At 72.5% G+C, this 111,849-nt stretch carries 104 protein-coding genes, 2 tRNA genes, 1 other RNA gene and 2 pseudogenes (2 of these 109 running past the window's edge); 41 read left to right on the top strand and 68 right to left on the bottom strand.

Translation table 11 applies throughout. The features are described 5' to 3' along the window. The 10 genes from ACFYST_RS08065 to bldG form a co-directional block, all read right to left on the bottom strand. Positions 1-816, bottom strand: partial view of an alpha/beta hydrolase gene (locus tag ACFYST_RS08065; RefSeq protein WP_387860818.1) — the 5' portion only. Its footprint begins 771 nt before the window's first position; only the first 816 of its 1,587 coding nucleotides appear in the window; its start codon is at positions 814-816; its stop codon lies off the left edge, out of view. 172 nt (positions 817-988) lie between these two features. Then, positions 989-2,044, bottom strand: coding sequence for a hypothetical protein (locus ACFYST_RS08060; protein WP_387860816.1), 1,056 nt, complete (start codon positions 2,042-2,044; stop codon positions 989-991). A 259-nt stretch (positions 2,045-2,303) separates the two neighbouring features. Beyond that, entirely contained in the window at positions 2,304-3,509 is a 1,206-nt protein-coding gene (locus tag ACFYST_RS08055; RefSeq protein ID WP_387860814.1) for a DNA polymerase III subunit delta', read from the bottom strand. A gap of 197 nt (positions 3,510-3,706) precedes the next feature. After that, on the bottom strand, positions 3,707-6,760 hold the full coding sequence (gene tmk / locus ACFYST_RS08050) for a dTMP kinase (protein ID WP_387860812.1): 3,054 nt from the start codon (positions 6,758-6,760) through the stop codon (positions 3,707-3,709). Between the two features lie 78 nt (positions 6,761-6,838). Further along, on the bottom strand, positions 6,839-9,706 hold the full coding sequence (gene topA / locus ACFYST_RS08045; RefSeq protein WP_387860811.1) for a type I DNA topoisomerase: 2,868 nt from the start codon (positions 9,704-9,706) through the stop codon (positions 6,839-6,841). A gap of 385 nt (positions 9,707-10,091) precedes the next feature. Next, positions 10,092-10,580 carry a DUF3592 domain-containing protein gene (locus ACFYST_RS08040; protein WP_387639041.1) on the bottom strand — a complete coding sequence of 163 codons (489 nt, stop codon included), beginning with the start codon at positions 10,578-10,580 and terminating at the stop codon, positions 10,092-10,094. A 290-nt stretch (positions 10,581-10,870) separates the two neighbouring features. Beyond that, positions 10,871-12,397 carry a methyltransferase gene (locus ACFYST_RS08035; RefSeq protein WP_387860810.1) on the bottom strand — a complete coding sequence of 509 codons (1,527 nt, stop codon included), beginning with the start codon at positions 12,395-12,397 and terminating at the stop codon, positions 10,871-10,873. Positions 12,398-12,463: 66 nt separating this feature from the next. Beyond that, positions 12,464-13,207: a small secreted protein gene (locus ACFYST_RS08030; protein WP_387860808.1), complete on the bottom strand. Its 744-nt coding sequence runs from the start codon at positions 13,205-13,207 to the stop codon at positions 12,464-12,466. A gap of 179 nt (positions 13,208-13,386) precedes the next feature. After that, a complete protein-coding gene (locus ACFYST_RS08025; protein ID WP_387639049.1) occupies positions 13,387-13,800 on the bottom strand; it encodes an ATP-binding protein in 414 nt (137 codons plus the stop codon). A gap of 155 nt (positions 13,801-13,955) precedes the next feature. Next, positions 13,956-14,297 (bottom strand): anti-sigma factor antagonist BldG, encoded by a 342-nt coding sequence (bldG, locus tag ACFYST_RS08020; protein ID WP_073807489.1) that lies wholly within the window; start codon positions 14,295-14,297, stop codon positions 13,956-13,958. A gap of 223 nt (positions 14,298-14,520) precedes the next feature. Between bldG and ACFYST_RS08015 the strand changes: the two genes are divergently transcribed. Then, a complete protein-coding gene (locus ACFYST_RS08015) occupies positions 14,521-16,917 on the top strand; it encodes a DEAD/DEAH box helicase (RefSeq protein WP_387860806.1) in 2,397 nt (798 codons plus the stop codon). A gap of 102 nt (positions 16,918-17,019) precedes the next feature. Here ACFYST_RS08015 and ACFYST_RS08010 read toward each other — a convergent pair. The 7 genes and pseudogenes from ACFYST_RS08010 to ssd all read right to left on the bottom strand — a co-directional run. Next, a pseudogene (locus ACFYST_RS08010) lies at positions 17,020-17,244 on the bottom strand (Rv3654c family TadE-like protein); the annotation flags it as partial. Between the two features lie 114 nt (positions 17,245-17,358). Next, positions 17,359-17,697: a TadE family type IV pilus minor pilin gene (locus ACFYST_RS08005; protein WP_387860804.1), complete on the bottom strand. Its 339-nt coding sequence runs from the start codon at positions 17,695-17,697 to the stop codon at positions 17,359-17,361. 37 nt (positions 17,698-17,734) lie between these two features. Then, positions 17,735-17,869, bottom strand: coding sequence for a DUF4244 domain-containing protein (locus ACFYST_RS08000; RefSeq protein WP_387860802.1), 135 nt, complete (start codon positions 17,867-17,869; stop codon positions 17,735-17,737). Between the two features lie 160 nt (positions 17,870-18,029). Further along, positions 18,030-18,818, bottom strand: a complete 789-nt coding sequence (locus tag ACFYST_RS07995; protein ID WP_387860800.1) for a type II secretion system F family protein — start codon at positions 18,816-18,818, stop codon at positions 18,030-18,032. A gap of 150 nt (positions 18,819-18,968) precedes the next feature. Beyond that, a complete protein-coding gene (locus tag ACFYST_RS07990; protein ID WP_387860799.1) occupies positions 18,969-20,087 on the bottom strand; it encodes a type II secretion system F family protein in 1,119 nt (372 codons plus the stop codon). Positions 20,088-20,181: 94 nt separating this feature from the next. After that, positions 20,182-21,708: a TadA family conjugal transfer-associated ATPase gene (locus ACFYST_RS07985; RefSeq protein WP_387860797.1), complete on the bottom strand. Its 1,527-nt coding sequence runs from the start codon at positions 21,706-21,708 to the stop codon at positions 20,182-20,184. A gap of 9 nt (positions 21,709-21,717) precedes the next feature. Next, entirely contained in the window at positions 21,718-22,818 is a 1,101-nt protein-coding gene (gene ssd / locus ACFYST_RS07980; RefSeq protein ID WP_387860795.1) for a septum site-determining protein Ssd, read from the bottom strand. 639 nt (positions 22,819-23,457) lie between these two features. On the opposite strand from ssd, the gene ACFYST_RS07975 reads away from it, so the two are divergent. Then, the gene (locus ACFYST_RS07975) at positions 23,458-24,297 is read left to right on the top strand and encodes an HAD family hydrolase (RefSeq protein ID WP_387861109.1); all 840 of its coding nucleotides are present in this window, start codon (positions 23,458-23,460) and stop codon (positions 24,295-24,297) included. Between the two features lie 455 nt (positions 24,298-24,752). Here ACFYST_RS07975 and ACFYST_RS07970 read toward each other — a convergent pair whose 3' ends face one another. Beyond that, the gene (locus ACFYST_RS07970; RefSeq protein WP_387860794.1) at positions 24,753-25,634 is read right to left on the bottom strand and encodes an oxidoreductase; all 882 of its coding nucleotides are present in this window, start codon (positions 25,632-25,634) and stop codon (positions 24,753-24,755) included. A 254-nt stretch (positions 25,635-25,888) separates the two neighbouring features. Between ACFYST_RS07970 and ACFYST_RS07965 the strand changes: the two genes are divergently transcribed. Beyond that, complete coding sequence (locus ACFYST_RS07965) at positions 25,889-26,875, top strand: ATP-binding protein (RefSeq protein ID WP_387639075.1); 987 nt, start codon at positions 25,889-25,891, stop codon at positions 26,873-26,875. A gap of 338 nt (positions 26,876-27,213) precedes the next feature. Beyond that, complete coding sequence (locus ACFYST_RS07960; protein WP_387860793.1) at positions 27,214-29,589, top strand: SulP family inorganic anion transporter; 2,376 nt, start codon at positions 27,214-27,216, stop codon at positions 29,587-29,589. Between the two features lie 178 nt (positions 29,590-29,767). On the opposite strand, the gene ACFYST_RS07955 is transcribed toward ACFYST_RS07960, so the two are convergent. Further along, positions 29,768-30,289, bottom strand: coding sequence for a hypothetical protein (locus ACFYST_RS07955; protein ID WP_387860791.1), 522 nt, complete (start codon positions 30,287-30,289; stop codon positions 29,768-29,770). Positions 30,290-30,598: 309 nt separating this feature from the next. Here ACFYST_RS07955 and acs point away from each other — a divergent pair, with 309 nt between their 5' ends. The 5 genes from acs to ACFYST_RS07930 all read left to right on the top strand — a co-directional run bounded on the left by acs (position 30,599) and on the right by ACFYST_RS07930 (position 36,044). Next, positions 30,599-32,551, top strand: a complete 1,953-nt coding sequence (gene acs, locus ACFYST_RS07950; RefSeq protein WP_387860790.1) for an acetate--CoA ligase — start codon at positions 30,599-30,601, stop codon at positions 32,549-32,551. Between the two features lie 230 nt (positions 32,552-32,781). Beyond that, on the top strand, positions 32,782-34,071 hold the full coding sequence (gene nhaA / locus ACFYST_RS07945) for a Na+/H+ antiporter NhaA (protein ID WP_387639086.1): 1,290 nt from the start codon (positions 32,782-32,784) through the stop codon (positions 34,069-34,071). 124 nt (positions 34,072-34,195) lie between these two features. Next, positions 34,196-34,672 carry a phage holin family protein gene (locus tag ACFYST_RS07940; protein WP_380471970.1) on the top strand — a complete coding sequence of 159 codons (477 nt, stop codon included), beginning with the start codon at positions 34,196-34,198 and terminating at the stop codon, positions 34,670-34,672. A gap of 99 nt (positions 34,673-34,771) precedes the next feature. Beyond that, the gene (locus tag ACFYST_RS07935) at positions 34,772-35,719 is read left to right on the top strand and encodes an alpha/beta fold hydrolase (RefSeq protein ID WP_387640681.1); all 948 of its coding nucleotides are present in this window, start codon (positions 34,772-34,774) and stop codon (positions 35,717-35,719) included. A 130-nt stretch (positions 35,720-35,849) separates the two neighbouring features. Then, complete coding sequence (locus ACFYST_RS07930; RefSeq protein ID WP_387860788.1) at positions 35,850-36,044, top strand: hypothetical protein; 195 nt, start codon at positions 35,850-35,852, stop codon at positions 36,042-36,044. Between the two features lie 69 nt (positions 36,045-36,113). On the opposite strand, the gene ACFYST_RS07925 is transcribed toward ACFYST_RS07930, so the two are convergent. Together ACFYST_RS07925 and ACFYST_RS07920 are read right to left on the bottom strand one after the other, a co-directional pair. Beyond that, entirely contained in the window at positions 36,114-36,815 is a 702-nt protein-coding gene (locus tag ACFYST_RS07925; protein ID WP_387639088.1) for a metal-dependent hydrolase, read from the bottom strand. A 124-nt stretch (positions 36,816-36,939) separates the two neighbouring features. Beyond that, on the bottom strand, positions 36,940-38,124 hold the full coding sequence (locus ACFYST_RS07920; protein WP_387639090.1) for a MarP family serine protease: 1,185 nt from the start codon (positions 38,122-38,124) through the stop codon (positions 36,940-36,942). A 145-nt stretch (positions 38,125-38,269) separates the two neighbouring features. Here ACFYST_RS07920 and ACFYST_RS07915 point away from each other — a divergent pair, with 145 nt between their 5' ends. After that, positions 38,270-39,076 carry a DUF4389 domain-containing protein gene (locus tag ACFYST_RS07915; protein WP_387639092.1) on the top strand — a complete coding sequence of 269 codons (807 nt, stop codon included), beginning with the start codon at positions 38,270-38,272 and terminating at the stop codon, positions 39,074-39,076. A gap of 7 nt (positions 39,077-39,083) precedes the next feature. Here ACFYST_RS07915 and ACFYST_RS07910 read toward each other — a convergent pair whose 3' ends face one another. The 4 genes from ACFYST_RS07910 to ACFYST_RS07895 form a co-directional block, all read right to left on the bottom strand. Next, entirely contained in the window at positions 39,084-39,779 is a 696-nt protein-coding gene (locus ACFYST_RS07910; protein WP_387860787.1) for an NUDIX hydrolase, read from the bottom strand. After that, positions 39,776-40,651 carry an endonuclease III gene (nth, locus tag ACFYST_RS07905; protein WP_387860786.1) on the bottom strand — a complete coding sequence of 292 codons (876 nt, stop codon included), beginning with the start codon at positions 40,649-40,651 and terminating at the stop codon, positions 39,776-39,778. Before nth ends, ACFYST_RS07910 begins: the two co-directional genes overlap by 4 nt. A 110-nt stretch (positions 40,652-40,761) precedes the next feature. Beyond that, positions 40,762-42,189, bottom strand: coding sequence for an MFS transporter (locus ACFYST_RS07900; RefSeq protein ID WP_387860784.1), 1,428 nt, complete (start codon positions 42,187-42,189; stop codon positions 40,762-40,764). Between the two features lie 95 nt (positions 42,190-42,284). Next, positions 42,285-43,250, bottom strand: a complete 966-nt coding sequence (locus ACFYST_RS07895) for a hypothetical protein (protein WP_387860783.1) — start codon at positions 43,248-43,250, stop codon at positions 42,285-42,287. Between the two features lie 356 nt (positions 43,251-43,606). On the opposite strand from ACFYST_RS07895, the gene ACFYST_RS07890 reads away from it, so the two are divergent. The 3 genes from ACFYST_RS07890 to ACFYST_RS07880 all read left to right on the top strand — a co-directional run bounded on the left by ACFYST_RS07890 (position 43,607) and on the right by ACFYST_RS07880 (position 46,801). Beyond that, positions 43,607-43,879: a heavy-metal-associated domain-containing protein gene (locus tag ACFYST_RS07890; RefSeq protein ID WP_387860781.1), complete on the top strand. Its 273-nt coding sequence runs from the start codon at positions 43,607-43,609 to the stop codon at positions 43,877-43,879. A gap of 56 nt (positions 43,880-43,935) precedes the next feature. Beyond that, positions 43,936-46,188: a heavy metal translocating P-type ATPase gene (locus tag ACFYST_RS07885; protein ID WP_387860780.1), complete on the top strand. Its 2,253-nt coding sequence runs from the start codon at positions 43,936-43,938 to the stop codon at positions 46,186-46,188. 169 nt (positions 46,189-46,357) lie between these two features. Then, positions 46,358-46,801 (top strand): iron chaperone, encoded by a 444-nt coding sequence (locus ACFYST_RS07880; protein WP_387860778.1) that lies wholly within the window; start codon positions 46,358-46,360, stop codon positions 46,799-46,801. A 10-nt stretch (positions 46,802-46,811) separates the two neighbouring features. On the opposite strand, the gene ACFYST_RS07875 is transcribed toward ACFYST_RS07880, so the two are convergent. Then, on the bottom strand, positions 46,812-47,717 hold the full coding sequence (locus tag ACFYST_RS07875) for a hypothetical protein (protein WP_387860776.1): 906 nt from the start codon (positions 47,715-47,717) through the stop codon (positions 46,812-46,814). Positions 47,718-47,904: 187 nt separating this feature from the next. On the opposite strand from ACFYST_RS07875, the gene ACFYST_RS07870 reads away from it, so the two are divergent. Beyond that, positions 47,905-48,111 (top strand): DUF4287 domain-containing protein, encoded by a 207-nt coding sequence (locus ACFYST_RS07870; protein WP_387639115.1) that lies wholly within the window; start codon positions 47,905-47,907, stop codon positions 48,109-48,111. Between the two features lie 50 nt (positions 48,112-48,161). Continuing rightward, complete coding sequence (locus ACFYST_RS07865; protein ID WP_387860774.1) at positions 48,162-48,986, top strand: alpha/beta fold hydrolase; 825 nt, start codon at positions 48,162-48,164, stop codon at positions 48,984-48,986. A gap of 33 nt (positions 48,987-49,019) precedes the next feature. Here the strand turns inward: ACFYST_RS07865 and ACFYST_RS07860 are convergent, their stop codons facing one another. Beyond that, the gene (locus tag ACFYST_RS07860; RefSeq protein WP_387639121.1) at positions 49,020-49,520 is read right to left on the bottom strand and encodes a MarR family winged helix-turn-helix transcriptional regulator; all 501 of its coding nucleotides are present in this window, start codon (positions 49,518-49,520) and stop codon (positions 49,020-49,022) included. Continuing rightward, the gene (locus ACFYST_RS07855) at positions 49,517-49,942 is read right to left on the bottom strand and encodes an SRPBCC family protein (RefSeq protein WP_387860772.1); all 426 of its coding nucleotides are present in this window, start codon (positions 49,940-49,942) and stop codon (positions 49,517-49,519) included. Before ACFYST_RS07855 ends, ACFYST_RS07860 begins: the two co-directional genes overlap by 4 nt. A 231-nt stretch (positions 49,943-50,173) precedes the next feature. On the opposite strand from ACFYST_RS07855, the gene serS reads away from it, so the two are divergent. Next, positions 50,174-51,469 (top strand): serine--tRNA ligase, encoded by a 1,296-nt coding sequence (gene serS, locus ACFYST_RS07850; protein WP_387639127.1) that lies wholly within the window; start codon positions 50,174-50,176, stop codon positions 51,467-51,469. A 100-nt stretch (positions 51,470-51,569) separates the two neighbouring features. On the opposite strand, the gene ACFYST_RS07845 is transcribed toward serS, so the two are convergent. Both ACFYST_RS07845 and ACFYST_RS07840 read right to left on the bottom strand, forming a co-directional pair. Next, positions 51,570-52,667 (bottom strand): sensor histidine kinase, encoded by a 1,098-nt coding sequence (locus ACFYST_RS07845; protein ID WP_387860770.1) that lies wholly within the window; start codon positions 52,665-52,667, stop codon positions 51,570-51,572. Further along, the gene (locus ACFYST_RS07840; protein WP_387860768.1) at positions 52,664-53,323 is read right to left on the bottom strand and encodes a response regulator; all 660 of its coding nucleotides are present in this window, start codon (positions 53,321-53,323) and stop codon (positions 52,664-52,666) included. Before ACFYST_RS07840 ends, ACFYST_RS07845 begins: the two co-directional genes overlap by 4 nt. Before the next feature lie 69 nt (positions 53,324-53,392). Here ACFYST_RS07840 and ACFYST_RS07835 point away from each other — a divergent pair, with 69 nt between their 5' ends. Both ACFYST_RS07835 and ACFYST_RS07830 read left to right on the top strand, forming a co-directional pair. Continuing rightward, entirely contained in the window at positions 53,393-54,721 is a 1,329-nt protein-coding gene (locus tag ACFYST_RS07835) for a diacylglycerol/lipid kinase family protein (RefSeq protein WP_387639134.1), read from the top strand. 38 nt (positions 54,722-54,759) lie between these two features. Then, on the top strand, positions 54,760-55,305 hold the full coding sequence (locus ACFYST_RS07830) for a phosphatase PAP2 family protein (RefSeq protein ID WP_387861107.1): 546 nt from the start codon (positions 54,760-54,762) through the stop codon (positions 55,303-55,305). Here ACFYST_RS07830 and ACFYST_RS07825 read toward each other — a convergent pair. The 6 genes from ACFYST_RS07825 to kdpF all read right to left on the bottom strand — a co-directional run bounded on the left by ACFYST_RS07825 (position 55,293) and on the right by kdpF (position 63,099). Next, on the bottom strand, positions 55,293-55,967 hold the full coding sequence (locus tag ACFYST_RS07825) for a response regulator (RefSeq protein ID WP_387860766.1): 675 nt from the start codon (positions 55,965-55,967) through the stop codon (positions 55,293-55,295). The two genes, ACFYST_RS07830 and ACFYST_RS07825, sit on opposite strands and share 13 nt — an antisense overlap. Then, complete coding sequence (locus tag ACFYST_RS07820) at positions 55,964-58,477, bottom strand: ATP-binding protein (RefSeq protein WP_387860762.1); 2,514 nt, start codon at positions 58,475-58,477, stop codon at positions 55,964-55,966. The genes ACFYST_RS07825 and ACFYST_RS07820 overlap by 4 nt, the downstream gene beginning before the upstream one ends. Positions 58,478-58,614: 137 nt before the next feature. Then, on the bottom strand, positions 58,615-59,232 hold the full coding sequence (gene kdpC, locus ACFYST_RS07815; protein WP_387639143.1) for a K(+)-transporting ATPase subunit C: 618 nt from the start codon (positions 59,230-59,232) through the stop codon (positions 58,615-58,617). An 18-nt stretch (positions 59,233-59,250) separates the two neighbouring features. Next, on the bottom strand, positions 59,251-61,347 hold the full coding sequence (gene kdpB, locus ACFYST_RS07810) for a potassium-transporting ATPase subunit KdpB (RefSeq protein WP_387860760.1): 2,097 nt from the start codon (positions 61,345-61,347) through the stop codon (positions 59,251-59,253). Further along, positions 61,347-63,008, bottom strand: a complete 1,662-nt coding sequence (gene kdpA / locus ACFYST_RS07805; RefSeq protein WP_387860758.1) for a potassium-transporting ATPase subunit KdpA — start codon at positions 63,006-63,008, stop codon at positions 61,347-61,349. Before kdpA ends, kdpB begins: the two co-directional genes overlap by 1 nt. A 1-nt stretch (position 63,009) precedes the next feature. Further along, on the bottom strand, positions 63,010-63,099 hold the full coding sequence (kdpF, locus tag ACFYST_RS07800) for a K(+)-transporting ATPase subunit F (RefSeq protein WP_043915087.1): 90 nt from the start codon (positions 63,097-63,099) through the stop codon (positions 63,010-63,012). A gap of 284 nt (positions 63,100-63,383) precedes the next feature. Between kdpF and ACFYST_RS07795 the strand changes: the two genes are divergently transcribed. After that, positions 63,384-63,734 carry a hypothetical protein gene (locus ACFYST_RS07795; protein WP_387860756.1) on the top strand — a complete coding sequence of 117 codons (351 nt, stop codon included), beginning with the start codon at positions 63,384-63,386 and terminating at the stop codon, positions 63,732-63,734. Continuing rightward, positions 63,731-63,856, top strand: a complete 126-nt coding sequence (locus ACFYST_RS07790) for a hypothetical protein (protein ID WP_387639153.1) — start codon at positions 63,731-63,733, stop codon at positions 63,854-63,856. The genes ACFYST_RS07795 and ACFYST_RS07790 overlap by 4 nt, the downstream gene beginning before the upstream one ends. A gap of 17 nt (positions 63,857-63,873) precedes the next feature. On the opposite strand, the gene ACFYST_RS07785 is transcribed toward ACFYST_RS07790, so the two are convergent. From ACFYST_RS07785 to ACFYST_RS07775, 3 genes are all read right to left on the bottom strand, one after another. Then, entirely contained in the window at positions 63,874-64,707 is an 834-nt protein-coding gene (locus tag ACFYST_RS07785) for an NAD-dependent protein deacetylase (protein ID WP_387639156.1), read from the bottom strand. Between the two features lie 129 nt (positions 64,708-64,836). Next, complete coding sequence (locus ACFYST_RS07780) at positions 64,837-65,175, bottom strand: hypothetical protein (protein ID WP_387639159.1); 339 nt, start codon at positions 65,173-65,175, stop codon at positions 64,837-64,839. Next, on the bottom strand, positions 65,168-65,707 hold the full coding sequence (locus ACFYST_RS07775; RefSeq protein ID WP_387860754.1) for a universal stress protein: 540 nt from the start codon (positions 65,705-65,707) through the stop codon (positions 65,168-65,170). The genes ACFYST_RS07780 and ACFYST_RS07775 overlap by 8 nt, the downstream gene beginning before the upstream one ends. A 185-nt stretch (positions 65,708-65,892) precedes the next feature. On the opposite strand from ACFYST_RS07775, the gene ACFYST_RS07770 reads away from it, so the two are divergent. Together ACFYST_RS07770 and ACFYST_RS07765 are read left to right on the top strand one after the other, a co-directional pair. Then, positions 65,893-66,348, top strand: coding sequence for a universal stress protein (locus tag ACFYST_RS07770; RefSeq protein WP_387860753.1), 456 nt, complete (start codon positions 65,893-65,895; stop codon positions 66,346-66,348). Positions 66,349-66,613: 265 nt separating this feature from the next. Next, positions 66,614-67,288, top strand: coding sequence for a Crp/Fnr family transcriptional regulator (locus ACFYST_RS07765; protein ID WP_014136744.1), 675 nt, complete (start codon positions 66,614-66,616; stop codon positions 67,286-67,288). Positions 67,289-67,442: 154 nt separating this feature from the next. Here the strand turns inward: ACFYST_RS07765 and ACFYST_RS07760 are convergent, their stop codons facing one another. From ACFYST_RS07760 to ACFYST_RS07740, 5 genes are all read right to left on the bottom strand, one after another. Further along, positions 67,443-68,264 carry an MBL fold metallo-hydrolase gene (locus ACFYST_RS07760; RefSeq protein WP_387860751.1) on the bottom strand — a complete coding sequence of 274 codons (822 nt, stop codon included), beginning with the start codon at positions 68,262-68,264 and terminating at the stop codon, positions 67,443-67,445. Beyond that, on the bottom strand, positions 68,261-68,455 hold the full coding sequence (locus tag ACFYST_RS07755) for a hypothetical protein (RefSeq protein WP_387639171.1): 195 nt from the start codon (positions 68,453-68,455) through the stop codon (positions 68,261-68,263). Before ACFYST_RS07755 ends, ACFYST_RS07760 begins: the two co-directional genes overlap by 4 nt. Before the next feature lie 95 nt (positions 68,456-68,550). Next, entirely contained in the window at positions 68,551-69,393 is an 843-nt protein-coding gene (locus ACFYST_RS07750; RefSeq protein WP_387639173.1) for an NUDIX hydrolase, read from the bottom strand. A gap of 95 nt (positions 69,394-69,488) precedes the next feature. After that, a complete protein-coding gene (locus ACFYST_RS07745) occupies positions 69,489-69,953 on the bottom strand; it encodes a RidA family protein (RefSeq protein ID WP_387639176.1) in 465 nt (154 codons plus the stop codon). 2 nt (positions 69,954-69,955) lie between these two features. Beyond that, the gene (locus ACFYST_RS07740) at positions 69,956-70,111 is read right to left on the bottom strand and encodes a DUF4177 domain-containing protein (RefSeq protein ID WP_014136749.1); all 156 of its coding nucleotides are present in this window, start codon (positions 70,109-70,111) and stop codon (positions 69,956-69,958) included. 247 nt (positions 70,112-70,358) lie between these two features. Between ACFYST_RS07740 and ACFYST_RS07735 the strand changes: the two genes are divergently transcribed. Then, positions 70,359-71,369, top strand: a complete 1,011-nt coding sequence (locus tag ACFYST_RS07735) for an ArsA-related P-loop ATPase (protein ID WP_387640685.1) — start codon at positions 70,359-70,361, stop codon at positions 71,367-71,369. Then, positions 71,366-72,511, top strand: coding sequence for an ArsA family ATPase (locus ACFYST_RS07730; RefSeq protein WP_387639178.1), 1,146 nt, complete (start codon positions 71,366-71,368; stop codon positions 72,509-72,511). The genes ACFYST_RS07735 and ACFYST_RS07730 overlap by 4 nt, the downstream gene beginning before the upstream one ends. 37 nt (positions 72,512-72,548) lie before the next feature. Here ACFYST_RS07730 and ACFYST_RS07725 read toward each other — a convergent pair whose 3' ends face one another. Next, positions 72,549-72,872 (bottom strand): WhiB family transcriptional regulator, encoded by a 324-nt coding sequence (locus ACFYST_RS07725; RefSeq protein WP_380487904.1) that lies wholly within the window; start codon positions 72,870-72,872, stop codon positions 72,549-72,551. A gap of 400 nt (positions 72,873-73,272) precedes the next feature. On the opposite strand from ACFYST_RS07725, the gene ACFYST_RS07720 reads away from it, so the two are divergent. Continuing rightward, complete coding sequence (locus ACFYST_RS07720) at positions 73,273-75,579, top strand: transglycosylase domain-containing protein (RefSeq protein ID WP_387860750.1); 2,307 nt, start codon at positions 73,273-73,275, stop codon at positions 75,577-75,579. Positions 75,580-75,662: 83 nt separating this feature from the next. Here the strand turns inward: ACFYST_RS07720 and ACFYST_RS07715 are convergent, their stop codons facing one another. Beyond that, positions 75,663-76,118, bottom strand: a complete 456-nt coding sequence (locus ACFYST_RS07715) for a GatB/YqeY domain-containing protein (protein WP_387639184.1) — start codon at positions 76,116-76,118, stop codon at positions 75,663-75,665. A 131-nt stretch (positions 76,119-76,249) separates the two neighbouring features. Between ACFYST_RS07715 and ACFYST_RS07710 the strand changes: the two genes are divergently transcribed. Together ACFYST_RS07710 and ACFYST_RS07705 are read left to right on the top strand one after the other, a co-directional pair. Beyond that, positions 76,250-77,194, top strand: a complete 945-nt coding sequence (locus ACFYST_RS07710; protein ID WP_387860748.1) for a metallophosphoesterase — start codon at positions 76,250-76,252, stop codon at positions 77,192-77,194. Positions 77,195-77,282: 88 nt separating this feature from the next. Further along, positions 77,283-77,356: transfer RNA gene (locus ACFYST_RS07705), tRNA-Pro, on the top strand. A 116-nt stretch (positions 77,357-77,472) separates the two neighbouring features. Here ACFYST_RS07705 and ACFYST_RS07700 read toward each other — a convergent pair. The 4 genes from ACFYST_RS07700 to ACFYST_RS07685 all read right to left on the bottom strand — a co-directional run bounded on the left by ACFYST_RS07700 (position 77,473) and on the right by ACFYST_RS07685 (position 81,433). Further along, entirely contained in the window at positions 77,473-78,996 is a 1,524-nt protein-coding gene (locus tag ACFYST_RS07700) for a tyrosine-type recombinase/integrase (RefSeq protein ID WP_387860746.1), read from the bottom strand. 62 nt (positions 78,997-79,058) lie between these two features. Beyond that, entirely contained in the window at positions 79,059-79,397 is a 339-nt protein-coding gene (locus tag ACFYST_RS07695) for a helix-turn-helix domain-containing protein (RefSeq protein WP_387860744.1), read from the bottom strand. Positions 79,398-79,569: 172 nt separating this feature from the next. Then, positions 79,570-80,823: a DUF3631 domain-containing protein gene (locus tag ACFYST_RS07690; RefSeq protein WP_387860743.1), complete on the bottom strand. Its 1,254-nt coding sequence runs from the start codon at positions 80,821-80,823 to the stop codon at positions 79,570-79,572. 43 nt (positions 80,824-80,866) lie between these two features. Then, entirely contained in the window at positions 80,867-81,433 is a 567-nt protein-coding gene (locus ACFYST_RS07685) for a DUF3631 domain-containing protein (RefSeq protein ID WP_387860742.1), read from the bottom strand. A gap of 596 nt (positions 81,434-82,029) precedes the next feature. Between ACFYST_RS07685 and ACFYST_RS07680 the strand changes: the two genes are divergently transcribed. The 4 genes from ACFYST_RS07680 (at position 82,030) to ACFYST_RS07665 (ending at position 86,485) form a co-directional block, all read left to right on the top strand. Continuing rightward, the gene (locus ACFYST_RS07680) at positions 82,030-82,485 is read left to right on the top strand and encodes a DUF2335 domain-containing protein (protein WP_387860740.1); all 456 of its coding nucleotides are present in this window, start codon (positions 82,030-82,032) and stop codon (positions 82,483-82,485) included. Between the two features lie 392 nt (positions 82,486-82,877). Beyond that, entirely contained in the window at positions 82,878-83,927 is a 1,050-nt protein-coding gene (locus ACFYST_RS07675; RefSeq protein ID WP_387860738.1) for a hypothetical protein, read from the top strand. Between the two features lie 72 nt (positions 83,928-83,999). Beyond that, complete coding sequence (locus tag ACFYST_RS07670) at positions 84,000-85,349, top strand: dipeptidase (RefSeq protein WP_387639192.1); 1,350 nt, start codon at positions 84,000-84,002, stop codon at positions 85,347-85,349. Positions 85,350-85,369: 20 nt separating this feature from the next. Continuing rightward, positions 85,370-86,485 (top strand): aminopeptidase P family protein, encoded by a 1,116-nt coding sequence (locus ACFYST_RS07665; protein ID WP_387860736.1) that lies wholly within the window; start codon positions 85,370-85,372, stop codon positions 86,483-86,485. A 24-nt stretch (positions 86,486-86,509) separates the two neighbouring features. Here ACFYST_RS07665 and ACFYST_RS07660 read toward each other — a convergent pair whose 3' ends face one another. Then, entirely contained in the window at positions 86,510-87,382 is an 873-nt protein-coding gene (locus tag ACFYST_RS07660; protein WP_387860735.1) for a LysR family transcriptional regulator, read from the bottom strand. A 90-nt stretch (positions 87,383-87,472) separates the two neighbouring features. Between ACFYST_RS07660 and ACFYST_RS07655 the strand changes: the two genes are divergently transcribed. Beyond that, the gene (locus tag ACFYST_RS07655; RefSeq protein ID WP_387860733.1) at positions 87,473-87,844 is read left to right on the top strand and encodes a YybH family protein; all 372 of its coding nucleotides are present in this window, start codon (positions 87,473-87,475) and stop codon (positions 87,842-87,844) included. Between the two features lie 16 nt (positions 87,845-87,860). Here ACFYST_RS07655 and ACFYST_RS07650 read toward each other — a convergent pair whose 3' ends face one another. Beyond that, positions 87,861-88,379, bottom strand: coding sequence for a GNAT family N-acetyltransferase (locus tag ACFYST_RS07650; protein ID WP_387639203.1), 519 nt, complete (start codon positions 88,377-88,379; stop codon positions 87,861-87,863). A 70-nt stretch (positions 88,380-88,449) separates the two neighbouring features. On the opposite strand from ACFYST_RS07650, the gene ACFYST_RS07645 reads away from it, so the two are divergent. Beyond that, the gene (locus tag ACFYST_RS07645; protein WP_387860732.1) at positions 88,450-89,232 is read left to right on the top strand and encodes an SURF1 family protein; all 783 of its coding nucleotides are present in this window, start codon (positions 88,450-88,452) and stop codon (positions 89,230-89,232) included. A gap of 19 nt (positions 89,233-89,251) precedes the next feature. Here ACFYST_RS07645 and ACFYST_RS07640 read toward each other — a convergent pair whose 3' ends face one another. Together ACFYST_RS07640 and ACFYST_RS07635 are read right to left on the bottom strand one after the other, a co-directional pair. Beyond that, positions 89,252-89,845, bottom strand: a complete 594-nt coding sequence (locus tag ACFYST_RS07640; protein ID WP_387860730.1) for a hypothetical protein — start codon at positions 89,843-89,845, stop codon at positions 89,252-89,254. Positions 89,846-89,882: 37 nt separating this feature from the next. After that, on the bottom strand, positions 89,883-91,706 hold the full coding sequence (locus ACFYST_RS07635) for a prolyl oligopeptidase family serine peptidase (protein WP_387639210.1): 1,824 nt from the start codon (positions 91,704-91,706) through the stop codon (positions 89,883-89,885). A gap of 142 nt (positions 91,707-91,848) precedes the next feature. On the opposite strand from ACFYST_RS07635, the gene ACFYST_RS07630 reads away from it, so the two are divergent. Beyond that, positions 91,849-92,436, top strand: coding sequence for a hypothetical protein (locus tag ACFYST_RS07630; RefSeq protein ID WP_387860729.1), 588 nt, complete (start codon positions 91,849-91,851; stop codon positions 92,434-92,436). 10 nt (positions 92,437-92,446) lie between these two features. Here ACFYST_RS07630 and ACFYST_RS07625 read toward each other — a convergent pair whose 3' ends face one another. After that, positions 92,447-93,259 (bottom strand): helix-turn-helix transcriptional regulator, encoded by an 813-nt coding sequence (locus ACFYST_RS07625; protein ID WP_387860727.1) that lies wholly within the window; start codon positions 93,257-93,259, stop codon positions 92,447-92,449. 134 nt (positions 93,260-93,393) lie between these two features. On the opposite strand from ACFYST_RS07625, the gene ACFYST_RS07620 reads away from it, so the two are divergent. Next, a complete protein-coding gene (locus ACFYST_RS07620; RefSeq protein ID WP_387860726.1) occupies positions 93,394-94,152 on the top strand; it encodes an SDR family oxidoreductase in 759 nt (252 codons plus the stop codon). An 8-nt stretch (positions 94,153-94,160) separates the two neighbouring features. On the opposite strand, the gene ACFYST_RS07615 is transcribed toward ACFYST_RS07620, so the two are convergent. From ACFYST_RS07615 to ffs, 8 genes are all read right to left on the bottom strand, one after another. Further along, positions 94,161-95,186: a hypothetical protein gene (locus ACFYST_RS07615; RefSeq protein WP_387860724.1), complete on the bottom strand. Its 1,026-nt coding sequence runs from the start codon at positions 95,184-95,186 to the stop codon at positions 94,161-94,163. Then, complete coding sequence (locus ACFYST_RS07610; RefSeq protein ID WP_387861106.1) at positions 95,179-95,706, bottom strand: SigE family RNA polymerase sigma factor; 528 nt, start codon at positions 95,704-95,706, stop codon at positions 95,179-95,181. The genes ACFYST_RS07615 and ACFYST_RS07610 overlap by 8 nt, the downstream gene beginning before the upstream one ends. Before the next feature lie 273 nt (positions 95,707-95,979). After that, complete coding sequence (locus ACFYST_RS07605) at positions 95,980-97,260, bottom strand: aspartate kinase (RefSeq protein WP_387639223.1); 1,281 nt, start codon at positions 97,258-97,260, stop codon at positions 95,980-95,982. A gap of 237 nt (positions 97,261-97,497) precedes the next feature. After that, positions 97,498-98,124 carry a DUF5063 domain-containing protein gene (locus ACFYST_RS07600; RefSeq protein WP_387861104.1) on the bottom strand — a complete coding sequence of 209 codons (627 nt, stop codon included), beginning with the start codon at positions 98,122-98,124 and terminating at the stop codon, positions 97,498-97,500. 193 nt (positions 98,125-98,317) lie between these two features. Beyond that, on the bottom strand, positions 98,318-98,917 hold the full coding sequence (recR, locus tag ACFYST_RS07595; RefSeq protein WP_387640690.1) for a recombination mediator RecR: 600 nt from the start codon (positions 98,915-98,917) through the stop codon (positions 98,318-98,320). Positions 98,918-99,077: 160 nt separating this feature from the next. After that, a complete protein-coding gene (locus ACFYST_RS07590) occupies positions 99,078-99,389 on the bottom strand; it encodes a YbaB/EbfC family nucleoid-associated protein (RefSeq protein ID WP_380487984.1) in 312 nt (103 codons plus the stop codon). 164 nt (positions 99,390-99,553) lie between these two features. Further along, positions 99,554-101,695: a DNA polymerase III subunit gamma and tau gene (locus ACFYST_RS07585; RefSeq protein WP_387860722.1), complete on the bottom strand. Its 2,142-nt coding sequence runs from the start codon at positions 101,693-101,695 to the stop codon at positions 99,554-99,556. 63 nt (positions 101,696-101,758) lie between these two features. Then, positions 101,759-101,849, bottom strand: an RNA gene (gene ffs, locus ACFYST_RS07580) — signal recognition particle sRNA small type. A 142-nt stretch (positions 101,850-101,991) separates the two neighbouring features. Here ffs and ACFYST_RS07575 point away from each other — a divergent pair. Continuing rightward, positions 101,992-102,076, top strand: a tRNA-Ser gene (locus ACFYST_RS07575). A gap of 102 nt (positions 102,077-102,178) precedes the next feature. Here the strand turns inward: ACFYST_RS07575 and ACFYST_RS07570 are convergent. Then, a pseudogene (locus tag ACFYST_RS07570) lies at positions 102,179-102,770 on the bottom strand (IS5 family transposase); the annotation flags it as partial. 436 nt (positions 102,771-103,206) lie between these two features. Next, complete coding sequence (locus tag ACFYST_RS07565) at positions 103,207-104,361, bottom strand: hypothetical protein (RefSeq protein WP_387860721.1); 1,155 nt, start codon at positions 104,359-104,361, stop codon at positions 103,207-103,209. Positions 104,362-104,514: 153 nt separating this feature from the next. On the opposite strand from ACFYST_RS07565, the gene ACFYST_RS07560 reads away from it, so the two are divergent. Continuing rightward, a complete protein-coding gene (locus ACFYST_RS07560) occupies positions 104,515-104,772 on the top strand; it encodes a hypothetical protein (RefSeq protein ID WP_387860720.1) in 258 nt (85 codons plus the stop codon). A 311-nt stretch (positions 104,773-105,083) separates the two neighbouring features. On the opposite strand, the gene ACFYST_RS07555 is transcribed toward ACFYST_RS07560, so the two are convergent. The 3 genes from ACFYST_RS07555 to ACFYST_RS07545 are packed head-to-tail and all read right to left on the bottom strand — an operon-like array spanning position 105,084 to position 107,501. Further along, positions 105,084-105,452, bottom strand: a complete 369-nt coding sequence (locus ACFYST_RS07555) for a hypothetical protein (protein WP_387860718.1) — start codon at positions 105,450-105,452, stop codon at positions 105,084-105,086. Positions 105,453-105,456: 4 nt separating this feature from the next. After that, positions 105,457-106,092 (bottom strand): GNAT family N-acetyltransferase, encoded by a 636-nt coding sequence (locus tag ACFYST_RS07550; RefSeq protein WP_387860717.1) that lies wholly within the window; start codon positions 106,090-106,092, stop codon positions 105,457-105,459. A gap of 23 nt (positions 106,093-106,115) precedes the next feature. Continuing rightward, positions 106,116-107,501 carry a hypothetical protein gene (locus ACFYST_RS07545; RefSeq protein ID WP_387860715.1) on the bottom strand — a complete coding sequence of 462 codons (1,386 nt, stop codon included), beginning with the start codon at positions 107,499-107,501 and terminating at the stop codon, positions 106,116-106,118. 381 nt (positions 107,502-107,882) lie between these two features. Here ACFYST_RS07545 and ACFYST_RS07540 point away from each other — a divergent pair, with 381 nt between their 5' ends. The 4 genes in view from ACFYST_RS07540 to alaS are tightly spaced (at most 39 nt apart) and all read left to right on the top strand, a layout consistent with a single transcriptional unit that may run on beyond the window. Then, positions 107,883-108,716, top strand: coding sequence for an aspartyl/asparaginyl beta-hydroxylase domain-containing protein (locus ACFYST_RS07540; RefSeq protein ID WP_387860714.1), 834 nt, complete (start codon positions 107,883-107,885; stop codon positions 108,714-108,716). A 39-nt stretch (positions 108,717-108,755) separates the two neighbouring features. Further along, entirely contained in the window at positions 108,756-109,628 is an 873-nt protein-coding gene (locus tag ACFYST_RS07535; protein WP_387860713.1) for a hypothetical protein, read from the top strand. Beyond that, positions 109,625-110,224: an LOG family protein gene (locus tag ACFYST_RS07530; protein WP_387860711.1), complete on the top strand. Its 600-nt coding sequence runs from the start codon at positions 109,625-109,627 to the stop codon at positions 110,222-110,224. Before ACFYST_RS07535 ends, ACFYST_RS07530 begins: the two co-directional genes overlap by 4 nt. Then, positions 110,221-111,849: the 5' portion of an alanine--tRNA ligase gene (gene alaS / locus ACFYST_RS07525; protein ID WP_387860710.1), read on the top strand. It continues 780 nt past the right edge of the window; 1,629 of the gene's 2,409 nt are visible here — the first part of the coding sequence; the start codon lies at positions 110,221-110,223; the stop codon falls past the right edge of the window. Before ACFYST_RS07530 ends, alaS begins: the two co-directional genes overlap by 4 nt.

Genomic DNA, 111,849 nt, shown 5'->3' with positions numbered 1-111,849 from the left:
CAGCGACGGGTCCATCGCGCCGTCCAGCACCACCTTGCCGACCTTGCTCGGGAACAGCCCCGCGTACGTGGCGCCGAGGAAGGTGCCGTACGACTTGCCGACGTAGTGGAGCTTCTGGTCGCCGACCAGTGCCCGCAGCATGTCCATGTCCCGGGCAGCCTCGACGGTGGAGACATGGGCGAGCAGTTCACCGGCCCTGGCCGAGCAGCCCGCCGCGAACTCCTTGTCGACGGCCACCAGGGCGTCGATCTCGGACCGGTCGTCGGGGGTGATGTCGGCGGCCGCGTAGGCGTCCATCCGGTCGTCGGCGAGGCAGGTCACCGGCGCGGACTTGCCGACGCCGCGCGGGTCGAAACCGACCAGGTCGTAGCTCGCCCGCACCCCGGGGTCGTAGCGCGACGCGATGGCCTGCACGTACTCGGTCGCCGAGCCGCCGGGGCCGCCGGGGTTGAGCATCAGCGAGCCCAGCCGGTGCGCCTTGTCGGTGGCGGGCTTGCGGATCGCGGACAGTTCCACGTCGTGGCCGTCGCCGGGGTGGGCGTAGTCCAGCGGCACCTTGAAGGTGGTGCACTCGAAGTCCGTGGTGCACGGCTTCCAGTTCAGCTGCTGCGCGTAGTAGGGCGCGAGGCCGGCCGGCAGGTCGGTGGGCAGCGGCTCCAGCGGGGTGGCGCCGTTCGCGGGAGCCGGGGCGGGCTGGCCGGGCGGGCCGCCCGCCGTGGGTGCCGGGTGGCCCGAGGTGCAGCCCGCCAGCAGCAGGGACGCGGCGGCGGCCAGCGCGGCGGCGGGCACGAGCCGGCGGGGCCGGGCGACTCTCATGAACGTGGGTCCTCTCCCCTGGAAGCGGGCCGACCCGGGAGCCGACCGTCCCGGCCGTCGCCGGAACACCCGAGCCTAGCGGCCGCAACCACCGCACCCGGGACGCCGCCCGGCCGCCACCTCGCCCGGCCGCCGGGCCCAAAATCCGATCACCACACTGACCAAATGCCCCTCAGGGCTTCGGCAGCTGCTCCGCCAGGTACTGCACCGCGACCCGCACCAACCGCATCCGTTCCCCGTCCGCCGAGAAGTCCTGGACGATGTCGGAGATCCGCACCTCCGCCCGCACCCCGGCGTCCCGCAGCGCCTCCCGCACCGCCCGGGCGGACTCCAGCCCGCCCGAGTCCCGCCTGGCCGCGGCCAGCAGCAGCCGCGCCGACGACCCGGCCGGCGCCTCGCCCGCGGCGCTCGCCAGCGCCCGCCCGTCGTACTGGCCGGACACCGCCGCGGCCGCCCCGTACAGGTCGGGTCTGGTCAGTCCGGCCGCAACCGCGCAGGGGGCGCCGTCGTCCACGCCCAGCACGGCCCAGCTGTCGGGGCCGGCCGGCCGGGTGCGGAAGACCGCGCCGACGGCCGCCCGCAGCGCCGCGTCGTCCGCGACCGCCTGCGGGGCGGCGGCCACCAGGTCGCAGGGGTGGCCGGTGCCGCTCGGGGCCTCGGGGGCGACCAGCACGAACGGGCGGGCCCTGCCCAGCTCGACGGCCGACGCCACGCCGTCGAACACGCCCGGCACGTCCTCGTCGGCGGTCCGCCCGGCCGTCCCGGAGTGCACCACGATCACCGGGAACCGGGCCGCCGGCTCCTCCTTGTACTCGGCGGGCAACCACACCCGCACCGCCCGCGGCCGCCCGTCCGGGCCGGGCACCTCGCCCTGCAGCAACTCGCCGCCCGCCGGACGGCTCACGTTGCTGAACAACGCCGGCACCGCCGGAGCCGACACCGGGGGCGCCGCCGGGACGGACCGCTCCGCGACGACCACCGCCCCCGCCTGCCGTACCGCCACCCGGCCGAAGCCCGCCCCCGGCAGCACCGCCACCCCGAGCGCGCTCACGCACATCAGGCACACCACCGCCGCCCCGGCCCGCACCAGCACCGGCCGCGCCTCCGCCGCCAGCTCGTACGTCTGCGCGGCCCGCAGGTCCCGCCAGCGCGACATCGCCGACCGGGCCAGCCAACCGCCCGCCACCGCAGCCACCAGCAACAACAGGAAGAGGAGCGATCGGGGCATGGGGGACGCACCACCTCGGGGAAGGACCGGCCGGACGCGGGCGCGTGGCCAGTGCACAGGGTGCAAGACCGCGCGCCCGCGGACCGCCGGGCGGTACGGGCGACTCCCCACCTTCACTCGAACGAGCTAACGGCAACGGCCCCCGAAGCCTTCAGCCCATGGCCACGGCAACCGAGCCCATCGCCACGGCAACCAAGTCCGTGGTCACGACAACCGAGTCCGTGGTCACGACAACCGGCCCCACAGCCACCACAGCAGCTCAGCCGGCCCGCAGCGCCACCGTCATCGCCTCGACCGCCAGCAGCGGGTCCACGTTCCGGTCCAGCGCCCGCCGGCAGGCCAGCACCGCCTCCATCCGGCGCAGCGTGTTCTCCGCCGCGCCCTCGCCGGCCACCCGCTGCACGGCCGTCCGCTGGTCCTCGTTGGCCAGCGCTCCGCCCGAGCCCAGTTGGATCGCCAGCACGTCCCGGTAGAAGCCCAGCAGGTCGCCGAGCGCCACGCCCAGCGTCTCCCGGCGGGTCCGGGTGGCCCGGCTCTTCTGCCGCTTCTCCAGATCCTTCACCGCGCCCGCCATGCCGCGCGGCGCCCGGCTGCCCTCGGCCGCGCCGTACGCGGCCCGCAGGTCGTCGGTCTCCTTGGCGTCCTGGGTCTCGGCCAGCGCCTCGGCGTCCGCCTTCGCGGTGTCGACCAGCCGCTGCGCGGCGGCCAGGCAGCCGCCCAGGTCCGCGACCTCCAGCGGGATCCGCAGCACCTCGGCGCGGCGGGCCCGGGCCTGCTCGTCCACCGCGAGCCGCCGGGACCGGTCGATGTCGCCCTGCCCGGCCAGCGCGGCCAGCCGGGCCGCCTCGGGCTCGACACCGTCTCGCTGGACCAGCATGTCGGCGACGGCCTCCGCGGGGGGCGTACGCAGCACCAGCAGCCGGCAGCGCGAGCGGATGGTCGGCAGCACGTCCTGCACGGACGGCGCGCACAGCAGCCACACCGTCCGCGGCGACGGCTCCTCGACGCCCTTCAGCAGCGCGTTCGCGGCCGCTTCGGTGAGGCGGTGCGCGGCGTCCACCAGGATCACCGACCAGCGGCCGCCGGTCGGGTAGCTCGATGCCCGCAGCACCAGGTCGCGCATGTCGCCGACGCCGATCGACAGGCCGTCGGTCCGCACCTGCTTGACGTCGGCGTGGCTGCCGGAGAGCACGGTGTGGCAGCCGTCGCAGAACCCGCAGCCGGGAGTCCCGCCCAGGTCCAGGTCCGGGCTGGTGCACTGGAGGGCCGCCGCGAAGGCCCGGGCGGCCGTCACCTGCCCCGCGCCGGGCGGTCCGGTGAACAGCCAGGCGTGCGTCATCAGCGAGGCGTTGCCCTCGGGGGCCTCCCCGCGGCCCGCCAGCACGGAGGCCCGGGCCGCCCGCGCGGCCGCCTGCAACTGTTCGACCACCCGGTCCTGTCCGACCAGGTCGTCCCACACACTCACGCCGCGCTCCTCCTCGCCCACACCGACCCGACGAGCCTAACGCCGCGCGGAGACACCGACGGCGACGCGGACCGCGCGGAGACACCGACGGCGACGCGGAGACCCCGACGGCGCCCCCGGACGCGGCGCGGGGAGCTGCGCGGCCGGTCCTGCGCCGCGCGGCTCCCCGCGTCCCTACCGAATCCTGCCGCCGGTGGTCAGTCCTTACGGCGGCGCCAGCCCCGCTTCGGCTGCTCGTCCTGCGCCGTCCCGGGGGCCTCGGCCTCCCAGCGGGCCCACTCCTCGCGGGAGCCGAGCAGGCTGTCGGTCAGGCTGGGCAGGTCGTCGAGCGGGGTCTCCTCCGCCCAGTCCGGCCGGGGCCGCAGCTCGCGGGTGCGGGAGGAGTCGTCCTCGTCGCGGAACAGCCCGGGCGGCACCTGCTTGGCCTCGGGCTTGGACCCCGGGTCCGACTTGGGCTTGGGCGCCGGCTCGGCCTTGGGCAGCACCGCGGTCTCGGCGTCCTCGACCTTCGGCAGCACCGCGGTCTCGTCGACCTTCGGCAGCACGGCGGTCTCGTCGATCACCGGCTTCGGCAGCTCCCGGGTGGTCTCGCTGTCGGACTCGGCGGCCGGCTCCTCGACCTTGGGGAGCACCGCGGTCCGGTCCGCCTCGGCCTCGGCGGCCTTCCGGGCCTCCTCCGCACGCTGCAGCGCCTCTTCGGCGCGCCGCCGCTGCTCCTCGCGCTGCAGGTCGCGCTGGCGCTGGAGTTCGGCGCGGGCGGCCTCCTCGGCGGCGGCCCGGCGGGCGGCGGCGGCCTCGGCGGCGAGGCGGGCCTGTTCGGCGGCCTGCCGTTCGGCCTCCTCCTCGGCCTTGCGGGCAGCTTCCTTCTCGGCGGCGAGCCGGGCTTCCTCGGCGGCCTTGCGCGCGGCCTCGGCCTCGGCGCGGGCGGCTTCCTCGGCGGCCAGGCGGTCCTTCTCGGCCTGCTCGGCGCGCAGTTCCTCGAGCAGCGCGAGGCGCTTGCGCTCGGCCTCCTCGGCGGCCTTGCGGGCTGCTTCGGCCTCGGCGGCCTTGCGGGCGGCCTCCTCGCGGGCCTTGCGCTCCTGCTCGGCCTTGGCGGCCTTCTCCTGGTCGGAGAGCGGCAGCTCGCGGTCGAGCCGGTGCCGGATGGCGGTGGTGACGGTGGCGGGCGTCTGGCTGCCGTCGACGACCAGGTAGCGGGCGGGGTCGGCGGCGGCCAGCGCCAGGAACCCGGAGCGGACCCGCTGGTGGAACTCGGTGGGCTCGGACTCCAGCCGGTCGAGCGCCTCGGTGAAACGATCCCGCGCGGCGGTGGGGTCGACGTCGAGGACGACGGTCAGGTCGGGCACCAGCCCGCCGGTGGCCCAGCGGGAGATCCGGGCGACCTCGGTGGCCGCCAGGTCGCGGCCGGCGCCCTGGTAGGCGATGGAGGAGTCCATGTAGCGGTCGGTGATGACGACGGCGCCGCGCTCCAGGGCCGGCCGGATCACGTTCTCGACGTGCTCGGCCCGGTCGGCGGCGTAGATCAGCGCCTCGGCGCGGTGCGACAGGCCGGTGTTGCCGACGTCCAGGACGAGGGCGCGCAGCCGCTGCCCGATCGGGGAGCCGCCGGGCTCGCGGGTGACGACGACCTCGTGGCCCTTGGCGCGGATCCATTCGGCGAGCGCCTGCGACTGGGTGGACTTGCCGGCGCCGTCGCCGCCCTCCAGGGCGATGAAGTAGCCCTTGCCGGCCACCCGGTGCGGTGCGGCCCCGGCGCCGCCGCGGACGGCCTGGACGAGTTCGCGGCCGAACGGGACCACGCCGCGCTGGTCGTCGGTCTTCAGCAGGACGACGGCGGCGAGCACCAGGGTGAGCAGTCCGGCGGTGGAGACGGCGAGCGCGGCGCCGCCGTGGATGAAGGTGAAGCTGCCGGTGCCGACGTGGCCGAGCGAGACCTCGCCGTAGGCGGCGGCCAGCAGCGGCATGCCGATCAGGGCGACGGCGACGACCACCCGCAGCACGGCGTACAGGTGCTCGGTGACCTTGCCGAGGCGGATCTCCTCGATCTCCTGGGCGAGCAGCCCGCGTCCGGTGGCGATGACCACGCCGGCGGCGAGGCCGGCCAGCACGGTGAACAGCAGCACCAGGACGAAGTCGAGGACCAGCCCGGCGAGGATCAGCGCCACACCGGCGGTGACCAGGCCGAGGGCGAGCAGCCGACGGCGGGACAGGCCCGGCAGGGTGGCGCGGCTGAGCCGGATGCCGACGGCGGGCGCGCCGGCGGCGGCGAGCACCACCAGGCCGTAGCCGATCGGGCCGGCCAGGTGCTCGGTGGCGGTGAGCAGTCCGAGCGCGGCGACGCCGGCCATCGAGGCGTAGGCGGCGGCGATCGAGAAGGTGAAGTACGGGGCGGAGCCGGTACGGCCCTTCTTCAGGGACGGGCCGGGCGTGGCATCGGTGGGCGCGCGCAGGCCCTGCAACGGGGAGCGCGGCGCGGTGTTGGCGCCGGCGGGCAGCTCCTGGAAGTACAGCAGCCCGGCGTTGACGGCGAACAGCACGGCGGCGCCGAGCGCGGCGACGGTGAGCTGGTGGCCGCGCAGCCAGTGCAGGCCGACCGCGGCGAGCACGTTGTTCAGCAGCGTGAAGCCGATCAGGCCGGTGGCGGCCAGCGGCAGGGCGGCCCAGCCGGTGCGCAGGTCGAGGGTGCGGACGGCGTCCAGCGAGGCGGCGGCGGGCGGGCCCGCCTGTTCGGGGACGGCCAGCAGCGCGGGGACGGCGGATTCCTTGCCGATGGTCCAGACCCGTTCGGCGGCGCCGGCCACGAACACCGAGCCGAGCAGCGCCCACGTGGCGGAGCTGGGCGACCAGACCACCCACCAGGGGGCGAGGCCGATCAGCAGGGCGCGGACCAGGTCCGCGCCGAGCAGGCTCCAGCGCCGGTCGATCCGACCGCCGACCAGGGCGTGCACCGGGCCGAGCAGGGCCGCCCCGAACAGGCCGGAGGCGAGCAGCCGGGCCGCGAACAGGGCGGCGACGGCCAGCGCGAGCGAGCGGTAGCCGTGCCCGAACTGCCCGCCGAGCACGGCGGCGACCACGGTGAGCGGAACGAGCACCAGAACGGACAGCCGGTCGGCGGCACCGCCGAGCAGCTGGGTGGTCCACAGCTTCCGGTAGGGCCGCAGCCGGAGCAGCGCGCGGGCCCGTTCACCGGGTGTCCCCGCGGGGGCGACCTGGGCGGCGCGTGCGGTGGGGGGCAGCTCCTCGCTCGTCATACCGTCAGCGTAGCGAGTGCGCGGCCCCGACCTTAACGGGCCCGCCCGGATTCGAACAGGCCCGTTACGCAGCGTCCGTCAGCTCTCCTCGGATGTGTTCTCCGCGGTGGCGGACTCCTTCGCCGCCGTCTTCTTCGCCGTGGTGGTCTTCTTCGCGGCCGCGGTCTTCTTCACCGCGGTGGTCTTCTTCGCCGCGGTCTTCTTGGCCGCCGTGGTCTTCTTCGCGGCCGTGGCGGTCTTCTTCGCCGGGGCCTTCTTGGCGGCCTTCTTCACCGGTCCGCGGGCGCGCTTCTCGGCGAGCAGCTCGAACGCCCGCTCCGGGGTGATGGTCTCGACCTCGTCGTCCTTGCGGAGCGTCGCGTTGGTCTCCCCGTCGGTGACGTACGGGCCGAACCGGCCGTCCTTGACCACCACCGGCTTCTCGCTGACCGGGTCGTTGCCGAGCTCCTTCAGCGGGGCGGCCGCGGCGGCCCGGCCGCGCTGCTTGGGCTGGGCATAGATGGCCAGCGCCTCGTCCAGGGTGATGCTGAGCAGCTGGTCCTCGCTGGTCAGCGACCGCGAGTCGGTGCCGCGCTTGAGATACGGGCCGTAGCGGCCGTTCTGCGCGGTGATCTCGTTGCCCTCGGGGTCGGTGCCGACCACCCGGGGCAGCGAGAGCAGGCGCAGCGCGTCCTCGAGCGTGACGGTGTCCAGGTCCATGGTCTTGAACAGCGACGCGGTGCGCGGCTTGACGGCGTTCTTGCCGGTCTTCGGGGTGCCCTCGGGGAGCACCTCGGTGACGTACGGGCCGTAGCGGCCAGCCTTGGCGACCAGCGGGTTGCCGCTGATCGGGTCGGTGCCGAGCTCGCGCTCGCCGCTGGGCTTGGCGAACAGCTCCTCGGCGAGCTCGACGGTCAGCTCGTCCGGCGGCAGCTCGTCGGGGACGTCGGCGCGCTGCTCGGGCTCGCCCTCGACGGCGGCCGGGCGGGTCACGTACGGGCCGAACCGGCCGACCCGGAGCACGATGCCGTCGCCGATCGGGAAGGAGCTGATCTCCCGGGCGTCGATCGCGCCGAGGTCGGTGACCAGTTCCTTCAGGCCGCCGAGGTGGTCGCCGTCGCCGTTGCCCGCGTCGGCGGCGCCGGCTGCGGCGGATCCGTTGGCCTCGCCCTCACCGAAGTAGAAGCGCTTGAGCCACGGCACGGACTCGGCCTGGCCGGCCGCGATCCGGTCGAGGTCGTCCTCCATCTTCGCGGTGAAGTCGTAGTCGACCAGCCGGCCGAAGTGCTTCTCCAGCAGGTTGACCACGGCGAAGGAGAGGAAGGAGGGCACCAGGGCGGTGCCCTTCTTGAAGACGTACTTCCGGTTGATGATCGTGTCGATGATCGACGCGTAGGTGGACGGGCGGCCGATCTCGCGGTCTTCCAGCTCCTTGACCAGCGAGGCCTCGGTGTAGCGGGCCGGCGGCTTGGTGGCGTGGCCCTCGGGGGTGAGCCGCTCGGCGGCCAGCGGGTCGCCCTCGGCGACCTGCGGCAGCCGGCGCTCGCGGTCGTCCAGCTCGGCGTTCGGGTCGTCGGCGCCCTCGACGTAGGCCTTCAGGAAGCCGTGGAAGGTGATGATCTTGCCGGAGGCGGAGAACTCGGCGTCCCGGCCGTCGGCGGAACGGCCGCCGACCTTGACGGTGACGGACTGGCCGACCGCGTCCTTCATCTGGGAGGCGACGGTGCGCATCCAGATCAGCTCGTACAGCCGGAAGTCGTCGCCGGACAGCCCGGTCTCGGCGGGCGTGCGGAACCGGTCGCCGGACGGGCGGATCGCCTCGTGCGCCTCCTGCGCGTTCTTCACCTTGGAGGCGTAGGTGCGCGGCGCGGACGGCAGGTAGTCGGCCCCGTACAGCTGGGTGACCTGCGCGCGGGCCGCGACGATCGCGGTCTCCGACAGCGTGGTCGAGTCGGTACGCATATAGGTGATGAAGCCGTTCTCGTACAGCTTCTGCGCGACCTGCATGGTCCGCTTGGCGCCGAAGCCCAGCTTGCGGCTGGCCTCTTGCTGCAGCGTGGTGGTGCGGAACGGCGCGTACGGGGAGCGGCGGTACGGCTTGGACTCGACGCTGCGGACGCTGAACGCGGTCTGCTCCAGCGCGGCGGCCAGCGTGCGGGCCGCCTGCTCGTCCAGGTGCAGGGTGTTCGCGGCGTTCTTCAGTCGGCCGTCGGTGCCGAAGTCGCGGCCGGTGGCGACCCGCTTGCCGTCGACGGAGACCAGCCGGGCGCCGAAGTTCTCGGGGTTGGCGGCGTCGGCGGCGGTGCGGCCGGTGGCGAAGGTGCCGACCAGGTCCCAGTAGGAGGCGGAGGTGAAGGCGATCCGCTCGCGCTCGCGCTCGACCACCAGGCGGGTGGCGACCGACTGGACGCGGCCCGCCGACAGCTTCGGCATGACCTTCTTCCACAGCACCGGGGAGACCTCGTAGCCGTAGAGGCGGTCCAGGATGCGGCGGGTCTCCTGCGCGTCGACCAGGCGCTTGTTCAGGTGGCGCGGGTTGCGCACGGCCTCCTGGATGGCGTCCTTGGTGATCTCGTGGAAGACCATCCGGTGCACCGGCACCTTCGGCTTCAGCACCTCCTGCAGGTGCCAGGCGATCGCCTCGCCCTCGCGGTCCTCATCGGTGGCCAGGAAGAGCTCGTCGGACTCCTTGAGCAGCGACTTCAGCTTGGTGACCTGGGACTTCTTGTCCGGGTTGACCACGTAGATCGGCGCGAAGTCGTGGTCCACGTCGACCCCGAGGCGGCGCACCTCGCCGGTGTACTCGTCCGGAACCTCGGCGGCCGTGCCGGGCAGGTCGCGGATGTGACCGACACTGGCCTCGACGATGTAGCCGGGGCCGAGGTAGCCCTTGATCGTCTTGGCCTTGGCCGGCGACTCGACGATGACGAGTCGCTTGCCGTGCGCGGTCTCGCTGCTCGGGGACACCTTCGCTCTTCTCTCCCGGTCGTAAACCAAAGCTCCTGGGCTGTCGCACCGCGACGGTCCCACCAGCGGAGTGTGACCGTACCCTGGCCACCCTTGTCAAACGGACGGATGCCGCTTTTTCACCGGCAAGGCCGACCGACGCCACTCGAACGGTAACCCGATGGCCGCTCTTCGGGCATGTCTTTCCGGGGCAAACAGGCCTTCCACCGGGCCCGGACCGGCGCGTCCACGGGCGGTCCGGGCGGGTTTCCGCACACTCCGGGCACCGCGGAAAGCGGACCGGACGGCGGGAGAAAAGAGGAGCGGAACAGTGCGCTCCGTAATCGGGCGGGGCCCTCGCGGCGCAGGGTGGAGTCAGCGCAGGGCGAGCGCGAGCAGGGTGGGGTCAGCGCAGGGCGAGCGCGAGCAGGGACAGGCCACCCGCCAGCGCCGAGGTGCCGAGCAGCGCCCAGAACAGGTCGGCGGGCAGCGAGGGCAGTTCCTGGCGCGCGGCCAGCACCACCCGCTCCGGCCGCCTCGGGTCGTACGCGACCTGAACGGCCGCACCGGCGGCCAGCTGCGGCGGGCGGCGCAGCGGCGTGTGCCCGCGCGGACGGGCCAGCACCAGGTGTCCCAGCGGATCGGGGTGCAGTTCGTGAACGGTACCGAGCCCGGCCTCGACGAACCCGTCGGCGGTGTCCACGGAGTAGGAGAGCAGCGGGCTGCTGTCCATCGCGTCGGTCCGGTCCCGGTCGGCGACCACCTGGGCGGTGGCGGGCACGCCGTACCGGCGCAGACGGTGGCGAAGGCGCAGTTCCACGGCGCACCACAGCAGCAGCGCGCTCCCGAAGACCACCAGGACCGCCCCGCCCACCAGCGTCGTCGGCGTCTCCACCAGGTCCTCCCCCGCACTGCCCACAGCCTGTGGACAGCACCCTGGCACCCGGTGGACAACCTGCGGCGGACTCCCGGCGTCCGAGGGGCCACACCCGGGGAACGCCCGGGTGAACACGGCCGCCGGCCGGGGCCTTCGGTGTCCAACGCGGCCGGACCGCACAGGTCACCCGAAGCACCGACCACGCGGACGCGTCATGCCGATACTTCAGGTGACCAATGTCACCGCCCGGACAACGACCGGTTCGGGCCCGGCCGGCTCCGCTCAGGGCCGGTTCAGCCTCGGCCGGTTCAGCGGACCGGCTCGATGAACCCCTGCTCGGTGAGCAGCCGCAGCGACTCGGGCACCCGGGCCCGCAGCTGCGCCGCGTCCTCGCCGAGCAGCTGGGCGATCGCGTCGACGATCTCCCCGGCGGCCAGCGTGCCGTCGCAGACGCCGACGAAGCCCGCGCCGACGGTGTCCACCTTGGTGGCGCGCCGCATGCCCCGGTTGTGACGGAGCACCACGTGCTCGGGGTCCTCGGAGCCGGGTGCGCCGATCTGCTCCTGCACCACCTCGTCGGCGAGCAGGTAGCGGGCGGCCAGCAGCCCGGCGTCGTCGTGGCCGCGCAGGAAGTCCTGGCGGGCGAACCACTCCTCGATGTGCGGGCCGAGCGGCTGCTCCACCGGGTGCGGCCACTCCTCGATCCGCACCACCGGGTCGGCCGCGCCGGACGCCCGCAGGGTGATCCAGCCGAAGCCGATGCCCTCCACGCCGGCCGCCTCGAAGCTGTCCAGCCACTCCTCGTACCGGGTGCGGTACTCGTCGCCGCGGTGGTCGCCGCCGTCGCGCAGCCACAGTTCGGCGTACTGGGCGACGTCCTGCACCTCGCGCTGCACCACCCAGGCATCCAAGCCGGTGCCGGCCACCCAGCCGGCCAGCCGGTCGCGCCAGTCCTCGCCCTTGACGTGCTGCCAGTTCGCCAGCAGCTGGCAGTAGCCGCCGGGCTCCAGGTGGTCGGCGGCGCCGCGCACCACGCTGCGGCACAGCTCGTCGCCGGCCATCCCGCCGTCCCGGTAGGTGAACCGGCCGGCCGGGGAGATCACGAACGGCGGGTTGGAGACGATCAGGTCGAAGCGCCGCTCGCCGATCGGCTCGTACAGGCTGCCCTCGGCGGTGGTGACGTTGTCGAAGCCGGACAGCGCGGCGGTCAGCCGGGTGAAGTGCAGGGCGCGCGGGTTGAGGTCGGTGGCGGTGACCCGCTGGGCGTGCCGGGCCGCGTGCAGCGCCTGCACACCGGAGCCGGAGCCCAGGTCCAGCACCTCGCGGACCGGGCGGCGCACCGTCAGGTTGGCCAGCGTGGTGGACGCGCCGCCCACCCCGAGCACCAGGTCGCGGCGCTCGACGCCGGCGTCCGTCCGCCCGGAGCCGATGCCGCCCGCGCCGCCGACGGCGCAGCCGAGGTCGGACACCACCCAGGCGTCCGCGCTGGGCAGGCCGGCCACCTCGTCGGCGTACGGCCGCACGTCCACGGTGGCGCGCAGCTCGGCGCCGTCGCGCACCAGCCAGCCGTCGGTCAGCAGGCCCTCGACGGGCAGGGCGGCCGCGGCGGCGGCCTCCGGCACCGGCTGTTGCAGCAGGAACAGCCGCACCAGGGTCTCCAGCGGCGAGCCGCCGCGGGTCGCCCGCAGCGCCGGGACGGCCTCGCTGCGGGCCAGCGCCGCGTACGCGGCCGGGCCGAGCAGGTCGAGCAATCCATCGGCGGTGAAGGAGGCCTTCAGCAGCGCCTCCCGCAGTTCCGCCGTCCGGGCGGTATCAAGAACGGGGCTGTTCGTCACCCCGCCATTCTCCCCCGTCCACCGGCGCGGCCCGTCCACCGCACCCGGCGACGGGCCGACCGGTCGTCAGCTCTTGCTCGGCGAAGCCGATCCGGCGCCCTGGTCGGGCGCCCCCGAGGACGGCGCGCCGGATGACGGGGCACCGTTGCCGCCGGGCGACGCGGACCCGGACGGGTTGGCGCTGCCGGACGGGTTGGCGCTGCCGGACGGGTTGGCGCCGGACGACGGGTTGGCGCTGGCGGACGGGTCGGCGGCGGGTGCGCCGGCGCCGGCCGCCTTGCAGCCGGGCTGCTTCTTGATCGCGTCGCCGAGGTCGCCGCTCTGCAGGGTGGCGAGCGCGCCGGTGGAGACCTGGGACAGGCGCTGCACCTGGTCGCCGACGCTGCGCAGGCCGTCCGCGAACTTGGCCTGATCGGCGTTGGTCAGCCCGTCCAGCTTCTTCTGCGCGTCCAGGTAGCCCTGGGCGACCTGCTTCAGCTCGTTGACGGCGTCCTGCTGGACCTTCGCCCCGTTGTCGATCTTCGGCACGCCGGCCTTGTCCACCGCGTCCGCCAACTGCTGGTTGGTGGTGGCCAGCGCGGCCAGGTCGGTGGACAGCCGCTTCTGCAGGTCGACGGGGGACTCGCCGTCCTTGACGTTCCCGGTGTCGGCGAGCGCCGCCCGGGACTGCGAGATCGGGTCCCGCGCGGCATCGCAGACGTTCTTCGCCCAGCCGTCGAGCTTTTTCGCCGAATCGTCGGCGGAACAGCCGACGGCGGCGAGCGCGAGCAGCGCGCCGAGCGTGGAGACGGTGACCAGTCGCTTCTTCACCGGGGCCCTTTCGGTCGCTGACACCCGGTCCCGGGCATCGACCAGCGAACCTACACGGCCACCCGCCCCCGGCTGCGCGGAAGGCTGCGGCCAGCGACATCCGGGCAGCTCAGCGGGCCCGGCCCGGCGCAGGGCTCCAGGCGGGAGCGCGCGGACGGGTCTCAGGCGTCGGGCGGGTCTCAGGCGTCGGCGTCGGGCGGGGCGACCGACCAGCTCATCCGGATCACACCGCCGTCGTCGCCGTTGCCGACCTCGACGTCCTCGACCAGGCCGGTGATGACCGCCAGGCCGAGCGCGTCCTCGTCCTCGGAGCCGCCGCCCGCGGCACCGGCGGCGTGCGCCGGGCCGGCCTCGTCGGCGACCTCGATGAGAAAACGCTTCTCCTGCTCGATCAACGCGACCCGGACCGCCCCGTCGACGCCGTTGCGCTGGTGCAGCGCCACCGCGCGGGAGCAGGCCTCGCCCACCGCGAGCCGCAACTCGTCGAGCACCGACTCGTCCACCCCCGCACGTCTGGCCACCGCGGCGGCCACCAAACGGGCGGTCCGCACGTGCTCGGGCAGTGCGCTGAATCGAAGTTCGACGGTTGCCATGTCTCCCCTCCGGGGTTGCTCCCCACCGCCGGGCACACCGGCCCGCACGGCGGAGGCGGGAACACCGACCGCGCCGGCCGGGCAGGGCGCAGTGCCCGGCCGACCGGCGTCGGTCGATCGAGAAGATTCGGTTGGAACGGCGGACCGACGGAAGGTCAGTCGGTCGCCGCGACGGCGTCGTCCACCGAGTTGTGGATCGGGAACACCTTGGTCAGACCGGTGATCCGGAAGATCTTCAGGATGCGCTCCTGGTTGCACACCAGGCGCAGCGAACCCTCGTGCGCGCGCACCCGCTTCAGGCCACCGACCAGCACACCGAGGCCGGTGGAGTCGAGGAAGTCCACGCCCTCCATGTCCACGACCAAGTGGTAGTTGCCGTCGTTGACGAGCTCGACAAGCTGCTCGCGCAGCTTGGGGGCGGTGTACACATCGATCTCGCCGCCAACCTCGACGACCGTGCGATCGCCGACAGTACGGGTCGACAGGGACAGGTCCACGGAACCTCCAGCACCTTGCCTTGCTACGTCATTGCGATCTTCAGCCCCACGGCTGCGACCACGTGGTCGCAGGCCCAGGGCGCGGCAAACCGGCAGGTCGGAGCCTCGGTTTCTGCGGCCCTCGGCCATGCGGCCGTCACGGGCTTCATTCAACCACTTGCGACCATGGGCGCACGATGGTTAACAGCGATTCTCCGTCACGCCGGTGACACACTGGGTCTTCATGCCGCCCCGTCACCACCAGCCCGAGGCCCTGCTCGCGACGCTTTCCACCGAGCGCGGCAGGTCGGATCGCCTCACCCATACGGAGCAATTGCCCGCACGCGAGGCGCGCTATGCGCCTTGGCCGGAAGGAATCCGTCAGGAGGTGGTCGCGGCCGCCGCCCAGCTCGGTGTGCTGCTGCCCTGGGCGCACCAGGCCGAGGCGATGGACCTGGCCGCGGCCGGGCGGACCACCGTGATCGCGACCGGTACCGCCTCGGGCAAGTCGCTGGGCTATCTGGCCCCCGTGCTGAGCGACCTGCTGACCGGCACCGAGGCCCGCAACGGGCGCGGCGCCACCGCGCTGTACCTCGCCCCCACCAAGGCGCTGGCCGCCGACCAGCGCCGGCGCGCCGCCGAACTCGTCCCCGACCGGGTCCGGGTGGCGCTCTACGACGGCGACACGCCCCCGCAGGAGCGCGAGTGGGTCCGCCAGTACGCGTCGTACGTGCTGACCAACCCCGACATGCTGCACCGCGGCATACTCCCCGCCCACCCACGCTGGTCGTCCTTCCTGAAGGCGCTGAAGTACGTGGTGATCGACGAGTGCCACACCTACCGCGGGGTGTTCGGCTCGCACGTCGCCCAGGTACTGCGCCGGCTGCGGCGGTTGTGCGCCCGCTACGGCGCGTCGCCGACCTTCCTGCTGGCCTCCGCCACCACCGCCGAGCCGGCCGTCACCGCGCAGCGGCTCACCGGCCTGCCCGCGACCGCCGTCACCGAGGACTGCTCGCCACGCGGCCCGATGGTGTTCGCGCTGTGGGAGCCGCCGCTGACCGAGAACGTCGGCGAGCACGGCGCGCCCGTCCGCCGCTCCGCCACCGCCGAGGCCGGCTACCTGCTCACCGACCTGGTCCACGGCGGCACCCGGACGGTGGTCTTCGTCCGCTCCCGCCGGGCCGCCGAACTGGTCGCCCTGCAGGCCCAAGAGCAGCTCGGCCAACCGCTCGCCGCCCGGGTCGCCGCCTACCGCGGCGGCTACCTGGCCGAGGAGCGGCGGGCCCTGGAGCGCGACCTGCACACCGGGCGCCTGCTCGGTCTGGCGTCCACCTCCGCACTGGAACTCGGCGTGGACGTCTCCGGCCTGGACGCCGTCCTGCTGGCCGGCTACCCCGGCACCCGGGCCTCGCTCTGGCAGCAGGCCGGACGCGCCGGACGCGAGGGCCAGGGCGCGCTGGCGGTGCTCATCGCCCGCGACGACCCGCTGGACACCTATCTCGTTCACCACCCCGACGCGCTGTTCGCCACCCCCGTCGAGGCGACCGTCCTCGACCCCGACAACCCGCACGTGCTCGCCCCGCACCTGTGCGCCGCCGCCGCGGAACTCCCGCTCACCGACGCCGACCTGGAACTGTTCGGCCCGTCCAGCAAGCCGCTGCTCCCGATACTGGAGCGACGCGGCCTGCTGCGCCGCCGGAGCGACGGCTCCTGGTACTGGACCCGCCGGGAGCGCGCCGTGGACGGCGTGGACCTGCGCGGCAGCGGCGGCAGCCCCGTGCAGATCGTCGAGGCGGACACCGGACGGCTGCTCGGCACCGTGGACGCGGAGGCCGCGCACACCACCGTGCACACCGGCGCCGTCCACCTGCACCAGGGACGTACCTATCTGGTCCGGGAGTTCGACCTGGAGTCCTCGGTCGCACTGGTCTCCCCCGCGAATCCGCCGTACACCACCTCCGCTCGGGACGTCACCTCGATCTCGATCCTCTCCACCGACACCACCGAGGAGTGGGGCGAGGCCCGGCTCAGCCTCGGCTCGGTCGAGGTGGTCAACCAGGTCGTCGGCTACCTGCGCAAGCGGATCTCCACTGGCGAGATCCTCGGCGAGAGCAAGCTCGACCTGCCGCCCCGCACCCTGCGCACCCGCGCCGTCTGGTGGTCCGTCACCGAGGACCAACTCCTCGACGCGACCATCCCGTTCGACCAGCTCCCCGGCGCGGCCCATGCCGCCGAACACGCCTCGATCGGCCTCCTTCCACTGTTCGCCACCTGCGACCGCTGGGACATCGGGGGCGTCTCCGTACCGCTGCACCCCGACACCGGCCTCCCCACGGTCTTCGTCTACGACGGTCATTCCGGCGGCGCGGGCTTCGCCGAACGCGGCTTCCGCCGCGCGGTGGAGTGGCTGACCGCCACCCGGGACGCCATCGCCGCCTGCGAGTGCGACCGCGGTTGCCCGTCCTGCGTCCAGTCCCCCAAGTGCGGCAACGGCAACGATCCCCTCGACAAGGCCGCCGCTATCCGCCTGCTCACCACCCTCCTCGCCCACGCTCCCGACCGGCCGGACAGCACCGACACTCTCGGCCCCTCCGACGCCCCCGATGCCTCCGGCGACGGCGCGGCCGGCCCGCTCGACTGACGGCCCGTCCGTTTCGGCGGCGTTGTCGCCCCAGGCCCACAGCGGGCCGGCCCGGGAACGGGCTCGGGCCGGCCCGAGCGGGACGGGCAGGCCCCGGATCGGGACCTGGACGACCACCTCCACCGCGTCCCGGTCCGGCAGGACGCGGCAGGAGACGAGATCGGCTCGCTCCTGGGCCCGGGTCAGTTCGACTGCCCGGCCACAGCCGCCGTCCGGGTCGAGCAGTAGGCGGTCGGCGGCGGCCAGCGCGGCCAGGTCGGCCGCCGACTCGGCACGGTGGCGGGCGACCACGACCTGACCCACCATCAGGCAGGCCGAGAAAACCACCACGCCCAGCAGGCCCAGCGCGACCAGCCACACCGTCGCCGACCCACGGTCGGACGCGGCGGCCTCGGCAGGCAGACGGTGTCGCTCTCGCACGGCAGTTACCTCCTCTCGACTTCAGCTTTCGTCGGTCAGCACGTCCTCGCGGGCGCTCACCGCGGTGGCGGTGAGGCGGACCGACAGGAGGGCGGCGAGGCGGCCTGGGCCCGGGCAGGGGGCCTCGACGGTGACCCGGGCAGTGGTCGCGTCCAGCGCGACGGCAACCTTCGCGCCCTCCGGGGCGGCTGCCGCGGCAATCGCTGCCGCGTCGCCGTCCCCGCGGGCGGCGGCCCGGGCGCCCGCCCGGGCCGCGTCCACACAGCGGATCTGGGCACCGGCGGCAACCACTCCCCAGATCAGCATCGCCGCGAGCAGCACCAGGGCAGGCAGGGCCACCGCTGTCTCGGCGGTGACCATCCCCGAGTCCGGCGCCCTCGTGCGGCCGGCCCGGCGCTCACGCCGCATGCAGGGCGCGATCGAGGATCTCCGACAGCGCGCCGGAGACCGTGCCACTGGTCACCACCTTGTAGAGCACCGCCGCGAAGGCACACGCCGCCACCGTGCCGATCGCGTATTCGGCCGTACTCATCCCGGCGTCCGGCGGCCCCTCCGCCATCGTTCGGTACCGGTGGCGCAGCCAGCCGCCGATTCTGCGGGTGGCGCGCACTGCGAGCGCCGGCCGGACAGGCGGGGAGAGAGTCATCATCGGTGAAATCCCTTCGTTGGAGTGGAAATTCGGCAGGTACGGATCAGAGCCGCTGGGAGAAGGTGCCGGTCAGGCCCATCACCACTGGCACGACGCCGATCAGCACGAACGCGGGCAGGAAGCAGAGCCCGAGCGGTGCGGTCGCCAGGACGCCGGCCCGGCGGACCCTCGCGTGCGCCGCCCGTGCGGCCGCCGCCCGCTGGGACTGTGCGAGGCCGGCGAGCGCGGTGGCCGGTGGTGCGCCGCTGAGGGTGGTGCGGGCCAGGCAGCGGGCGAGCGGGGCCATCGGTGGGCAGTCGGTGGCCAGTTGCTCCCAGCAACGCTCCGGGGAGGCACCGAGGGAGAGCTGGGCCGCGATGCCGGACAGGCGCTCCCGCATCGGGGACGGGACGCTCTCCGCGACCGCGAAGGCCGCTCCGGCCGGGGAACCGCTCGAACCGAGACAAGCCGCCAGCAGGTCTGCGGTCAGCGGCAGTTGACGGACCAGCCAGTCATGCTCGGCGGTCCGCCGCCGCTCGCCGGGCGACCGAATCCTGGGCAGCGACCGCCACCCCGCCCAGCCCGCCACCAAACCGACCACCGGGCCCGCCCAGCCGCCGACCAGGACGGCGGCGGACACCCCGAGCAGCACGGCCAGCGGCCGGTCGCCCGCCACCCAGCGGATCGCCCGTCGTACGGCATCCCCGCCCCGGCCACCCCGCCCATCCCGCGCGGGGACGGCCGCCACTGCTGGGACGCAGCGCCCGACCCTGCGCCGGATCGCCCGCCCTCGCACCACCGCCAGTGCCTCGCCGGCCAGGCCCACGGCGGCCACCGGCACCAGGATCACCATGGCGCCCACCTCACCTCCATCGAAACCTCCACCAGAACCTCCATCGACGCCTCCGTCGACTCGAACTCGGATCATTCGTCGACCAGTTGGCGCGCCTCCCCACGCCGTCCGGTGGGTCACCCCGGCTCCGGACCGGGCCACCGGACCCGTTCACTCCCACCGGTCCGCCCGGACGGCCGGCTGGTCCCCCGCGAGGGGCGATGCGGCGGCAAGCCACTGGTCCTGCCGGGATCGGGAGATCCCACACCCGGAAGCCACCGCCCGGACCGAGTCGGACCGCGACTCGGACCGAACCTCGGGCTGAACCTCAGGCCGGATCGGACGGGGCCCGGCCGGGGCGTCCTCGGCTGCCCGGACGATCCGGGCGGTCCAGGCGATGCCGGCGGCCTCCAGGACAGCCCCAGCGAGCAGGCTGAGCAGGCCCGCCGGGGTGTGCAGTAGGACCTGCGCCGGGTGGGCGCCGAGCGCGCTGCCCAGCCCCATGCCCACGGCGGGCAGGGCGGCCAGCACGATCACGGTGGTGCGTGGACCTGCGAGTTCGCCCGCGATCTCCTCCGCGAGCGCCCGCTCGGCGCGCAGCGCGTCCGCGACCTGCTCCAGGCCGAACGCCAGCCCCGTACCGCTCTCGGTGCTGACCCGCCAGCAAGCCGCGACGGCCGCCGCGCCCTCCCCGCCGGGCAGTTCGGCCACCTGCCCGAGGGCTGCGGGCAGGTCCGCCCCGTAGCGGCCGGCGGCCAGCCGGGCAGTCGGCTCGGGGCCGAGGCGACCGGCCCAGTCGGGGGCGGCCCTGGAGACCACCGAGTGCATGGCCTGTTCGGGTGTCGCGCCGCTGCGCAGTTCGGCCGCCAGGCCCGCGCACAGGTCGATCACAGCCGCGGCCCGTCGCCGCGCCGCCCGACCCGCGGCGTACCGCGCACGCCATCTGCGGAGCGGAACCACCGCACAGGCCGCCCCGATCAACGGCAGCACCGAGGCGGTGCTCTGCCCGGCTGCCGCCCCGGCAGGGAGCAGCAGCAGTTCGGGCACCAGCCAGCGCGGTCGCCGTCGCCGCCATCCCGCCCGAATCCGGGCGAGCCGACCGTCCGGCACCCGATGCCCGTTCAGCATCCGCCGCAGCCGCCCGTCACCACGCTGCCGGTGCCGGGCCGCCGCCAGCCAGACCGCCCCGAGCAACGCCACGCCGAGCCCGGCGACCGCACCGAGCAAAGCTGCCGCGCCGGCGGCGCCGGCCGACGCCATCGCCGCCAGGGCCCCGAACTCCCCTGCCATCACGACCTCCTGACCTCGGAGCGCAGCAGTCGCCACGCCACCACCCCGATCACGCAGAGCCCGACCACCCACAGCAATTCGATCTGACGCAGCGTCATGACACCTCCACCTGGGGTTCGCAGGAGGGAACGTCAACCGAACCGGTGTCCTGCTCGACCGGATCGGGTTCGGAGACCGCCTCGGGGTGCGGGGGCAGCTCGACGCCGCGTTCGGCGCAGAGGTCCCGCAGCCTGGTCCAGCCGGGGCCGGGTCGGCTGCGTCCGTCACGGTCGAAGTGGACGGCGGCTGTGGTGCCCGTCAGGCCGCCCGGGTCGGCGATCAGCAGGTGCAGGCCGGTGACCCGGCGTCGGCCGTCGGCGCGGTCGCGTCCGAGGTGGACGACGGCGTCCAGTCCGGCCCGGAGCTGGCTGTGCAGCGACTGCCGGTCGAGTCCGGCGAGCGAGCCGAGGGCTTCCAGGCGGGCAGGCACGTCGGCCGCCGTGTTGGCGTGGACGGTGCCGCAGCCGCCTTCGTGGCCGGTGTTGAAGGCGGCCAGCAGGTCGACCACCTCGGCGCCGCGGACTTCTCCGACCACCAACCTGTCGGGTCGCATCCGGAGTGCCTGCCGCACCAGGTCGCGCAGGGTCAGTTCCCCCAGTGACTCCTGGTTGGGCGGGCGGGACTGGAGCCGGACGACGTGCGGATGGTCCGGCCGGAGTTCGGCGGAGTCCTCCGCCAGCACGATGCGTTCGTTGACCGGGACGAGCCCGAGCAGCGCTGCGAGCAGGGTGGTTTTGCCGCTGCCGGTACCGCCGGAGATCAGCAGCGACAGTCGGGCCCGGAGCGCGGCGGCCAGCAGGTCGGCGCCGGACGGTGGCAGGGCCCCGGCGGCCACCAGTTCGGCGAGGGTGAAGGGCGTGCTGCGGCACGTGCGCAGCGAGATGTGGGTGCAGTCGGCGGCGATTGGCGGGAGGACGGCGTGCAGGCGGGTGCCGTCGGACAGCCGGGCGTCCACCCAGGGTCGGGCGTCGTCCAGGCGGCGCCCGGCGGCGGTGGCCAGTCGGTGGGCGAGCCGGCGAACGGCATCGGTGTTCGGGAAGCGCACCTGGGACGCGCGTTCCAGGCCCTTGCCTCGGTCGATCCAGATCTGGTCGGGTCCGTTGACCAGGACGTCGGTGACGCCGGGCTCGGTCAGCAGTGGGTCGAGCGGCCCGGCGCCGACGATCTCGGCGCGCAGACTGCGGACGGTGTTGAGCACGTCGGCCCCGCCGAGCGGTGGCCGGGCGGCGCGCAGCGCGGCGGCGACCGAGCCCGCGGTGGGTGCCGCGCCCGCCTCGGCGAGCCGAAGCCGGACGACATCGACGAGTTCGGCGGCCCCGTCCGCGGGCAGGCCGCCGGGCGGCCCGTCCCGTTCGGGCGCGGCCGACGCATGTCGGCGGACCAGGTAGCGCACCGGCGGGCCGGCTTCGGCCGGTGCGACGTCCTCGGCGGGCCCCGGCGGGGTGCCGCGCAGGGCCCGGGCGCGGGGTACGGGGATGCGCCGGTGGGTGCGGGTGATCGGCTGCCGGGCGGGCCTCGGCTCGTCGGTGTGCCCGTCGGTGGTGTCGGGGTGGGTGTCGACGGCGTGCAGGCGGTTGGCCATGGGTTCTCCTCAGGCCGCCACGACGGGCGGCATCGCTTCGGTCAGGAATTGCCCGCAGAAGCGGGCCAGCGGCCCGCCGTCCCGCAGGCCGGGCGGGGCGCCCCGTTCGGCGTCCAGGGCGAGGCCGGGCTCGGGGGCGAGCTCCCCGGCCAGGCGCAGGTGCAGGCCGCGGGCGACATCGGCGGCCGTGAGGCCGGACGGGCCGGGGGTGCGGACGACGGCCCGCAGGTCGGCGAGCCGTATCCGGACGGCCCCGGCGACCCGGTCGGCGGCGGCCAGCGCGCGCAGTTCGGCGGGGACCACGAGCAGCCCGGTGTCGGCCTGTTCGAGGGCCTGGGCGGCCGCCGCGTCGAGGTGTCTGGGCAGGTCGAGGACAACCAGCCCGCCGCGTCTGCGGGCGGCGGCCAGGACGCTGCTCATGGCTTCGGCGGGGATGGTCAGGGTGTCGGAGCGGTCCCAGGACAGCGCGCTGAGCCGGTGTGGCTCGGGCAGTGCCCTGGCGAGCTCGGCACCGCTGATCCGGCCGCGCGAGGCGGCCAGGTCCGGCCAGCGCAGGCCGCCGGCCTGTTCGGCGCCGAGCAGGACGTCGAGTCCGCCGCCGAGTGGGTCACCGTCGATCAGCATCGTGCGGTGTCCGGCCCGGGCGGCGCGGACCGCGAGCGCGCAGGCCAGTGTGGAGGCCCCGGCGCCGCCGCGGCCGCCGAGCACGGCGACGGTGAGCGCGGGTGGTCCGACGCCTTCGGTGGCGTCGGCGATCCGGTCGAGCAGCCAGGGCTGCGCGTCCGGCAGGAACAGCACGTGCTCCGCGCCCAGCCGGACGGCGCGGACCCAGATCTCGCCGTCGTCGAGGTCGAGTCCGAGCAGCAGCACGCCGGGGCGGCGGGGCAGGCCGGCGCACTGCTCGGCGAGGTCGTCGCCGACCAGCACCAGTGGGGCGTTCTCCCACAGCGGGGCGGGCGGTGGGGCGCTGCTGAGCAGCCGTGGTTCGGCTCCGGCGGCGGCGCACAGACGGGTGAGCTGTTCGGCGAGGGTCTCGTCGCCGGTGAGGATCAGCGGCCCGGGCGGGGGCTCGGGGCCGGTGGCGTGCGGGTCGGTGACGAATGCGGACAAGGCGGGCCTCCGCGTGGTGCGGGATCGGTCTGACGGCGCGTCGGACGCGGCGGCCCGGGTGGGTCGGCGCGGCGGCGCGGACACCACGGTGGGGCACGGCACGGAATGCGTCAGCCGAGTTCGCAATGCCTGTGGATAACCCGCCCCTGTGGATAACCGAGCTCACTCGGACGGGGGCCAAAACAGTTCGGAATTGACGCATCAGAGATGCCAATATGACGCTCAATCCACTACGGAGAGTGACATATGACTGAGTGCGAAGAACCCTCGACAGCGGCTCGGAAACCGCCGGAACACCCCCTCCGAACCGCCCGTCACGCCACTCCCTGGAGGCTCAATTGCCTAGGAAAATGGCCCCGGACATGCGACGACCCCCGCCGGGGGGGAGAGCGGGGGTCGTCTATCCACGGCCCGACTCGGGGGGGAGGAGCCGGACCGGGTTAGCACGGTCGCGCGAACGATCCGTGACTTCCATGGTGTACCCGACCGCCCAGAAACACAAACCCGCACGCCCGCGGGTCCACCGAATGGCCGCCTGTTTTGCCGATCCCTCTATCCTCGGTTCCCGTGGACACCACCGAGAACGCCGACTTCGCCGACCGCGGTGCCGACTCCGACGCACCGGACTCCACCGAGCCCGTGACGGACACCACAGCGCCCGTCCGACCCGGATACGGCGTGCCGCGGACAGCCGCCTTCTTCGACCTCGACAAGACGATCATCGCCAAGTCCAGCGCCCTCGCCTTCAGCCGGCCGTTCTACCAGGGCGGCCTGATCAACCGTCGTTCGGTGGTGAAGAGCGCCTACGCCCAGTTCGTCTTCCTGGTCGGTGGCGCGGACCACGACCAGATGGAGAAGATGCGGGCCTACCTGTCGGCGCTCACCCGGGGCTGGAACGTCCAGCAGGTGCGGGAGATCGTCGCGGAGACCCTGCACGGCATGATCGACCCGATCATCTACGACGAGGCCGCGTCGCTGATCGAGCAGCACCACGCGGCCGGCCGGGACGTGGTGATCGTCAGCAGCTCCGGCTCCGAGGTGGTCGAGCCGATCGGCCAACTCCTGGGCGCCGACCACGTGATCGCCACCCGCCTGCACGTCGAGGACGGCCGCTACACCGGCGAGATCGAGTACTACGCGTACGCCGAGAACAAGGCCGCCGCGATCCGCGAGCTGGCCGAGCGGGAGGGCTACGACCTCGCCAACTGCTATGCGTACAGCGACTCCTCGACCGATCTGCCGATGCTGGAGACGGTCGGCCACCCGGCCGCGGTGAACCCGGACCGGGCGCTGCGCAAGGAGGCGGTGGCCCGCGAGTGGCCGGTGCTGGTGTTCAGCCGGCCGGTCGAACTGACGCGCAGGCTGCCAGAGTTCCACGCGCCCAGCCGTTCGGTGCTGGCCGCTGTGGCGGTCGGCGCGGCGGCGCTGACGGCCGGGGTGCTCTGGTACAGCGCGCGGCGCCGTCGCCCGGTGGCCTGAGGCCGCGCCGGGCGGATCGGTCCCGCGCGAAGTGGAACGACCCGACGCGGGGTGGAACGACCTTGCGTCGGGCGACGGTTCGCCATATCGGACAAACCGCACGGGAACCCGTCAAAGCATCCCTTTTCGGGTTCCCCTTTTGTCTGATCTGCGGTAGAAATGGGTTAGGCCCGCGAGACCCGGTCAGGACCCCAAAGGGGTCGTTCCGACAACGCAGTTCAGGCCCCACGGACCCGTGTACGGACAACTGGGCACCCACATGCAGCCGACCCGCTGTCGGGCCGCCGCACCAGGCGAAGGGCAACAGGACCCCGCCTGATGGGCATTGCACGGTGCATGCACTGGTAACCCGGTCTCCGTACCAGCGGCGACGCCCGGAAGTCTCGGACGTCGCCGCAACTGCATTACTGGGGTTTCCCGTTCAGCCCGGCCACCCGCCTCGGACGGCCGGAAGGTCAGACCATCCCGCGCTGCATCGCCTCGCACACCGCGGTGCTCTCGCGGACGCCGAGGCCGAGCCCGGCGGCGCAGTGGGTGAGCCAGCGGGCCATGCCCTCGGGGGTGCCCTCCAGGTAGCCGAGCAGGGCCTGCCGGTAGGCGGCGGTGCCGAGTTCGGCGAGGCCGACCTCGGCGGGGCAGATCGCCTTCGGGTCGAGGCCCTCGGCGGTCAGCACGATCCGCTGGGCGGCCCGGGCGACCAGGCCGTTGTAGCTGCCGAACGGGCGCAGCGCGAGCAGTTCGCCGTGTACGACGGCGGCGACCACCAGGGCGGGCGCGCCGCCGGTGGGGCGTTCGGCGCGGGCGGCCAGCAGTCCGGCGAGCTGGTCGAGGCGGGCGGCCGCCTCGTCGGCCGGGGGCGGCGGCGGGAGTTCGCCGACCGGTCCGTCGGGCGCGGCGCCTTCGGTGGCGGCGATTTCGCGCGGGAACAGCGGTGCGGCGTTCTCACCGGCCCGGCGCGGGCGGCCGGCGGACGGGTCGGCCTCGCCGACGGCGAGCAGGTGGAGGCGGGCCAGCACCTGGAGCGGGGAGGTGCGCCAGACACTGAGCAGCTGGCCGGCCTCGGCGGAAAGGCGCAGGGCCGCGCCGATCGTCCGGGCCTCGGGGTCGACGCCGAAGTCGGTGCGGCGGCGGACCTCCTCCAGCGGCCAGTCGGCGCCCTCCAGGGCGGCGGAGGCGCGGGCGCCGCGCAGTGCGGACTCGGACGTCACCTCGCCGGCCCGGCGCCGCATCACGCGGTGTCCGTAGAGGCGGTCGACGTTCTTGCGCACCTCGGCGACGGCCTCGGGGACCCCGGCCAGCTGGGCCAGCGGGGCGAGCGGGTCTGTTCCTGTGGTCACCTACCCGAGAGTAATGAATCGTCCGGGCCGTCGGGCAGCAACCCCCGGGTCACCCTTTCGTGGCAATCCGCCTTTCCCCCATGTGCGACACCCCAAACCACCGCTAGCATGAGCCGCAATCGGTGACGATAACGATTTCCAACAAGCGCCCTGCCGCGGCGGCAGTGCCATCGCACCCCGCGGCAGCCCGTGGCACACAGAGCCACAGCACCCCAGAGCTACAGCACTACAGAGCCAAAGAGCCGGAGACTCAGATGAAGATCGCCTTCGTCGGCAAGGGCGGCAGCGGCAAGACCACCCTGTCCGCACTGTTCATCCGCCACCTGGCCGCCGCCGGCTGTCCGGTGGTCGCCGTCGATGCGGACATCAACCAGCATCTGGGCCCGGCCCTCGGCCTGACGGATGCCCAGGCGGCTTCGCTGCCCTCGCTCGGCGCGCACCTGCCGGAGATCAAGGAGTACCTGCGCGGCGCCAACCCGCTGATCCGCTCCGCCGAGGAAATGATCAAGACCACCCCGCCCGGCCCCGGCTCCCGGCTGCTGCGGATCGTCGAGGAGAACCCGGTGTACGCGGCCTGCGCCCGGCCGGTCGCCCTGGACGAGGGCTCGGTGCGACTGCTGGCGACCGGCGCGTTCACCGAGGAGGACCTCGGGGTGGCCTGCTACCACTCCAAGGTCGGCGCCGTGGAACTGCTGCTCAACCACCTGCTGGACGGCCCGGACGAGTACCTGGTCACCGACATGACGGCCGGCTCCGACTCGTTCGCCTCCGGCCTGTTCACCCGCTTCGACCTGACCTTCCTGGTCGCCGAACCGACCCGCAAGGGCGTCTCGGTGTACCGCCAGTACAAGGAGTACGCCCAGGACTTCGACGTCCACCTGCGGGTGATCGGCAACAAGGTGCAGAGCGCGGACGACCTCGAGTTCCTGCGCCGCGAGGTCGGTGACGACCTGTACGCCTCGTTCGGGCACTCCGACTGGGTGCGGCGACTGGAGCGCGGGGACGAGCCGCCGCTGCGCGAGCTGGAACCGGCCAACCGCGAGGTGCTGGGCCGGCTGCGGACCGCCGCGGACGCCGCCCACCAACTGCGCGACCGCGGCCGCTACAGCGCCCAGGCGGTCCGCTTCCACCTGCGCAACGCGGAGAGCTGGGGCAACGCCAAGATCGGCGCGGACCTGGCCACCCAGGTGGACCCGGACTACGTGCTGGGCGCCGAACAGGCCCGGACCGCCGGGGTCTGAACCGCCCGCCCGAGGGGCCGGCCCGTCCTGCTGGACGGGCCGGCCCCTCGGCGTTTGCGACGAATTCCCGCTTGGTTCGAGTACCACACGATGTGGTGAAAAGCCCTTTTTGCGCTTCCACCGAACGCGCACGCTGTGCAAAGGTCTCATTACTCTCGGTTTACCAAGTCTTGAACCCGGGTCGCCACTGGCCGTCGCCGCGCACCCCGGGCCCCGCGCGGCCACCCACCGTCAGGCCGCCCCGCCACACCCGCTGCGACCCACGACAGCCGATCCGACCGAGACCTCACCGCCGGACCTGACTGCGTTCGTTCCCCCGGAAGAAGACGGGAAGAGACATGACCCTCGACATTTCCAGCGCCCCCATCGCCTCCGACACCACCGACCACGCCCCGCCGGGCACCCCCGCCACCCCGGACGGGGGCACCTCCGCCGGGCAGCGGGTGCGCGCGCTGCTGGCGCACGACCTGCCGGCCTCGCTCGCGGTGTTCCTGATCGCGGTGCCGTTCTCGCTCGGCATCGCGCTGGCCACCGGCGCGCCACTGACGGCCGGCCTGGTCGCGGCCGCCGTGGGCGGATTGGTGGCCGGCCTGCTCGGCGGGACCCACTTGCAGGTCAGCGGGCCCTCCGCCGCGCTCACCGTGGTCACCGCCGGGGTGATCGCCCAGTACGGCTGGCAGACCGCCTGCCTGGTGACGGTCGCCGCCGGCCTGCTGCAGCTGCTGCTCGGCTCGCTGCGGGTGGCCCGCGCCGCGCTCGCGGTCTCCCCCGCCGTGGTGCACGGCCTGCTGGCCGGAGTGGGCCTCACCATCGCGATTGCCCAACTGCACGTCATCCTCGGTGGTTCGCCGCAGAGTTCGGCCCTCGCCGACCTGCGCTCGCTCCCCGGCGAACTGGCCGGCCCGCACCCACCCGCGCTGGTGGTCGGCCTGCTCGCACTCGCCGTGCTCTTCGGCTGGCCGAGGCTCGGCCGGCTGCCCGGCCCGGTCGGCCGGTTCGGCACACGGCTGGCTCGGCTGCCCGCCGCCCTGGTCGCGGTCGCCGCCGCCACCACGCTGTCGCTGATCGCCGAACTGCGCCTGGCCCGGGTCGAACTCCCGGTCTGGGAGCACCACCAGTTCTTCTCGCCCCCCTCACCGGGCATGCCGGCCGGCCACTGGGCGGCCCTGCTCGGCCTGGTGCTCACGGTCGCCGCGGTGGCCGGTGTCGAGTCCCTGCTGTCCTCCGTCGCCGTCGACCGGATGACCCGCCGGGCCGGCGACCTGGATCGCGAACTGCGCGCCCAGGGTGTGTCCAACCTGCTCTCCGGGCTGCTCGGTGGCCTGCCGGTGGCCGGCGGCGCGGTGCGCTCCACCGCCAATGTGCAGGCGGGGGCGGCCACCCGGATGTCGGCGGTGCTGCACGGCTGCTGGGTGCTGCTCGCCGCGCTGGCGCTGACCGCCGGGCTGCGCCGGATCCCGCTGGCCGCACTCGCCGCGCTGGTGCTGGTGGTCGGCGTGCAGATGGTGAGCTTCGCGCACATCCGCCGGGTGCACCGGCACCGCGAGTTCCCGGTCTACCTGGCCACCGTGCTCGGCGTGGTGCTGCTCGGCGTCCCGCTCGGGGTGGTCCTCGGCGGCTCGGTCGCCGTGCTGCTCGCCCTCTACCGGCTGACGCGGGCGCACGTCGAGGTGATCGCCGAACCGGACGGCTCCTGCACCGTCCGCACCCACGGTCCGCTGACGTTCGTGGCGGTGCCCAGGCTGAGCCGGGCGTTCGCCCGGATCCCGGCCGGCGCCCGGGTGACGGTCCGGCACGACGGCTCATTCCTCGACCACGCCGCGTTCGAGGCGTTGCACGCCTGGCGCGCCGACCATCAGGCCACGGGCGCCCAGGTCTCGATGCTGACCGACCGCCAGGCACAGGAGGTACTCGACCCGGACGGCACCGTCCTGGTCGACGACGCCCCGGGCGGGCACCGCTGCAGCGCCTGGACGCCCTGGGTCGGCCACCACTGCATCGAGCCGGACGAGGACGATCCGCACGTCCGGTTGCTGCACGGCGTGCGCGGCTTCCAGCAGCACACCGCCCCGCTGGTCCGCCAGGAACTGGCCCGGCTGGCCCGCGACGGCCAGACCCCCTCGCAGCTCTTCCTCACCTGCGCGGATTCCCGGATGGTCACCAGCATGATCACCAGCTCCGGCCCGGGCGATCTCTTCACCGTCCGCAATGTCGGCAACCTGGTGCCCGCCCCGTACGAACCGGGCGCGGCAGACGATTCGGTGGCCGCCGCCGTCCAGTACGCGGTGGAGGTGCTGGAGGTCGCCTCGATCACGGTCTGCGGGCACTCCGGCTGCGGCGCGATGAAGGCCCTGCTGGACGGGGTGACGGAGCAGACAGGGCCGCCCACGGCGCTGGCCCGATGGCTGCGCAACGGACGCGGGTCACTGGCCCGACTGCGGCGGGCCCCAGCGGAGTTCGAGGGCCGCGCGGCGGCGGATGTGGCCGAGCAGCTGTGCATCACCAATGTGGTGCAGCAGCTCGACCAGTTGATGGCCAATCCGGCCGTCGAACGCCGGGTGTCGGACGGGTCGCTGCGCCTGGTCGGGATGTACTTCGACTTCGCCACCGCCCAGGCCTATGTGATGGACAGTCGGTCGGGCCGCTTCGCGCCGGTGCACGCGGAGGCCGAGCACCCAGCCGGGCAGACGCCGAAACCGGAACTGGCCGCGTAGCCGACAGCGCGACCGGGCAGCCGTCGGCCACCGACCGCCGACCGCCGGAAACCCGACGCCGGCCGCAGTCCACGAACGGCAACCGCAAAAGCAGCCGCTGGGCGCAGACCGCCAACTGCCGGTCGTGAAGAAGAAGACAGGGGCGCGTGGAGACAACTCCAGCGCCCCTGATTGTGCGTCAACCGCCGGTTCGGTGGTTGAGCAAATTGGCCAGGTCCGCGGGGGTGACGTAGCCGGGCCAGCGATGGTCGTCGAACAGGTGGACGCCGGCGTCCTGGTAGCACTGGTCGACGAGTTGCGAGCAGATCATGTGCTTGGTGGAGGCGACGTACTTGCGCAGCGGCGGGCCTGCGGGGAGGTGCAGGCGGACGGCGGCGAGGGCGAGGTAGTCGGTGAAGGAGTAGGGGGTGCCGAGGTAGGAGCGGGCAGCGGTGGTGATGGCGGTGCGCTGGTCGTCGGTGAGCGGTATGCGGCCGGTGGACCAGAGCACGGGGTGTCCGTCGTAGTCGCCGAGCGGATCGAGTGCCGCTCCGCCCGGCTGGGCCTCGACCACGTGGCCGTCGCCGACGAAGACGAAGGCGTGTTCGTAGTCGGAGAAGCCGTCGCCGTTGAGGAATTGTCCGATCCGGATCAGGCGGCCGGTGCGGCCGTCCATGCGGACGACCGCGAAGTCGCCCGGCCGGGGTGAGGTGTCGGTCATGCAGAACCCCCGTCACTGTCGCGTACGGTGATGGGTTGCGTACTGACAGTGGAGTACCGGGGCCGGGGGTCGTCAAGGTGCCGTGCGGGATTGATCGCCCCTGGGGGCGGGAAGTCGTCGGGTACGACCGGCCGAGCGGCATCGGAGGCATCCACCCGGGGCGCAGCCTCCTGTCGATCAAAGGTCTACACCAATTTTCCGGAGCCTCTTGTCAACACGGCTCTTGGCCTGGTGAGCTGTGCGCTGGGACACACGGGACCATCCTCCGCACGGGGTTCCCGGTATTTGAGACTCGATGAGGAGTGCGCGTTGAGCAACGAGAGCCTGGCCAACCTGCTCAAGGAGGAGCGGCGCTTCGCCCCGCCCGCGGAGCTCGCCGCCTCCGCCAACGTCACCGCCGACGCCTACGCCCAGGCCTCCGAGGACCGGCTGGCCTTCTGGGCCGAGCAGGCCCGCCGGCTGAGCTGGGCGGTCGAGCCCACCGAGACCCTGGACTGGTCGAACCCGCCGTTCGCCAAGTGGTTCGCGGACGGCAAGCTCAACGTGGCGTACAACTGCGTCGACCGCCACGTCGAGGCCGGCAACGGCGACCGGGTCGCGATCCACTTCGAGGGTGAGCCGGGCGACAGCCGGGCCATCACCTACGCGCAGCTGAAGGACGAGGTCTCCAAGGCCGCCAACGCGCTGCTGGAGCTGGGCGTGGCCAAGGGCGACCGAGTCGCCGTCTACCTGCCGATGATCCCCGAGGCGGTGGTCTCGATGCTTGCCTGCGCCCGCATCGGCGCCGCCCACTCGGTGGTCTTCGGCGGTTTCTCGGCCGACGCGGTCGCCTCCCGCATCCAGGACGCCGACGCCAAGGTGGTGATCACCGCCGACGGCGGCTACCGCCGCGGCAAGCCGTCCGCGCTGAAGCCGGCCATCGACGAGGCGCTGACCAAGGTCGACGGCGTGGAGAAGGTCCTGGTCGTGCGCCGCACCGGCGAGGAGGTGGCCTGGACCGAGGGCCGCGACGTCTGGTGGCACGAGCTGGTCGACAGCCAGTCCGCGGAGCACACCCCGGAGGCGCACGACGCCGAGCAGCCGCTGTTCATCCTCTACACCTCGGGCACCACCGGTAAGCCCAAGGGCATCCTGCACACCTCCGGCGGCTACCTGACCCAGGCGGGCTACACCCACCACGCGGTGTTCGACCTGAAGCCGGAGACCGACGTCTACTGGTGCACCGCCGACATCGGCTGGGTCACCGGCCACTCGTACATCGTCTACGGCCCGCTCGCCAACGGCGCCACCCAGGTGATCTACGAGGGCACCCCGGACACCCCGCACCAGGGCCGGTTCTGGGAGATCGTGCAGAAGTACGGCGTCACCATCCTCTACACGGCGCCCACCGCGATCCGCACCTTCATGAAGTGGGGCGACGACATCCCGGCCCGCTACGACCTGTCGAGCCTGCGGGTGCTGGGTTCGGTCGGCGAGCCGATCAACCCGGAGGCATGGGTCTGGTACCGGGAGCACATCGGCGCGGGCAAGACCCCGATCGTCGACACCTGGTGGCAAACCGAGACCGGCGCGATGATGATCAGCCCGCTGCCGGGCGTCACCGAGACCAAGCCGGGCTCGGCCCAGCGCGCCCTGCCGGGCATCGCCGCCACCGTGGTGGACGACGAGGCCCGCGAGGTGCCGAACGGCTCCGGCGGCTACCTGGTGCTGACCGAGCCGTGGCCGTCCATGCTGCGCACCATCTGGGGCGACGACCAGCGCTACATCGACACCTACTGGTCGCGCTTCGAAGGCCGCTACTTCGCCGGTGACGGTGCGAAGAAGGACGAGGACGGCGACATCTGGCTGCTCGGCCGGGTGGACGACGTGATGCTGGTGTCCGGTCACAACATCTCGACCACCGAGGTCGAGTCGGCGCTGGTCGGGCACCCGGCGGTGGCCGAGTCCGCCGTGGTCGGCGCGAGCGACGCCACCACCGGCCAGGCGATCGTGGCGTTCGTGATCCTGCGCGGCAGCGCCACCGACAGCCCCGACCTGATCGCGGAGCTGCGCAACCACGTGGGCAAGACGCTCGGCCCGATCGCCAAGCCGAAGCAGATCAAGGTGGTCTCCGAGCTGCCGAAGACCCGCTCCGGCAAGATCATGCGCCGCCTGCTGCGCGACATCGCCGAGGGCCGCGAGGTGGGCGACACCACCACGCTGGCCGACTCCACGGTGATGAACCTGATCCAGTCCCAGCTGCCGGGCGGCACCGAGGGCTGATCCACCGTCAGACAACGGGCCGGGCCCGCTCCGAGGTCTCACGGAGCGGGCCCGGCCCGTTGTCGTTCCCGGGCACCCAAACACTCATAAAGTGAGACAGAACGACATACCTCTTGCCGCACCCCGTTAGGATGTCAAGGAACCATCAAGGTTCTGAGGCGCGCCGGGAAGTCTGGTCGGCACTGCACCACCCGTGTGTCCGCATGCCGCCCGCCTCAGGAGGTCCCCCCGTGGCCAGCCCGTCCAACGAGCGCCGCCAGTTCCTCGGTCTGCTCCCGCTGCCCGAACGCCGCTTCATCGCCGACGCGCTGCGCACCGAGACGGTCGGCGGTGTACTGCTGCTGGGCGCCGCCCTGGTCGCGCTGATCTGGGCGAACGTCTGGCCGCACGCCTACGAGACGGTCCGCGGGCTGACCTTCGGCCCCTCCGAGCCGCTGCACCTGGACCTCCCGCTGGAGGCCTGGGTGCAGGACGGACTGCTGACGATCTTCTTCTTCGTCGCGGGCATCGAGCTGAAACGTGAGTTCGTGGCCGGGGAGCTGCGCACGCCGAGCGCGGCGCTGCTGCCGGTGGTGGCGGCGGTGTGCGGTGTGGCGCTGCCGGCGGTGCTGTACACGGTGGTGAACGTGGTCGGGAACGGCCATCCGGCGGGCTGGGCGATCCCGACCGCCACCGACATCGCGTTCGCGCTGGGCGTGCTGGCCGTGGTGGGCAGCCACCTGCCGTCCGCGCTGCGGGCGTTCCTGCTGACCCTGGCGGTGGTGGACGACCTGATCGCGATCCTGATCATCGCGGTCTTCTACTCGACCGGGATCACCTTCTGGGCGCTGGGCGCGGCGTTCGCGGGCCTGGTGCTGTTCTGGTTCCTGCACCGGCGCGGGCTGGGCCGCTGGTGGGTGATGGTGCCGCTGGGAGTGGTGATCTGGGCACTGATGCACGAGAGCGGCGTCCACGCGACGGTGGCCGGTGTGGCGATGGGCCTGATCCTGCGCTGCCACCGCGAGGAGGGCGAGGAGCACTCCCCCGGCGAGCACGTCGAGCACCTGGTGCGTCCGCTGTCGGCGGGGTTCGCGGTGCCGATGTTCGCGCTGTTCGCTGCGGGGGTGCCGGTGTCCGCGAAGGCGCTGGGCGAGGTGTTCACCGAGGCCGCGCCGCTGGGCATCCTGATCGGCCTGCTGATCGGCAAGTCGGTGGGTATCTTCGGCGGCACCTGGCTGGCCGCCCGCTACACCAGGGCCACCCTGAACCCGCAGCTGACCTGGTCCGACATGTTCGCGCTGGCCACCGTGGCGGGCATCGGTTTCACGGTGTCGCTGCTGATCAGCGACCTGGCGTTCGTCGGCGACCCGCACCTGGCCGAGCTGTGCAAGGAGGCCGTCCTGGTCGGCTCGCTGACCTGCGCGGTGGTCGGCACCCTGCTGCTCAAGCGCCGCAACCGGTACTACCGGCAGCTGTGCGAGGACGAGGAGCGCGATTCGGACGGCGACGGCATCCCCGATGTGTACCAACAGCGGGGGTGACACGCCGTCCGCCGGGGACCCGGAGTGGTGCCCGACTCACCGGTAGGGGCATGATGCTGAGCTGACACCCGTGCGTGACGCACCCTCAGCGCGCCGCACCAAGCCCGCGAAGTGGAGACCGCCGATGGCCGCAGGAGCCACCAACCCGAACGGCAACGGCCGCATCCCGCACGAGGGCGAGCGCACCGTCGGCGAGCTGTTCGCCGCCGCCTCCGCCGAGCTCTCCAGTCTGGTGCACGACGAGATCGCGCTGGCCAAGGCCGAGATCAAGGCGGACGTGGTGCGCGGCGGCATCGGCACCGCGGCCGGGGTGGTGGCCGGCGTGGTGGCGCTGGCATCGATCCCGATGTTCTCGTTCGCCTTCGCCTGGGGCCTGCAGGCGCTGGGCATCACCACCGGCTGGTCGTTCGCCATCGTCGGCGGTGCGTACGTGCTGATCGCGCTGCTGCTGGCGTTCATGATGATCCGGTACTTCAAGAAGGTCCGGAAGCCGGAGCGCACCATCGCCGGTGCGCAGGCCACCGCGCAGGTGCTGAAGAACGCCCGGCCGCGGCCGGCCACCAAGGAAGAGATCGACCGGGCGCTGGGCCGGATCCAGTGACCGACGGCCGGTAACGGTTTACGCCCGGGTGTGAGTGCCGGGCAGGTACGGAGGGCGCGGGTATGACAGGCTGCGGGTATGTCGTTGGACCAGAAGCCCGTGGATGAGCCCGCCTCCGTTCCCGTCCGGCCGGGTGCCGGGGAGCCGTGGAGCGTCCGCTCGGCCGGGCCGTGGACGCACCGCGATCTGGCCGCGAACGGCGCGCGTTTCCACATCGCCGAACTCGGCGAGGGCCCGCTGGTGCTGCTGGTGCACGGCTGGCCCGAGTACTGGTGGGCGTGGCGGCACCAGCTGACGGCGCTCGCCGAGGCGGGCTTCCGGGCGGTGGCGCTGGACCTGCGCGGGATGGGCGGTTCGGACCGCACGCCGCGCGGCTACGACCCCGGCAACCTGGCGCTGGACGTCACCGGCGTGATCCGTTCGCTCGGCGAGCGGCAGGCGCACCTGGTGGGCCACGGCACCGGCGGCACGCTGGCCTGGGTGGCCGCGGTGATGCGCCCCTCGGTGATCCGCAGTCTGACGGTGGTGTCGGCCGCGCACCCGCGGCACCTGCGGCGGGCGCTGCTCACCGACCGCCGGCAGATCGCCGCATTCGAACACGTGCTGGGCTTCCAGCGGCCGTGGATCCCGGAGCGCCGGCTGGTCGCGGACGACGGGGCGCTGGTCGGCGACTACCTGCGGGCCTGGACCGGGCCGAACACGCTGCCCGAGGAGGCGGTGACGTCCTACCGCCAGGCGATCCAGGTGCCCAGCACCGCGCACTGCTCGATCGAGCCGTACCGCTGGCTGATGCGCTCGATGGCCCGGCCGGACGGCATCCAGTTCGCGCGCCGGATGAAGAAGCAGATCACCGCGCCGGTGCTGCACGTGCAGGGTGCCGCCGACCCGGTGCTGCTGTCGCGCACCGCGCTGGGGGCGGGCGAGTTCGTCTCCGCGCCGTACCGGTGGCGACTGCTTCCGGGGGTGGGACACTTCCCGCACGAGGAGGTGCCGGAGGAGTTCACGTCGGAGCTGATCGGGTGGGTCCGGCAGCACAAGGACGGCTGACCCTCCGACGCCAACGCCGGTACGCCGAAGCAGACTTGACGGCGTTCATATGACAAGCGCATAGGCCAGTCGCATGCCGCCAGGGCGGTTACTCCGGGCGGCCCCAGGGAATCCCTCCGGTATGACCTGGATGCCCGATCGAGAAGCCCAGCCGCGCCGAGGCCGCCGTGGCAGCAGCAACTCGCAGCAGCACGTTCCGCAGCCGGACTGGCCCTACCAGCCGACCGAGCGGACGCCACGCGGCGCGGGGTACCGGCTCGGAATTCCGAAGATCATCGGACGGCGCGCCCGCTGGGTCGGCGCGAGGCTCCGCCGGGAGGGCTGAGGGCCGGCGGGCGCGAAACGCAGGCGGCGCGAAATCAGGGGCGCCTGCGCTTCGCGTTCGCGAAAGGTCTCAGCCCAGCACGCTCGGCGAGATCGCGGTGGACCAGAGCAGCAGCCCGAAGGTCGCCACCGACATCACCGGGACCAGGATCTTGGTCTCCATGTCGTTGCCGGTGCGCTTGATCAGCACGACCTCGTAGCGCTCTTTGTGCGGCCACAGCAGTGGCGAGCCCTGCTTGGTCAGGCAGTCGCCGAGCAGGTGCGCCAGGGTGCCCAGGGCCACCGCGTACGGCAGCCAGCCCGGGGCGTCGGGCAGCCAGGTGAGCATGCCGAAGGTACCGAGCGCGGCCAGGCCGACCACGATGATCCACGGCGCGTGCCCGTGGCCCGGCGGGTGCAGGCGCAGCGCCTTGATCGCCATGGCGAGCAGGAAGAACGTCAGGCCGATGGTGAAGTACCGGCCCAGGAAGGTGATGCCGGCCCAGCTGCCAGCGCCCATCAGGGCGACGAACAGCAGCGAGTGGGTGGCGTGCCGGTGGCCGCCGGAGGCCCAGGCGACGAAGCGGCACAGCGCCTTGGAGATGGGGCCGAGGAAGTTGGCGATCGTCCCGTCGTGGTGGTCGAGGTCCGGCAGCAGCGCCGCGCCCGCGCACAGCACGGTGCCCATCAGCACGCCGGCCGGCGTCAGGTGAATGCCCATCAGCGGTGGGACGAACGGCGCGGTGGCCGCGAACAGCAGCGCGCCGCTGACCGCGTGCGAGTGACCCATCATGACGTCTGTCGAACCTCCCGTCGGGCTCCGCCGGGGGCGACCCGGCTGGGCCGTTCGGGTGAGCTCCGCCGACGCTACCAGGCAGGGCCGACGGGTCGTCAGGGAATGCTCGGCGGGTGGACGGTCAGAGCGCGCAGCCCTCGGTGCCGACCTTGCCGGTGGCGGTGGCACCCTCGGTGACGTCCTCCTTCACCTCGGCGGCGGTCAGCACGTAGCCGGTGTCGGAGCTGTCCAGGGACTTGGCGAACACCACCCCGTACACCTGGCCGTCCGGGGTGAGCAGCGGGCCGCCGCTGTTGCCCTGGCGGACCAGTGAGCGGACCGAGTAGACGTCGCGGACCACCTGGCCGCGGTGGTAGATGTCCGGGCCGTTGGCCTGGATGCGACCGCGGATGCGGGCGGGCTGGACGTTGAAGGCGCCGTTCTCGGGGAAGCCCGCGACGATCGCCGAGTCGTTGGTCCGCGCCTCGCCGGCGAAGGTCAGCGGCGGGGCGTTCAGCCGGGGGACGTCCAGCACGGCGATGTCGCGCTGCCAGTCGTAGCGGACCACGGTGGCGTCGTAGAGCTGGCCGGTGCCGCCGATCTGCACGGTCGGCTCGTCGACGCCGCCGACCACGTGCGCGTTGGTCATCACCCGGTGCGGGGCGAACACGAAGCCGGAGCCCTCCAGGGTCTTGCCGCAGGAGGGGGCGGTGCCCAGCACCTTCACCAGCGAACCCTTGGCCTTCTGCACGCCCGCGCTGCCGGCCAGTGCCGGGTCGGGCGGTTCCACCTCGGTGATCGGCTCCTGCTCGAACGGGTTGAACACCTGCGGGAAGCCGTTGCGGGCGAGTTCCTTGCTGAAGTCGGAGAACCAGTTCGGGGCGTCGGACGGCAGCGCCGACTGCACCGAGCCGAGCACCTTGGAGGTGCGCACCTGCTTGGAGACCGTCGGCAGTGAGGTGCCCGCCAGTGCCGAGCCGATCAGCCAGGCCACCAGCAGCATGGACATCACGTTCACCAGCGAGCCGCCGACCGCGTCCAGCGCCTTGACCTTGCCGCGGCCGATCCGTCCGCGCAGCTTCCAGCCGAAGTGGGTGGTGATCGCCTGGCCGATCGCGGCGAGCACGATCACCACGACGACCGCCACCACCGAGGCGGTGGTGCCCTGGGAGAGGTGGCGCAGCAGGAGCGGGAGCAGCTGGACGGCGATCAGGCCGCCGCCGAGGAAACCGAGCACCGAGAGCACGCCGACCACGAAGCCCTGCCGATAGCCGGAGACGGCGAAGCCCAGTGCGGCGGCGATCAGCAGCAGATCCAGGACGTTCACCCGGATACCCTCCCACGTCCCACCGGGCGGGGGACACCGGCCACCGGTGGTCGCTCGATCGGGTCAGCCCGGCGGGCAACGCGCCCGGATTGGTTGCGACTGTCTGACCATCCGGACAGCTGACGAGGGACCAGGGAGTCGTGCCATGGAACAGCCCAGGTGGGACGTGCCCGTCGTGGAGCGCACCGAGTTCCAGCCGGCCCTGGACCTCCCGCCGTCCGCCCGCCAGAACCGGCTCACCGTGCTGCTGCGTCTGCTGCTGCTGATCCCGCAGTTCATCGTGCTGTGGCTGCTGTCGATCGTGGCCTTCGTGGTCACGGTGATCGGCTGGTTCGGCGCGCTGTTCACCGGCCGGCTCCCCCGGTTCGCCGCCGAGTGGCTCTCCGGGTACCTGGCGTACGACACCAGGGTCTACGCCTCGATGCTGCTGCTGGTCGACCGCTACCCGCCGTTCCGCTTCGCCGCACCCGAGCACCCGGTGCGGATCGAGGTGCGCCCCGGCGAGCCGCTGAACCGGCTCGCGGTGTTCTTCCGGCTGCTGCTGGTCATCCCCGCCGCGATCATCCAGGGCCTGCTGCAGGCTGGCTGGTGGACGCTGTCCGTGATCAACTGGCTGATCGTGCTGATCATGGGCCGGATGCCGCAGGCGCTGTTCGAGGCCACCGCCGCCGTGCTGCGCTACCGGATGCGGTTCCAGGCGTACCTGATGATGCTCACCTCCGCCTACCCCAAGGGCGTGTTCGGCGACCCGCCGAACTCCGAGCCGCAGCGCTCCGCGACCCGGCCGCTGGTGCTGACCGGGGCCGCGAAGGCGCTGCTGGTGATCTACCTGGTGCTCGGGGCGGCGTCGTGGGCGGCGAGCTCGGCGAGCGACGAGTGGAACAACGAGGACAAGAACCCCGGCACCAATGGCGTGATCTCGACGCTCGCCCCGCTGCGCGTCGAACGCTGAGCGGTGGTCAGGAGCGGTGGCGCAGCGACAGCGCCACCGCCTCCTCGGAGAGTTCGACGGTGCGGCCGCTGTCCCAGGGCCGCTCCAGGCCGCTGAAGTGCAGCACCCGGTCGATCACCCCCGCCGTGAAGCCCCACACCAGTCGGCCGGCCACCTGGAACGCCGGGCCGGTGGTCCCGGACGGGTGGCGCAGCCGGGCCCGGTTCGCCGGGTCGGTCAGCTCCGCCAGCGGCACCCGGAACACCGCGCCGGTCTCCGCCGGGTCCACCACCGCGACCGGCGACTCGTGCCGCCACCAGCCGAGCACCGGCGTCACCACGAAGCCGCTCACCGGGATGTACAGCGCGGGCAGCCGGGCGAACAGCTGCACGCCGGACGGGTCGAGCCCGGTCTCCTCGGTGGCCTCGCGGAGCGCCGCCGCCAGCGGGCCGGCGGTGGCCGGGTCGCCGTCCTCCGGGTCCAGCGCGCCACCCGGGAAGGACGGCTGGCCGGCGTGCGAGCGCAGGCTGCGGGCCCGCTCGATCAGCAGCAGGTCCGGGCCGGTCGGGCCCTCGCCGAACAGCATCAGCACCGCCGACGGCCTGCCTCCCTCGGCGGGCGGCAGGAACCGGCTCAGCTGCTCCGGCACCGCCCGCTCGGCGGCGTCGCGCACCGGCAGCAGCCAGTCGGGCAGACCGTCCCGAAGCACTGCGGGCCCCGTCATGCCTTGCCTCCCACGTTCTTCCGGGCCGCCCGCACCGCGGCTGGGGCGGTGTCGGGCAACGGGTGTCCGGCCGCGACGTCGGCGCGGGCCGCCGCCTCGCCCGGGAAGTCGGCCGGGGGGCGCAGACGCTGGCCGGGCTGTCCGGCGAGCTCGTACTTGAGCAGCTTGCGGGCCTGCTCGGGGTCGGACTCGCCGGTGCCGTACGACGGGCAGAGCGGCGCGATCGGGCAGGCCCCGCAGGCGGGCTTGCGGGCGTGGCAGACCCGGCGGCCGTGGAACACCACGCGGTGCGAGAGCATCGTCCACTCGGACTTCGGGAAGATCGCGCCGACCTCGGCCTCGACCTGTTCCGGGTCCTCGGCGGTGGTCCAGCCGAAGCGGCGGGCGAGGCGTCCGAAGTGCGTGTCGACAGTGATTCCGCTGCCGCCGAAAGCGTTCCCGATGACGACGTTGGCGGTCTTACGGCCGACCCCGGGGAGGGTGATCAGGTCCTCCAGCTTGCGCGGTACCTCGCCGTCGTAGCGGTCACGCAGGGCGATCGACAGGCCGATCAGCGACTTCGCCTTGGCCCGGAAGAACCCCGTCGGGCGGACGATCTCCTCCAGCTCCTCGGGGACGGCCGCCGCGAGATCCTCCGGCGTCGGGTACTTGGCGAACAGTGCCGGGGTGGTCTGATTGACCCTCAGGTCCGTGGTCTGCGCCGACAGCACGGTCGCCACCAGCAGCTGGAACGGCCCGTCGAAGTCCAACTCCGGGTGCGCGTACGGGTAAAGCTCCGCCAGCTCACGGTTGATCTTCCGGGCCCTGCGCACCATCCCCAGGTGCGTCTCGGGCTTCTTCCGCCCGGCCTTCGCGACCTTGCTCTCTGCCATGCACGAAGGCTACGCCGATCCGCGGGGCCCCCGGCCGCTTTGCCCCGAGGACGACGCACTGCCCGGCGCTCCACCGGGGAGCGTCGGGCAGCCGGTGCGGGCGGGGTGGATCAGGCGGCGGCCTCCACGGGCTCGGTGGCGGGGGCCGGGGTGCGCAGGGTCAGGAGCGAGGCCAGGGCGCCGAGCAGAGCCAGGGCGGCGGCGCCGAGGAAGGCGGCGGAGAAGCCGTGGGTCAGGGCGACGGGGTTGCCGATCTCACGGGCGCCGTTGGCGGCGGCGACGGCGGTCATGGCGGCCAGGCCCAGGGCCGAACCGACCTGGTAGGAGGTGTTGACGATGCCGGAGGCGAGGCCGCCCTCGGCGGGGTTCGGGACGGCGAGCGCGGTGCCCAGCGACGGGATGAAGGCGAGCGCCATGCCGACGGCGGCGAGCAGCGAGGCCAGCAGGACGTCGACCGCGAAGCTGCCGTCCGGGCGGGCCAGCGACAGCCAGTACATGCCGGCGGCGAGCGCGGCCAGGCCGGTGACGATCAGCGGCTTCGGGCCGAAGCGGGCGATCAGGCGGGGCGCCAGGACGATCATCATCAGCGTGATCGCGGCGGTCATCGGCAGCAGCGCCGCACCCGAGGCGAACGCCTTGAGGCCGAGCACCTGCTGCAGGTAGAGGTTGAGGAAGAACCACATCGGGATCCAGGCCGCCGCCATCAGCAGCTGCGCCAGGTTGGCGCCCGCCAGGTTCGGGCTGCGCCAGATGCCGAGGCGCATCAGCGGCTCGCTGCGGCGGGACTGGATGGCGACGAACGCGGCGATCAGCAGGAGACCGGCGGCCAGCACCAGCCAGGTCTGCGCGGAGTCCCAGCCGACCTCGGGGGCACGGACGATGGCGAACACGGTGACGGCGAGGCCGGCGGTGACGGTGATCGCGCCCAGCCAGTCGATCGAACCGCGGCGGACCGCGGCGGCGGGCATCACGGAGGGGCTCATCGCGAGCACGATCAGCGCCACCGGGAGGTTGATCCAGAACACCCACTCCCAGCTGGCGTACTGGGTGATCAGACCGCCGAGGAAGACGCCCGCGGTGCCGCCGGCCGGGGCGGCCGCGCCGTACAGGGCGAAGGCCTTGGGCAGTTCGGTGGGACGTCCGCCGAACAGGGTCATCAGCAGGGTGAGCGCGGCCGGGGCGATCAGCGCCGAGCCGGCGCCCTGGGCGGCGCGGCCGACCAGTTCGACCCAGGCGGTGCCGGCCAGGCCGGCCATCAGGGAGCCGGCGGCGAGGACGATCCAGCCGGCGGCGAAGACGCGCTTGGCACCGAGCAGGTCGGACAGGCGTCCGCCGAGCAGCAGCAGACCGCCGAAGGCGATCACGTAGGCGTTGAACACCCAGGACAGGTTCTCCTGCGAGAACCCGAGCGCGGTCTGCATCTTCGGCAGGGCCACGCCGATGATCGAGGTGTCCATGATGACCATGAACTGGGCGAGGGCGATTAAGGCGAGCGCCGTCCAGCGGCGGGGTGCGGGGGGTGCGGTGAGGTCTGACATGGCCGGGAGCTCCTCTGGAGATATACCGGGAGGGGGTATGTGGGCGGCGTGGGTGTGCGCGGGCCTGGAATCCGCGCGGGGGGTGGGGCGGCCGATCAGTGGTGGTGGGCCGACTCGCTGGGGTTCGGGCTCGGGGCCGGGGTGGTGGCGGGGGCGCCGTCCGCGCCGGCGGTGAGGGTGAAGACGGCGGTGTGGACGGTGCCGGCGTGCTGGAAGTCCAGGAACAGCCGGTAGTCGCCCGCGGTGGGGGCGGTGGCCGCGAAGTCGATCTCCGGGCCGGGCTTGGTGACGCCGTCGCCGGGCTCGCCGTTCGGGTGGACGTGCAGGTAGCCGAGGTCTCCGGCGCGCAGCACCACCAGGTGGCCGTAGGCGGCGAGGTAGGGGTCGAGGTCGGCGACCGGCCGGCCGTCCTTCGACACCGCGAAGGCGAGCTTGCTCGCCTTGCCGGCCGTCAGGTCGCCGGTGAGGGTCACGGTGTAGCCGTCGACGGTGACCGAGCGGCCGGTCTCCGGGAGGGCGGCCGGCTGGTAGTCGCCGCCGGCGTGCAGGTCCGCGCCGAGCGTCAGCGCCTCGTCCCCCGCGGCCGGGGTGAAGTCGGCGAACACCCGGTAGTCGCCGGCCTTGGCGATGTTCGCCGGGACGCTCCAGGTACCGTCCGCCGCGCGGACCGGGTGCAGGTGCTGGAAGGACGTCAGGTCGCGGCTGGCGATGATCAGGTGGAGCTCCTTCTCGTGCGCCGGCCGGTACGCGGTGAGCGGCTTCCCGTCCGCGGCCAGCACCCGGAAGCTCAGCTCGGTCGGGCCGGCGGCCGGGACCACCGGGTGGTCGAGGCTCAGGGTGTAGCCGCCCTCGGAGATCTGCAGACCGCCGACCGGGTGGTCGTCCTTGCCGGCGCTGCCGCCGTGTTCCTCGTGGCCGGCGGCGCCATGGTTCCCGTCGGCGCCGTGCGCGGCGTGGGACGCGGCCGGGGTGCCTCCGACGGCGTGGCCGACTCCGAAGGCGGCGCCGAACGCGACGGCGAGTCCGGACGCGAAGACGGCGACTTTGAGTGCGGTGTTCATGGCGGACTCCCTTGGCGCTGGCGGTGCCTTGCGACATCACGGAGTAGATACCCCCCAGGGGTATATGTCAAGCGTCTCGAAGCGTGGAGGCAGACCACCGCGAGGCTTGCGTGGAGCGAGAGTTGCGAGGTCAGGGGCGGTGCGGGCCGGGAACGGATCGGTGCCGGAAATTTTTCGCAGCCGGAGGAGTGGCCCGCCACCGGCGGGAACTACACCGGGCCCACACCCCCTATAGGGCCGGACCGGCCCTGGATTCGGACCGGGAAGCCCTTGTGCTGCATACCCCCCAGGGGTATAAATGTTTTCACCGGGAGGGATACCCCCTCCGGGTATCGAGAACTTCAACGGAGGATCCCATGTCCTGCTGCTCCAGCGACGGCACCTGCTCCACCACCGCGACCATCACCGCGCCGGCCGCCATCACCACCGTGTTCGCGGTGTCGGGGATGACCTGCGGGCACTGCGAGAAGGCCGTTGGCAAGGCGATCGGGGCGCTCGAGGGCGTCGAGGCCGTGCAGGTGGACGTGAAGAACGGGCTGGTCACCGTCGGTTCGGTGGCCGAGCTCGACGACGAGACGGTGCGCGCCGCCGTCGACGAGGCCGGCTACGAGCTGACCGGCCGCGCCTGAGGAACGAAGGAACCCGGCCACCCGCCGGGATGTTCGAAACCCACGAGGAGCCCCTGATGACCACCCAGGCAGCACCCGCCTCCACCGAGGTGGAACTCCGCATCGGCGGCATGACTTGTGCCTCTTGCGCCGCGCGGATCGAGAAGAAGCTCAACCGCATGGACGGCGTCCAGGCCACGGTCAACTACGCCACCGAGAAGGCCAAGGTGGTCATCGACGGGCCCGTGGAGGTCTCCGCCCTGATCGCCACCGTGGAAGCCACCGGCTACACGGCCGCACTGCCGGAGCCCCCGGCCGAGGACAAGGGCGAGCAGGCCGCCGACGTGGCCGACGAGCTGGCCCCGCTGCGGCAGCGGCTGATCACCTCGCTGACCCTGGCCGTGCCGGTGATCGCGATGGCGATGGTGCCGGCGCTCCAGTTCGACAACTGGCAGTGGCTGTCGCTGACGCTGGCCGCGCCGGTCGTGACGTACGCGGCGTGGCCGTTCCACCGCGCCGCCTGGACCAACGCCAAGCACGGCGCCGCCACCATGGACACCCTGGTCTCGCTGGGCACCGGTGCCGCGTTCCTGTGGTCGCTGTGGGCGCTGTTCTTCGGCGACGCGGGCATGCCGGGCATGCGGCACGGCTTCGAGTTCACCATCGCCCGCTCCGACGGCGCGTCGAACATCTACCTGGAGGCGGCGGCCGGCGTCACCGCGTTCATCCTGGCCGGCCGGTACTTCGAGGCCCGGTCGAAGCGGACGGCCGGCGCGGCACTGAAGGCGCTGCTGGAACTGGGCGCGAAGGACGTGACGGTGCTGCGGGACGGCCGCGAGGTGCGGGTCCCGATCGGGCAGCTGGCCGTCGGGGACCGGTTCGTGGTCCGTCCCGGCGAGAAGATCGCCACCGACGGCACCGTGGTCGAGGGCAGCTCCGCCGTGGACGCCTCGATGCTGACCGGCGAATCGGTGCCGGTCGAGGTCGGCCCCGGCGACGCGGTGACGGGCGCGACCGTCAACGCGGGCGGCCGGCTGGTGATCGAGGCCACCCGGGTCGGTGCGGACACCCAGCTGGCCCGGATGGCGAAGCTGGTCGAGGACGCGCAGAACGGCAAGGCCGCCGCGCAGCGCCTGGCGGACCGGATCTCCGGCGTGTTCGTGCCGGTCGTGATCACCCTGGCGCTCGCCACCCTGGGCTACTGGCTGGGCACCGGCGAGGGCTGGACCGCCGCCTTCACCGCCGCCGTCGCCGTCCTGATCATCGCCTGCCCCTGCGCCCTGGGCCTGGCCACTCCGACCGCGCTGCTGGTCGGCACCGGTCGCGGTGCCCAGCTGGGCATCCTGATCAAGGGCCCCGAGGTCCTGGAGAACACCCGCAAGGTCGACACCATCGTGCTGGACAAGACCGGCACCGTGACCACCGGCAAGATGACCCTGGTCGGCCTGCACACCGTCGAAGGCACCACCGAGGACGAGGCGCTGCGGCTGGCCGGCGCGCTGGAGCACGCCTCCGAGCACCCGATCGCCCAGGCCGTGGCCACCGCCGCGCAGGAGAAGTTCGGCGAGCTGGAGGCGGTCGAGAGCTTCGAGAACGTCCCCGGCCTGGGTGTGCAGGGCGTGGTCGACGGCCACGCGGTGGTCGCCGGACGCGAGGCACTGCTGGCCGACTGGGCGCAGCACCTGCCGGCGGAGCTGGTGACCGCCAAGGCCGAGGCCGAGCGGGCCGGCCGGACCGCGATCGCGGTCGGCTGGGACGGCGCGGCGCGGGCCGTGCTGGAGGTGGCGGACGCGGTGAAGCCGACCAGTGCGGAGGCGATCGCCGAACTGCGGGCGCTGGGCCTGCGTCCGGTGCTGCTGACCGGTGACAACAGGCTGGTGGCGGAGTCGGTGGCGGCCGAGGTGGGCATCCCCGCCGAGGACGTGATCGCCGAGGTGCTGCCGGAGGACAAGGTCGCCACCGTGCAGCGGCTGCAGGCCGAGGGCCGGACGGTCGCGATGGTCGGCGACGGCGTCAACGACGCGGCCGCCCTCGCCCAGGCCGACCTGGGCCTGGCCATCGGCACCGGCACCGACGCGGCCATCGAGGCCGCCGACCTGACCCTGGTCCGCGGCGACCTCCGCTCCGCGGCGGACGCGATCCGGCTGTCGCGGCGGACCCTCGCCACCATCAAGGGCAACCTGTTCTGGGCCTTCGCCTACAACGTGGCCGCCCTGCCGCTGGCGGCGACCGGCCTGCTCAACCCGATGATCGCGGGCGGCGCGATGGCCTTCTCCTCGGTCTTCGTGGTCGGCAACAGCCTGCGGCTGCGGACCTTCAAGGCCCGCTGAGCCTCAGGTGGAAGGAGTCCGGTCCGGGAGCCTCCCGGGCCGGACTCCGGCGTTTCCGGGACCGATCGGTTGGCCGATCGGTCGACCGATCAGTTTCCGAGAAGCCGCGGCGGTGGCCCCGTTCCTACGATGAAGAACGTCACCAGGGAACGGAACGGGAGAGCGGGTCATGGCGGAGAAGCACGAGGGTTTCACGGCGGACGAGCGCGCGGCGATGAAGGAGCGCGCCAAGGAGCTGAAGGCGGAGTCCAAGCGGGCCTCGGCCGCCGCCAAGGCCGCCGAGGCGGAGCGGGACCTGCTGGAGAAGATCGCCGAGATGCCGCCGGAGGACCGGCTGCTGGCGGAGCGTTTCCACGCGATCGTCACCTCGGTCGCGCCGGAGCTGGCGCCGAAGACCTGGTACGGGATGCCCGCGTACAACAACGAGGACGGCAAGCCGGTGTGCTTCTTCCAGAGCGCCGCCAAGTTCAAGTCCCGGTACGCGACCATCGGCTTCAGCGACCAGGCACGCCTGGACGACGGCGACCTGTGGCCGACGTCCTACGCGGTCGCCGACCTCGGCGAGGCCGAGTCGGCGCGCATCGCCGAGTTGGTGAAGCGCGCCGTCGGCTGAGCGGCCGGGTTCAGGAGGAGTACGCGCGCAGGGTGAGCAGGGCGGCGAGGGTGACGCCCGGGCGGGCCTCGTGCTCGGTGGACTCGGACCAGCGGGCCCAGTTGATCGGCCAGCCGCCGTCCGGGAGTTGGGCGGACACCAGATGCACGAGTCCGCGCTCCAGCTCGGCGTCGGAGAACCAGGCGCGGGCCAGACTGTCCGGGCGGGGCGCGAAGTCGTGCGGCAGGTGGTACTCGCGGGGCGCGTACCCGGGGGCGATCCGGACCTCCTCCGGGTGCGCCGGGTCCAGCAGCACCAGCTGCTGCTTGCGCACCAACTCGCCGAGGCGGGCGGCCTGTTCGGTCGCCCAGGCACGGTCCGGCGAGGTGTCCAGGATGCCGACGGCGGTGAACACCTCGTACGGGTGGGTGTGCTCGATCGCCTCGACGGCGCGGCGGCAGAACGCCTCGGCGGCCGTCAGCCACGGGTGCTGGACGCCGTGGCGCAGCAGCGGGGCGGCGATCTGGCCAGTGGAGAGCAGTTCGGCAGGCGGGTCGTCGGCGATCGGCAGGAACGGCGGGTGCGGGTAGCGGCGCAGGGTGGGCAGCACGGCGGGCACGCCGCCGTCCGGGGTGGTCAAAGTGACGGCCCAGTCGCAGAGTTCGCGGCCGCGCGGGCCGGTCAGCGCGCCGGCCTCGCCGAGGATGCGGGCGGCGGCACCGGCGGCCAGCGGTTGGGCGGCCGGGCCGCGGACGTCGGGTTCCAGGCCGTACGCCCAGCCGCCGTCCGGGGTGCGGTAGGCGTCCAGGGCGGCGAGGACGCCCGCTTGGTCCGGGGCGTCGAACAGGTGGGTGAAGCGCCGCTGTTCCAGGACCCGGCCCGCGGTCCACAGGTAGTCGGCGGCGCGCTCGATCGTGCTGTCGTCGATCCATGCCATGACCCGACCGTAGGCCGCCGGAGGGGGACGCGTTCGGTGTTCGCGGGACGCCACGAGAAAGTCGCGAAAAAAGATTCACGGGAAGCGATGAGTTCCGCCCGGGCCGCCCGTCCGTACCTGTGACGGCAAACGACAGCAGACGACAGCGGCGGCCCCAGCGGCAGCGCGGAACGCGGAGGAACCCGGGATGAGCGTCAAGGGACCGGCCAGCTACTTCCCCTCCATCGAGCAGAAGTACGGGCGTCCGATCGCCGACTGGCAGGAGCTGATCAGCAGCTCGCCGCTGACCAAGCACATGGAACTGGTCACCTGGCTGAAGACCGAACACGGCATCGGACACGGCCACGCCAACGCGCTGGTCGCCCACACGCTCGCCACCGCCGGCCGGCCCTGACCTCCCCCGGACCCGCACCATCCCCACCCCCCACCCCGCAGGAGTTGAAGATGACCGAGTACGTGACCTCCGCCGACGGCACCCGGATCGCCTACCAGGCCGCGGGCGAGGGCCCCGCCGTGGTGATCGTGGACGGTGCGATGTGCCACCGCGGCTTCGGCCCGTCCGCCGGGATCGCCGGACAACTCGCCGACGGGCACCGGGTGTTCAGCTACGACCGGCGCGGGCGCGGGGAGAGCGGCGCGGGCGGCGCGGACGGCGCGGACGGCTCGAGCGGCGCGGACGTCGTCGAGCGGGAGATCGAGGACCTGGCGGCGGTCGTCGCGGCGGCGGGCGGCAGCGCGACCGTGCTCGGACTGTCCTCCGGCGGTGCGCTGGCGCTTCGGGCGGCCGGCGCGGGCATCGGCGTCGAGCGGGTCGCCGTGTACGAGCCGCCGTTCAGCACCAGCGACGAGCAGCGGGCCAGGTTCGCGGGCTACCGGGCGGGCGTGGCACAGGACGTCGCCGCCGGTGACCGCGGCGCGGCGATCGCCCGCTTCATGACCTTCGTCGGCACCCCCGAGCCGATGCTCGACGGGCTGCGTAACTCGCCCGTCTGGCCGCTGTTCGAGTCGGTCGCGCCGACGCTGGTCAACGACGCCGAGGTGCTGGACGGCGCGGCGGGCGCCGCCGTACCCACTGAGCTGCTGGCCGCGCTGACCGTGCCGGTGCTGGTCCTGGACGGCGGCCTCAGCACCGACCTGCTGCGGGACGCGGCCCGGGCGACCGCCACTGCGGCCGCCGGGTCCGCGTACCGCACCCTGGAGGGTCAGACCCACGAGGTGGCGCCGGAGGTGCTGGCGCCAGTGCTCGCGGAGTTCGTCGCCAAGGGCTGACCGTGCGGGCTCCGGTCGGGACGGCCAACTGCCTCAGGGCGCGTCGACCAGGTGGCGGAGCAGCCGACTGAGGGCGACTCCGTCCATGGCCGGGCGGCCCGGTCCGGGGAAGGCGGCGGGGGCGAAGAACGAACGGTCGGCGGCCTCGACGTCGGGGATCGCGGCGCGGGCCAGGCCGACGCCCTGCGAGGTGATGCGCAGGCGCAGGGACCGGGTGTCGTCCGGGTCGGTGGTGCGGGTCAGCAGGCCCTTGGCCTCCAGCTTCCGCACCACCTGCGAGGTGGTGCGGACGTCGGTACCGGCCTGCTGGGAGAGCTCCTGCTGGTTGGGGGTCTTGCCCTGCTCGTTGAGCCACCAGGCGCAGGAGAGCAGGACGAACTGGGGGTGCGTCAGGTCGTAGGGGGCGAGCGCGGCGGCGACTTCGCGCTGCCAGCGCATGGTGGCGTGCCACAGCCAGAAGCCCGGGCTGTGCACCGGGCCGTCGGCCAGCAGGTCCTGCTCGACGATCGCTGCGTCTTCGGGGTGAATCTTCATCGGGCCACTCGCTCCGCCTGGGCCAGCAGGCCGGCCATTGCCTCGGGGAAGTCCTCGGTGATCATCGGGCCGAGCTCGGGGCCGAGCCCGTCGGCGTCGGGGCCGGTGATCTCGAGGCGGTGCAGGACGCGGGTGCCGCCGTCGGGCAGGGCGGTGAGGGTGTGCCAAAAGCTCAGCGTGGTCCCGCCGAACTCGGTCTCGTCGGCGTAGACGTGGTTCTCCTCGATCCGGGTGATCACCGAGACGATCGGCTCCTGGCCGGTCGGCGTCATGGCGACCTTGCTGCCGACGGCGAACGGGCCGTCGAGCGTCACCGACTCCATTGAGGTGTCCCAGCTCGGCCAGGCGTTCAGGTCGCTGAGCACCGCCCAGACGGCGTGCGGCGCGGCGGTGGTGTCGGCGGTGTGCTCGTGCTGCCACATGGTGAGGTCCCCCTGCAGAGTCGGTCGTGTTTCCGAGTTGCTCTACGCAGAGATTATCTCTGCGTAGAGCAACTCGCAAGCGCGACCGAACCTGACCGAACCCGATCACTTCTGACCACCCCCACCGACCCTCCACCCGCCCCCCACCGCCCCCCAAAGCCCGTGCACCCCGATCCGCCCCCCTGCTACGGTCGGGACACTTCACCTGGCTGTCCCGAGGAGCAGACTCCGATGCATGATGCCCGCGCCCTGATCGACCTGGGGGACGAAGCCGTCCGGCGGCTCGCACGTCGCGGCTACCGGCTCGACCTGTCCGCACTGGAGGCCCTGCAGTCCCGGCGCAACGCGGGCATTCAGGCCGGTGACGAGCTGCGGGCCAGGTCGAAGCAGGTCGCGCAGGAGGTGCAGCGGACGGCGAAGCAGGGCGGGGACGTCTCGGAGCTGAAGGAGAGCGCCCGCGCGCTGAAGGAGCAGATCCAGCAGAACGAGGCCGAACTGGAGACGGTCCAGCAGGAGTTGACCGATCTGCTGCTGACCATCCCGAACCTGCCGGCCGACGAGGCGCCGGACGGGTTCTCGGACGAGGACGCCCTCGAGGTGCGCCGGGTCGGGGAGCCGCAGGCGTTCGGCTTCGCGCCCAAGGACCACGTCGACCTGGGCGAGACCATGGGCATCATGGACTTCGGCCGGGCCACCAAGCTGTCGGGTTCGCGGTTCAGCGTGCTGCGCGGCACCGGTGCGGCGCTGGAGCGGGCGATCGTCGCGCTGCTGCTGGACCTGCACACCCGCCGGCACGGCTACGTGGAGCACGCGGTGCCGTACCTGGTGAACCGACGCACGATGACGGGCACCGGCCAGCTGCCGAAGTTCGAGGAGGACCTGTTCCGGACGGGCGTCGCGGACCGGGACCTGTTCCTGATCCCGACCGCCGAGGTGCCGCTGACCAACCTGTACGCGGACGAGATCGTCGCCCCGGCCGAGCTGCCGCTGGCGCTCACCGCGCACACCCCGTGTTTCCGTTCGGAGGCCGGTTCGTACGGCCGCGACACCCGCGGGCTGATCCGGCTGCACCAGTTCTCGAAGGTGGAGATGGTGCGGATCTGCGCCGCCGAGCAGGCGCGGGAGCAGATGCTGCTGATGGTGTCGCACGCCGAGGCGTGCCTGCAGGAGCTGGAACTCGCCTACCGCGTGGTCACGTTGGCGGCCGGCGACACCGGCTTCTCCTCGCAGCTGACGTACGACCTGGAGGTGTGGCTGCCCAGCCAGGACACCTACCGGGAGATCTCCTCGGTGTCGGACTTCGGCACCTTCCAGGGCCGCCGGGCCGGTATCCGTACCCGCGACGAGAACGGCAAGCCGACCCCGGCCGCGACGGTGAACGGTTCGGGTCTGCCGCTGGGCCGCACCATCGCGGCGGTGCTGGAGCAGCACCAGCAGGCCGACGGTTCGGTGCTGCTGCCGAAGGCGCTGCACAAGTACCTCGGCTTCGCCCGGATCGCCGCCGACGGCACCCCCGTCGAGGAGTAGAGCCCGAGAGCCAGGACGGCGCGTGGCCACCCCGACGCAAGGGGCGGCCACGCGCCGTCGGCGTGTCCGGGCGCGGGTGCGGTCACAGCTACCGGTGCGTTCAGCCGGTCGGCAGCGTCGCCGCCACCCGCCAGCCGGGGCCGTGCGGGCCGGCAGTCAGTTCGCCGCCGAGGTCGGCGATCCGGGTGCGCAGGGCGGTCAGGCCGGTGCCGCCGCCGGGGCGGGCGTGGGGGTAGGCGGGGCCGGTGTCGGTAACGGTGACGGTGAGGCCGGTGCCGGGATGGTGGGCGACGGCGACGGTGATCCGATCGGCGGCGGGCGCGTGGCGGCGGATGTTGGTGAGCGCTTCCAGCGCGACCCGGTAGGCGGCGTCCTCGACGGCGGGCGGCAGCGCGGGCAGATCGGCGGGATGGTGCAGCGCGGGCCGGTCGGGGAAGTGGTCGAGCAGGGCGGGGAGTTCGGTGAGGGCGTGGCGGCGCGGGGCGGCGCCGTCGGGGGCGCGCAGGGTGTCGAGGGTGTGATCCATGGAGGCGAGGGCGCGCTGTCCGGCGGCTTCCAGCCGGGTCAGCAGCCGGGCGTTCTCGTCCGGGTCGTAGCCGCTGACCTGGGCGGCCTGCACTTCGAGCAGGATGCCGGTGAGCTCGTGGGCGACGTAGTCGTGCAGGTCGCGAGCGACGGCGAGGCGCTGTTCGTGGCGGGCGTCGCGGACGGCGCGGGCCCGGCGGTCGTCCTGGCCGCGCAGGTAGAGGGCGGCGCCGAGGGCGGTGGCGACGGGGGCGACGGCGATCACCAGGCCGGCCACGGAGGCGTCCAGCGGCACGGGTTGGCGCAGCGCGAAGCGCAGCGGCAGGGCCAGGGCGGCGGCGGTGGTGAGCGCGCCGGCGGCCCAGGCGGGGCGGGCCGGCAGGCGTCGTACGGCGCGTACCACCAGGGCCAGCAGGGCGGCGAACTCGGCGGGCATCCAGAGCAGTTCCAGCCCGTGGTCGCCGAAGTAGCCGGCGTCGACGGCGAGTGAGAGCAGGGCGGCGGCGACGGGTGCGAGGACGGGTGAGCGCGGGCCGAGCGGTCGGTGCAGCGCGGCGAGGGCGAGGACCAGGACGGCGGTGCCGCCGGGGATCCAGCCGGCCGGGGGCCCGAGCACGGCCGGCACGAGCAGCAGCACGGCCGCGACGGCGGTGAGGGCGCGGCGGACGGTCATGCGGGCAGGTCGGTGAGGTAGCCGAGTTCGAAGGCGCGCATGGCGATGCCGACCCGGTTGCGGACGCCGAGTTTGCGCTGGATGTGTGCGACGTGGGTCTTCACGGTGCCGGCCGAGATGAACAGCGCGGCGGCGATGTCGGCGTTGGTGCGTCCGGCGGCGACTTCGCGGGTGATCTCCTGTTCGCGGGTGGTGAGGGGTTCGGCGAGCGGAGCGGCCTCGGGGCGGCGGCCGGTGACGTGCTGGAGCAGGCGGACGGTGACGGACGGGCTGATCAGGCTGTCGCCGGCTGTGGCGGCGCGGACGGCTTCGATCAGCAGGGCCGGTCCGGAGCGTTTGAGCAGGAAGCCGGAGGCGCCGCCGCGCAGCGCCGGGTACACGTACTCGTCGAGGTCGAACGTCGTCACCACGACCACTTTGACCTGTGGGTCGGCGGTGGGCCCGCAGAGTTGGCGGACGACTTCGAGGCCGTCCATCCGGGGCATCCGGACGTCGACGAGGGCGACGTCCGGGCGCAGCGCGCGGGCGGATTCGACGGTGGCGATGCCGTCGGCGGCCTCGCCGACCACCTGGATGTCCGGTTGGGTTTCGAGGATGCGGCGCAGTCCGCGTCGCACCATCTCCTGGTCGTCGGCGAGCAGTACCCGGATGGTCACCCGGCGGATTCTGCCACAGCCCGATTGTCTTTCCGGGTCCGATGGTTGACGGGGCGTTACCGTCGGTGGATGGGTGAGGTGGTGCGGGCGAAGTGGCTGGCGCGGGCCGCGATCGGGTGCGGGACGGCGGCGGTCGGGGTGCTGGCGGCGGGGGCGGGGCTGCGCGGGGCGCTGGTGGTGGGGGTCGGGGTGGCGGCGTTGGCGCTGATCGCGGTGGGGGTGTGGTGGGCGTTGTCGCGGCGCGGGCCGGCGCGTTGGCTCGGGGCGCTGTTGGCGGTGGCGGCGCCGGTGGGTGCGGTGGCGCTGGTCGTCGGGGCGGAGACGTGGCCGTGGGTGCTGGGCGCGGTGGCGCTGTGGTCGGCGGGTCTGTCACTGGGACGGTCGGCGCTGCGCTCGGCGCGGGGGCCGCGCGAGGTGCGGGAGCGGGAGGCGCCGGGGCCGCGCAGGCCGGTGCTGATCATGAATCCGGAGTCCGGCGGCGGGAAGGTGCGGGAGTTCCGCTTGGCCGACCGGGCCCGGGAGTTGGGGGCCGAGGTGGTGCTGCTCGACCCCTCTGCCGGGCCGGAGCAGGACGTGGCGCTGCTCGCGGAGCGGGCCGTGGCGGATGGCGCGGATCTGCTGGGTGTGGCCGGCGGGGACGGCACGCAGGCGCTGGTGGCGCAGGTCGCGGCCCGGCACGGGTTGCCGTTCCTGGTGGTGGCGGCGGGCACCCGCAACCACTTCGCGCTGGACCTGGGCCTGGACCGGGACGACCCGGCGAGCGGCCTGGACGCGTTGACGGACGGTGTGGAGCTGCGGGTGGACCTGGGCGAGGTGGCGGGTCGGGCGTTCGTGAACAACGTGTCGTTCGGCACCTACGCGGAGGTCGTGCGGAATCCGGAGTACCGGGACGCGAAGGCGTCGACGATGCTGGCGATGCTGCCGGACCTGCTGGTGGGGTACGCGGGCGCGGAGCTGCGGGCCGAGGTGGGCGGGGAGGTGCTGGAGCGGCCGCACGCGGTGCTGGTCAGCAACAACCCGTACGACGCGGGGGACCTGCTGGATCCGGGGCGGCGTTCGCGGCTGGATCTGGGCCGGTTGGGGGTGCTGGGGGTGAGGGTGGACGGCGCGGCGCAGGCGGCGGAGCTGGCGTTGCGGGGTACGAATGCGGAGGCGGTGCGGACCCTGGTGGGGCGTGAGGTGCTGGTGACGGCGGAGGCGGCGAGGATTCCGGTGGCGGTGGACGGCGAGGCGTTGGAGCTGGACGTCCCGGTGCGGTGCGTGATCCGGCCGGGGGCGCTGCGGGTGCGGGTGCCGCGGCGCCGTCCGGGTGCGGTGCGGCCGGCGCCGCCGCTGTCATGGGGGCTGCTGTCGCGGCTGGCGGCGGGCCGCGTCGAGGCGAACGACGGTGCGCGGTGAGGGCGGTGGAGCGGTGGGTGCCGGCCGGGCGCCGGGTGATGGCGGACGTGTCGGCGGTGGACCTGGCGGTGTACGTGACGATCGCGGCGACGCCGACGCCGACGCTGGACGAGGGCCTGCGGCGGCTGTCGACGGCGGCGAACCACTCGAAGCTGTCGGTGGCGGTGGCGTGCGGCCTGGCGCTGGTGCCGGGGGCGTCGCGCCGGGCGGCGCTGGTGGGGCTGGGGTCGGTGGCGGTGGCGTCGGCGGCGGCGAACGTGGCGGGCAAGTCGCTGGCGCGGCGGGCCCGGCCGGACCGGGTGGCGGGGAAGGTGCCGCAGGCGCGGCAGGTGCCGATGCCGGAGTCGGGGTCGTTCCCGTCCGGGCACACCGCGTCGGCGTTCGCGTTCGCCACCGGAGTGGCCTCCCAACTGCCTTGGGCGGCGGCCCCGTTGGGCCTGCTCGCGGCGTCGGTGGGCTACTCGCGGGTGCACACGGGCGTGCACTACCCGGGGGACGTGGTGGCGGGCGCGCTGCTGGGGACGGTCGCGGGCAGTGTGGTGGCGGGCGTGGGCCGGCGGCTGGTGGCCCGTCAGGGAAGGTAGCGGTAGCCGAGGCCGGGTTCGGTGATCAGGTGGCGGGGGCGGTGCGGGTCGCGTTCGAGTTTGCGGCGCAGGGCCGCGAAGTGGACCCGCAGGTAGTTGCTGTGTTCTTCGTGGCCCGGTCCCCAGACGGCGGTGAGGAGTTGTTGGCGGCCGACGAGCCGGCCGGGGGCCGCGAGCAGCACGGAGAGCAGTTTCCATTCGATGGGGGTGAGGCGTACGGGGCCGTCGGGTCCGGTGGCGCGGGCGGCGGCGGGGTCGACGGCGTGGTCGCCGATCCGGGCGAGTGGCGGGGCGGTGGCGGGTGCGGGGCGGCGCAGGACGGCGCGGAGCCGGGCGAAGAGTTCGTCCATGACGAAGGGTTTGGTGAGGTAGTCGTCGGCGCCGCCGTCGAGGGCGTGGATGCGGTCGGCGGGGTCGGTGCGTCCGGAGAGCACGATGACGGGTGCGGAGCTGTGGCGGCGCAGGGCGCGCAGGACGTCCATGCCGTCCTGGTCGGGCAGGCCGAGGTCGAGCAGGACGGCGTCGGGCGGGGTCTGCTCGGCGAGTTCGAGGGCCTGTCGGGCGGTGCCGGCGGTGAGGGCCGCGTACTGGCGGGCGACCAGGTTGAGGCGCAGGGTGCGCAGCAGGCGGGGTTCGTCGTCGACGGCCAGGACGCGGGTCATGAGGCTTCCTGTTCGGTGGTGGCGGCGGGCAGGGTGAGCAGCAGGGTGGCGCCGCCGCCGGGGGTGTCCTCGACGTCGAGGCTGCCGCCCATGGCTTCGGCGAGGCCGCGGGAGAGGGCGAGGCCGAGGCCGAGGCCGGTGGTGTTGTCGGTGTCGCCGAGGCGTTGGAACGGCAGGAAGACGCGGTCGCGGTCCTCGGGCGGGATGCCGGGTCCGCGGTCGACGATGCGGATCTCGACGCGGTCGGCGTGGGCGGAGGCGGTGACCAGGACGGGTGCGCCGGGTGCGTTGTGCCGGAGCGCGTTGGTGACGACGTTGGCGAGGACGCGTTCGAGCAGTGGCGGGTCGGCGAGGACGGGCGGGGCGGTGTCGAGGTCGAGGGGTTGGACGGGCGCGTCGGGGTCGGGCAGTGAGTCGAGGGCGCGGGGCAGGATCTCGTCGAGGTGGGTGGGTTGCAGGTGCAGGGTGAGGGCGCCGGCCTGGAGGCGGCTGAGGTCGAGCAGGTTGTCGACGAGTCGGGTGAGTTCGACGAGGGATTCGTCGGCGAGGGCGAGCAGTTCGTTCCGGTCGTCGGCGGAGAATTCGACGTCGGGGCTGCGCAGGGAGCCGACGGAGGCGAGGGCGGTGGCGAGCGGGGTGCGCAGGTCGTGGCTGACGGCGGCGAGCAGGGCGGTGCGCATCCGGTCGGCGGCGCGGATGGGTTCGACCTCGGCGGCGACGGTGGCGAGGCGGTCGCGTTCGAGGGCGGCGGCGAGGTGGGCGGCGAACGCGGCGAGTACCCGGTGGTCGGTGTCGGACAGTCGGCGTCCGGTGAGGACGAGCAACGCGTCGGCGCCGACGGGCAGTTCGGTGGTTTCGGGGTGTTCGTCGGCGGCTGCGGGGGTGTCGGTGCGGGCGAGGACGTCGCCGGTGGCGGGGTCGAGCAGGGCGGCGGTGTCGAGGCCGAAGGAGGTGCGGGTGCGTTCGAGCAGGGCGGGGACGGCGTCGGCGCCGCGCAGGACGGAGCCGGCCAGGGTGGAGAGGGTTTCGGCTTCGGCGGTGGCGCGGGCGGCGCGGGCGGTCTGCCGGGTGGAGTGGTCGACGACGGTGGACACGCAGAGGGCGACGGCGGCGAAGACGGCGAGGGCGATGAAGTTGTTGGCCTCGCCGATGGTGAAGGTGTGCACGGGCGGGATGAAGTAGTAGTTCAGCAGCAGTGAGGCGACCACCGAGGCGAGCAGGGCGGAGGTCGCTCCGCCGAGCAACGCGACGGCGACGACGCCGAGTTGGAAGATCAGCGCGTCGGTGGTGAGGTTCAGCGCGTGGTGGCCCTGGGAGAGCACGGCGGTCAGCACCCAGGGGACGGCGAGTCCGGCGGCGTATCCGACGAGGGTGCGGCGGCGGGAGTGCCGGCGGCCGAGCGAGGGGAGCCGGCCGCGGCCGGTGAACGCGTGGGTGACCATGTGGACGTCGATGTCCTCGGACCGGTCGACGGTGGTTTCGCCGATGCCGGGTCCGGTGAGGAAGCGGCTGGTGCGGCCGCGCCGGCTGGTGCCGAGGACGAGTTGGGTGGCGTCGCGGGCGCGGGCGAAGGTCAGCAGTGTTTCGGGGATGTCGTCGCCGACGACCAGGTGGTAGCTGCCGCCGAGGGATTCGACCAGGCTGCGCTGTTCGGCGAGCCGGCCGGGTGAGGCGCCGGCCAGGCCGTCGCTGCGGGTGACGTGCACGGCGAGGAGTTCGCCGCCGGCGGTGCGGTCGCAGATCCGGGCGGCGCGGCGGATCAGGGTGGGGCCTTCGGGTCCGCCGGTGAGGGCGACGACGACGCGTTCGCGGGTCTCCCAGACCCGGTCGATGTTGTGCACGGCCCGGTAGTCGCGCAGTCCTTCGTCGACCCGGCCGGCCAGCCAGAGCAGGGCGAGTTCGCGCAGTGCGGTGAGGTTGCCGACCCGGAAGTAGTTGGCGAGCGCGGCGTCGACCTTCTCGGCCTGGTAGACGTTGCCGTGGGCGAGGCGGCGGCGCAGTGCCTGCGGGGCCATGTCGACGAGTTCGATCTGGTCGGCGCGGCGCACCACTTCGTCGGGGACGGTTTCGCGCTGCGGTACGCCGGTGATCTTCTGCACCACGTCGTTGAGCGATTCGAGGTGCTGGATGTTGACGGTGGTGACGACGTCGATGCCGGCGGCGAGGAGTTCTTCGACGTCCTGCCAGCGCTTGGCGTGCCGTCCGCCGGGGATGTTGGTGTGGGCGAGTTCGTCGACCAGGGCGAGTTCGGGCCGTCGGGCCAGCAGCGCGTCCAGGTCGAGTTCGGCGAATTCGGTGTCGCGGTAGCGCCTTGTGGTGCGCGGGAGTTGTTCCAGTCCGTCGAGCAGCCGGGCGGTGCGGGGCCGGTTGTGGGTCTCCAGGAAGCCGACGACCACGTCGGTGCCGCGCTCCTGGCGGCGGTGCGCCTCGTCGAGCATCCGGTAGGTCTTGCCGACGCCGGGGGCCGCGCCCAGGTAGACCCGTAGCCGGCCCCGCCGGTGGGCGGGCATCCGGGCTCCGAAGGCCTGTCCTGGGTCAACTGGCATGGCGGCTCGTCTCACGGTCGGGTCGGTAGGGGCGGGTACGCGGCCGGCCGACCCGGGCGGGGGAGCGCCCGGGTCGGCCTGCTTCGGTAAGGGACGCATCGTCACTTCAGGTCGGCGACCGCACGGTTGAGCAGCACCACGTTGACGCCGCCCTGGCCGAGGAAGCCGAGCGAACGGCCGTCGGTGAACTCGCCGATCAGCCGGTCGAGTTGCTCGGGGCTGACGCCGCGGGCCCGGGCGACGCGCTGGACCTGTTCCTTGGCGTACGCGACGGAGATCTGCGGGTCGAGTCCGGAGCCGGAGGCGGTCAGCGCGTCCGGGGGGACGCTCGCCGGGTCGACGCCGTCGAACGCGGCGACGGCGGCGCGGCGCTCCTCGACGGCCTTCAGCAGGTCGGCGCTGTTCGGGCCGAGGTTGGACGCGCCGGAGGACTTCGGGTCGTAGCCGCCGGCCGACGGGCGGGGCTGGAACCACTTCGGGTCGGGCTGCGCCTGCTCGTCCGGGTCGTCGGGGTTCTGCTTGGGCAGGTCGAAGCTCTGGCCGAGCAGGCTGGAGCCGATCTCCTTGCCGTCGTTCTTCACCACCGAGCCGTTGGCCTTGGCGGGGAACGCGAGTTGGCTGATGCCGGTGATCAGCAGCGGGTAGGCGATGCCGAGGATCACGGTCATCACCAGCAGCATCCGCAGCGCGGTGAGGTGGGTACGCAGGAAGGTGGGCATGTCTCGTTCTCCTCTCTGTCAGCTCAGGCCGGGGACGAACTGGACGATCAGGTCGATGGCCTTGATGCCGACGAACGGCACCACCAGGCCCCCTATGCCGTAGACCCCGATGTTCCGGGACAGCAGCGAACTGGCGTCGGACGGACGGTACTTGACGCCGCGCAGGGCGAGCGGAATCAGGCCGATGATGACCAGGGCGTTGAAGATGATCGCCGAGGTGATCGCGGAGGTCGGGCTGTGCAGGCCCATGATGTTCAGGTGCCGCAGGCCGGGGTACACGCCGGCGAACATCGCGGGGATGATCGCGAAGTACTTGGCCACGTCGTTGGCGATCGAGAAGGTCGTCAACGCGCCGCGGGTGATGAGCAGTTGCTTGCCGATCTCGACGATCTCGATCAGCTTGGTCGGGTTGGAGTCCAGGTCCACCATGTTGCCGGCCTCCTTGGCCGCCATGGTGCCGGTGTTCATCGCCACGCCGACGTCGGCCTGGGCGAGCGCCGGGGCGTCGTTGGTGCCGTCGCCGGTCATCGCGACCAGCTTGCCGCCCTCCTGCTCCTTGCGGATCAGGGCCATCTTGTCCTCGGGGGTGGCCTCGGCGAGGAAGTCGTCGACGCCTGCCTCCTGGGCGATCGCCCGGGCGGTCAGCGGGTTGTCGCCGGTGATCATCACGGTCTTGATGCCCATCCGGCGCAGCTCCGCGAAGCGCTCGCGCATGCCCTCCTTGACCACGTCCTTGAGGTGGATCACGCCGAGCACCCGGGGCGGCCGTCCGCCCTCGCGGTCGGCGACCACCAGCGGGGTGCCACCGGCGGCGGAGATCCCGTCGACCAGCTGCGCGACCTCGGGGCCGACCGAACCGCCGTTGCCCGTCACCCAGTTGGCGACCGAGGCGGCCGCGCCCTTGCGGACCTCGCGGCCGTCCCCCTCGGGAAGGTTGACGCCCGACATCCGGGTCTGCGCGGTGAACGGCACCCATTCGGCGTGCGCCAACTCGCCCTGGGCGCGGGCCCGCAGGCCGTACCCGGTCTTGGCGAGCACCACGATCGAGCGGCCCTCGGGGGTCTCGTCGGCCAGCGAGGACAGCTGCGCGGCGTCCGCGAGTTCCTCGACGCTCACGCCCTCGGCGGGCTGGAACTCGGCGGCCTGCCGGTTGCCGAGCGTGATGGTGCCGGTCTTGTCGAGCAGCAGGGTGTTGACGTCGCCGGCGGCCTCCACGGCCCGGCCCGACATCGCCAGCACGTTGCGCTGCACCAGCCGGTCCATGCCGGCGATGCCGATCGCCGAGAGCAGCGCGCCGATGGTGGTCGGGATCAGCGCCACGATCAGCGCGACCAGCACCACGGTGGGCTGCGGGGCGCCCGCGTACGTCGCCATCGGCTGCAGGGTGACCACCGCGATCAGGAACACGATGGTCAGCGAGGCCAGCAGGATGTTCAGCGCGATCTCGTTCGGCGTCTTCTGCCGGGCCGCGCCCTCCACCAGGGCGATCATCCGGTCGATGAAGGTCTTGCCCGGTTCGGAGCTGATCTTCACCACGATCCGGTCGGACAGCACCTTGGTGCCGCCGGTGACGGCCGAGCGGTCGCCGCCGGACTCGCGGATCACCGGCGCGGACTCGCCGGTGATCGCCGACTCGTCGACGCTGGCGATGCCCTCGACCACGTCGCCGTCGCCCGGGATGACCTGCCCGGCCTCGACCACCACGTGGTCGCCGAGCCGCAGCGCGGTGCCCGGCACCTCCTCCTCGGTCTGCGCCGCAGGCCAGTTGACGAGACGTCGGGCCATGGTGTCGGACTTGGCACGGCGCAGCGTGTCGGCCTGTGCCTTGCCGCGGCCCTCGGCGACCGCCTCGGCCAGGTTGGCGAACACCGTGGTCAGCCAGAGCCAGACGGTGATCGCCCAGGCGAACACCGACGGGTCGGCGATCGCGGCGACGGTGGTGACCACCGAGCCGACCTCGACCACGAACATCACCGGGTTCTTCACCATCACCCGGGGGTCGAGCTTCTTCACCGCGTCGGGCAGCGAGGCGAGCAGCAGCTTCGGATCGAGCAGGCCCGCGGAGACTCTGTGCGGCGCCTGTTCGGGGGCCGCCGGTTCAAGGGTGGTGGACATCAGTGGAGACCTTCTGCGATCGGCCCGAGGGCCAGGGCCGGGAAGTAGGTGAGGCCGACGACGATCAGCACCACACCGGAGAGCAGTCCGACGAACAGCGGCTTGTGGGTGGGCAGGGTGCCCGCGCTCGCCGGGACGGGCTGCTGCTTGGCCAGCGAGCCGGCCAGTGCCAGCACGAACACCATCGGCAGGAACCGTCCGAACACCATCGCCAGGCCCAGCGCCGTGTCGTACCAGGTGGTGTTCACGGTGATGCCGGCGAACGCCGAGCCGTTGTTGTTCGCGGCCGAGGTGAACGCGTACAGCACCTCGGAGAAGCCGTGCGCCCCGGAGTTGAGCATCCCGGCGCGCTCGCCGGGCAGGGCGATCGCGGTGCCGGCGCCGATCAGCACGATCGTCGGGGTGGTGAGGATGTACAGCGAGGCGAACTTCATCTCCCGGCCGCCGAGCTTCTTGCCCAGGTACTCGGGGGTGCGGCCGACCATCAGACCGGCCACGAACACCGCGACGATCGCCAGGATCAGCATCCCGTACAGGCCGGAGCCGGTACCGCCGGGCGCGATCTCGCCGAGCATCATGTTGAAGATCGCCAGACCGCCGCCGAACGGCGAGTACGAGTCGTGGAAGGAGTTCACCGCACCTGTCGAGGTGAGCGTGGTGGACGCCGCGAACAGGCTCGACCCGGCGATGCCGAGCCGCTGCTCCTTGCCCTCCATCGCCGCGCCGGCGGCCTGCAGGGCGGTGCCGCCGTGCTGGTGCTCGAAGAACGTGATCAGCGCGGCCGAGGCCACCCAGAACAGGCCCATCACCGCGACGATCGCGTAGCCCTGGCGGTGGTCGCCGACCATCCGGCCGAAGGTGCGCGGCAGCGAGAACGCGATCACCAGTATCAGGAAGATCTCCACCAGGTTGGTGAAGCCGGTCGGGTTCTCGAACGGGTGCGCCGAGTTGGCGTTGTAGAAGCCGCCGCCGTTGGTGCCGAGCAGCTTGATGACCTCCTGCGAGGCCACCGGCCCGCCCGGGATCGCCTGCTGACCGCCCGTCAGCGTGCCGACCTCGTGGAAACCGTGGAAGTTCTGCACCACGCCGTTCGCGGCCAGCACCAGCGCGAACACGATCGCGATCGGCAGCAGCAGGCGCAGCGAGATCCGGGTCAGGTCCACCCAGAAGTTGCCGACCCGGTCGGTGCGGTTGCGGGTGAAACCGCGGATCAGCGCCGCGACCACGGCGATGCCGACGGCCGCGGAGACGAAGTTCTGCACCGCCAGGCCCGTCATCTGCACCAGGTGGCCCATCGCGGACTCGCCGCTGTACGACTGCCAGTTGGTGTTGGCGGTGAACGAGATCGCGGTGTTCCAGGCCTGGTGCGCCTCCATCTCGGGCACGCCCAGGCTCAGCAGCAGGTGCGTCTGCAGCCGGATCAGCCCGTACAGGAACAGCACCGACAGCGTCGAGAACGCCAGCACCGACCGCAAGTACACCGGCCAGCGCTGGTCGGCGTCGCCGTCGACGCCGACCAGTCGGTACAGGGCCTTCTCGGCTCTCAGATGTTTCGCGGTGGTGAGCAGCCGCGCGATGTAGTCACCCAGCGGCCGGTAGCAGAGAGCCAGCGCACCGACCAGGGCGATCGCCTGGAGCCAGCCGGCAAGAGTGGCACTCATGTCAGAACTTCTCCGGGTGGATCAACGCGAGAACGAGGTAACCGACCAGCGCGGCGGCGACGATGAGACCGACGATGTTCTCCGCGGTCACAGCTTCTCCACCCCCCGCGCGATCAGGGCGATGACGGCGAACACGGCGACCGTGACACCGACATAGATCAGATCCGACATGGCATCCACCAAGGTGGCTCGGGACAACGGCCTGCGTATCTCGCCGGCCCTCAGAGCCAATCAGCGCAGCCGCCCGCATTTACGGTCCCTGACGCCCCCCATACGGGTGGTTCCCCAGCCTTGACGCCCCCTTGACGCCCCACCTCCGGGCCCGTGGGTGTGGGTCCGGCCCGGTGGCCTCACAACAGAGGAGAGGAGCCAGTCATGAGCCAGGCCGCGTCCGAGGAGACGGAGCTCATCCCCCGGCCGGACAAGACCCCGGCCGCCCTGAAAGCCGCGCTGGCCGTGGTCGCCCCCGACCGGCTACCGGAGATGATCGAGGGCCAGACCGGAGCCATGGCCGAGGCCATCGCCACCGGCGGCGTCCAGCCCATCCGCTCCTTCGTCGCGCACTGGGCTGCCGTGCTGGAGATCGAGCGCCTCCCGGCGGCCTCCCGGGCCTACCACCGGTCGAACTACCTCGCCAACCACGCGGCGAGCATCGAAGAGTGCCGTCGGCACGCCGTCACGGTCGCCGAGCTGTACCGAGCCGCGTTCGCGGCGGTGAACGAGTGAGCTGGAGCTGGGAGTATCCGCCCGACGCCGAACACGTCACCGGCGGGCTGCTCACCCACTACGTCGTGCCACGGCTGGAGCTCGTCGCGATCTGCCGGCCCACCGCGCCGGCGGCGGCGTGAGCCCGGGCCGCTCGGGGCTATGCGCCGAGTCGCTCGGCCAGGGCGGTCAGGGTCTCGCCGAGGGGGCGGTCGAGGTGGAGGGTGGCGAGGTCGTCGGCGCGGGTGGGGCCCTGGTTGATGATGGCGACGGGTTTGCCGGCCTTCGCGGTGCGGCGGACGAAGCGGAGGCCGGAGAGAACGGCCAGGGAGGAGCCGAGGACGAGCAGGGCGCGGGCTTCGTCGACCAGGCGGTAGCAGTGCTCGACGCGCGCCTTGGGGACGTTCTCACCGAAGAACACCACGTCGGGTTTGAGGACGCCGCCGCAGCGGGCGCAGTCGGCGACGGTGAAGGACGTCACCAGGTCGTCGGGGAGTTCGACGTCGCCGTCCGGGTTGATGCGTGAACCGGCCTCCCGGAAGGCGGGGTTGAGGGCGGTGAGGCGTTCGTCGAGTTCGGCGCGGGGACTGATCGCGGCGCAGGAGAGGCAGATCACCCGGTCGAGGCCGCCGTGCAGTTCGACGGCGTCGGTGGTGCCCGCGGCGCGGTGCAGGCCGTCGACGTTCTGGGTGATCACCGACGCGAGCGGTCCGGCGGCGCGCAGCCGGGCCACCGCGAGGTGGCCGGCGTTCGGGCGGGCCCTGGCGATCACGGCGCGCCCGGCGTGGCTGCGCGCCCAGTAGCGGCGGCGGGCCGGCTCCCCCGCCAGGAACTCCTGGTAGGTCATCGGCGCCCGGTGCCGTCGGATCCCGTCCGGCCCCCGGTAGTCCGGGATCCCGGACTCGGTCGACAGCCCGGCACCGCTCAGCACCGCCACGCCACCCCGGGCGAGCAGCCGGGTGAGCGCGGGCAGGCCGTCCTCGTGCGCGGTCATACGTCCATTGTGGACGCCCGCACAGGCGAGCGGCCCGGGAAGTGCCCCCACGCACCACCCGGGCCGCCCCGTTCGCGGCCGAGCGGGCCCCCACAGCCCGAACTGCCGCCGTCTCCTTTGTACTTGTGCTCACTTCCGGGAGCGCACCCGGCCCCGCGGGAGGGCGGCGAGCAGGGCCGCCGCAGTGAACAGCGCGAGGTGGCCGGCCTCGGGGCCGGGGCCGGCCCAGCCGATCTCGGCGTAGCGGTGTTCGGCGAAGCCGTTGTGGAAGAGCCAGGCCGCCAGGCCGACGAGCGGCGCGGCGGCGGGCCGGGAGCGGGTGCCGAGGGCGGCGCACCCGGCGGCGAACGCGGTGAGGGCGAACCAGCCGGCGCGCAGTTCGCCGAGCGGTGCGAGCGTGAGCGCGGTCGCCGCGCCCAGCAGCAGGGCCGCCGCGCCGGACAGTGCGACGGGCAGCCGATCAGGCACCGCCGGACACCGCCACCAGCCCGCGCAGCTCCGCGTCGAGGGCCCGGGCGGCGAACAGGCGTCCGCTCACCTCGTCCAGGGTGGAGGCGAGTTCGGAGCGCGGGACGACCAGCACGGGGCAGTTCGCCCGGCGCACGCAGTACCCGGGGACGGAGCCGCGCAGGCCGCGGTGCAGCCAGGAGCCGGACGGGCCGAGGACCAGCAGGTCGCCGGGCCGGTCGGCGGCGGCCAGCAGGACGGGGGCGGTCCGGCCGCGGACGGTGCGGGCGGTGAGCGGAACGCCGGGGTCGGTGCCGCCGAACGCCTCGGCCATCGCCTCGGCCAGCGTGGTCGCGGCCAGTTCGCGCACCGCCGACATCAGTGGCGGGCAGGGCGAGCGGCGGTGGCCGAACTCGCCGCTCGGCGGCTCCCAGACGTGCAGGGCCAGCACCTCGCCGCCCAGCCGCCGGGCCTCGGCCACCGCGCGGTGCACGGCCGCCAGGCTGCCGAGCGATCCGCTGACCCCGACCACGATGCGCGGCCGCTGCTCCATCACGTCCTCCGTCCGGAATTCGCGGGCCCCGGCGGGGCCCGCAGGCACCAGCAGATCGCGCCGCAGGCCGCCCCCGGCCGTCCTTGACGGCTCCCTGACGCCCGCGGCCGGTTTCCCAACGCCGCCCTGACGCCCGGGCCGCCGCCGGCGGCGTTCACTGAAGGAGGGGGACGAGGAGGCCGGTCATGGAACCGAACGAGACCCATGTGGTGGTCGGTGTGGACGGCTCGCCGGACAGCCTGGCCGCGCTGCGCCGGGCCGCGATGGAGGCGGCGGTGCGCGGCGCCGTGCTGGTCCCGGTGCTCGCCCGCCGCCCGTCCGACGCGGTGCCCGCCCGCGCCGCCGGGATGCTGCTGGACGCCGCGTTCGACGCCGCGCTCGGCGGCTGGCCGGGCGACGTGCTGGTCCGCCCCACCGTGGTCACGGGAGCGGCCGGCCCGGCCCTGGTCGCGGCGGTCACCGGCCCGGCCGACCTGCTGCTGCTCGGCACCCCGCACCGCCACTGGCCGCACCCGCACGGCGACCACACCGCGCGGCACTGCCGCGGTCATGCCCCGTGCCCGGTGCTGACCGTCGCCGCCCCGACGACCGGCACGACGGCAGCCAGAATCGCCGACTCGCTTGCCAAAACGCCGAGTTGACTACCTAGCCGGAACCGGATCGACTGCTCCCGGAAGCCCCTTTCAGCACCTCCCCGGGAGTGAACCGATGCACGCCACGCTGTTCCGCCAGGTCCGCCCGACAGGCGACACGCCGCCGGACCCAGGCCGCCGCGACCGTCACTCCAAGTGCGCGAATGGCCGCGTAGGCCGCACCCGGCACACCCCCCTCCTCATATGATCGGAGCGACATGCGTCATCCTTGGTGGTGAATAGCACTGCCCATGACACCAGCAGGAGGAAGCTCGTGGACGACGTTCTGCGGCGCGCCGCGCTGTTCGCGGCACTCGACGACGACCAGGCTGCCGAGCTCCGCGCTTCCATGACCGAGGTGACGCTCGCCCGTGGCGAGTCGCTGTTCCACGAGGGCGACCCGGGCGACCGGCTGTACGTCGTGGTCGAGGGCAAGGTCAAGCTGCACCGCGCGTCCCCGGACGGCCGCGAGAACATGCTCGCCGTACTCGGCCCCTCCGAGATGATCGGCGAACTCTCGCTGTTCGACCCGGGCCCGCGCACCGCCACCGCCACCGCCCTCACCGAGGTCAAGCTCCTCGGCCTCGGCCACGGCGACCTGCTCCCGCTGCTGCACGCCCGCCCCGAGGTCTCCATCGCGCTGCTCCGCGCGATCGCCCGCCGCCTGCGCCGCACCAACGACGTGATGTCCGACCTGGTCTTCTCCGACGTGCCCGGCCGCGTCGCCAAGGCCCTGCTCGACCTCTCCCGCCGCTTCGGCGTCCAGTCCGACGAGGGCATCCACGTCGCCCATGACCTCACCCAGGAGGAACTGGCCCAGCTGGTCGGCGCCTCCCGCGAGACGGTCAACAAGGCCCTCGCCGATTTCGCCGGCCGCGGCTGGCTCAAGCTGGAGGCCCGCGCGGTCGTCCTGCTGGACGTCGAGCGCCTGTCGCGGCGCTCGCGGTAGTACTCAGCTGCGAGATCGCGCCCACGTGCAAGTGATTGCTCGGGGCGCGATCTCGCTGTTGTCGCCTTCCGCTTCGCGCAGTTCCGCCCCCTCGCTTCGCTGGGGTACCCCCAGCGCCCCTGTTTTCGCGCCCACCTGCGTTTGGCGACCCGCCTCAGATGAGGCCGTGCTCCTCCAGGTACGTGAGCTGCGCCCGCACCGACAGCTCCGCCGCGGGCCACAGCGCGCGGTCCACGTCCGCGTACACCCGGGCGACCACCTCGGCCGCCGTGCGGTAGCCCGCCTCGACGGCGGTTTCGACCTGGGCGAGCCGGCCGGCCCGGTGGGCGAGGTAGTAGTCGACGGCGCCGAGTGCGTCCGCGAGGACGGGGCCGTGGCCGGGCAGGACGGTGCGGACGCCGTGTTCGGCGGCCATCGCGTGCAGGTGGCGCAGCGAGGTCAGGTAGTCGCCGAGCCGCCCGTCGGGGTGGGCGACCATGGTGGTGCCGCGGCCGAGGACGGTGTCGCCGGTGAGGATCGCGCCGTCGGCGGGCAGGTGGAAGGTCAGCGAGTCGGAGGTGTGCCCGGGGGTGGCCACGACACGCAGGTCGAGGCCGCCGATCTCCAGCCGCTGGCCGCCGTGCAGGCCTTCCTCGCCGAGTCGCAGGGCGGGGTCGAGGGCGCGTACCGCGGTGCCGGTGAGTTCGGCGAACCGGGCGGCGCCTTCGGCATGGTCGGCGTGGCCGTGGGTGAGCAGGGTGAGGGCGATGCGTTTGCCCTGCTGTTCGGCGGTGCTGACGACCCGTCGCAGGTGAGTTTCGTCGAGCGGGCCCGGGTCGACCACGACGGCGAGGTCGGAGCCGGGTTCGGAGAGCAGCCAGGTGTTGGTGCCGTCCAGCGTCATCGGGGACGGGTTGGGTGCGAGCACGCACTGGGCGCGTGGGGTGGCGGCCCCGCCGACGCGGTCGGCGGGGTCGCCCGGAAGCAGACCGCTCACGCGGCGTCCGCCTCGGCCCGGCTGAGTCGTCGCAGCGGGAGCGGCCGCACCAGTGCCCGGGCGGGCAGCTCGCGGACCAGCAGGCGGGTGGTGGTCGCGGCGGGCGCGGGCGCGTCGCAGGCCGCGGCGCGCGGGGTGACGGTGCGGGTGGGCATGGCCGAGGTCCGGCGAGCCACGTCGTTGTGAGTCATCGGAGGTCTCCTTCCGGGGTGTACGCGGGCGGTGCTGTCGCAGCCAAAAGGCGCTGGTCGGCGCGGCTTTCGCCGAGCTTCCCGGGGGAAGGCTCTCACGCCGGGAACACGCCGTCGACAGTCAGTTCGTCATACCCGGGCCAGCGCACCGTCATGCGGTCCCCGGCCAGCTCGGCGCGCCCCAGGACCGGGGTCACCTTGCGGTCCGCGGCGGCGGTCAGTACCTCGGCGGCGCTGGGTACCGGCGTCAGTTCGCGGAGCACGGTGACGGTGGGCGGCATCATGCCGAACCGGCCTTCGTGGAAGCCGGCCACCGCGTCGGCGGGTGTCATCCAGGTGACCCGGTCGGCCTCGCCGACGGTGTCGGCGGCGGCCTGTCCGGCCGGCAGGGCGGCGACGAAGAACCAGGTGTCGAAGCGGCGTTCCTCGAACTCGGGGGTGATCCAGCGGGCCCAGGCGGCCAGCAGGTCGCTGCGCAGCACCAGGTTGTGCTGTCCCAGGAAGTCGGCGAGGGAGAGCTGGTGGGACTCCAGCGCGGCGCGTTCGGCGGCCCAGTCGCCGGGTTCGACCAGGGTGCGGTCGTCGGGGCCGGCCAGCAGTACGCCGGCCTCTTCGAAGGTCTCCCGGACGGCGGCGCAGACCACCGCGCAGGCGGTCGGCTCGTCCACGCCCAGGCGCTCGGCCCATTCCGCGGTGCTCGGGCCGGCCCACGGCGGGCGTACCTCGCGGTCGCGCGGGTCGACTCCGCCGCCGGGGTAGGCGTACATGCCGCCGGCGAAGGCCATCGTGGTGCGCCGGCGCAGCAGGTACGCCTCGGGGCCGGTGGCGCCGTCGCGCAGCAGCACGACGGTGGCGGCGGGCCGGGGCGCTGCGGGGGTGAGTTCCCCGGTGGCCAGGGCGCGGATTCGGGCGGGCCAGGACGGCGGCATCTCGGGCATGTTCACGGATGTTAACGGCCGTCGACCCGGGCGGACAGGCCCCAACGCGAGGGGCCCGCCACCGCGTTGCGGCGACGGGCCCCCGGGCAGTGCGATCAGTCGCGGAAGCGGACCATCAGCTCGACCTCGACCGGCGCGTCCAGCGGCAGCACGGCCACGCCGACGGCGCTGCGGGCGTGCACGCCCTTGTCGCCGAAGACCTCGCCCAGCAGTTCGCTGGTGCCGTTGACCACGCCGGGCTGGCCGGTGAAGTCGGGGGCGGAGGCGACGAAGCCGACCACCTTGACGACCTGCTCGACCTTGTCGAGGTCGCCGATCACGGACTTGATCGCGGCGAGCGCGTTCAGCGCGCAGATCCGCGCCAGGTCCTTGGCGTCCTCCGCGGTGACCTCGGCGCCGACCTTGCCGGTCAGCGGCAGCTTGCCGCCGACCATCGGCAGCTGTCCGGAGGTCATCACGTAGTGGCCGGTGCGCAGCGCCGGAACGTACGCGGCGACGGGGGCCGCCACCTCGGGCAGGGTCAGCCCGAGCTCAGCGAGCTTCTGCTCTACCTTGCTCATGACTACTCCTTCTCGCGCTTCAGGTACGCGACCAGCTGCTCCGGGTTCGGCCCGGGAACGACCTGGACGAGCTCCCAGCCGTCCTGGCCCCAGGTGTCGAGGATCTGCTTGGTGGCGTGCACGAGCAGCGGCACGGTGACGTATTCCCACTTGGTCATGGGGGTGACTCTAGCCGCCCGGGCCGGTGTGAGGTGGGACACAAAGGGGCCACCAATCGCCGGGGCGGCCGGGATGGTCCCGTCATCCGGAGCGCGCGCTCGTTACCCTCGCGGTGAGGGGTGCCCGTGGGGTCCCCCGGCAGGAGCAGGCAGCGACGGACGGAGAGCGGGCGTGGCGGGCAGCAGCGGTACGGCGGGGCCGACCGGGCAGGCGTCGCCGCGGGAGCCGGACTGGGAGGGCGTCAGGCTGCACGTGGTCAGCGGAAAGGGCGGCACCGGCAAGACCACGCTGGCCGCGGCGCTGGCGCTGGCGCTGGCCGCGGAGGGCGGCCGCACCCTGCTGATCGAGGTGGAGGGCCGGCAGGGCATCGCCGAGCTGTTCCAGATCGCCGCGCTGCCGTACGAGGAGCGCCGGGTGGCGACCGTGACGCCGGCTCAGCTGGGTCTGCCCGGCAAGGGCCACGGCGAGGTGCACGCGCTGGCCATCGACACCGAGCAGGCGCTGCTGGAGTACCTGGAGATGTTCTACAAGCTGGGCCGGGCCGGGAAGGCCCTGCAGAAGGTCGGCTTCGTGGACTTCGCCACCACCATCGCCCCCGGCGTGCGCGACGTGCTGCTCACCGGCAAGGCCTGCGAGGCGGCCCGCCGCAAGGGCCCGGACGGCCGGCGGGCGTACGACGCGGTGGTGATGGACGCCCCGCCGACGGGCCGGCTCACCCGCTTCCTGAACGTCAACTCCGAGGTGGCGGGCCTGGCCAGGTTCGGCCCGATCCACACCCAGGCGCAGGCCGTGATGCGGGTGCTGCGTTCCCCGGAGACGGCGGTGCACTTCACCACCCTGCTGGAGGAGATGCCGGTGCAGGAGACGGTGGACGGGATCGCCGACCTGCGCGAGGCCGGGCTGCCGGTCGGCGGCGTCCTGGTGAACATGGTGCGTCCGCCGATCCTGGACGCGGCGGCGGTGGAAGCCGCCCACGGCGACCACCGCGAGGAGGTGGCGCTGGCCCTCGGCGAGGCCGGCCTCGGCGGGCGTTCGCGCAAGCCGGAGACCGTGCGGGCCGCCGTGGAGCCGCTGCTCGACCCGCTGCTGGAGCAGGCCCGGGAGCACGCCGAACGGGTCGAACTGGAACGCACCCAGCGCATCGACCTTCAACAACTGCGCCTGCCCAGTTACGAGTTGCCACTGCTCGGCGAGGGCATGGACCTGGCCGGCCTGTACCGGCTGGCGGGCGAACTGAAGCGGCAGGGAGCGGCATGACCGGGCTGGACATCGACACCCTGATCGACGACCCGGAGACCCGGATCGTGGTCTGCTGCGGCTCCGGCGGCGTCGGCAAGACCACCACCGCCGCGGCGATCGGCCTGCGCGCCGCCGAACGCGGCCGCCGCGCCGTGGTGCTGACCATCGACCCGGCCCGCCGGCTCGCCCAGTCGATGGGCCTGACCGAGCTCGACAACACCCCGCGGGTGGTCAAGGGCACCCGCGGGGACGGCGAACTCCAGGCGATGATGCTGGACATGAAGCGGACCTTCGACGAGGTCGTGCTCGCCCACGCCGAACCCGAACGGGCCCGGGCCATCATGGAGAACCCGTTCTACCAGTCGCTGTCGGCCGGTTTCGCGGGCACCCAGGAGTACATGGCGATGGAGAAGCTCGGCCAGCTCCGCGCCGAGGACCGCTGGGACCTGATCGTCGTCGACACCCCGCCGTCCCGCTCCGCGCTGGACTTCCTGGACGCCCCCACCCGCCTCGGGTCCTTCCTGGACGGCAAGGTGATCCGGCTGCTCACCGCCCCCGCCAAGGTCGGCGGCCGCTCCGCGATGAAGTTCCTGAACGTCGGCATGGGGCTGATCACCGGCACCCTCGGCAAGATCTTCGGGGCCCAACTGCTCACCGACGTGCAGATGTTCATCTCCGCGACGGACTCGATGTTCGGCGGCTTGCGGGAGCGCGCCGACCGCACCTACCAGCTGCTGAAGGCCGACGGCACCGCGTTCCTGGTGGTCGCCGCGCCCGAACGCGACGCGCTGCGCGAGGCCGCGTACTTCGTCGACCGGCTCGCCGCCGACGCCATGCCACTGGCCGGGCTGGTACTCAACCGGGTGCACACCAGCGGCGCCCAGCAGCTCACCTCGGAACGCGCGCTGGCCGCCGCCGAGGCGCTGGAGGAGAACGGCACCGCCACCTCGACCGTCGAGGCCGAGACCCTGGCCGCCGGACTGCTGCGCCTGCACGCCGAACGGATGCAGGTCATGACCCGGGAACGGCGCACCCGCGACCGCTTCGCCTCGGTCTACCCGGACGTGCCGATCGTCGAGGTGCCCGCACTGCCCGGAGACGTCCACGACCTGGACGGACTGCGGGCCATCGGCGACCGCCTCGGCTCCCCCGCCGAGTGAGCCGACGGCCCACCGCACCGCCCTGCTTGACGGAGCGTCAGCCCGCCTGGGCGTAGTCCCGCAGGACCACCCCGGTGGCCAGCGACTCCTCGTACTCGGTGCGCGCGGTCTCCAGCAGCCTCCGCCAGGACCCCACGGTCGGCCGCCGGCGCAGCAGCGCCCGACGCTCGCGCTCCGTCATTCCGCCCCACACGCCGAACTCGACACGGTTGTCGAGTGCGTCCGCGAGGCACTCGGTGCGCACCGGACAGCCGCTGCACACCGCCTTGGCGCGGTTCTGCGCCGCCCCCTGCACGAACAGTTCATCCGGATCACTCGTGCGGCACGCGGCCTGCACGCTCCAGTCGTCCACCCAGCCCATCCCGGCGCCGTCCTCTCCCGATTCGGGGCTCCCCCACGGCGGCAACGGCATATTCACCGTTGCCAGTTGAGGACGTTACGGAAGAACGACACAACGCAACAGCCCCTGTCGGCCCAATCTCGAATGACCCGATCGGACTATGGGTGTCCGACAGCTCACTCGTTGGAGTGATTGCAGGTCGCGGGCCTTGCGGGGGCCGAATGGTGCGTTTTCGTCACGGTGTGCAACAGCGGCCCGCCGTGCAGCCGCCTGAAAGTGGCTCAGAATGCCCCGAATCGGACAAAGCTCATCACTCACAAGAGTGACGGTGATGAGCAGAGCGAAGCTGTCGCAGTTCTGTGACAAGCGTAGGCGAACACCTGCCCCCCTGTACGGGATTCCGCAACGTAGGGTTCTCCCCATGGCAGCTACCCGATCCGAGGGCACCGCACTGGACAAGGCAGGGCTCGGCGTCAAGTTCCTGGGCAGCGCCGTGCTCGCAGGCATCCTGGTCGCCGGCATGGCCCTGCCGGCCGTCGGCGCGTTCGGCCTGACGGCCAAGGACACCGCCGAATCGTTCGACAACATCCCGGACGACTTCAAGACGCCCACGCTCTCGCAGGTGTCGATGATCTACGACGCCAAGGGTGGCCTGATCGCCAAGGTCTACGACCGCGACCGCACCATCCTCACCAAGGAGCAGATGGCGCCGATCATGCGCCAGGCCCAGGTGGACATCGAGGACAACCGCTTCTACGAGCACGGCGCCGTCGACCTCAAGGGCGTACTGCGCGCGGCCACCAAGAACGCGGAGTCCGGCACCACCGCCCAGGGTGCCTCCACGCTCACCCAGCAGTACGTGAAGAACGTCTTCGTCGAGCAGGCCGGCGACGACCAGCAGGCGTTCCTGGAAGCCACCAAGAAGAGCATGGGTCGCAAGATCCAGGAGCTCAAGTACGCCATCAAGCTGGAAGAGGACCTGAGCAAGGACCAGATCCTCACCAACTACCTGAACATCACCTTCTACGGCCACCAGGCGTACGGCATCGAGTCCGCCGCCAAGCGCTACTTCAACAAGAGCGCCAAGGACCTCACCCTCCCCGAGGCCGCGATGCTGGCCGGCCTGGTGCAGAACCCCTCGGCGTACGACCCGATCACCCACCCGCAGGCCGCGCAGACCCGCCGCAACACGGTGATCAACAAGCTGCTGGAGTACAAGCACATCTCGCCGGACGAGGCCAAGGCCGCGATCGCCGCCGACCTGGGCATCAAGTACACCGAGCCGCAGAACGGCTGCATCACCGCCAGCAACGGCATGGGCTTCTTCTGCGACTACGTGCGCCACGTGATCAAGCAGGACCCAGCGTTCGGCAAGACCGCCGCCGACCGGCAGAAGCTCTGGTCGCAGGGTGGCCTGAAGATCAACACCACCATCGACCCGGACAAGCAGCAGGCCATGAACAAGGCCGTCACCAAGAAGGTCAACGTGACCGACAAGGTGTCCGCCGCCGGCACCATGGTCAAGCCCGGCACCGGCGAGATCCTCGCGATGGCGCAGACCCGCCCGTACGGCCTGGACGAGTCCAAGAAGCAGACCGTCCTCAACCTGAACGCCGGCGCGGCCATGGGCGGCGGCAACGGCTTCTCCCCCGGCTCGACCTTCAAGCCGATCCTGGCCGCGGCCGCCCTGGAGAACGGCGTCCCGCTCAGCCAGGAACTCTCCTCGCCGAACAAGATGGAGTACCCCCGGGTCTCCACCTGCCAGGGCACCTGGAACGACACCTCCAAGCCCACCGTGCAGAACGAGTCCACCTACGAGATCGGCCCGTACAACATGACGGTCGCCATGCAGAAGTCGGTCAACACCTACTTCGTGCAGCTGGAGCAGCAGACCGGCCTGTGCCCGATGAAGCAGATGGCCGACAAGCTCGGCGTCGGCACCCTGGCCAACGGCAAGCCCCTGCAGGAAGTCCCCTCCATGGTGCTCGGCACCCAGGAGGTCAGCCCGCTCCAGATGGCCTCGGTCTACGCGTCCTTCGCCGCCCGCGGCGTGTACTGCTCCCCGATCGCGCTGACCTCCGTGGTCACCAGCGACGGCAAGAAGCTCGACGTGCCGAAGGCCAACTGCAACCAGGCGATGTCCCAGTCCACCGCGGACAACGTCAACAGCCTGCTGATGGGCGTGACCGAGAAGGGCACCGGTTCCTCCCTCGGCCTCGACGACGGCCGCCAGATCGCCGGCAAGACCGGTACCACCGACGAGCGGTACGCCGCCTGGTTCACCGGCTACACCCCCGACCTCGCCACCTCGGTCTGGCTCGGCGGCGTCGGCGGCAACGTGTCGATGAAGAACATCACCATCGGCGGCAAGTACTTCTCGGCGGTCTACGGCGCCGACGGCCCCGGCCCGATCTGGCAGATGGCCATGAACGACGCCCTGGACGGCACCCCCGTCACCAGCTTCAGGAACATCGTCACCACCCCGCCGGCGACCACCACCCCGCCCGCCACCGACAACCCCGGCGACCCCTCCGGCGACAACGCCGGCGCGACCACCGGCGGTGGCAACGGTAACGGTGGCGGCAATGGCGGCGGCAACGGCGGGGGCAACGGCGGTGGCGGCAACAACGGCGGCACCACCGGCTTTCCGACCGGCGGCCTGACCACCGGCGGCTTCTCCTTCCCGCCGCCCACCGGCGGCAACAGCGGCAAGCCCGGCCGCCACTGACCGCGCCCCGCACACACTGAAGCCGCCCGCCCGGAGACGATCTCCGGGCGGGCGGCTTCAGCAGTTGTAGGGGCAGCCGAGGGTCAGCCGGCCAGTGCGGCCTTCACCGCGGCGGCCACCCGGCCGCCCTCCGCCTTGCCCTCGACCTGCGGACGCACCAGCTTCATCACGGCGCCCATGCCCTGCGGGCCGCTCGCCCCGGACTCCGCCACCGCGGCGGCCACGATCCCGGCCAGCTCCTCGTCCGTCAGCTGCTTCGGCAGGTACGCGTCCAGCAGCTCGCCCTCTGCCCGCTCGCGCGCCGCCTGCTCCGTACGACCGGCACCCTCGAACGCCTCCGCGGCCTCCCGCCGCTTCTTCGCCTCCTTGCCGATCACCTGAAGCACCTCGGCGTCGGACAGCTCGCGCTTCTGCTTGCCCGCCACCTCCGCGCTCGTCACCGAGGCCAGCGTCAACCGAAGGGTGGACGAGCGCAGCTCGTCCCGTGCCTTGATGGCAGCCGTCAGGTCCTCGTGCAGCTGCTCCTTGAGCGTCGTCATGCCGCCGATTCTGACACCTGTCACGCCCCGACGCCGCCCCATTACCTGCCGGTTCGCGCTGACGGCCCGTCACCCTCCGGCGTCCCCCGGGCGCTTGCCCGTCTTTTCGAACAGTCTGCGACCATGGACCGATGCGACCGCTGTACTCCGTCCCGCTCGGTGTCGCCGCCACCGGCGCCGCCTGTCTCGTCTACGCCGCCGGGTACGAGGTCCGCTCGTTCCGCCTACGCCGCGTCGAGGTACCGATCCTGCCCGCCGGCGCCCGGCCGATCCGGATCCTCCAGGTCTCCGACATCCACATGGTCACCGGACAGACCAAGAAGCAGCGCTGGCTGCAGAGCCTCGCCGGGCTCCGCCCCGACCTGGTCGTCAACACCGGCGACAACCTCTCCGACCCGCTCGGCGTCCCCGCCACGCTCGACGCGCTCGGCCCGCTGATGGACTTCCCCGGCGTCTACGTCTTCGGCTCCAACGACTACTACGGCCCCGCCCGCAAGTCCCCCACCCGCTACCTCAAGGCCCTGCGCAGCGGCATCCACGGCCTCAACAACCCCGACGGCACCGGCCGCCGCGGCATCTCCGGCGCCGTCCACAACCCCTGGCAGAAGCTCCGCGACGGCTTCGACCGGGCCGGCTGGCTCGACCTCAACAACGCCCGCGGCCGCCTCGACATCGCCGGCCTCGACATCGAGTTCACCGGCCTCGACGACCCGCACATCCGCCAGGACGACTACGCCGCGGTGGCCGGCGGCCCCTCCCCCGACGCCGACCTCTCCCTCGCCGTCGTCCACGCCCCCTACCTCCGCACCCTCGACGCCTTCACCGCCGACGGCTACCCCCTGATCCTGGCCGGCCACACCCACGGCGGCCAGCTCTGCATCCCCTTCTACGGCGCCCTCGTCACCAACTGCGACCTCGACACCGACCGCGTCAAGGGCCTCTCCACCCACACCGCCGCCGGCCACCGCGCCCACCTCCACGTCTCCGCCGGCTGCGGCACCAACCGCTACACCCCCGTCCGCTTCGCCTGCCCCCCCGAGGCCACCCTCCTCACCCTCACCCCCGCCCCACGCTGACCAGCCACTAAACCGGATTTCGTGTCTGGCCCCACCTCCTGTAGAGTTCTACTCGTTGCACCGGAGACGGAAAGCAACAAAGCAGGACCGGGGTATAGCGCAGCTTGGTAGCGCGCTTCGTTCGGGACGAAGAGGCCGTGGGTTCAAATCCCGCTACCCCGACTTCGTAAGTGCAGGTCAGGGCCGGTGTTCCGCAAGGAACACCGGCCCTGCTTGTTTCTCCCATGCCTCTCGGGAGAATCCTGGGAGAAAACCGCCGGAGAACCGGCTCCCGGGGACTACTGCTGAGGCTCCCTCAGCAGCGCGTCGAGGACCGCCACGGGCGAGCCCGGCGCCATGCGCCGGCGGGTGTCGAGGGCGGCGGTCCACATCCGGGTGAGGCCGTCCATAAGGTCCCGGCGCATCTCCGGCGTGATGTGCGAGTAGCGGGCCTGGACCGACCCGTCCTCGTGCCCCATCCGCTCGTCCTTGAGCTTCGTCGGCGTCCGCAGCTCGTCCATCATCGTCTTGTGAGAGTGCCGCAGCCCGTGCGGGGTGAGGCCGCGTGCGATCGGCAGCCAGCACGCCTGAGCGCGCCCCGTGGCTCCCCTGCCCCGGGCGGGGACGCCGGGCCAGGGCTCGGCCAGCACCGGCACCGGGCGCGCCTCCTCCGGGGCCTTCTTCGGATACCAGCCGGTGGCCGCCGGATGGAACAGCCACGTGGCGAACCCGTTTCGCCGCCAGTGCGCCGCGCTCTCGCCGCTCGTCTGCCAGCGGACGTAGCCGAGGTCGGCCATCGCCTTCTCCACCCGCACGCGGGTGGGCTCGGCCACCATCTCCGGGCGGTTGAGCACGTTGGACACGGTGCCGGTCGAGACGCCGGCCGCGCGGGCGACGTCGGACAGCTTCGCCCCGGGCCGCTGGGCCGCGCCGTTCGCGGTGCCGTGCCCGCTGAACAGGTAGTTCAGGCCGTGGCACTCGCACGGCGTCCGCTTGGCCCGCGCTACCTGTCCCGCCAACAGGGCGGACAGGAACTCGGGTGAGTCGATCGTCCGGTAGGAGTCGTCCTTGGGCGGGCAGCGGTGCAGCTCTCCCGTGTCCAGCTCATAGAGCTGCCACTCCACCCGGACGCTTGCCGGGCGGACGAACGCGCTCTCCAGCCCGACGATCTCGCCCCACCGCATGCCAGTGAAGCCCTTGAGGACGACGGCAACGAACTCGTCATCCCGGCCGGACAGCAGCGCCGCCCGCTCGGCAATCAGGAGGACCCCAAGCACGTTCGTCACCACCTTCTCGGGGCCGCGGTTCCGGGAGCGTCCGGCCCGCTTGCCCCGGCCGCGCCGGCGGGTGGCCGGGTTGGAGTCGCGCAGCCCGTCGTCCACGGCGTCGGCGAGGATCAGGTGGAGGGTGCCGCGCCAGGTCTTGATGCTGCTGGCCGCGTAGCCGCGCTCGCGCTCCTTGCGCTCCCAGGCGTCGATCGCACCCTTGGTGATCTCGCTGATCACGACGTCCTCAAACTCGGGGAGCAGATGTTCCTCGATGTGGCGGCGGTAGTTCTGGATGGTCGAGGCCGCCAAGTCCTGCTCCTCGTACCAGGCGCTCGCGTACTCGCCGAAGGTCATCTGCTCCTGCTCCGGTGCGGCGGGTGGCTGAGCGGCAGCCTTGGCGGCTTCGTCCTCGGCGATTCCGGCAGCCTTCTCGGCAGCGCGCTTGGTCTTGTAGCGAACCGCCTTGCCGTGGGCGTCGAGTACGGTCCCGTACTTCCCGGGCGCGATCTTGTACCGGGCGCGCCAGTAGTCGCCCCGGTTTTCGCCGTATCCCAATGTGGTCCTTCGGAGAACGGGCCCCGTCCGACTCCTCGGCCGGGCGGGGCGGTGACGCGTGATCAGGCAGCGTCCTGCTGCTGGTGTGCGGCCCGGCGCGGGACCCGCGCGCGAAGTCGGGTCACCGGTCGGCTGGGCTGCTGGTCACGGGACTGCTTCCCGGGCTCGCCGGTGCTGGCGACCCGGGGCTTCGACACGACCGCGATGGCCGGCCGCTCCTCGTAGAGCCCGACGATCTCGGCGACCTGCTCAGCCGTGAAGCGGTAGGCCCGCCCCGGCTTCGTGAAGGGGATACGCCCGCGCCGGGCCTGCTCCTTCACCCACCACTCGGACTTCCCGAGAGCCTTGGCGACGTCGGCCGGCTGAAAGAGCGTCGGCAGCGCGCCTCGATCCTGACGCATGGAAACCCTCCGGGTCTCAGTGGGGCCTGGCTCCGGCCCCTCCTTCTCAGGAAGCCGCTACTGCCGCTACTGCCGCTACCTCCCTGGTCAGGGGCATGTTTTTGGTAGCGGATTGGGTAGCGGTAGCGGATTGGTGCCGCTCCCGGGCGGGTGCCGGGAGCGGCCGGGTGGTTCAGGGTGCGGTGGCGCTGTGGGTGGTGGGTAGCGGATTCGTATCCGCTACCTCTGCCATATCCGCTACCGGAAACAGGGCCCTGACCTGCGCGGTAGCGGCAGTAGCGGCAGTAGCGGCTTCCTGGGACGGGGACGGGCAGTAGCGCAGCCACGCGTCGGCGAGGTCGCTGGCGTAGTAGCCCTTGGCGCTGGACTTCGGGCCGGTCTTGATGTTGCGGGGCTTGATGGGGTCGTTGTCGGCGGTGACGTAGTCGCCGAGCATGCGGGCGAGGGCGCGGGCGGTGATGGGCTTGCCGTCGAGGTCGGCCCAGGGCGCGTCGTCCAGCTCGGCGAGCTTGCTGAGCAGGTCGGCGCTGAGCATCCGTTCCGCGCCGGCGAAGAGGTCGCGCAGGTCGGTAAGGAGGCGGATGCCGACGGAGCCCTTGTCGTTGGCCTTGGCGGCGTTGACGAGTTGGACGCAGGCGGCGCGGGCGCGGGCGGGCCAGTGGCCGCCGGCGGCGTCGGCGACGGCGAGCAGGGGTTCCCACACGTCGGCGGGGCGGTCACTGATGCCGTCGGGCAGTTCGGGTTCGACGTCCTGGAGTGTGCTGCGGACGGTGTCGGCCCAGGCGGCGAGGCGCTTGCGCAGGGCGTGGCCCTCGGGCGCGTTCTTGCGCTCCCGGAAGGGCTCGGTCTTCTCGTTGGGGGCGCGGCGGCGCATCCGGATGATGATCGAGCGGCTCATGATGGTGTCGGGGAGGTCGCCGAGTCCGCCCATGGCGAGGGCGGCGTAGACGGGGTACTCCTGGACGGTCTGGGTGCTGCCGTCGCCGACGCAGCGCAGGACGACGCCGGAGCGGCGGTGGCCGGAGTTGATGAGTCCGCGCAGGTCTTCGTTGCCGGCGGCCTTGGGGCCGAAGGTGGTGTCGATCTCGTCGAACAGGACGGTGGGCCGGGCCTCGGGCGCGGACACGGACCGGAACAGGGCGGCGGGGCTGACGTCGGTGGTGAGGATCGGGCGGGGGGTGAGGGTTTCGATGATCTCCAGTGCGCGGGTCTTGCCGGATCCGGGTTCGGGGCTCAGGAACGCGATGCGCGGGGTGGACTCGAAGCAGTCCAGCAGGTGGGCGTGGGCGTCCCACAGGACGACGGCGACGTAGGCGGCTTCGCTGGGGAAGACGTTGAAGCGGCGGTGGTGGGCTTCGACGGCGTCGAGGAGGGTGGCGCCGTCTTCGGGCTCGGGGGTGGTGCGCGGCGGGGCGTGTTCGGTCATGCGGGTGTTCTCCTGGTTCTCGCGGCGGCAGGGGTGGTCGGGCCTAACGAGCCTGGCTGGTGGGCGAGTTGTGGTCGGCGGCGGTCATATGGATGCAGGCGGCGCGGGCGCGGGCGGGCCAGTGGCCGCCGGCGGCGTCGGCGACGGCGAGCAGGGGCTCCCACACGTCCGCCTGGCGGTCGGTGACGCCGTCGGGCAGCTCGGGCCAGACGTCCAGCTCGCCGCGGACGGTGTCGGCCCAGGTCGCCAATCGGGCGCCCAGGGCATGGCCCTCGGCCTGGGGGGAGCGGGAATCGGCGATCGGGGTGTCCGCGCGGCGCATCCGGACGACGATGGAGCGGCTCATGATGGCGTCGGGCAGGTCGTTGGTGCCGGCGATGGCCAGCGCGAAGTAGACGGGGATCGCCTGGACGCTCTGGTCGTGGCCGACGCCGACGCAGCGCAGGACGCAGCCGGTGCGGCGGTGGCCGGCGTTGATGAGTCCGTGCAGTTCCTGGCTCGCGGCGGACCTGGAACGCGCGAGGTTGTGGGCGTCGTCCAGCAGCACCGTCGGGCGGGCGCCCGGGCCGGAGACCGAACGGATCAGGGCTGCGGCGATGGTGCCGGACACGCCCCGGGCCCGGGGAACGAGGCTCCCGACGGTCGCCAGCGCTCGGGTCTTGCCCGAACCGGGCTCCGGGGAGAGGAAGGCCAGGCGCGGCGTGGACTGGCCCAAAGAGCCCTGACCGAGTCGCAGCAGCTTACGGCCCCCCGATCATGCTCGACCCCAGACCAGACAGGACACCGGCCAAAACCGCTCCACCACCCGCGCAGGCCTCTGGGCGAACACGCAAAGTGACGATTCTCGTCGCAGGATGAGCCTAGATTGCGCCTATCACAGGCGACGCCGCGGGGTAGCCTGATGTCAACAGACACCGAGTGGGAGGACGCCATGGCAAAGCACCGCCGACGCCTTACCTCTGTTCTGGTCGGAGCAGGATCCGTGCTCGATATCTCCGGAATCGCCACCTATAGGGCACGTCGACGTGCTGGCATGACATCGCGACTGAGGCAGGAATCGGATTGGGAGAGAGTCGGGAGCGACCTGAGGAAGGCGCTGCACAAGCAGGATCCTCGGAAGCTGGCGAGCTAGCACACCGCACAAGCAACGAGGCGGCAGCACCCGAACCACTTGATGGGGATCTTGTAGATGCTGAGCCGGCGCAAATGCTCCAAGAGCTCCGGCTCATTAAGCATGAGATCACCGTCGAACGCCGCCATCGTGGACCTATCCCGTCACCAACTCTGCTCGCCGAGTACGAGCAGGTACAGGCTGGCCTGGCTGAACGCATCGTCGCGATGGCCGAGCGCGAGCAAGGGCATCGGCATGAGCTAGAGCGAACGGACCTTAAGCAGGACTACAAGCTTGCTCGTGGCAGCCGCACCACCGGTTTGATCGCACTGGTTGTGATGGCTTCCCTGGCTGGCTATCTGGCCCATCTTGGGCATCCTGGCTGGGCAACCGCGGTAGGCACCCTCGACATCGCTGCTGTCGTAGGCATCTTCGTCACAGGGCAGCTGAGAAGCGGCTCCCAAGAAGCCGAGACAACAGAAGCCCCCTCATCACCGGCTCGGGACTCTCTGCCAGCAAGCCCCGAAACAGAACCCGCGGCAACCGCATAGGCTTACAACGGATCCTCAGGGGTGAGTGTCTACCTGCGCTACGACAGCCCCGAACACTGGCGCACAGCGGCAGACGCACACGGACTGTCTTCGCAGCTCAGGAAACCTGGCCTCAGAGGTCGAACAGGTGCCCAAGTTGCTTCGGGACGAAGAGGCCGTGGGTTCAAATCCCGCTACCCCGACCGAGCAGTGAGGGCCGTATCGGAGAAATCCGGTGCGGCCCTCACTCGTTGTGGGGCTGTGGGGGTTTGGGCGTCACCTGTGTCGGGTCGGGCCGTTGTGATGGCATGAGTGCGTTTGCGATGACACAGGCGTTCCCTGGTGGGCCGGGGCCGACGAGCGTTCCGGTGTTCTGGTCGGGGTACTGGTTGCGGCCGGGGTACATGCAGCGGGTGGATGACGAGCAGTGGGATCTGCGGGTGCCGGCGGGGCAGTTGGCGGGGCTGGGTGGGGCGGTGGATGCGGCTGAGCGGTTGGGGGCTCGGCGGGAGTTGCTGGTGAGTCCGCAGAATGCGGCGCGGGCGCATCTGTTGCGGGAGTGTCCGGAGCTGTTCGGGATCGTCGGGCGGGTGGTGCTCGGGGTGGACGAGCGGTTGTGGCGGGCGGAGCCGGACTGGGGTGGTTGCAGTGTGGAGCTGTCGGGGATCGAGTGCATCGACGGGTTCCAGACGCTGGGGCTGCTGGCACGGGGTGCGGGCGAGCTGTCGGTGGAGCATCTGGACCGGGCTGTGCTGGATGTCCGGATCGTCAGTGGTGCGGCGCGTGCTCTCGCCCGGGTGGCCCATGACGAGGCGCACCGGCATCACAATCCGACGGCCGCACAGGATCTACTGCTGCGTCAGCCGGTGATGCGCAGGCTGGTGGGGCAGTTCGAGCGGGACGGGATTCCGTTCCGGTTGCGGCGCGGTGAGCGGCGGGGGCCCAGCCGGGAGGGGTACGGGGTGGACGAGGCGACCACCGCGTTGGCGTTCTTCCTGGCGGGGGGTGAGCCGGCGCTCGCGTTCCAGACGCTGACGCCGGAGGGCCGGGAGGAGATCTGGCGGGATCCGTCGGGGCCGAAGTTCCGGGCGTTGTTCGGCCCGCACACGGAGGCGACCGGGGTGCGGATCGCGATCACGTTCCGGCGGGCGGTCCTGCGGGAGTTGGAGGGGTTGTTCGGCGAGCGGTCGGCGAATCATTGGCATCTGTTGGCGGATGCGCCGGATCTGGTGGTGTGGGCGGTGGCCCGCGAGTTGCCGCTCGGCGCGTTGCACCGCGATCCGGCGGATCCGTCGGCGCCGGAGTGGGACCGGATCCTCGACCAGCGGGTGCCCGTGCTGACCAGGTTGACGGCCGAGCGGCTGGTCGCCGCGTACCGGGGTCTGCGGGCGCGGGTGTACCGGCGGGACGAGGTCGAGAAGTTGGAGTGGTGGGTGCGCATCCTGGGCGGCACGGCGTCCTGAACACGCGCGAGGCGGCGCGTGACGGGGCATGATCGGTGGGGTTGTGCCGGTTGCTGCGGAGAAGGGACGTACGTGGTGGGCGAGTTGGCCGAGCGGGTTGCCGGTTTGATGGGGCGGGCCCGGGGGGATCTGGCGGAGCTGGTGGCGATTCCTTCGGTGGCGGATCCGCGGCAGCAGCCGCCGGAGCGGTGCCGGGAGGCCGCGGAGTGGGTGGCCGCGGCGTTCGCGGGGGTGGGGCTGCGGGACGTGCGGCTGGTGGAGACGCCGGACGGGAGTTTCGCGGTGCTGGGGCACCGTCCGCCGCCGCCGGGGGCTCCGACGGTGCTGTTGTACTGCCATTACGACGTGCAGCCGCCGTTGGACGACGAGGCGTGGGTGTCGCCGCCGTTCGAGCTGACGGAGCGGGACGGGCGCTGGTACGGGCGCGGGGCGGCGGACTGCAAGGGCAATGTGGTGATGCACCTGACCGCGTTGCGGGCGCTCGGGGACGAGTTGCCGGTGGGCTTGAAGCTGGTGGTGGAGGGGTCGGAGGAGCAGGGGACGGGCGGTCTGGAGGAGTATCTGGCGCAGCATCCGGACGAGTTGCACGCCGATGCGCTGCTGATCTGCGACACCGGCAACGCGGCGGTGGGGGTGCCGACGGCGACCGTCTCGTTGCGCGGGATGGCGAACGTGGTGGTGTCGGTGCGGACGCTGGAGTCGGATCTGCATTCGGGGATGTTCGGCGGTCCGGCCCCGGACGCCCTGGCGGCGCTGATCCGGATGCTGGACTCGTTGCGCGACGCCGACGGCGGGACGCGGGTGGAGGGCCTTCCGGCGGACGGCAGCTGGGAGGGCATGGGGTTCGACGAGCAGCAGTTCCGGTCGGACGCGGGGGTGCTGGACGGGGTCGCGCTGATGGGGTCGGGGACGGTCGCGGACCGGCTGTGGGCCCGTCCGGCGGTGACGGTGCTGGGCATCGACTGTCCGCCGGTGGTGGGTTCGGCGTCGGCGGTGCCTTCCGAGGCGCGGGCGCGGGTGAGTCTGCGGGTGCCGCCGGGGATGGATCCGGAGGTGGCGCAGCAGGCGTTGACGGCGCATCTGGTGAAGGCCGCGCCGTGGGGTGCGCGGGTGTCGGTGGAGCCGGAGTCGAAGGGTTCGCCGTTCCGGGCGGCGACGGACGGGAAGGCGTACGGGGCGCTGGACCGGGCGGCGCGGGAGGCGTACGGCCGGCCGCTGTCGTTCCTCGGGCAGGGCGGTTCGATTCCGCTGTGCAGCGCTCTTGCCGCGCACTACCCGGAGTCGGAGATCATCCTGATGGGTGTGGAGGAGCCGCGTTCGCTCATCCACGCGCCCAATGAGAGCGTCGACCCGGGCGAGATCGAGCACATGGCCCTGGTCGAGGCGCTGTTCCTGCGTCACTACGCGGCCGTCGGCCGCTGACCCCGAGGGAGGGGATCCTGATGCCCGAGCCGTTCACCACGGCCGATTTCCAGGCCCGGATGGCCCGTGCCGCGACGGCCGCCGCCGATGCGGGTCTGGCGGGGCTGGTCGTCACGCCCGGCCCGGACCTGACGTACCTGACGGGGTACCTCCCGGTGAACACCGAGCGGTTGACGGCGCTGCTGGTCGCGCCGGGTGCCGAGCCGGTGCTGCTGGTGCCGAGGCTGGAGCGTCCGGACGCGGAGCGGGCGGCGAGTGCGGAGGCCGTCCGGATGGCCGACTGGATCGACGGCGAGGACCCGTTCGCGGTGCTGGCGCCGCACATGGACCGGGCCGGCCGGTACGGGATCTCCGACAACGCCTGGGCGATGCACCTGCTGGGGTTCCAGGAGGCGCTGCCGGGTACCTCGTACGCCTCGCTGACGGCGGCGCTGCCGATGCTGCGGGCGGTGAAGGAGCCGGACGAGCTGGCCCGGCTGGCGGCGGCGGGCGCGGCGGCGGACCTGGTGTACGGGGCGATCCTGGGCGTGCCGTTCGCCGGCCGCACCGAGCGCGAGGTGGCCTCCGACCTGGCGGCGCTGCTGCTCGAGCACGGGCACAGCCAGGTGGACTTCACGGTGGTGGGTTCCGGCCCGAACGGGGCGAATCCGCACCACGAGGCCGGGGACCGGGTGATCGAGCGCGGGGACACCGTGGTGCTGGACTTCGGCGGGCTGAAGGACGGCTACGGCTCGGACACCACCCGCACGGTGTTCGTCGGCATCGAGCCGCCCGCGGAGGTGCAGCAGGTGCACGACCTGGTGCGGCGGGCCCAGCAGGCCGCGTTCGACGCGGTGGCGCCCGGGGTGACCTGCCAGGAGATCGACCGGGTGGCCCGGGCGGTGATCACCGAGGGCGGGTACGGCGAGTACTTCATCCACCGCACCGGGCACGGCATCGGGCTGACCACGCACGAGCCGCCGTACATGATCGAGGGCGAGACCCGGCCGCTGGTGCCGGGGATGTGTTTCTCGATCGAGCCGGGCGTCTACCTGCCGGGCCGGTTCGGTGTCCGGATCGAGGACATCGTGACGGTGACGGAGACCGGCGGCCTGCGGTTCAACGGGACGCCGCACGAGCTGGCGTTCGTGAACTGACCGGCCCCCGCCGGGCGTTCGGTTTCAGCGGCTGAACGCCCGGCGCAGCTCGGCCAGCAGTGCGCGCAGCGCCGGGGCGGGGCCGGGGCGGGAGACCAGGGCGAGCAGGCCCGGGGTGGTGAGGTCGGTGACGGGGACCGGCACCAGGGCGGGGAACGCCTCGGCCATGGAGCGGCTGAGCACGGCGACGCCGAGGCCGCGGGCGGCGAGGTCGGCGATCGCGGAGGCGGCGGAGGCCTGCAGGGCGATCCGCGGGGTGAGTCCGGCGGCGGCGCAGTCGCGGTCGAGGACGGTGCGGACGCCGGTGCCGGGCGGCAGGCAGATCAGCGGGTGGGTGAGCAGTTCGGCAAGTGTGCTGCCGGGCCCGGCCAGTGGGTGGCCGGGCGGGACGGCGGCGACCAGGGGTTCGCTGATCAGGGTGTGCGCGTCCAGGCCGTCGGGGGTGGTGCCGGCGCAGCCGATCAGTGCGAGGTCGAGGGTGCCGGCCCGGACGGCTTCGGTGAGGTGGTCGGAGTCGCCTTCCAGCAGGGCGAGTTCGACGCCGGGGTGGGCGCGGTGGAAGGCGGCCAGGCCGTCGAAGAGCGGGGTGAGGGTGCAGCCGGCCACCATGCCGACGGTGAGGCTGCCGCGGATCAGGTCGCTGACCTCGCCGACCGCCTGGCCGACGGCACGGGCGGCGGCGAGCGCCTGCCGGGCGTGTTCGAGGGCGGCCTTGCCGGCCACGGTGAGGGTGACGGTGCGGGCGGAGCGGTCGAAGAGTTCGGCGCCGAGTTCGCGTTCCAGCTGCCGGATCTGGGCGCTGACCCCGGACTGGCTGATGTGCACCCGCTCGGCGGCGCGGGTGAAGTTGCGCTCCTCGGCGACGGCGAGGAAGTACTCGAGCTGCCTCAGTTCCATGACCATGGATTCTAGTTCTGATCAGAACCAGCTGTTGGACTTCTGATCAGGCGGACGGGAGGCTGGAGGCACGACGACGAGGAGGCCGTGATGAGCGAGTACGAGAAGGCGATGCGCCCCGAGGACCTGACCCGGCTGTTCGTGGAGCGCTCCAACGCGGGCGACGCCGCCGGGGTCGCCGCGCTGTACGAGGAGCACGCCGTGGTGGCGTACCCGCCGGGGCAGTTCACGGTCGGCCGGGAGGCGATCCGGGTGCTGTGGGAGCGGGTGCTGACGCACCGCCCGCAGTTCACCCCAGAGCAGCCGCTGCCGACGCTGGCCGCGGACGGCATCGCGCTGACCGCCACCCCGCCGAAGGACGGCAGCGGGGCGCGCGCCCAGGTGGTGCGGCAGCAGCCGAACGGCAGCTGGCTGCGGCTGCTCGACCAGCCCGAGTTCCTCCGGCCCGGCGCCGGCGCCTGAGCAGGCAGAAGCCGGTTCAGCCGGTGAGCTGCTTGTAGTAGTACGTGGTGTCGGCGAGGACGCCGTCCGGGGTCGCGGCGTGGCCGGGGACGGTGCCGAATGCCGTCCAGCCGGCGCTGCGGTAGAGGTGTTCGGCGGCGCTGCCGGTCTGGGTGTCGAGCAGCAGCAGGGTGGCGCCGCCGTCGCGGGCGGCCTGCTCGGCGGTGGCCAGCAGCCGCCGGCCGAGGCCCGCGCCGCGGGCGTCGCGGTGCACCAGCAGCTTGGAGACCTCGGCGCGGTGGCGGCCGTTCGGCCGGTTCTCGCGGACCAGTGCCACGGTGCCCAGCAGGCGGCCGTCGGGGCCGGTCGCCGTCCACAGCAGCCGGGTGCCGTCCGCGACGGACGGGTGCAGGGTCCGCCACCAGGCGGCGGCCTCGTCGCGGGGGGTGCCGGCCAGGAAGCCGACCGAGGCGCCGTCGTCGACGGCGTCCAGCAGCAGATCAGCGAGGGCGTCGCAGTGGGCGGGAAGCTCGTCGGCGCTCAGTGGGCTGATCACGGTGGCCACCCTACGGGTGCGGCGGCACCCGGCGGTCGGGGCCGGTGTCAGGAATGGTTACCGTGGTGGGGTGTACCGGTTCCTGTTCAGCCCGCGGTGGCTCGTCGGCTCGGTCGTCGCGGTGGCGGCGATCGGGGTCTGTCTGATGCTCGGCTCCTGGCAGTTGGGCCGGTTCGAGGACCGGGTTTCGACGCACAAGGAGATCGACAAGGCGGCCGCCACGGCCGCCCAGGCGCAGGCGAGTCCGCTGGCGGAGGTGCTGCCGGAGGCCGCGTCGAAGGTCGGCACCGACACCCTGGGCCGGACGGTGAGCGTCACCGGCTCCTACGACGTCGCGCACCAGCTGCTGGTGCCGAACCGCACGGTGGACGGCCGGACCGGCTACTACGTGCTCACCCCGCTGCTCACCGACGGCGGCCGGGCGGTGCCGGTGGTGCGCGGCTGGGCGGCGGGCTCCCCGGGCGAGGCGCCGGAGGTGCCGTCCGGGCAGGTCAGCGTGACGGGCCGGCTGCAGGCCCCGGAGAACAGCGGCAGCGGCGGCGCGGTGGCGGGCGGTCTGCCCGCCGGGCAGCTGGGCACGATCAGTCCGGCGACGCTGGTGAACGTGCTGCCGTACCCGCTGTACGACGGCTGGGTGGCGGCGGACGACGTCCCGGCGGGGCTGACCTCGGTGCCGACGGTGCAGCCGCAGGGCGGCGACGGGCTGAGCCTGCGGGCGTTCCAGAACCTGGGCTACACCTTGGAGTGGTTCGTCTTCGCCGGGTTCGTGGTCTTCATGTGGTTCCGGCTGGTCCGCCGCGAGGCGGAGGCCGCCCAGGACCGGGCCCTCGGACTGGACCCGGCCCTGGACTGACCTCCGCCCGCCTGCTGGTTCAGCGCGTCCCGGACCGCGACGCGCTGGGCGACGCCGGGGCCGAGGGCGACGGGAGCGCGGACGGCGAGGCCGAGGCGCTGCCGGACGGCGACCCTCTCGGGCAGGGCACCGGCGGGGCGGCGGCGCTCGGCGCGGCGGACCCGCTCTGCACCGCGGAGGGCGAGCCGCCGGCGGGGCTCGCGGCGGGCAGCGCGTTCGGGCTCGGGCAGTCGGTGCCGAAGCCGCCGAAGCCCGCCGGGGGCGACGGGTTGCCGCACTCGTCGACGTAGTCGTCGCTGCGGCTGGAGCCCGGCCGGTGGTGGTAGTGGTGCACCACCCTGGTGCCGCCGCCCCCCGTGTACGGCGAGGTGCCGGACCCGTTCTTGCCGCCGCTGGACCCGCCCGACCCCTTCGAACCGCTGGACCCGCTGGAGCCCTTGGAGCCGCGGCTCCCGTTCTTGCCCTTGGCAAGGACCTGCAGGTCGATGCCGGTGTCGGCCTTCGCGGGGGCGGCGGCCTCCACGCAGTCGTACTTCTGGTTGTTCGAGCACCCGGCCAGGGTCAGCACGATCGCGCCGACCGCGGCGGCGGCCAGCGCGGCGCGTCCACCCATCGGTTGTAGTCCCCCCCTGTCGACCGGGTCTACCTGGTCATCGGACGGTGCCGGGGGCCAGGTGTCGCCGGACGAAGTCGATCTCCAAGCGAAGCTGCTTGATCCGCTCGTCGACGACCAGCGAACCGTGCCCGGCATCGTAGCGGTACACCTCGTGGACCTTGCCGAGCTCCTCCAGCCGCTGGACGTAGTTGTCGATCTGCCGGATCGGGCAGCGCGGGTCGTTGACGCCGGCGCTGATGTAGACCGGGGCCTTGACCTGCTCGACGTACGACAGCGGCGAGGAGGCGTGCCAGCGCTCGGGGACCTCCTCGGGGGTGCCGCCGAACAGCGTGCGGTCCAGCGACTTCAGCGCCTCCATCTCGTCCGCGTACGCGGTGAGGTAGTCGGCGACCGGGACGGCGGCCAGGCCGAGCGTCCACCGGTCGGGCTGGGTGCCGAGGCCGAGCAGGGTCAGGTAGCCGCCCCAGGAGCCGCCGGACAGCACCAGCCGGTCCGGGTCGGCCAGGCCGGAGGTGACCGCCCAGTCGCGGACCGCGCCGATGTCCTCCAGCTCGATCAGGCCGACGCGTTCGGTGAGCGCGTCGGTCCAGGCCTGCCCGTAGCCGGTGGAGCCGCGGTAGTTGACCCGGACCACCGCGAAGCCGTGGTCGAGCCAGGCGGCGGGGCCGGCCGCGAAGGAGTCGCTGTCGTGGTGGGTGGGGCCGCCGTGCACCTCGAACACCGTCGGGAACGGGCCCTCGCCGGTGGGCCGCTGCACCAGGGCGTGCACCCGGCCGCCGGGGCCGTCCACCCAGACGTCCTCGACCGGCACCGAGCCGGGCGGCACCGGGCCGGGCGCGCGCAGCACCACGGTGCCCGCGGTGGAGCGCACCGCGGACGGCTCGGCGGCCGAGGACCACAGGAACTCGACCGTGCCGTCGGGGCGGGCGGTGGCCCCGGCGACGGTGCCGCGCGGGGTGTCCAGCCTGGTCAGCTCGCCGGTCTCCAACTGGTAGGAGAACAGCTCGGAGCGGGCCTCGTACTCGTGCTCGATGAGCAGCGAGCGGGCGTCGGGCCGCCACTGCGCGGACAGGTCGCCGGGGAACGGGCGGCCCTGCTCGTCGCGCAGCGCCAGCTCGGTCTCGGCACCGGTGGCGACGTCCCACAGCATCGGCTCCCAGCGCCCGGTGCGCTGGTGGGCGACCAGCAGCCGGGTGTCGCCGGCGGCGGGCGCGAAGCCCAGGCAGGACACGCCGCGCGGCTCGGCGCGGCCGGTGACCTCGTCGAGCTGGGCGACGGTGACGCCGTCGGACAGCCGCAGCACCCGGATCGCGCCGTGCATGGCGTCACCGTGCTCGGTGTGGTCGACGGCCAGCAGGGTGCTGTCGTGGGAGAGGTCGCCGACGCCGCCGTACTCGGCGTGGTGGTAGACCACCGTGGGCTCGGCGGCGCCGGGGCGGCGCAGGTACAGGGTGGTGCCCTCGTCGTCGGTGGAGGTACCGATCACCACGGTGCCGTCACGGCCGAACGCCAGGCCCGCCTCGTAGGCGGCGGGGACGCCGGGCACGGCCTCCTGGTCGGGGCCGCCGGCGAACGGCTGGCGGCGCCAGACGCCGAACTCGTCGCCGTCGGTGTCGTCGAACCACCAGATCCACTCGCCGTCCGGGCTGAGTTCGGCGTCCGTGGTGCCGTGCGGACGGTCGGTGACCCGGCGGTGCTCGTCGGTGGCGCGGTCCCACGCGTACACCTCGTAGGTGCCGGTCGCGTTGGACACGTACAGCGCCCGATCGGGTGCTTCGTCCGCCCAGTCGGGCAGCGAGACCCGCGCTGCCCGGAACCGCTGCTCCCACGCCGGCACGACGTTCGTCTGCTCGTTCATACCCTCATCCAACCCGATTCCGGGCGTTGATCGGAACGGCGGACAGCGAACGGTGGGGACACGAAACGGCTGCGGTGCGGCTCCTGATGGACGATCAGCGGAAGAGGTACAAATACGACATAACGACCGGAGGAGTTGTACCATGCCCGCTTCAGCGCCGTCCTTCGACCGGCTCGACCGACTCGACCTGCCCGTCCTCGCCCAGCACCTGGGCCTGGTCGAGGAGATCGAGCAGTACCTGGCCGGACTCCCCGCCCCCGACCGGCTGCCCCTGCTGCCGCTGCCCGCACTGCCGCCGGTGGAGCCCGGCTGCGACGGCGGGCTGTACGGCTCCGTCCACCGGCCGTGGAACTTCGGCTACCCGCTGCCCCGCCGCACCGTGCTGGACCGGCTGGTCCGCCGCCCCGCCCGCCCGGTACCGGTCACCGTCGCCGGGCACCTGCGGCTGACCTCCCACTACCTCGCCGAGGCCGGCTGGATCCAGGGCGCGATGTGGGACGCCGCCGGCCGGGTCTGCCTGCTCGGCGCGCAGACCGCCGTCCTCGCGCACGGCTACGGCACCGCGTACACGGTGCGGCGGGCACGCAACCAGGTCATGGAGGTGCTGCACGCCACCGGCCGCCCGGCCGCCTCCCCCGACGCCTGGAACGACCGCCCAGGCCGCCGCCAGGCCGAGGTGCACGCCCTGCTGCGCCGCGCCGAGGCGCGCGCCGAGTCGCTGGGCATCTGAGCAGCCGGCCTCAGATCCGGGCGGCGTCCGCCAGCAGCGCGAGCCGCTCCGCGGTGGGCGAGCCGGGCTCCGCGGTGTAGACGACCAGCTGCAGCCCGGGCTCGCCGGGCGGGGTGAGCGTCTCGTAGCCGAGGTCCAGCTCGCCCACCCGCGGGTGCAGCAGCAGCTTGCGGCCGTGGCTCTTCTCCCGGACGCCGTGCCGGGCCCACAGTTCGGCGAACAGCGGGTCGGCGGCGAGGTCGGCGAGCAGAGCCGCCAGTTCCGGGTCGTCCGGGTGCCGGGCCGCGTCCACCCGCAGGAACGCCGCGGTCTCGGCGGCGACCCGTTCGAACTCGGGGTAGAGCCGGCGTCCGGCCGCCGACAGGAACGCGTGCCGGGCCACGTTGCGCTGCCCGGGCGGCATGTCGGAGAACCCCATCACCGCGTCGCCCAGGGCGTTCCAGGCCACCACGTCCAGGCACCGGCCGAGCGCGAACGCGGGCGCGTCCAGCGCGTCCAGCACCAGCCGCAGGCCGCCCCGCAGCTGCCGCGGGCCGGGCCGGGCGGGCTCGCGCGGTGGCCGGGCCAGGTCGTGCAGGTGCTGCCGTTCGGTGCGGTCCATGCGCAGCACCCGGGCGACCGCGTCCAGCACCTCCGCGGACACGCCGTCGCCGCGGCCCTGTTCCAGCCGCACGTAGTAGTCGACGCTCACCCCGGCGAGCTGCGCGACCTCCTCGCGGCGCAGCCCCGGCACCCGGCGCCGCCGCCCGAACTCCGGCAGTCCGACGTCGGAGGGCCGGATCCGGGCCCGGCGCAGGCGCAGGAACTCCCCCAGTTCGCTCATGCCCCGACGATACGGCCGGTGTCACGAAGGTGGTTCTCGCAGACCCAGGAAAAGCACAGCCCTGGGTCCGCCCGCGGTCCGCGCCGAGACTCGTGGACGTCACCGCAGCAGACTCGAACAGGAGCGTGACTTCCATGGCACACCAGACCCTCGACGGCCGGACCGCCGTCGTCACCGGCGCCGCCAGCGGCATCGGCGAGGCCGTCGCCCGGCAGCTGGTCGCGGACGGCGCCCGGGTGGCGCTGCTGGCCCGCCGCAAGGACCGCCTGGAGCGGCTGGCCGCCGAGCTCGGCCCGAACGCGCTGGCGGTGCCCGCCGACGTCACCGACCAGGCCTCGGTGGATGCGGCCCGGCAGCTGACGCACGCCGCCTTCGGGCGGGTCGACCTGGTGGTGAACGCGGCCGGCGTGATGCTGCCCAACCCGGTGGACGACGGCCGGATCGACGAATGGACCCGGATGATCGACACCAACCTGACGGGGGTGCTCCGGGTGGTCGGCGCGTTCGGCCCGGACCTGGTGGCCGCCGCGGCCGCCGGCGCCACCGCGGACCTGGTGAACGTCTCCTCGATCGGCGCCCACGTGGTCTTCCCGAACTACGCGGTGTACGGCGCCACCAAGGCCGCCGTCACCCAGCTGTCGGCCGCCCTGCGCTCCGAGTACGGCCCGCGCGACGTGCGCGTCACCGCCGTCGAGCCCGGGCTCACGGACACCGAGCTGGGCAGTCACATCGACAACCCGGCGCTCGGGCCGGACGGGCAGCTCGGCGCCATGTTCGCGGCGATCGGCGCGCTCTCCCCCGCCGATGTCGCCGACCTGGTCGGGTACGTCGTCGGCCGGCCGCGGCACGTCAACCTGCGGCACGTGGTGGTGCTGCCGACCCGGCAGGCCTGAGCGGGCGGTCAGGCGCCGGCGCTCGGCGAGGGGGCCGGAACGCCGGTGGTGGGGGCCGGTTCGGGGGCCGAGTGGTAGACGGTGCCGCCGCAGCCGGTGGGCAGGACCGTGGTGGCGGCGAAGCCGGTGGCCGGGTCGGGGGTGTAGCCGAGCCGGAAGGTGTCGCGCGGCGACTGGTGGCCGGCGGGGGCGTACGCGCCGGTGGGGCTGGGGTCGACCGCGGGGGCGCTGCCGGCCGGGGTATCGGTGCCGGGCATTGCGCCGCCGCTGGGGGTGGGGCTGGGCTGCGGGTCTACCGGGGAGGGCGAGGTGGTGGGGCAGCCGGTGGGCACCCAGGCGAACCGGACCAGGTAGGAGCCACCGGGCGTGAGCAGCAGTTCGCGGGGCAGCCCGGCCGGGTCGGGCAGCGCCTCGGCCGGGTCACCGACGGTGTGGGCGAGCAGGCGGACGCCGAGGGTGCCGGGGTCGATGGTGACGGCGCCCGGGCCGGTGATCCGGCACGGATGCCCGGCGGTGTTGGTGAGTTGGAACCAGCCGTAGATCCGGCCGTCGGCCGTGGCGGCGGCGGCCTTCTGGACCTCGCCCCGGCCGAGGTCGGTGCCGGTGCACAGCGGCACGACGACGGGCGGCCCGCCCGGGCTGCTGTCGGCGCTCGGGTCGGCGGAGGTCTCGGGGCCGGCGCCGTCGGGCCCGGCGGCGGTCGCGCCGGCGGGGTTGCGCGGGTGGCCGGGGGCGGCCACCGAGGCGTCCGGGGTGGCGGTGGCACCGGGCGCGGCCTGGCCGCCGGTGGGGTCGCCGGACAGGTGGAACGGCTGGGCGGCGTGCACCACGGGCAGTCCGACGACGGCGGCGGCCAGCACCGCGGCGCCGCCCCAGGCGCGCCGCCGGGCGGCCCGGCGGCGGGGGACGGCGGTGCGCAGCCGGGGCAGCGCCCCGGGTTCGGGCTGGACACCGGCGACGGCGCGGTGCAGCCGGTCGCGGAGCTGGTCCTCGCTCAGTTCGTGCTGCGGGCCGGGCCGGTGCGGGTCAGTCATCGGCGGACCCCAGCCGCACCCGCAGGGCAGCCAGTCCGCGCGACCCGTAGGCCTTGACCGAGCCGACGGAGATGCCGAGCACCTCCGCGACCTGTGCCTCCGTCAGGTCCGCGTAGTAGCGCAGCACCAGCACCTCCCGCTGACGGCGTTGCAACCCCCGTAGCGCGGCCTTCAGTGCGTCGCGCTCCAGCGCATCGTATGCCCCCTCTTCTGCACTGGCCATGTCAGGCATGGGCTTGGGCAGGAGGCGCAGGCCGAGCAGTCGGCGCCGCAGCGTGGAGCGGGAGAGGTTGACCACGGTCTGCCGCAGGTACGCGAGGGTCTTCTCGGGATCGCGGACCCGGCGCCGGGCGGCGTGCACCCGGATGAACGCCTCCTGCACGACGTCCTCGCAGGAGGAGAGGTCGTCCAGCAGCAGTGCGGCAAGCCGCAGCAGGGAACGGTAGTGGGCCCGGTAGGTGTCGGTGAGCTGGTCGACGCTGGCCCCGGTCGCGTCCGCTGCCGCCGCAGCAAAGCCCATCCGACTACCGGCCCGCCGGGCCGCCCCGGGCAGGGTGATCGCCACCACCGCCCCTGTCACGTTCGTCACGCTGGTTGGACACCCGATCCCCTGTCCTGGTTGCCCCGCGCCGGGGGAGTTCTTCCGCAGAGAGGAATCCCCCTCCGGAACACATCGCTCCGAAGGGGGATTCTGGCAGACCCGGCGGACGGTCAGGGTCCGCTTCACCCGTCCCGCACACAACCTCTGCGCTGTGCGCGGACCTCAGGTGCGGGCGATCTCGCTGGACAAGCCTCAGCGGCCGGTGCCGCCGTAGACGACCGCCTCGTCGCCGGAGCTGTCCAGCCCGAAGGCGGTGTGCACGGCGCGGACCGCCTCCGGCACGTCCTCGGCGCGGGTGACCACCGAGATCCGGATCTCCGAGGTGGAGATCAGCTCGATGTTCACGCCCGCCTCGGACAACGCCTCGAAGAAGGTCGCGGTGACGCCCGGGTTGGAGCGCATGCCGGCGCCGACCAGCGAGATCTTGCCGATCGCGTCGTCGTAGCGCAGCGACTCGTAGCCGATGCCCGCCTTGACCCGGCTCAGCGCGTCGATGGCCTTCTGGCCCTCGGTGCTGGGCAGGGTGAAGGAGATGTCGGTCAGGCCGGTGGCGGCGGCGGAGACGTTCTGCACCACCATGTCGATGTTGACCTCGGCGTCCGCGATGGCGCGGAAGATCCGGGCCGCCTCGCCCGGCTTGTCCGGCACACCGACGACGGTGACCTTGGCCTCCGACGTGTCGTGGGCGACTCCGGAGATGATGGCCTGCTCCATCTCGCCCCCTTCGGGCTGGTTCGGGTTGGTGCCACTGACGATGGTCCCCGGCAGACCGGAGAACGACGATCGTACGTGAATGGGGATGTTGTAGCGCCGCGCGTACTCCACACAGCGGTCGAGCAGCACCTTGGAACCGGACGAGGCCAGTTCCAGCATGTCCTCGAAGGCGATCCAGTCGATCTTGCGGGCCTTCTTGACCACCCGCGGGTCGGCGGTGAACACGCCGTCCACGTCGGTGTAGATCTCGCAGACCTCGGCGCCCAGCGCGGCCGCCAGCGCCACCGCGGTGGTATCGGAGCCGCCACGGCCCAGCGTGGTGATGTCCTTGGAGACCTGCGAAACGCCCTGGAAGCCGGCCACGATCGCGACGTTGCCCTCGTCCAGGGCGTTGCGGATCCGGCCCGGCGTCACGTCGATGATCCGCGCCTTGTTGTGCGTCGAATCGGTGATCACACCGGCCTGGCTGCCGGTGAACGACTGGGCGTCGAAGCCCAGCGTCTTGATCGCCATCGCCAGCAGCGCCATGGAGATGCGCTCTCCGGCGGTCAGCAGCATGTCGAACTCACGGCCGGACGGAATAGGCGTCACCTGTTCCGCGAGTTCGATGAGCTCGTCCGTGGTGTCACCCATCGCAGAGACCACGACGACGACCTCATGGCCGGCCTTCCGGGTGTCCACGATTCGGCGGGCGACGCGCTTGATGCCTTCGGCATCAGCGACGGATGAGCCGCCGTACTTCTGCACGACAAGGCCCACGGGGGCTCCTCGACTTGGGGTGTTGGGTCACCGTCAGTCTAACGAGCAGGGATGTTGCGACCGACGTCTTCCACATCGTGAGATGTGAATATCGAAATCTGATCACCGGGGACCGTCAGGTCTGCGGGCTCCGGCGGCCCACCCCGAAGAATCGCCGCCCGCACACCGCCCCCGGTACCGGAATCTTCGCCTCCGGCGCGCGGGTGACGGATGCGTCACACTCCCCCGGGCTCCGGCCTAGAGCCCGAGCTCGGCCGCCATCAGGTCGCCCGCCTGCTGCTCCAGCTGCTCGTCCGTCAACCCGTCGTCGTCAGTGTCCGCCCCGTCCGGCACCGCGCCCAGCGGCGAGTCCAGCCGCACGTGCGCGATCAGCGACTGCAGCGCCCGCAGCACCGCCGTGCAGGTCGAACCCCAGTTGGACAGGTACGAGAACTGCCACCACCACAGCGCCTCCGACACCCGGCCCTCGCGGTAGTGCGTCAGGCCGTGGCTCAGCTCGCTGACCACCCCGGCCAGGTCGTCCGAGATCCTGAACGCGCTCGGCTTCTCCGGCGGGCCGTACGGGTCGAACACCTCGTGGTAGACGTCGATCGGCGCCAGCAGCTCGGCGAGACGCTCGCGCAGCTCCACCCCGTCCGGCTCCGGGCCGGCGTCCGGCTCGAAGCGGTCATCCGGCAGCACGTCCTCGATCGCGCCCAGCCGGCCGCCCGCCAGCAGCAGCTGCGACACCTCCAGCAGCAGCAGCGAGATCGCGCTGCCCGGCTCGTCGCCCTTGGCGACCTCGGTGACGGCCAGCACGAAACTCTCCACCGAATCCGCGATCTGCACCGCGAAGTCGTCCGGGGCCTCGGTCCGGCCCAGCAGCGCGGCCGGGTCCGACGGGTGGGGACGGTCGGCGGTGTCGTGGCGCGCGGCGTCCTGGCTCGTGGCGTCCTGGCGCGCGGCGTCCTGGCTCGTGGCGTCCTGGCGCGCGCCGGCAGTGTCGCGGAGCGCGGTGTCGCGGTGTGCGGCGTCGGTTCGGTGAGCGGTGTCGGTTCGGTGAGCGGTGTCGGTTCGGTCAGACATCGAGCAGTCGTCTCCCTTCGAACGCCCGGCCGAGGGTGACCTCGTCGGCGTACTCCAAGTCCCCGCCGACGGGCAGTCCGCTCGCCAGCCGGGTGACCTTGAGGCCCATCGGCTTGCACAGCCGGGCCAGGTAGGTCGCGGTCGCCTCCCCCTCCAGATTGGGGTCGGTGGCCAGGATCAGCTCGGTGACCGTGCCGTCCGCGAGCCGGGTCATCAGTTCGCGGATCCGCAGATCGTCCGGACCGACCCCCTCGATCGGGCTGATCGCCCCGCCCAGCACGTGGTAGCGGCCGCGGAACTCACGCGTCCGCTCGATCGCCACCACGTCCTTGGGTTCCTCCACCACGCAGATCACCGCGAGGTCGCGACGCGGATCCAGGCAGACCCGGCACTGCTCGGACTCCGCGACGTTGCCGCAGACCGCGCAGAACCGCACCTTCTCCTTCACCTGCTGCAGCGCGAACGCCAGCCGCCGCACGTCCGTCGGATCGGCCTGCAGGATGTGGAAGGCGATCCGCTGGGCGCTCTTCGGACCGACTCCGGGCAGCCTGCCCAGCTCGTCGATCAGGTCCTGCACCACGCCCTCGTACACCGCCACGCCTTCCTTCGACCGGGGTTCGCACTCCGGTGCCATCATCCAACGAATCGGGCGCCGGACACACCGCCCGACGCCCTACTGGCTCATAAATCACACAACTCACTGGCAGCGAGCGTTCAGTAACCGCTCAGCGCTGCACGGTGCCGCGTGTGGTTCAGAACGGGAGGCCCGGGATGCCGCCGCCCAGGCCCTGGGTCAGCGGGCCCATCCGCTCCGCCTGGAGCTTCTGCGCCGCCGCGTTGGCGTCCCGCACCGCGGCCAGCACCAGGTCGCCCAGGGTCTCGGTGTCCTCCGGGTCGACCGCCTCCGGGGAGATGGTCACCGACGTCAGCTCGCCGGCGCCAGTCACCGTCACCTCCACCAGACCGCCGCCCGCGGAGCCGCGGACCACGGTCTCGGCGAGCTCCTTCTGAGCCCGGCCGAGCTCCTCCTGCATCTTCTGCGCCTGCTTCAGCAACTGCTGCATGTTCGGCTGGCCACCAGGGAACACGGCACTCTCCTCGATCCATCGGCACTCACCAGGCCGACGCGAACCACCGCGGGCACCCGCGCCGACACCTGCCCCCGAGCCTACGCGGCCGCCCGTCGGCCCCACGTCAGTTCCGGAAGCCCCGTGCTGCCTGCGACGACTCAGCCCGGACGGTGGTGGATCTCCTCCAGCACCGTCGCCCCCAGCTCCCGAACGATCAGGTCCTGCGCGGAGAACACGTCCTCGTTCAGGTCCGGGTCGTCCTCCTCCGGGATGTCGTCCTCCGGCGCCACCGCGGGGGGCGCCTGCACCGGCGGGGCGGCCGGCGCCTGCTGCACCGGCGGCGCGACGGGCGCGGACGGCTGCGGGGCCGGGGCCTGCGGAGCCTGCTGCACCGGCGGCGCGACGGGCGCGGGCGCGGACGGCTGCGGGGCGCGCGCCTGCGTGCCACCCCAGGCACCGCCCGCCGGCGCGGCCGGAGCCGGGGCCATCGGGGCGGCCGGGGGCGCGTACGAGACGGCCGACTGGCCGGACGGCGAGGACGTGCCACCCGACGGGTCGACGATGCACTCCACCCGCCAGTCCACACCCAGCGCGTCCGTCAGCGCCTGCTTCAGCACCTCGTCACTGTGGCTGCCGACGAAGCTGTCCCGGGCGCCCGCGTTCACGAACGACACCTGCAGGGTGCTGCCGTCGAAGCCCGCCACCTGGCCGTTCTGGCTGAGCAGGATCCAGGTGAACCGGCGGCGGTTCTTCACCGCCTCCAGGATCTGCGGCCACATCTGCCGGATCTGGCCCGCGCCCTGCTGCGCCGCCACCGAGGGCTGGGCAGTGGGCGCGGCCTGAGCCTGCGGCTGCGGGGCGTGCTGCTGCGGGGCAGGGGCCGGGGCCTGCGGGGCAGGGGCCGGGGTCTGCGGGGCCGCCGTGGCGGGCGGCGGCGGGGTCTGGTCGGCCGGGGGGAAGCTGCGTGCGATCGGCCACGCGCCCGGGGCCGGGCCCGCCGGGGCGGGTGCGGGTGCGGGTGCGGGGGCGGGTGCGGGGGCCGGGGCGGCGGGGGCCTGCGGCTGGGCTGCCGGGGCCTGCGGCTGCACGGGCGCCTCCACCGGCGCGGGCTGGAACGCCATCGGCGCGGCGAACCCGCCTGTGGCGGCCCGGCGCTCCAGCTTGTCCAGCCGGGCCTGCGTCGACAGCTCGTCCCCGTACGCGCCGGGCAGCATCACCCGGGCGCAGATCAGCTCCAGCTGCAGGCGGGGAGCGGCGTTGCCGCGCATCTCCGTCAGGCCGGTGTTGACCAGGTCCGCGGCACGGCTCAGCTCGGCCCGGCCGAAACGGTCGGCCTGCGCCTGCATCACCGCGACCCGGTCGGCCGGGGCGTCGATCAGGCCCTTCTCGCCCGCGTCCGGCACCGTGGCCAGGATCACCAGGTCGCGCAGCCGCTCCAGCAGGTCCGTGACGAACCGGCGCGGGTCATGCCCGCCCTCGACCACCCGGTCGACCACCTGGAACACCGTCGCGCCGTCCTGCGCCGCGAACGCGTCCACCACCTCGTCCAGCAGCGAGGAATCGGTGTACCCCAGCAGCGAGGTGGCCATCTGGTACGTCACACCGGCCTCGCCGGCACCCGCCAGCAGCTGGTCCATCACCGACATCGAGTCACGCACCGACCCGGCGCCGGCCCGCACCACCAGCGGGAACACCGAGTCCTCGACCTGGATGCCCTCGCGACCGCACACCTGCGCCAGGTAGTCGCGCAGCGTGCCGGGGGGCACCAGCCGGAACGGGTAGTGGTGGGTCCGGGACCGGATCGTCCCGATCACCTTCTCCGGCTCGGTGGTGGCGAAGATGAACTTCAGGTGCTCCGGCGGCTCCTCCACCACCTTCAGCAGCGCGTTGAAGCCGGCCGAGGTCACCATGTGCGCCTCGTCCAGGATGAAAATCTTGTAGCGGCTGTGCACCGGCGCGAAGAACGCCCGCTCCCGCAGCTCACGCGCGTCGTCCACACCACCGTGCGACGCGGCGTCGATCTCGATCACATCGATCGAACCCGGCCCGCCGGTCGCCAGGTCGCGACACGACTGGCACTCCCCACACGGCTCCGGGGTCGGCCCCTGCTCACAGTTCAGGCAGCGGGCCAGGATGCGGGCACTGGTCGTCTTTCCACACCCGCGCGGCCCGCTGAACAGGTACGCGTGGTTGACCCGGTTGTTACGCAGGGCCTGCTGGAGCGGGACGGTCACGTGCTCCTGCCCGATGACCTCCGCGAAGGTCTCGGGGCGGTAGCGGCGGTACAGGGCTAGGGACACGCCACCGACGATATCGGGACCAACGGACAAACGTGGCTCCACCACCACCGGCCCCGGAAACGCAAGGACCCCTCGCGCACCCGCCAGAGCCCTCCTACCCTTGCTGCCTTCCGGCCCTGGGGGGGTTCAGAGAGATGACGCCACACGAGGGGCTGCCCCAAGAGTAGCGGATCCCGGCCCCATTCCCCCCACCCACCCCAACCTCCTCCCCGATCTCCGATCCGCAGGCCACCCCCTCCACCCACCTGCGAGAGCGTGGTCGCAACCACCCCTCAACATGTACTAAGCTCTCCCACGGAGGATTCGCCTAGAGGCCTAGGGCGCACGCTTGGAAAGCGTGTTGGGGGCAACCCCTCACGAGTTCGAATCTCGTATCCTCCGCCTCCGCCCGCCAGGGCAAACGATGGCCCCGACCGCACAGCGGTCGGGGCCATCGTCGTCGTGCCGTGGTCTCACTGGGCGTTTCACCCCGGATTCTGATGATCAGGTTCCGCGCCAGGTGGGGGGTGTTCTCGCCGGTGAGTCGGCGGGTCATGAGGCTGATCATCGCGACGTGGACCATGGCTTCTGAACGGGCTGGGAGGGCTTCGTAGTCGCGGGCGAGACGACGGTGGTTCATGAGCCAGCCGAAGGTGCGTTCGACGACCCAGCGACGGGGCTGGACGACGAATCCCCTGGTGGCGGGGTCGCGGCGGACGATCTCGACGTCGATGCCGAGGATGGCGCCGTGTTCGACGACGGCGTTCTTGTAGCCCATGTCCGTCCAGGCCTTGCGGACGGCGGGGTGCTCGGTGGCGACCGCGGTCAGCAGTTGTCGGCCGGCGGTGCCGTCCTGCACGCTCGCGGCGGTGACCAGGACCATCAGCAGCAGGCCAATCGTGTCGGTGACGATGTTCCGCTTCCTGCCCACGATCTTCTTGCCGGCGTCGACGCCCTGCGAGGAGGTGGGGACGTTCGTGGAGGTCTTCACGCTCTGGGAGTCGATGATGCAGGCCGTCGGCTCCGGAGCGCGGCCCTCGGCGGTGCGGACCAGACGCCTCAACAGCCCGCTGAGCTGCTCGAACACCCCCTCTTCACCTGCGCCCGCTGCCACGCCCGCCGCGACTGGCTCCTCCTCAACGTCCGCCACCACATCTTCGTCCGTTGCCGCTGCGCGCACGAGTGGGAAGAGCCCGACCTCACCCGCGCGTACTTCGACCTGTACTTCACCGAGCCCGAACACGAGTGGGAGAACTTCGACGACGGCATGAGGGCGCTGGGCTTGGACGGCCTGCTCGCCGGGCACCACGTGGAACTAACGGGCCGAATTGCATTCGTTGGGACAATGCGACATGCGCCGATCAGATGGCCTGACGTGCGGCTCAGCCGGGGTCTGGGTCTTCGGCCTACACTCCGGCCGCGAGCGTTAGCCTGTGTCGGGTCACCGATGCAACGAGAGAGCACCTCGCCGGTTCTGAGTGGCTGTTATCGGGTGTCGGCCAGAGCGGTCCGGAGACGGTCGAGGTTCGCTCTCATCCTTCGCAGCCGCAAGAGCATTCGACATTGCCGTACGTGTCCGCGTCGTCGAGACGCGGGGCTGGATCCCACTCGGCAACTGTGGGGGCGAATGCCACTGTCGGCAGCTGGTCAGGGGCGATTCGGAACCGAGCCGTCCGGCGCTCTCGAATGGTGATCGCTTGTTCGGCGATCGCCTCGTAGGTGAAGATCAGCCGGCACCGGGCGGCAGCCTCCGCGAGTAGTACCGCGATCTCCACGGGCGGCCGGTTCCTGTGGCTAACCGCGAGCCTGTTGAACGTCGTCTGGTAGCTCTTGCAGGCATCGATCAGGAGCAGGAGCGCAGTCCGTTCAGGGGGCTCCGGAATCTCCAATTCAGGAATCAGTGGGTGGAGTTCCTTGCGGTTGAACTCCACCTGGGCATGGGGTTCGGTGGCTGCGGCGTCGAGCTCCTGACGCAGCGCTGCCGCAAGCTCTCCCACGTCACCGCCCCTTATGGCGAGCATGTCCAAGCGGTTGCGGACGATCGCCTCCTCGAGCTGGTCCGTGGTGGTCGCCGAGTCGGTAGGTCGGGTGGTCTCCGCGGCCTTCACGTTCTTCGTCCTTGGGGGCAGGTAGCCCTTCTCTCGGCATTCGGCCACCCACTTGCTGACGGTGACCTTGTTCGTGATGCCGAAGTGCCGACGGATGACGCTGCCGGGCGTCTTGTTCGTGCGCTCAGCGTGCCGGTGGAGCCAGGCAACTTTCAGCAGGCGGTCTGGTGCACTGCGTCGCCCCTGGGTCGGCAGCTCGGTGTCCTGCGTGACCATGATCGAGATCACGGACTCGGCCGACCAAGGCGAATTCAGCATCACCTCGGCCTGGTGCCGGGCGAGGGCGATGGGGAGCTGAGTGGAGTTCTGGATCCCGGTGAGGTCGGCATCGGGCTTCAACGACACGCCGATCGCGGTGATCTCGGCATCCCCATACCGATTCAGGCGGGCGTCGACATGGAAGTTGTAGTCACCGGACAGGTTCTTGATCTCGAACGACACGCGCTGGTCGCTGGTGAACATCATCTGTGCGCCGCCGGGCCCGATCATCCCGCCGAAGATCGCGTTTGACTGCTCCTCCCGCGCTGTCTCCTTACCCGCGTGAGCGGGAGACGGCTGCGGATCTGTGCTTTCGCTCATGGGCTAACTATCCGACAGAAAGCTAACTGGGCGGGCCTAGTGCTGCGCCCACAGCCCATCGGAAGCTGGACGTAGTCGGCAGCGACCCCGACATTACGGGGGCGTTCGATGTCGCCGGCTTCCGGTTTAGGCATGAGAAAGAGGTCCGACAACATGAGCATAGACACGGGCAACCCGAGTGGGAACGGGACCAACGGGAACCGTCTGCCCCTGCGCTGGCTGGTGATCATGTTCGGCGCGGCTATCGTCGCGGGGCTCGCTGGAGTGGCGGCGGGAGCAGCCGCCTTCGTTGGGGCGGAGGTCGTCGCGGAGCCGCAGTATGCTGCGGCGACGGGCATCGTCGCCGGCCTGGCAGCCGCCGCCACGACCTTCCTGAAGGCCATGCGGCAGCTAAACCAGCTCCTGGAGTAGTAGCAGTCCACCATGATGATCAAGCAGCCTTCGACCTCGTATGCCCTTCACGCTGACTCAGAGCGGCACCGACGCCGCGGCAGCGCGAGGACGCTTGCCGGGGTCCCCTCATGCTAGGTCTCCAGGGCGCGACCAGGCCGTTGTACTGACATCGACTGCCGCCGAAGGCCCCACAGAGATCAAACCCGAGGAATACGACACGGAAGGAATATCGACTCTCTGCCAGCCTGATATCTCCAGAATCCGTCGGGGTCAGCACACTTCAGCGCTGGCCCCGACAGTCGTGGTCTCAGGACCAGCCGGGGGCGAGGTCACCTGCCCGAGAACGACCAGCCGGTACGGCGGTGGCGGTCGGGGCGGCTGCTGATGGCACGTTTTCCACCTTGGGCGACTGCCGGTGCAGGACCGACCGGTTCGTCGTTGAGGAGGATCGAGCGCCACACCCGTTCCTGAAGTTCTCGGATGCACAGCTCGCAGCCGTACATGGCCGCCTGGGCTCCCGCGACGCTGGCCGGACCGATCCACAGGACCCTGGTCCACTGCTGGCCGCAGTAGAGCCAGCAGAATCCGTCGACCCAGTGGTTGCCGTCGTCACTCGACGGCGGGTCAGGCAACCCGCCGCGCGCGAACTCGGCGATGCCGGGGACCACCAGGCGTGGCGCAGAAAGTTCGGCGAGCACGGCCTCACCCATCCCTTGAGCCATCGCTGCCAGAAGTGCGGTCGGGGAACTGGGCTGCCGCCGTGTCAGGTTCGACGAGCTCGCCGGCCTCCAGCCCGTCGATGGGCATCCACTCGTGCTCCAGGATCGAGTAGGTGATCGAGTCGCGCCAGGCCCCGTTGACGAAGACGTGATCGCGGATGCGGCCGTCCTCGGCCATCCCTGCTCGCAGGAGCGTCCGGGCGGATGCCTCGTTGAGGGGGGATCGTGCGGCCCAAATCCGGTGCAGTCCGAGGAGGTTGAAGCCGAGGGCGGACAGGAGGTGAACGACCTCGGTGCCGTGGCCCTTGCCCCACTCGGCCGGGTGGAGGGCGAAGCCGATGGTGGCGGCCTGCTGGGGCTCCGTCGCCAGCCGCGCGTAGCCGATCAGGCGATGGTCGCCGTGATGGGTGACGGCGAGGCCGTACTCGGTCCTCGGGTCGTGCTTCGCCGAGTCGATCGAGCGGTCGACGATCGCCTGCACCTGATCCCGGGTGCGGGGCTCGAAGCTGAGGTGCCGGGTGGCCTCGGGGTCGCCGTAGATGGCCAGGAGATCGTCGGTGTCGCCGGGTTCGATCTCGCGCAGCGTCAGGCGGGGGCCGGTCACGTGGACTGAGGTCATGACCGCGGAGCCTATCCGCGGGCTCACCGGACGAGGACCGACGTCGGCATCGCGGTGAACGCCTCGATCTCCTCCCGCAGGCCGGCCACCGCGCCACCGCCCCGGTGCACGTCGGACGGCAGCGCGGCGTGGACGCGCTGGGCGCTGCTGGTGATGCCGAAGTTCCGCTGCTCGATGGGCAGGTCGAGCACGGGACGGACAGCCTCGGCCGCGCCTTCGATCTCGCCCCGGGCGATGCGGGCGAGCGCGAGGTCGGTCTGGGCGCCGGCCTCGTCGCCGAAGGCCCACTCGTCCTCGGTGGCGGTGCGGTACGCGGCGACGGCCGCTTCTGCCTGGGTCTCGCCGAGCGCGGGGTCCTCGCCGAGGTGCACGGTGGCCTCGGCGACGTAGTAGAGCTGCCGGGGAACTGAGAACGTCATGATGCCGCCGAAGCCGTCCAGGTCGTCGGGTTCGACGGCGGCCCGCGCGTCCTCGGCCCGGCTGATGGCGGCGCGAGTGGCCTCGCCGTTGCCGAGGAGGGCGTGAGCGCGGGCGGAGAGACAGGCGAGCCAGACTCCGGTGGTACCGCGGACGTTGCCGGTGACGGCCTGCCCGAGGTCGGCGTAGTCGGCGGCTTCGGCCGGGCGGCCGGCCCAGTAGGAGATGAGCGACTGCAGCGACCGGACCCAGGCGCGCATGGCGTGGTGGTCGGCGTTGTCGGCGCAGACGAAGGCGGTACGGGCCTGCATCATGGCGGCGCTCGGGTTGCCGAGGTCGTGGCTGGCCTTGGCCAGCATGCCGGAGGTGATTCCGGCGAGCAGGTACAACTCGCGAGCCTGCAGCGGCTTGACCCGGCCCTGCTCCAGGAGCCGGAAGGTCAGGTCTTGGACCTCCACCAGGTCGCCGAGCAGGGTCGGCAGCGCGAGTTTGGGGTACGCGACGGTGAGCCGCCGTACCTCGTCCTGGATCTGGCCCAGGGTCTCCGGGCCGACACTGCTTCCTTCCGCCATCGCGCTGAAGCGAAGCGCACGACGAGCCGCCATCGCGACCTGCCTTTCCAATTCCGTGGTGCCCGCGTCGAGGCGGGACTCGCTGCTGAACGGTCCTCCAGCGGGCAGAGTCGCTGCCCGCTCGGAAGAGAGAAGGGCAGGGACCGCCCGTGGCGGCGGGACGACGAGCGGAGACGGAGTGGCAGGTGCCGGGGCGAGCAGCCGGTCGACGCCGATGCCGAACATGGCCTCCAGCACTCGGCACTGATCCGGATAGGGGCGAGTCTTCACCCCGCCCCCGTACCAGCGCTCGAACTGCCGCTTGGAGACCGACAGACCCGCCAGGCGCGGATCTGCCTCGGTCTCGGCGAGCTGGGCTGCGGCGGCCTCGAAGCGGCGCCGGAAGGTCGCATAGACCTGCCAGTGCCGTTCCAGCGTCAAGACCCTTAAGAGCGTGGGAGTTTCAGCCACCGCGGATTCCTCCGGTCCCCGTTCGTCTGGTTCGACGATAGCCATGGGCGTCCGACAGGACACCCCTCCGCGCGTCTCTCGGCGCAGATGACGGCAGCCATGACGGCAGTCATGACGCACACGCCGACCGGCCGTCCCCAGCAGCGGAAATGACGGCGGGTCGGTGACGGCGGTCGTGCCGTATCGACGCCACGGCGGCCGAGCCATGCTGAACGACACTTCGCCATCCGTGAACAACTGGATGCGAAGCGTGAGGCCGACGGTCGCGAGCAACAGCGCCGCCCGAGCCACCCATCCAGCACCACGTGCGCACCGGCTCACCGTTCAAGGGCCGGCAACGGGAGGGAACCGATGGAGAGCACACTGACCGCGCTGGCCGGGCAGATCGCCCAGCTGGCGTCCGTGGACACCGCCCAGTTGGAGCGGATGCGCCACGAAGCCCTGACCGCCCAGGCCCCCTGGAAGGCGGAGTACAGCGCCTATCAGTCCGGGGGCTGGTGGACCACCTCGCTGATGAACGCCTCCGGTGACGCTGCCGACGTCATGATCAGCGACTGCGCTGCCCGTCCGACCGAGCTGTTGCAGCGCATGCCCGCCACCGCCGCGTACCTCGCCGACCTCGGGCTGAACTACATGTGGGTACGGCTCGCCCGGCTGGAGGGCAACGCCTTCCTCTGGGAGCACCGCGACTACGACGAACTCGACCAGGTCGAACGGCACCGCCTGCACATCCCGCTGCACACCAACAGCTCCGCCTTCCTGGTCACCGGCGGCACCAAGGTGCACATGGCCGGCGGCCGGATCTGGCGACTCACCCCGACCTACCCGCACGGGGTGTGCAACCTGCTCGGCCCGGACCGGATCCACCTGATCGCCGACGTCTACGCGGACGACACCTACCAGCAGTTGGCGCGGCGGCCCTCGCTCCACCCCACGGTCGCCGAAGCGCTGCCCGCCGCCGACCGAACCGTCCTGGCCGAATGCCTGGAGACCGCCCGCAACATGTCCACGCTGGGCTACACCGAGGCGGCCGAGCGCATGCTGCTGCGGCTCTTCTACATGTACGCCCTGCCCGAGGGTGCGGCCTACGACCTGATTGCCGAGCTGCACACCTCCCTCGGCGACTTGGAGGCCGCCGTCCGCTGGACGACGGCCAAGAGCCGCCTGCTCGCCCTGTCTGCCTGACCGCTGCCGGCTACACCGAAGCTCCGGAAGGAGAAGCACATGCCCACCCTGCAACTGGCAGAGATCACCCAGGCCAACCGGCCCGCACAGCTGCCGCTGCTGTCGAAGCTCTCCGACATCCTGGCGGCCTCCCCCGCCGTCACCCACCTGATGGTCCGTGGTTCCCTGGCGCAGGGCACCGCCGACCGGCTCTCGGACGTCGACTTCGTGGTCGGCGTCCAGGACGGCCAACTCCCCTCCTTCGTCAGGACGCTGGACGTCCTGATGTCCGTCGAGGCGGGCGCCCTGCTGCCCGGCTGGCGCGACACAATCGTCGCCGACCTTGGCGGGGTGGGGACGGTCTTCCTCGTCCCGGACGAGGGCCGACTCCACCAGATCGACCTGTACCTCGTGCCCGCCTCCCACATCCCGCGCCTGCGGGAGACGGTCAGCACCGCCGTCATCCTCGACCGCGCGCCCGAGCCGGCCCCCGCGCCGGACATCGCCGTGGCCGAGAGCTACATGCACTCGTTCCTCACCCGACCGCCCACGTGCAGCGAGCTGCTGATCGAGCACCTGGTCCTGGCCGTTCTCCTACACAAGCGGATCAGGCGCGGCCAGCGGTTCGTCGCGTACGCCGAGTGGCACCGGTTGCACACCGCGACGAAGGACCTGATCAAGGCCGCCCTAGCACCGGCGTCCAGGTTCTGGGGCTGGTACCAGCTGCGCGAGGAGATCGCCGCCACCCCGATCGGCCGGGCCTGCCTCGCCGACCTGGACGCGGCGATCAGCGGCCCGGCGATCCCGCAGGCGGCCGACGTCGACGCGGCGATCGAGCGCGTGCTGGGACTGGTGGAACGCGCCTGCCCGCAGGCCCTCGACGGCCTGCACGACGCCGTCGCGGCGTACCACACCTACCAGGAGCTGGCGTGACTGCACTCCACCTCGCGGGCCCGGCCGCAACCCGGGCTCGCGAGGGTCTGACCGCCGTCTTCTTCGGCGGCGTCGTTCCCGCCTCTGGGGAAGAAGAGCTCCTGGCCGAGGAGATCGGCCGGTCGGTCGGTGACGCCGGGTACCAGCTGCTGCACGGCGGCTACAACGGCCTGATGGAGGCCGCCGCCCGCGGAGCCGCGGGACGGGACGCCTTCGTCACCGGGGTCACCCTCGCCGGCAAACACGAAGAGTGGGGCGCGTTCAACCCGCACACCACCGTGTCCGTCCACCTGCCCGACCTCGGCGCCAGGCTCATCCACTACCTGGAGCACGCCGACCTGATCGTTGCGATGGGCGGCGGGGTCGGCACCCTGCACGAGCTGACCGCGGCGCTGTACTACGCCACCACCATCCGCCCGGTGCCGGTCTGCCTCGCCGGGCCGACGGCCCTTCGCCTCCTCGCCTTCCTTCGGGAGGAGAAGTGGCTCTTCGAGACGCCCACCCGGCCGCTCGGATTCCTGCGCACCGCCGACACGGCCGAGGACTTCCGGGCCCTGCTCGGTGCGCTCGACACCAGCCCGATCGGAGGAGCATGACCACCCGTCACGGCATTTTCTCCTTCGGCGACTACTTCAAGGCCGACGCCATCGCCTTCGCCTGGGAACTCCTCACCCAGGGCTACAACTTGGAGAAGGACCGGCTCTGGATCACCGTCTACGAGGACGACGACGAGGCCGAACAGCTCTGGCGCAAGATCGGCGTTCCCGCCGCGCGCATCCAGCGCCTGGGCATGAAGGACAACTACTGGTCGATGGGCGTCCCCGGACCATGCGGACCCTGCTCCGAGGTCAACTACGACCGCGGACCGGCCTTCGGCCGCGAAGGCGGCCCCGCCGTCGACGGCGAGCGCTACATGGAGATCTGGAACCTCGTCTTCATGCAGTACCAGCGCGGCAAGGGCGACAAGAAGGGCGACTTCCCGATCCTCGGCGAACTCGCCCAGCAGAGCATCGACACCGGCCTCGGCCTCGACCGCCTCGCCGCGATCCTCCAGGGCGTCGAGAACGTCTGCGGCACCGACCTGCTCCTGCCCACCCTCACCACCGTGCAGGAACTCGCCGGCCGCGACTACCCTGGCACCGGCGAGCAGAAGACCTCCTTCCAGGTCGTCACCGAGCACGCCCGCTCGATCGCCTTCCTGATCGCCGACGGCGTCCTGCCCGCCAAGGACGGCCGCGGCTACGTCCTGCGCCGCCTGATGCGCCGGGCGATCCGCCACGCCCGCATGCTCGGCATCGACGGCCCGGTCCTGCCCGCCACCACCGCGAGCGTCATCGGCAACCTCGGCGACGTCTGGCCCGAACTGCGTACCCAGTCCACGCTGATCAAGCAGGTCGTCGCTGCCGAGGAGGAGTCCTTCACCCGCACCCTCACCCAGGGCACCCGGCTGCTGGACGCCGCCATCACCCGCACCCGCACCGCGGGCCCCACCTCCCTCACCGGGGACACTGCCTTCGAACTGCACGACACCTACGGCTTCCCCGTCGAGCTGACCATCGAGGCCGCCGTCGACGCCGGCCTGACCGTCGACGAGGACCGCTTCGCCACCCTGCTCGCCGAGCAGCAGCAGCGCGCCAAGAGCGGTGGCAAGGCGAAGACCGCCGAGGCCCTGCGCCGCCAGGACACCTACCGCGAACTGTCCGCCCGCCACGGCCGCACCGACTTCGTCGGCTATGACCGGCTGACCGCCGAGGCCACCGTCCTCGGCCTGATCTCCGACGGCGCCGTCGTGCCCGGAGCCGACCAGGGCAGCACCGTCGAGCTGATCCTCGACCGCAGCCCCTTCTACGCCGAGTCCGGCGGCCAGGTCGGCGACACCGGCACCATCCGCACCACTGATGGCGCCGTCCTGGAGGTGCTGGACACCAAGCTCGGCCTGGAGGGCTTCCACGTCCACACCGTCCGCATCCTCGAAGGCGAGATCCGCAGCGGCCAGTCCGCCGAGGCCCTCGCAGACGGACCGCGCCGGGACGCCGTCGCGCGCTCCCACTCCGCCACCCACGTGCTGCACGCCATGCTCCGCCGCACCCTCGGCAACCACGCCCGCCAGCACGGATCCCTCGTCGACGCCGGACGGCTCCGCTTCGACTTCGCCCACTTCTCCGCCGTCGACCCCACCCAGCTCGCCGCCACCGAGACCCTGGTCAACGACCACCTCCTC

Origin of the sequence: Kitasatospora sp. NPDC004614 (genome assembly GCF_042873675.1) — a bacterium.
Lineage (GTDB): Bacteria > Actinomycetota > Actinomycetes > Streptomycetales > Streptomycetaceae > Kitasatospora.
Note: the sequence above shows the minus strand (reverse complement) of the source record. Positions and strands in the feature narration are given on the sequence as shown.

What these genes read in the sequence shown, in the direction of transcription:
- ACFYST_RS08060 (WP_387860816.1), bottom strand. Translation starts at nt 2,044, where the DNA reads ATGCCCCGATCGCTCCTCTTCCTGTTGTTGCTGGTGGCTGCGGTGGCG.
- tmk (WP_387860812.1), bottom strand. Translation starts at nt 6,760, where the DNA reads ATGACGAGCGAGGAGCTGCCCCCCACCGCACGCGCCGCCCAGGTCGCC.
- ACFYST_RS08025 (WP_387639049.1), bottom strand. Translation starts at nt 13,800, where the DNA reads ATGGCAACCGTCGAACTTCGATTCAGCGCACTGCCCGAGCACGTGCGG.
- ACFYST_RS08015 (WP_387860806.1), top strand. Translation starts at nt 14,521, where the DNA reads ATGCCGCCCCGTCACCACCAGCCCGAGGCCCTGCTCGCGACGCTTTCC.
- ACFYST_RS08005 (WP_387860804.1), bottom strand. Translation starts at nt 17,697, where the DNA reads ATGGTCACCGCCGAGACAGCGGTGGCCCTGCCTGCCCTGGTGCTGCTC.
- ACFYST_RS08000 (WP_387860802.1), bottom strand. Translation starts at nt 17,869, where the DNA reads ATGAGTACGGCCGAATACGCGATCGGCACGGTGGCGGCGTGTGCCTTC.
- ACFYST_RS07995 (WP_387860800.1), bottom strand. Translation starts at nt 18,818, where the DNA reads ATGGTGATCCTGGTGCCGGTGGCCGCCGTGGGCCTGGCCGGCGAGGCA.
- ACFYST_RS07990 (WP_387860799.1), bottom strand. Translation starts at nt 20,087, where the DNA reads ATGGCAGGGGAGTTCGGGGCCCTGGCGGCGATGGCGTCGGCCGGCGCC.
- ACFYST_RS07985 (WP_387860797.1), bottom strand. Translation starts at nt 21,708, where the DNA reads ATGGCCAACCGCCTGCACGCCGTCGACACCCACCCCGACACCACCGAC.
- ACFYST_RS07965 (WP_387639075.1), top strand. Translation starts at nt 25,889, where the DNA reads ATGAAGATCGCCTTCGTCGGCAAGGGCGGCAGCGGCAAGACCACCCTG.
- ACFYST_RS07960 (WP_387860793.1), top strand. Translation starts at nt 27,214, where the DNA reads ATGACCCTCGACATTTCCAGCGCCCCCATCGCCTCCGACACCACCGAC.
- ACFYST_RS07955 (WP_387860791.1), bottom strand. Translation starts at nt 30,289, where the DNA reads ATGACCGACACCTCACCCCGGCCGGGCGACTTCGCGGTCGTCCGCATG.
- ACFYST_RS07940 (WP_380471970.1), top strand. Translation starts at nt 34,196, where the DNA reads ATGGCCGCAGGAGCCACCAACCCGAACGGCAACGGCCGCATCCCGCAC.
- ACFYST_RS07930 (WP_387860788.1), top strand. Translation starts at nt 35,850, where the DNA reads ATGCCCGATCGAGAAGCCCAGCCGCGCCGAGGCCGCCGTGGCAGCAGC.
- ACFYST_RS07925 (WP_387639088.1), bottom strand. Translation starts at nt 36,815, where the DNA reads ATGATGGGTCACTCGCACGCGGTCAGCGGCGCGCTGCTGTTCGCGGCC.
- ACFYST_RS07915 (WP_387639092.1), top strand. Translation starts at nt 38,270, where the DNA reads ATGGAACAGCCCAGGTGGGACGTGCCCGTCGTGGAGCGCACCGAGTTC.
- ACFYST_RS07910 (WP_387860787.1), bottom strand. Translation starts at nt 39,779, where the DNA reads ATGACGGGGCCCGCAGTGCTTCGGGACGGTCTGCCCGACTGGCTGCTG.
- nth (WP_387860786.1), bottom strand. Translation starts at nt 40,651, where the DNA reads ATGGCAGAGAGCAAGGTCGCGAAGGCCGGGCGGAAGAAGCCCGAGACG.
- ACFYST_RS07900 (WP_387860784.1), bottom strand. Translation starts at nt 42,189, where the DNA reads ATGTCAGACCTCACCGCACCCCCCGCACCCCGCCGCTGGACGGCGCTC.
- ACFYST_RS07895 (WP_387860783.1), bottom strand. Translation starts at nt 43,250, where the DNA reads ATGAACACCGCACTCAAAGTCGCCGTCTTCGCGTCCGGACTCGCCGTC.
- ACFYST_RS07890 (WP_387860781.1), top strand. Translation starts at nt 43,607, where the DNA reads ATGTCCTGCTGCTCCAGCGACGGCACCTGCTCCACCACCGCGACCATC.
- ACFYST_RS07885 (WP_387860780.1), top strand. Translation starts at nt 43,936, where the DNA reads ATGACCACCCAGGCAGCACCCGCCTCCACCGAGGTGGAACTCCGCATC.
- ACFYST_RS07880 (WP_387860778.1), top strand. Translation starts at nt 46,358, where the DNA reads ATGGCGGAGAAGCACGAGGGTTTCACGGCGGACGAGCGCGCGGCGATG.
- ACFYST_RS07875 (WP_387860776.1), bottom strand. Translation starts at nt 47,717, where the DNA reads ATGGCATGGATCGACGACAGCACGATCGAGCGCGCCGCCGACTACCTG.
- ACFYST_RS07870 (WP_387639115.1), top strand. Translation starts at nt 47,905, where the DNA reads ATGAGCGTCAAGGGACCGGCCAGCTACTTCCCCTCCATCGAGCAGAAG.
- ACFYST_RS07865 (WP_387860774.1), top strand. Translation starts at nt 48,162, where the DNA reads ATGACCGAGTACGTGACCTCCGCCGACGGCACCCGGATCGCCTACCAG.
- ACFYST_RS07860 (WP_387639121.1), bottom strand. Translation starts at nt 49,520, where the DNA reads ATGAAGATTCACCCCGAAGACGCAGCGATCGTCGAGCAGGACCTGCTG.
- ACFYST_RS07855 (WP_387860772.1), bottom strand. Translation starts at nt 49,942, where the DNA reads ATGTGGCAGCACGAGCACACCGCCGACACCACCGCCGCGCCGCACGCC.
- serS (WP_387639127.1), top strand. Translation starts at nt 50,174, where the DNA reads ATGCATGATGCCCGCGCCCTGATCGACCTGGGGGACGAAGCCGTCCGG.
- ACFYST_RS07845 (WP_387860770.1), bottom strand. Translation starts at nt 52,667, where the DNA reads ATGACCGTCCGCCGCGCCCTCACCGCCGTCGCGGCCGTGCTGCTGCTC.
- ACFYST_RS07835 (WP_387639134.1), top strand. Translation starts at nt 53,393, where the DNA reads ATGGGTGAGGTGGTGCGGGCGAAGTGGCTGGCGCGGGCCGCGATCGGG.
- ACFYST_RS07830 (WP_387861107.1), top strand. Translation starts at nt 54,760, where the DNA reads ATGGCGGACGTGTCGGCGGTGGACCTGGCGGTGTACGTGACGATCGCG.
- ACFYST_RS07825 (WP_387860766.1), bottom strand. Translation starts at nt 55,967, where the DNA reads ATGACCCGCGTCCTGGCCGTCGACGACGAACCCCGCCTGCTGCGCACC.
- ACFYST_RS07820 (WP_387860762.1), bottom strand. Translation starts at nt 58,477, where the DNA reads ATGCCCGCCCACCGGCGGGGCCGGCTACGGGTCTACCTGGGCGCGGCC.
- kdpC (WP_387639143.1), bottom strand. Translation starts at nt 59,232, where the DNA reads ATGCCCACCTTCCTGCGTACCCACCTCACCGCGCTGCGGATGCTGCTG.
- kdpB (WP_387860760.1), bottom strand. Translation starts at nt 61,347, where the DNA reads ATGTCCACCACCCTTGAACCGGCGGCCCCCGAACAGGCGCCGCACAGA.
- kdpA (WP_387860758.1), bottom strand. Translation starts at nt 63,008, where the DNA reads ATGAGTGCCACTCTTGCCGGCTGGCTCCAGGCGATCGCCCTGGTCGGT.
- ACFYST_RS07795 (WP_387860756.1), top strand. Translation starts at nt 63,384, where the DNA reads ATGAGCCAGGCCGCGTCCGAGGAGACGGAGCTCATCCCCCGGCCGGAC.
- ACFYST_RS07785 (WP_387639156.1), bottom strand. Translation starts at nt 64,707, where the DNA reads ATGACCGCGCACGAGGACGGCCTGCCCGCGCTCACCCGGCTGCTCGCC.
- ACFYST_RS07775 (WP_387860754.1), bottom strand. Translation starts at nt 65,707, where the DNA reads ATGGAGCAGCGGCCGCGCATCGTGGTCGGGGTCAGCGGATCGCTCGGC.
- ACFYST_RS07770 (WP_387860753.1), top strand. Translation starts at nt 65,893, where the DNA reads ATGGAACCGAACGAGACCCATGTGGTGGTCGGTGTGGACGGCTCGCCG.
- ACFYST_RS07755 (WP_387639171.1), bottom strand. Translation starts at nt 68,455, where the DNA reads ATGACTCACAACGACGTGGCTCGCCGGACCTCGGCCATGCCCACCCGC.
- ACFYST_RS07750 (WP_387639173.1), bottom strand. Translation starts at nt 69,393, where the DNA reads ATGCCCGAGATGCCGCCGTCCTGGCCCGCCCGAATCCGCGCCCTGGCC.
- ACFYST_RS07745 (WP_387639176.1), bottom strand. Translation starts at nt 69,953, where the DNA reads ATGAGCAAGGTAGAGCAGAAGCTCGCTGAGCTCGGGCTGACCCTGCCC.
- ACFYST_RS07740 (WP_014136749.1), bottom strand. Translation starts at nt 70,111, where the DNA reads ATGACCAAGTGGGAATACGTCACCGTGCCGCTGCTCGTGCACGCCACC.
- ACFYST_RS07730 (WP_387639178.1), top strand. Translation starts at nt 71,366, where the DNA reads ATGACCGGGCTGGACATCGACACCCTGATCGACGACCCGGAGACCCGG.
- ACFYST_RS07725 (WP_380487904.1), bottom strand. Translation starts at nt 72,872, where the DNA reads ATGGGCTGGGTGGACGACTGGAGCGTGCAGGCCGCGTGCCGCACGAGT.
- ACFYST_RS07720 (WP_387860750.1), top strand. Translation starts at nt 73,273, where the DNA reads ATGGCAGCTACCCGATCCGAGGGCACCGCACTGGACAAGGCAGGGCTC.
- ACFYST_RS07715 (WP_387639184.1), bottom strand. Translation starts at nt 76,118, where the DNA reads ATGACGACGCTCAAGGAGCAGCTGCACGAGGACCTGACGGCTGCCATC.
- ACFYST_RS07710 (WP_387860748.1), top strand. Translation starts at nt 76,250, where the DNA reads ATGCGACCGCTGTACTCCGTCCCGCTCGGTGTCGCCGCCACCGGCGCC.
- ACFYST_RS07695 (WP_387860744.1), bottom strand. Translation starts at nt 79,397, where the DNA reads ATGCGTCAGGATCGAGGCGCGCTGCCGACGCTCTTTCAGCCGGCCGAC.
- ACFYST_RS07690 (WP_387860743.1), bottom strand. Translation starts at nt 80,823, where the DNA reads ATGACCGAACACGCCCCGCCGCGCACCACCCCCGAGCCCGAAGACGGC.
- ACFYST_RS07680 (WP_387860740.1), top strand. Translation starts at nt 82,030, where the DNA reads ATGCTCCAAGAGCTCCGGCTCATTAAGCATGAGATCACCGTCGAACGC.
- ACFYST_RS07665 (WP_387860736.1), top strand. Translation starts at nt 85,370, where the DNA reads ATGCCCGAGCCGTTCACCACGGCCGATTTCCAGGCCCGGATGGCCCGT.
- ACFYST_RS07660 (WP_387860735.1), bottom strand. Translation starts at nt 87,382, where the DNA reads ATGGAACTGAGGCAGCTCGAGTACTTCCTCGCCGTCGCCGAGGAGCGC.
- ACFYST_RS07655 (WP_387860733.1), top strand. Translation starts at nt 87,473, where the DNA reads ATGAGCGAGTACGAGAAGGCGATGCGCCCCGAGGACCTGACCCGGCTG.
- ACFYST_RS07640 (WP_387860730.1), bottom strand. Translation starts at nt 89,845, where the DNA reads ATGGGTGGACGCGCCGCGCTGGCCGCCGCCGCGGTCGGCGCGATCGTG.
- ACFYST_RS07635 (WP_387639210.1), bottom strand. Translation starts at nt 91,706, where the DNA reads ATGAACGAGCAGACGAACGTCGTGCCGGCGTGGGAGCAGCGGTTCCGG.
- ACFYST_RS07630 (WP_387860729.1), top strand. Translation starts at nt 91,849, where the DNA reads ATGCCCGCTTCAGCGCCGTCCTTCGACCGGCTCGACCGACTCGACCTG.
- ACFYST_RS07625 (WP_387860727.1), bottom strand. Translation starts at nt 93,259, where the DNA reads ATGAGCGAACTGGGGGAGTTCCTGCGCCTGCGCCGGGCCCGGATCCGG.
- ACFYST_RS07620 (WP_387860726.1), top strand. Translation starts at nt 93,394, where the DNA reads ATGGCACACCAGACCCTCGACGGCCGGACCGCCGTCGTCACCGGCGCC.
- ACFYST_RS07615 (WP_387860724.1), bottom strand. Translation starts at nt 95,186, where the DNA reads ATGACTGACCCGCACCGGCCCGGCCCGCAGCACGAACTGAGCGAGGAC.
- ACFYST_RS07610 (WP_387861106.1), bottom strand. Translation starts at nt 95,706, where the DNA reads ATGGGCTTTGCTGCGGCGGCAGCGGACGCGACCGGGGCCAGCGTCGAC.
- ACFYST_RS07590 (WP_380487984.1), bottom strand. Translation starts at nt 99,389, where the DNA reads ATGCAGCAGTTGCTGAAGCAGGCGCAGAAGATGCAGGAGGAGCTCGGC.
- ACFYST_RS07565 (WP_387860721.1), bottom strand. Translation starts at nt 104,361, where the DNA reads ATGAGCGAAAGCACAGATCCGCAGCCGTCTCCCGCTCACGCGGGTAAG.
- ACFYST_RS07560 (WP_387860720.1), top strand. Translation starts at nt 104,515, where the DNA reads ATGAGCATAGACACGGGCAACCCGAGTGGGAACGGGACCAACGGGAAC.
- ACFYST_RS07550 (WP_387860717.1), bottom strand. Translation starts at nt 106,092, where the DNA reads ATGACCTCAGTCCACGTGACCGGCCCCCGCCTGACGCTGCGCGAGATC.
- ACFYST_RS07540 (WP_387860714.1), top strand. Translation starts at nt 107,883, where the DNA reads ATGGAGAGCACACTGACCGCGCTGGCCGGGCAGATCGCCCAGCTGGCG.
- ACFYST_RS07535 (WP_387860713.1), top strand. Translation starts at nt 108,756, where the DNA reads ATGCCCACCCTGCAACTGGCAGAGATCACCCAGGCCAACCGGCCCGCA.